Here is a 115,343-nt window from a genome sequence, read left to right on the forward strand (position 1 = left end):
TTTCTAAACTGAGCGTAAGCAAGTGCTAATGCAACCACACCATAAATAGACCACGCATGGAATCCCCAATGGAAAAACGTAGAACGTAATGCTTCAGTATATGCTGCAGTAGTTTTAGGTTCCGCATTTGGCGGTGCAGCAAAATCTGCCATAGGTTCAGCAGCACCGTAGAACACAAGTCCTATCCCCATACCAGCACTGAATAGCATCGCAAACCAAGATATCGTATTAAACTCTGGTTTATCATTTGGTTTACCGAGCTTTAATTTTCCAATAGGACTAAAAATTAGGAAAATACAGAAGAAAACAATAAACGTTGTAAGAATTAAGTAATACCAACCCAATTTATCTGTAATCCATAGCTTAATTGTGTTAGTAACATTGTCAAATTGTTCTGGAACAATTGCCCCGATTAAAACAACGATACCAACAATAATCGCACTATAAATAAATACTGGGGATATCTTCTTACCGTTTGGTTGATTTTCAGAAGAATTCACAATTAATTACTCCCTTTCATATTCATATTAAATTTTTAAATCTAAATAGAAATTTGCAAAAATAAATTTATTTCTATTTTTTAGTTTAACCATTCATAAGAATAACAAACATCTATGTTAATATCAAATTCACTTTTAAAAAGTATTTTCATAATTTAATAAATATTGTATAATAACATTTATATTAAATATATTTAATTAAGAGAGGTTAATAATATGCTACAAGAATTTAAAGATTTTGCATTGAAAGGGAATGTCTTAGATTTAGCAGTAGCTGTAGTTATGGGTGCAGCTTTCAACAAAATTGTAACAGCTTTGGTTTCATATATTATCATGCCATTAATCGGTTTAATCTTCGGTACCGTTGATTTTGCCAAAAGTTGGTCCTTCATGGGTATCAAATATGGTATGTTTGTACAATCGATTATTGACTTTATTATTATTGCATTCGCACTATTTATATTTGTTAAAATTGCAAATACATTGATTAAACAAGAAGAAGAAGAAATTGAAGAAAACACAGTACTATTAACAGAAATTCGTGATTTATTACGTGACAAACAATAAACGTTAACACGAAATATTATTTAGTACGCTCGTATTTTTGTAAGAAATTAGGATAAAATTCCTTAAACTATAAGCCCGTAAATGAATTTTCGACATTCATTTACGGGATTATTTTGTGATTTGGACATTCTACCTTTAATTCATAAGACGAGCTAACTTGTTGCTATTTCCTTTTTATAATAAGACTCTTTGTTACAAATACTTCACCCCTAGTTTTAAATTTAGCGTTATTTGTCTAAGCTATTCTCAATAAAAAACAAGGCCTTTGCATATTATTAATAGATGATTAAACTAAACTTATAACCTAAATCAACATATCATCCATGTATGAACTTTCCTTAAGTTTATTTTAAAATGAAATTATTTAAATAAGTATCATCAATGCCCTTATATACCTATTTCTTTAAGATTAAAAACAGTGAATTACTGTTCATAAAGCAATTCACTGTTTTTATGCTTTTATTGTTTTATAAACTTTGTTTTACTTTGGTATTGTTCTGTCTGCACTTCTAAAATAAGTGGAATACGTTGCTTTAATTCACTAACATGAGAAATAATTCCAACCATTCTTCCAGAAGATTTTAAACTAAGTAGTGTATCCAAAGCAGTTTCTAGGGTCTCCTGATCTAAAGTACCAAATCCTTCGTCTATAAACATCGAATCTAATGCAATGCCACCAGATTCCTGTTGTACTACTTCACTCAGACCTAAAGCCAGCGCTAAGGAGGCCTGGAAGGTTTCTCCTCCTGATAACGAAGTAATATGTCTTTTCTTATTAGAGTGCGAATCAAATACATCTATTTCTAAGCCACTATACCCTTTTGAAGTTTGTTCCCTTCTAACTAATTGATACCTTTCACCTGTCATCAATGATAAGCGTTGGTTCGCATGCGCAAGTATGCGTTCTAAATAATAAATTAAAACAAAATTTTCTAAAGTTAATTTTTGTTCATTTTTCCCAGATAAAACTTCTGCTAATTGAAAAACTTCTTGTTGTTCTTGTAGTTCTTTTTCTAAATGATTTATAATAGCATAAATATTATCAATTTTCTTGTTGTTAAACTCAAGTTTATAATTATGTTTACTTAACATCGCTTTGGCATGATCTAGTTGTATTTTTTCCTGCTCATAATCTTTTTTTAATTGATTAATATCACATAATTCTTGGTCATTAATTTCTGTTTCAAGCTGTTTGATGATAATCTCAAATTGTTGTTTCTCTTGATTAAATTTGTTGATTTCTGCTTCTATTTTCGTTTTATTAGGAATTTCATTAATCGTGTGTTCTACATCTTTTAATGATGTAAAGCCAATTCTATTCATTTCATTGTTGATTTTATGGTCCGCTTCTTTAATATCCTTTTGCAAACTCTTTTCAGTATTGTCAAGATGTGTTTTGTTATTCATTTCAAGTGACAATGCGTTTTTAGATTCTTGAAGTTGCTGTACTAACCATTCATATTGCTTTTGATAATCATTGACTTTCACTAATGAATTGTCATAAGCAGTAATAAATTTATCCACGTCTGTATATTGTGTTGTATTTTCAAAATCATTTATCATCAATGTATTTTCATCTAATTTGAATTGTTGCGTTTTTAAATCCAATTCTAACTCATGTGCTTTCTGCCTTAGATTAAAAATTTTCTCTTGAAGGTTTCTAATTACTTCATTTTCCTCTTCTAGCAATCTTTTTTCTTTTAATAAGTTATCTTTAGTTAATTCTAGCTCAGTATAATTTGTTTTTTCTAAATCATCTAAGTTAAATCTATGTAACTGTTCTGAAATGTGATGCCATTCACTATCATATTTAATTTTTTGCTCTTTTAATTTTAGACGTTGTTGTTCTATATGATCAAGCTGACTATGTCTTTTGGTAAGTTCATCAAAATCTATATGATGTTCAATTTCATGAATTTCATTGCCACAAAGTGGGCAAGTATCACCTATAGCTAGCACTGATTGTAACTTAGATATCATATCTTGTTTATTATTTAAATCTATATTAGTTTTATCGATTGCTTCATATTTAGCGTCTAATGCACGCATTTCAGAATTAATATGTTCAGTTTGGTTTGTTATGTTAGTTTGTCGCTTTTGCAAGTCTTGATATTCGTTTTTATTCAACTCATTTTGTTTGTTAACCTTAATTTCATAATCCAACTGATGTATTTTTTCATTAAGTTGTTCATTTCTTTTATAATCTGGTTCTCTGTCATTTAATTTTTCAATATATTGATTAAGTAGTTGTTTTTGTTGCTCATACGTTGATTTTAACTCGACATATGTGTAATTTAAATTTTCTCTTTGTTGATATATATCTTTATACTTATCAAATTTATTGTAAAATATTTTAGAATTTTCTATAAATGATTTCGATTTGTCTATTGTTTCAGATAGTTTCTGATGTTTTTCAAATTGTTTCTCGTAGTCTTCTAATTGTCTTTGTAAATTTGAAATGACTGCTTTTGTTTCTGTTTTATCTTTTTTTATCTCTTCGTGCTTTTTTAAAAGTTTCTCTTTTGAATCAAGTAAATTAGAAAGTGGTCTTACCTCATTGATCTCATTTAATAGTTTTATTTGATTTTTTATATGATTTTCATTGGATAACAAATCTTCTTGCTTTTGCTTATTTTGTTCAAGACTTGTCATAGCATCTTGAAGTTTTAAATTACGATTTAATAAATTTTCAGCTTGCTCAAATTTTTCAATACTTCTTTTTTCAGCTGCTAATAAATCATTTTGAATAGAATCGCCTATACTTTTGAATTGTGGTATTAATGCTTTAATTTTATCAGTTTGTCTTGAACTAACTTCTTTATATTCTTTTAACACACTATCATCAAAAGTATCCAAATCCATCCAATCCGTTTCAAGTGTATGATATCGCTTTTCAATATTCGCCCTTACCTCTTTAACATCATCATTTAACAATTTTTGTATTTCTTCAAATCTTTGACTATTAAACAATGTTCTTAGTATTTCTTGTTTTTCTATACTTTTAGATAATAAGAAACGTTTAAATTCACCCTGAGGAAGGATAAATAATTGTCTAAACTGTTCCGAATTAACTCCAAGTAACGATCTAATAAATTGATTTCCAGCATTCACTTTACTTTCACGTAATTCATATGTATCTTCAAGTTGATAAATTGAAAGTTGTCCAAGTGTTTTATTTTTATTGCCTTCTTTTACAAATGCACCTTGTCGATTAATTTTATAAATACTATCTCTCAATTTAAACTCGAACTCAACAACCATTGGTAATTTAGCATCTGCAAAGTGACTACGTAAATCCCCTTCGTTTCTATCTTTTGTCGATGCTTCACCAAATAAAGCGAACACAATAGCATCAAAGATCATCGTTTTCCCTGATCCCGTTTTTCCGCTAATTAAAAACAATTGATCATTGTTTACTTGTTGAAAATCAATTGTTTCATCTAAAAAAGGGCCGAAATTAGTTAATTTTAAAGTTAAAGGTCTCATTTAGTCTGATCTCCTTCAAGTAAATGATTTAATACTTTACCAATTTTATTATTTTGAACGCTCGTTAATGTTTCATCCGTCATATTTTCAAAAAATTTATTAATGATTGTTTTATCATCTAATTTTTGTATTTCTATATTTTCATGATGTAACGAGGTATTAAATTCAAACGAACTATTGGTAAGTGACAACGTGTTTGGATAAATTTGTTTCAAATGCATCATAGGATCACTAACATGTGACATGTGTTTTAGTTTAAAATGTAAATAATTGTTTTTATCTTTTATGTCTAATTTTTCTTGGATAGCATCTTCGTAGTCCCCTTCAATGACTTCTAATAGTCTTAAAGGTGTTAATGGTTTAAATTCATTTTTTAATTTATGATCTATCACTTCAATTACCCTATAACCTTTAGGTTGTGTAGCTTCTGAAAAAGAATATTGTAATAAAGAACCACTATAATGAATAACATCCGAATTTATACTAAATGGATGATGTAAATGCCCTAACAATACTGCATCAAATTGTTGGAATGAATTTTCTGCAACTGATTCAACAGTGCCAATTGTCAATGCTCTTTCAGATTCGCTGCGAATACCACCTTGGACTGTGAGATGTCCTACCAGCATATTCACTTTATTTTCATTTATATTCTGCGTTATAAATTCTATTGATTTATTCACGGCTTGTTGATGCGTTTCAATCGTTTTATCATTAAAAAAATAACTTGTTTCATTCACAGTAGAAAATGGTAATGTATAAAAATCAATATTTCCAATCGAAATAGGATAACACATATCTTCTAATGAGGTTCTAATATAAAGTTGAGATTTTTCAAACCACTTTGAGCCATAATTTAACCGTTCTTTACTGTCGTGATTTCCACTTATAATCACTAAAGGAATGTTCATTTCTAAATTTAACGTATTAATTGTATTTTCTAATAACTGAATTGCTGCTTTGTTCGGATAACTTGTATCGTATAAATCACCTGCTATTACGATTACGTCTGGTTTTTCGTCGTTCATTTTATCTATAAATTGGTTTAATATATGTGATTGGTCTTCCAGTAAAGATTTTCCATTCAAAATCCTACCTAAATGCCAATCAGCTGTATGTATAATTTTCATTCTATCACTCCTAATAGAACATCCGTTCGATTTTATGATATAATACTCCAACTTAATACTCAAGTAATTTCTCAAAATATAAAACAGGCTACTTAAATTCCGTGATTTTTAAGGAAATTTAGTAGCCTTTTGTATCAAGCATATTCAATTACACTAGTATTATTACATATTTCGCTTATTTAATTAATGTTTTCTTAACTTTTTTATATTGATATAACATAGCCAATCTCCAAGGTACAATCATACAAAATGCTAGTAAGAAAAACATGCCAGCAATTTCACCTGGATCTATTTTATTACTAATAAATATTTTTATAATCGTTCTAATCAACAATAGCGAAATTAAGATAATAGGAAAAGCTTTAGAACGCTTCATATATATTTCACTACCGTATGTCTCAAAACGAGACGTCCAAATCAATATCGTTGAGAAAAGCACGCCTAATATAATGCATTCTATTATTTCCATACCTGTTAACCTGAAATAAGGAACAACATACATTAATGCACCTGTTGCCATAAAAAACGGCGGTAAAATAATTTTCTTTTCATTTACTGGATATTGTTGCGCCTTCATTCTTACAACGATTACCCCAATACCCATTAAAAAAGCTACAACTATAGAAAAAACTAAATATAACATGCTTACACCTTCTTTATGTTACTGGCTAAATCTCCACCTAAAATAGTATATCATTTTACTATTTAACATTCAGTAATTTTAATATGTTTCATTTGATCTGTATAACATGTTATTTAGCCTTATTTGTAGATTTCAAAATTCAATTATGTATATATCAAATGATTAATGCCAACGTCGGGAGGTATTGATAGAAAATTACTCAAAATAAAATAAGCCTTGTTTCAGACTTATCTTATTCATTGCTATTTAAATAGCACGTGTTGTATCACAAGCTGACAATGCATTTTCTAAAGTATATCTAAGATAATTCATATCATGCATTTGCATCGCATTGTGATATTCTTTGAAAGCTTCATCAGTAGAAAAGTTAATATGCATATTTGCTAGTCGATCTAAAACTTCTTTGTCTTCCATGTCATAAGCACTCTTCACTTATTAATACCTCCCTTATATATACAAATTATAACAAATATGATTTTACAATCAAATATTTACTGAATATTTAAAAAATAAATTACATTCACTATCACTTTAATTATTTTAATGCCCATTTAAAAAACTTAATCCATCTATAAAATTTCGAATCATTATAGTATGGTTTGCAAATAGCAAAATTAAGCACCATCACATTTATATGACCGAACCTAGATTATATTCTCATTTTTTAAATATAATAGGTATTTGTTCAAACCAAAAAAGCTGACGATTTACTAGTAGGTAGTAATCATCAGCCTTCACAAGACGTTATTTCTTCTTCTTGAATGCGTCGTCTTGATTTTTATTCATCATTGTCATCATTTGATTTATTTTCTTTTGAGATGGTTTTTGACCCATCTGCATCATCATCATTCGTAGCATTTCTTCATTAATTGGCGGGTTCTTTTTCAAATAATCCATCATATATTTTCTCGCAAGGAAAAATCCACCGACTAGTCCTAGAATAAGTGCTAACACGATTAATAAAATTGCTAACCAAGTTGCCATTGTTTCACCCACTTTCCTATCCTAATGCATTTTACTAAAATAAGCACTCCTTTTCAAGAGTGACTCAATTCATTTATATTTCCAACCTTATGTATTATATCAATTATAATTTCAGTTTGTAAATATAATCCAATTTTTATTTATAAATAAAAATTGGTATGAAAACAAATGCTCTCATACCAAAATATTAGCTATCTTTTATACAAATGATTAGAACGATTGAATTTGATTTAGGACGTTTTCTTTAGTGAAACCATATTTTTCAACTACTAAATCACCAGGCGCACTTGCACCAAATCCATCAATACCAATAACTTTACCTTCAGTACCTACATATTTATGCCAACCTAATGATGATGCCATTTCTATAGCTATACGTTTTGTAATTGAAGATGGTAATATTGATGCTTTATATTCATCTGATTGTTGATCAAATGCATGCCAGTTAGGCATTGATACAACACGTACACCTTTACCTTGTCCTTCTAAATCTTTAGCAGCTTCAATAGCTAAATTAACTTCTGAACCTGTAGCTAATAATAAGAACTCTGGATCTTTATCTGATTCAAACACCACATAAGCACCTTTACGTACACCTTCTTCAACAGTTTCTTTAGGTAAATCCATTGTTGTTAGGTTTTGACGCGTTAGTACTAAAGATGTAGGCGTACTTTCTGATTCCATCGCTACTTCCCAAGCTACACGTGTTTCATTACCGTCTGCTGGACGAATAACATTCATGTTTGGAATTGCACGTAAACCAGCTAATTGTTCGATAGGTTCATGTGTAGGACCATCTTCACCAACAGCAATTGAATCATGTGTAAAAATAAACGTTGAATTTAATCCCATGATTGCTGATAAACGAAGTGCTGGTTTTAAATAGTCACTAAAGACGAAGAAAGTTGCTCCATATGGGTGTAAACCACCATGAGCTGCCATACCATTCACTGCAGCACCCATTGCAAATTCACGTACACCAAACCAGATATTTTTGCCTTCAGGTGTATCTTTATCAAAATCAACCGCATCTTTAACGTTTGATTTATTTGATCCTGCTAAGTCAGCTGAGCCACCAAACAATGAAGGCACTGTTTTACTAAGTGCTTGAATGACTTCACCAGAATCTGCACGTGAAGCTCCACTATGTCCTGCTTCAAATTCTGGCAATTCATCTGAGTAGTTCGTTGGTAATTTACCACTGATTGCTAACTTAAATGTTTCAGCTAATTCTGGATATTTTTCACTGTATGTTTCAACAAGTTTATTCCAGCTTTCTTCTTTTTCATTAGCACGTTTCAACATTGTTTGTTGGAAAATTTCATATACTTCATCAGGTACGTTAAAGCGTTTTTCAGGATCCAAACCATAGTTTTCTAATGCTAATTTTCTTTCTTCTTCACCTAATGGAGCTCCGTGTACACCATGAGAAGCTTGTTTGTTTGGTGCGCCGTAACCTATGATTGTTTTTACTTCGATAATTGTTGGTACATCAGAAGCTTTAGCTTCTTTAATAGCATTATCGATAGCATCTATATCATTACCATCTTTAACTAAAATATGTTCCCAACCATATGATTCAAAGCGTGTTTTAACATCTTCAGAAAATGCTTTGTTTAAATCACCGTCTAAAGAAATATCATTTGAATCATATAACACGATAAGCTTATCTAATTGGTTATGACCAGCTAATGATGCAGCTTCATGCGAAATACCTTCCATTAAATCCCCATCAGAAGCTATCACATAAGTATGGTGGTCTACTACGTTAGCGTCTTCTTTATTAAACTTACCAGCAAGATGTTTTTCAGCCATTGCCATACCTACAGACATAGCAAAACCTTGTCCTAATGGTCCAGTTGTTACTTCAACACCATCTGTATGTCTAAACTCTGGATGACCTGGAGTTTTTGAACCCCATTGTCTAAATTGTTTTAATTCATCCAATTCTAAACTACCTGAAACATGTAATAAACTATAAAGCAACGCAGAACCATGCCCTGCAGATAATACAAAACGATCTCTATCAAAGAAATCTTTTGATTGGGGGTTGAAATTTAAGTGGCGTGTCCATAAAGTATATGCCATTGGAGCAGCTCCCATTGGTAATCCAGGGTGACCTGAGTTTGCTTGCTCAACAGCATCGATACTTAAAGCTCTTATCGTATCTATTGCTAATTGATCTTTTTCTTTATTCATCTAAATGACTTCCTTTCTTATAGCAAGTTTCAGTACTATTATACCTTATTTAGTATTTATTTAACAAAAAATTGATTTAGTTATTATCTTTTTTATCTTTAGAATCTAATATTTTTTTCACCTTTTCAGGTGTTACATCATTGCCCTCGGGATCAATAACTCTTGTACTTTCAATTTGTTTTTTAAAGCTTTTTCGGAAAGAATCTAAATATGCCTTCCTTAATTTCGATTGCTCTTTTGATTCAGATTCAGTTAACCCTTGTTCTTTTTTCTTTTTTGCTAACTCATTTATACGCTTAATATCTACGGCATCATTTTTCGCCATAATAAACCTCCGTAATTCATAATATAGAAAATATAACAAAAAAATAAGCGAAACTAAATAGTTACGCTTATTTTATCAATTTCCTAAGCAAATTCACTTTCACAATAAAAGTAGCTTAATATTTTATTTGGCTTTAGCTAAAAATTGATTAAGTGTCCGTTCGCTTTTTTCATCTGAGTTCATTTGATACTGTTCGTCTTTTGTAGAAACATTTGTCATTTGATGATCTGTCATTTCGTACGTCTGTTCTGATTCGGTATTATAATAAGCAGTCAATATGAATACAGTACATAAAACCATTGTAGCTAACAATACTGCAATATAAGGTTTGATTTGATATATATATAGTTTAAACATATAAGTCACTCCTAGGAACGTTTGTTTGTAGATATACTTTATCAGAACATCTGTTCTCTGTCAATACGAAAACGAACAAACGTTTGTAAACGTTAATAATACATGCTATAATAAAAATAAATTAACGTAGGGAGTGCCTATTATGAGAGAATTAACTAAGCGACAAAATGAAATTTTTGAATATATTAAGCATACTGTTCATTCAAAGGGTTATCCGCCAAGTGTTCGAGAGATTGGTGAAGCTGTTGGTTTAGCATCAAGTTCAACTGTGCACGGACATCTTTCTAGATTAGAAGAAAAGGGTTATATAAAAAGAGATCCAACTAAACCACGTGCAATCGAAATCGTTACCGAACAATTAGGTGAAACTTTAAACATGGAATCCACAATCCACGTGCCAGTCATCGGTAAAGTAACAGCAGGTATACCTATCACTGCTGTCGAAAATGTTGAAGAGTATTTTCCGTTACCTGAGCACTTTACATCTACACATAACAGTGATATTTTCATCTTAAATGTTGTTGGTGATAGCATGATTGAAGCTGGAATATTGGATGGAGATAAAGTTATCGTAAGAAGCCAAACGATTGCTGAAAATGGTGATATTATTGTAGCCATGACAGAAGAGAATGAAGCTACAGTCAAACGTTTTTACAAAGAAAAAACACGTTACCGTTTACAGCCGGAAAACAGTACAATGTCGCCAATCTATTTAGATCAAGTTGCTGTGTTGGGTAAAGTTGTCGGCCTATTTAGAGAAATTTAATTTTATAGATAAAGACACTCTCAATAAATAAGAGGCTACGCTTAGAGCGTAGCCTCTTATTTATTGTCATTTTTTTCTAAAACATCTTTTACTTTTTCTAGTATATCTTCTGTTTGATCTTTTTTATTTGTTGTCATAATACCTCATCCTCACAGAATACAGATACCCTTTTCAACAATGTATAAACACTATCCCGTATAATTTTCAGTCCAATAAGGTTGTTTGTGTTCATTAAAATCAACTCCGACACCTAACGTACTAAATTCATCTTTAAGGATATTTTTTCTATGGCCTAAAGAGTTCATCAATCCTTGATGAGCATATATACTACTTGGTTGACCATAAGCTAAATTCTCGCCAGCTGCATTAAAATCATGGCCATCTTGTTCTAATCTATCAAATGGTGAATCACCAGATGGATTATTATGGTCAAAATAATTATTCTCAGCCATATCAGTGCTGTGTTTACGTGCTGTATCAGAGATAGCCGTCGAATAATCTAACGTATTTAACCCATGTTGTACTCTTTCAGCATTGACCAAATCAAGGTTTTGCAGTTCAAAACCTTTTGCTAAATTACGCGATGGTGTTGCATATTGATTTTGAAGTCTATTCTCCATTTTTTCACTTACTAATAGTAGCGCAGTAAGATTATTGTCATTATGTTTGTCATAAAAAGCAGTTGTGTAAATGTTGTCTTTTTTAAAATTGTCAAATTCATTATCGCGAACGTCTATACTTAAATGACCTTTGCGTTTTGCAGTTATCGGATCACCTAATCGTTCTCTAACTATATTTTTAGGAGTATTGTATTTGATTTTAGATTTTGAAGAAATAACATTTTGATTACTGTATAGTCCGTTCACTTTACCTTTAATATAACTTACCATAATAAAACGCTTATAATTCTCCGAATAGTAAGTATACCATTGCGTACCATATTCATTTGAAGTAACACGTTTTGCCTTACCCAGTTTTGTTTCAACTTCATCCTTTGACATATTCATTTGAATGTTATTCAAAGCAAATTCTTGCTCATCAGGTACTTTTAAAGCATTTTCAGTTTGTGACTGTTCAGAAGAAGACCAACTATCTACTTTTGCTTTAAATTGTTGCTGTAAATTTTCTAAAGGTGTAAATGCTTTGATTGGAGTAATTAAAACAATACAAAGAAATACAATTACATATAATAAAAATCGTTTAATTTTTTACACCCACTAGTTTATTAGTCTCTATCTCCATTAAAGATTGAGTTTCTTACTATAACATAATCCACTTTAGTTAATGAATTTAAATCATTGCCACCTGCATATGAAATAGAACTTTGTAAATCTTGTTGCATTTCAATTAATGTGTCTTTCAATAAACCTTTATGCTCAACAAACATTTTTTTACCTTCAACATTTTTGTGTTCACCTTTTTGGAATTCTGACGCACTACCAAAATATTCTTTATACATTTTTCCATCTAATTCAACGGTTTCACCAGGTGATTCTTCATGTGCAGCAAACAGTGATCCTACCATAACCATTGATGCACCAAAACGAATTGATTTAGCAATATCACCGTGAGTTCTGATTCCTCCATCAGCTATTATTGGTTTTCGTGCAGCTTTACTACAATGGTTCAACGCGGCTAATTGCCAACCACCTGTGCCAAAACCTGTTTTAATTTTTGTAATACAAACACGACCTGGTCCAATACCAACCTTAGTTGCGTCTGCACCAGCATTTTCCAGTTCACGTACGCCTTCCGGAGTACCAACGTTACCAGCGATAACAAATGCTTCAGGTATGTGCTTTTTAATATGTTTAATCATATTAATGACAGCATCTGAATGACCATGAGCGATATCAATTGTTATATATTCAGGAATCACATTATCATGTGCTAATTTTTCAACAAAATCAAATTCACGCTCTTTGATACCAACTGAGATTGAAGCAAATAATCCTTTATCATGCATTTTCTTAACAAATGGTATACGCGCTTCTTCATCAAATCTATGCATAATATAGAAGTAATCATTTTCAGCGAACCATTCTGCTAACGTCTCATTCATTACTGTTTGCATGTTTGCAGGTACCACTGGCAATTTAAATGATTTTGGTCCAAATTTCACAGTAGTATCACATTCTGAACGACTATTTACAATACATTTATTTGGAATAAGCTGTATATCTTCGTAATCAAATATCTTCATAATTAAATAAACCCCTAACATTTATTAATAAAATAGTATTTAAAGGTAAGATTTTCAAATGAAATTCATAACTATAACTGAAAATACTTATACATACGATAGTTATTTCCGAACAATGACATTTAATTTATCTTTACCAATAGTTAATATACATGCTTTTACCTTAAATGTAAATGAACTAAAGTCTGAAATTACCAACTTGATTTTTTTACGCCTGGTATTTGACCTTTATGCGCATGTTCTCTAAATGCAATACGTGACATTTCAAACTTTCTGAGCACCCCTCTTGGACGGCCAGTTACTTTGCATCTGCGTGTCAGTCTTGTCGGTGAAGCATCTCTAGGTAATTTGCGTAATGCTTCATAATCTCCTTGCTCTTTCAATGCTTTTCTCAATTCGTAATATTGTGCTACTAAGCGTTCTCTCTTTTGTTCCTTAGCAATTTTGGATTTTTTAGCCATAATATTCTCTCCTTTTAAATCGTAATAATTACGTTTTGTATAATAACACATTCTATTCATTTATCAAACTAAAATAATTAAATGATTAAAATCCAAATAATGATTATCAATTTAAAATATAATTAACTATACACTTTTCAAAATTAAATCTTATTGAAATTAATAATAGAATATGGTAATATTTTAAAACGTAATGATTCCTGTTAAGAAAGAGGTGTTAACTTTGCGCGTAAATATAACATTAGCTTGTACTGAATGTGGTGATCGTAATTATATTAGCACTAAAAACAAGCGTAATAATCCAGAACGAATTGAACTTAAAAAATTCTGTCCACGATTAAATAAATACACTTTACATCGTGAAACAAAATAATTCTGTGCTTTCATTATCTTTTTAATACGACACTTCAAGCTAATTGTCTGGGGTAAGACATCTCGGACTTAGCGTAAACGTCAATTCTATTTCATTACAATAGAATTGACGTTTTTTATTATATAGTCATTTTTTAAGTTTCAATATTCATTGAAAAAATGGTGATTTAAAAACTTTAGATACACAAATTTACTATCGCTTATTACAAATTATAATTTATTTACCAAATTTAATAGTTATTTAACAATAAAGTGTTTAATTAACACTTTTAAATAAGTTAAGCGTCTATTAATCATGGTCCCCAAGCCTTATAATGAGATCGTATATTAAAATATATGGAGGCATTTTATATGGAAAATCGTCATATTACTGAAAATCAAAAAAAGCACATAATCAATTCAATAACGGAGAAAACAAAAGATAAAAGCGTATGTAACTGTGAACATCCAAATATTGAAATATTAGATGGACATTATTTTCTACCATTGTTAACAGCTTCTTTAGGAAATGATCCAACACCTATGATAACTTTATTGTGTAATAATTGTGGGAAAATGCATTTCTATTCACAAAACTTCTTAGGTATAAAAACACGGTAAAGATTTTTAATAACTGTGTTATAAAATTAGGTATCATTCAGTCGAACATTAAGTTGTTAGCGTTAATTAAACAATTCTTTAATAGCTTACAATTCTCCAACTTTGTAAGCTATTTTTATAAATGGAACAACTTAAAAACTAAACCATACTTAATACTTCAGCACGAAATATAAAAACGGATGATTTTTTACAATATAAAGTAAAAAATCATCCGTTTAATATCATATACGCATTACAGATAACTCAAATATTTAGAATAAATGAACTGTTTTCATATCATTCTATACGCGAATAGAACATGGTTATGCATGTATAACAAAATACACTTATTAATCTGCAATTTCTAGGTCTACATCATTAATGTCAATGCCTAGTGCTTTCGCAACACCTTTACCATACTCGCTATCCGCTTTATAGCAGTGACGAATATGACGATGTTGTACCTCTAAAGTAGTACCTTGCATTTCATTGGCTGTATTTTCAAAAATACGTTCTTGTTGTTCTTTTGATTGTAATCTGAATAAACGACCTGGTTGTTCGAAGTAGTTATCATCGTCTTCTCTGAAATCATATTCATACGCTTCTCCTTCAACTTTAAGCCCAGGTTTTTTAAATTCAGGTTGATCTTCAAATGAGCCATCACTATTTGGATAGTAGTGTGTACCGCCACCTTGATTATTATCAAGAATTCTCATTTGACCATCACGACTGAATGGGCAAATATTTTCAATGCCTACACCTTTAGGTTGGTTAACTGGGATTTGCCAATGGTTCACACCTAATCTATAACGTTGCGCATCACCGTATGAGAATAATCTACCTTGTAACATTCTGTCTGGAGAGAAATCTATACCAGGTACAATATTTGTTGGTGCAAAAGCAGCCTGTTCAACATCTTGGAAATAGTTATCTGGATTACGGTTAAGTTCCCATTCCCCAACTTCAATAAGTGGGTAATCGCCTTTATACCAAACTTTAGTTAAATCAAATGGATTATCTTTATGATTTCTAGCTTGTTCTTCTGTCATTACTTGTATATACAATTTCCATTTTGGATAATCTTTATTCTCAATTGCTTCAAATAAATCACGTTGTGATGATTCTCTATCATGAGCAATGATATTAGCAGCTTCATCAGGTTGTAAGTTTTCAATACCTTGTTGTGTTCTGTGATGGAATTTTACCCATACACGTTCACCTTTGTCGTTATACATTGAGTACGTGTGTGAACCAAAGCCGTGCATATGTCTAAAGCCTTTAGGAATACCACGGTCTGACATTAAGATTGTGACTTGGTGCAATGCTTCAGGCAAAGATGTCCAGAAATCCCAGTTGTTTTGTGCGCTTCTCATATTTGTTCTTGGGTCACGTTTTACAGCGTGGTTTAGACTTGCAAATAATTTTGGATCTCTAAAGAAGAATACTGGTGTATTGTTTCCTACTAAATCCCAGTTTCCTTCATCTGTATAAAATTTCAACGCAAATCCACGGATATCACGTTCAGCATCAGCCGCACCTCTTTCACCTGCTACAGTTGAAAAACGTGCAAACATTTCCGTTTGTTTACCAACTTCAGAAAAAATGCTTGCTGAAGTATATTGTGTAATATCATTTGTAACTGTAAATGTACCAAATGCACCTGAACCTTTTGCATGCATACGTCTTTCAGGTATAACTTCTCTATCAAAATGAGCCATTTGCTCTAAAAAGTACCAATCTTGCATTAATAATGGACCTCTAGGGCCTGCTGTCATACTATTTTCTCTATCTGAAACTGGTGCGCCAAATAAGCTCGTCAATTTTTTCTTGTTACTCATAATATTTCCCCCGCTTTTTTCTTATTAATAATAATTATTACCTAGTACTTATTTTAATCTATAATATTTGTAAAAGCAACTCACAATACATGTATAAATAACAATTTTCAAAATATTTGAACATTTTATGGCTTTAAAGTCATAAAAAGCATTGCTCTTAAATCATAAAACCATTAAAATGAAGAATATATTTAAAATTCAATAGACTATAGGAGACTGTATTATGGCACAAAACAATATGAATCGTGGTCTAAATTCAAGACACATTTCTATGATAGCAATTGGCGGTGCAATTGGCACAGGCTTGTTTGTAGCTACTGGAAGTGTAATATCACAAGCTGGACCAGGTGGTGCAATATTAGCTTACTTGATTATTGGTGTAATGTTATATTTCTTAATGTCTTCAATTGGTGAACTTGCTACCTTTTACCCTGTATCTGGTTCTTTTAGTTCTTATTCAACCCGTTTTGTTGATAGTTCCCTAGGCTTCACCATGGGGTGGCTATATTGGGCAATTTGGCTATTAGTTACAAGTGTTGATATTATTATTTCTTCAAGTGTAATTTATTATTGGGATTTCTTCCAATTTTTCAGCCCAGTTACTTGGAGTATTATCTTCCTTGCTATACTTTTCTTACTTAATATTTTCTCTGTAAAAGCATTTGGTGAAACAGAGTTCTGGTTATCTCTTATCAAAGTTGCAACAATAATTATTTTCATCGTTATTGGTGTATTAACGATTATTGGTATCTTAGGTGGAAAGACATATGGTTTAGGTAACTACGTAACAGGAGAAGCTCCTTTTGTAGGAGGTATCTCTGGCTTCCTGGGTGTTTTACTTGTCGCTGGATTCTCTGTCGGCGGTACTGAAGTCGTAGCCGTAACAGCTGGAGAATCTTCAAATCCAAGTCAATCCATGCCAAAAGCAATTAAACAAGTATTTTGGAGAATATTATTGTTCTATGTTTTATCAATCGCCGTTATTTCAGCAATCATTCCTTACACAGATCCATTGTTATTAAACAAAAGTGAATCTGTCTCACAGAGTCCTTTTACAATCGTTTTTGATCGTGTAGGTATTGCATTTGCTGCATCTGTTATTAATGCTGTTATTTTAACTTCATTATTATCTGCTGCAAATTCAGGTATTTATACTACAAGTAGAATGTTGTTCTCAATGGCTGAAGATAAACAAGCACCTAGATTTTTGAGTAAATTAAATAAAACTACAAAGTTACCTTTGGTATCATTGTTCGTAACTTTTATGATCGTTTTATTAATAATTATAATCGCTCAGTTTAAATCAGATATCGTCTTTTCATTATTAAATATTATTGGTTCTTTAGTCATCGTTGTTTGGGCTTCTAGTATCGTAGCACAAATCCGACTGCGGTCTGCGATAAAAAAACAAAACAAGAACCCTGATGAAGTACTACCTTATAAAGCTCCCTTTTATCCATTAGGGCCAATCATAGTTATCATTGCGTTATTATTCTTATTCATAGGAAATTCAATTGGTGCAATTTTAGCAGGCGACATTAGTGTCTTAATTAGAAACCTATCGCCAATGATCATTTTAGCCATCATATATTTTGTCCATAAATTATTGCGACAAACTAAAATTGTTAAACTCGAAGATATTGATTTAAAAGAACATGATTATAATTAATGAACTGCACTGTAAAAGTATTTTAAGATACTTTTTGCAGTGCTTTTTTAATATTAAAAACCTTACAGTTATTTATTACCTGCCTATTCTAAAATAAACCTTTATCATGAGATTTTATAATAATTAAAAACATATCATATTTTCAGATAGTCAAAATTAGGGTATAATGAAGTTAATAATTTAAAGACTTAGAGGTGGAAATTATGATTGGACAAACAAACCTATTTGACGATATTTTAGAAACTGATGAACGTTTCGTTATTGTTGTACAATCACTTGAAGAAAGACATGATCAACTAATCAAACGCACATTAAGAGAGTACCCAAGTTTAGATCACTCACAAATGGAAAGTCTTTTTAGCCATCTTAAAGAACTATTTTCAGAAGAAGCATTTGAAGATAATCAATCAGCGTTTTCAATTACGGTTTATACCAATTTAAATTATGCAGCAGACAATGTCTATGCGCATGTTAAAAGACATCGAGGTAAAAATGAATGGACACATACTGCAAAATAAGTACTTACTTAAGATGAGTCTGAGATATAAAATTCTTGGACAAATGTGACGTATTTTAGCGAAACGCTTGAGGGAACAGGACAAGCTGAAGACTACAGGTTAAAGCTATCATTCAAAAGGCGAGTCAATAATAGGAAGTATTAAATAAATGAAGCACTCAGATGATATAATTTAATTCATCTGAGTGCTATTTTTAGATTTGTGCCCCACTCTCATCTATATTCAGAATGAGGTTTTTGAATAAGACTATCAATCAAAGACATAATACAACATTTTAATTGAGTAAAGATTTCAGAGTATGTGGGATACCATCATTATCATTTGTTAAAGTAACTTCATCAGCAACAGCTTTGACATCATCATTTGCATTACCCATAGCAACAGCTTTACCAACTACTTTTAACATCGATATATCATTCGAACTATCACCAAAACCAATAACTTGAGATAAGTTTATATCTAATTTTTGACACAACTCGGTAATCGCATTGCCTTTTGATACACCTTGAGCCATAAATTCTAAGAAAAAAGGTTTACTTGTAGTAACATCGATGTTTTCATTAAAATGACCATCTAAATTATTTCTAATACTTGTAATATTTGGAACATAATCAATGCCCATAACTTTAGGTACATCTTGTTGAATATATGCTTTTAAATCATTTACCTGTTTCATTGGCAAGCCTGTGAGTTCTGATTCAATGTTCATATATTCATGCTCACCCTCATAGACGATATAACCATCTTGATAAGTTAAAACAAACAAGCTATGTGCTCTACAAAAATCAACAATACTATCAAAATCAGATTTTGATACAGTGCGACTCACTTCCACTTTTTCATCAGAAACGTTAACCGTTTTTCCACCATTATAACTTATGACATAACTTTTATATTGGTCTAATTTCAAATGTTTTGCTGTAGGCATCATACCATCTGTTGGTCGACCTGAAGCAAGTACAACTTTATAACCTTGCGCTTGGATATTCATTAAATACTTGGCTGTTTCAGCGCTAACTTCGTTATCCGAAGTCATTAATGTATCATCCATATCCATCACTATTAATTTATATCCCATCTTATAATCTCCTTTCAACATCTACAAAACTATATTATAACAAATCAATCAAACTAATATACTACTTCAGATTCAACACCTGTGATATTGACTGTAACGAGTTCTGATCGACAATTCGTAAATTCACGTTTCAATTCTCTTACTAGTTCGCCGCTTCGTTCAGGTGCGATCAGGGTTAATACAGTTGGTCCTGCACCACTAATAACAGTAGCATAAGACTTATATTGTTTTGCAATCTGTTTAATCGTTTGGAATTCTGGGATTAGATGTTGGCGATATGGTTCATGAAAACCGTCTTGTTCCATCATTTTGCCTGCCAATTCATAATTCTGTTGTATTAAAGCACTAATCATCGTATTACTGATTGCACTATTTCTAACAGCGTTTTTATGCGAGAATGTTTCCGGCAAGACATTCCTTGAAAGCGTTGTACTCAATTCATTTGATGGTATTGTAATGATAATATCAGCTTTTGGCGGGTCAATATATGATACATCCGTCACTTTTGTTTCAGGATCATAATATCCTAAGACAAGCCCACCATAAATCGTGGGTGCCACATTATCAGGATGTCCTTCAAATTCAGTTGCCAACTGCAATAATTCATATTTAGAAAGCTCTATATCACCAAAATAATTCGCTATGTATAATCCACCTACGAGTGCAGAAGCAGAGGAACCTAAGCCTCTTGCTAACGGGATTTCACTTCTCATTTCAATAGATAGGGACGGTAAAGTCACATCATATTTATTGGCTACTTGCTGTGCAATTTGATAAATATAGTGTGTTTCATCTGTTGGTAATGATTCAACATTAGGGCCTATATGTTTAAATGACCATCTATTGCTATTATTGATACGCACATCAAGATACAAAAATTTATTTAATGCCATTCCAATAGAATCAAACCCGACACCTAAATTAGCAGTAGATGCCGGTATTTTTAAATGTAAGTGTACACTCATACTAAAGTGCTCCTTTAATATATTCTAAAATACTTTCTCTATCATTTGGTAGTGGCTTAATTGGGTTATCTAATAATGAAATAGCTGTATCTGGATCTTTTAAGCCATTACCAGTCAATACTGACACTACGCGTTTACCCTTAGGTAACTTACCAGCACGATGCAACTTAATCAAACCAGCAATAGAGGCATTACTTGCAGGTTCACTAAATATACCTTCTTTTTGAGCCATCAATTGGTATGCTTCTAAAATTTCTTCGTCTGATACACTATCAATGAGGCCTTGTGATTCTTTTAGGGCATGATTAGCTTTATCCCAACTTGCTGGGTTACCAATTCTAATTGCAGTAGCTACCGTATCTGGATTCTTCACTACTTTATTTTGAACGATTGGTGATGCACCTTCAGCTTGGAACCCGTATAAATGAGGAAGTTGTGTATCATTTACGTCATGATACTCTTTAAATCCTTTCCAATATGCTGAAATATTACCAGCATTTCCAACCGGAATCGATAATATATCTGGTGCTTGACCATTCAGCTGTTGAATTACTTCAAAAGCGCTTGTTTTTTGACCTTCAATACGATAAGGATTAACAGAGTTCACAAGCGCGATTTCACCATTTTTAGCCACTTCTTGTACAATTTCAAGCGCTTCATCAAAATTGCCTTCTATAGAAACAATTTCTGCACCGTACATAACTGCTTGTGACAATTTACCTAAAGCTATTTTCCCTTCTGGAATAACGACAATCGCTTTTAAGCCTGCTCTCGCAGCATACGCTGCTGCAGAGGCTGACGTATTGCCAGTTGAAGCACAAATCACAATTTTCTTGCCTTCTTCTTTAGCTTTTGCCATTGCCATTACCATGCCTCTATCTTTGAATGAACCTGTTGGATTTGCACCTTCATACTTAACATGTAATTCAATACCAAGCATTTCAGACATATTCTCGCAATATATCAAAGGCGTATGACCTTCATTTAAACTTACTTTTGGTGTATCAGCTGTCACTGGTAAATATGCTTTAAATTCTTCTACAAGTCCTTGCCAATTTTTCATAAACATTAAACTCCTTCAACTGGATATATTTTCTGTACTACATAGCCTGATTCTTGAATCGTTGCTATCGGTGATTCATCAATACCTATAATAACCACACCTGCAGTATGTGCATCACGTTCAGCCACTACTAATGATTTATGAACAGGTAATTCGCCTTTTAACAAGGTTTCAACTTGTTTTATATCTTCCCCATCTGTTTGGACTACAACATAATAACTTTCCTTACCTTTAATAACAATCGTATCTTCTTCTTCATTCATCATTTCTTTGGTTTCTTCAGTTTTTAATTCAAAATGCGGGGGTAACGTATGTAAATTAGTATCAAAATTAAATGTTACATTTAATAAATCACTGACAACAGCACTTCCTGTTGCTAAACTACCCGCACCTTTACCATAAAACATTGTTTCTCCAACAGCATCACCAATAACATAAATCGCGTTAAATTCATCTTCAACAGACGCTAACTGATGGCTTTTATCAATCAAAGTTGGTGCAACAGATGCATTGACCTGAGCATTTTCATATGTACCTTTACCTATCAATTTTATCTTATAGCCAAGTTTATCAGCTACTTTAATATCTGGTAGCGTAACATCGCTAATGCCATATCTATCAACTTCATCTAAATTAATTACTTGGTTAAACGATAAATACGAGGTAATGACGACTTTTCGTGCTGCATCAACACCTTCAACATCATCAGTTGGATCCGCTTCTGCAAACCCTAAACGTTGTGCTTCTGCCAAAGCTTCTTCAAATGATGTCTCATCTTGAGTCATCTTACTTAAAATAAAGTTAGATGTACCATTTAAAATCCCCATAAACTTACTTATATTATTAGCATTTAAACCATTGTTTATCGCATTTACAATAGGAATACCGCCTGCAACACTAGCTTCATATTTTAAAGCAACGTCATTTTCTTGCGCTAAATGTTCTAACTCTCGTAAGTTTTCAGCTAACAAATCTTTATTTGCTGTAATCACATGTTTTTGCTCACTCAATGCGCGTTTTAACCATTCTACTGTAGGTTCAACGCCTCCGAGCACTTCGACGATGATATCTATTGAGTCATCATTAAATATATCTTCTATATCTTCTGTTAAGTTATATTTTGATGTGTTAATAGGCCGTTTTCTAGACTTGTCACGTACTAATATATGTCTAATATTAATATCTTTATTCATCGTTTCTCTAATTTGTTCTCTATTTTCTTCTATTATTTTTACTACACCAGAACCTACTGTTCCTAAACCAAGTAGTGCTACATTTAATTCTTTCATGTCTTCATTCCTCCGTTTGTTTATCTAAAAAATACAATTGTACAGTTGAAAAATACTTGAATATGGTATAGTATAAATTCATTCATTATTTTTGTAAAGTCTACGTATATTTAAAACGTATATATATATTATCACTCCTGTGATAAAAACTAAACTAAATTTTCTGATTTTTTAGAAAGGTTGTATAACATTATGAAAGTAACTAAATTCGGAGGAAGCTCTGTTTCCAATGCAGAGCAAATTAAAAAAGTATTAGATATTGTTAATTCAGATGAAGCTCGTAAAATTGTAGTTGTTTCAGCTCCAGGAAAGCGCGATAAAGATGATGTAAAAACCACTGATTTATTAATTCGACTTTACGAAAAAGTAATAGAACGATTGGACTACACTTCTAAAAAAGAGGAAATTATTCAACGCTACAAGGATATTATTAATGAACTCAACATGAGCGACACACTTTTAAAAACAATTGATGAGACTTTAGAAAATTACATAGCAACATTGAGGAAAAAACCATCAAGACTACTTGATGCTCTACTTTCATGTGGCGAGGATTTTAATGCTCAAATTATTGCAGAATATAATAACAGCCAAGGCATTCCAACGCGCTACATTTCACCTGGAGAAGCTGGTATTACCGTTACAGATTTACCTCAAAATGCGCAAATCTTAAATCAATCATATGAAGCACTGTATAAATTACGGTCATTTGAAGAAAAGTTAATCATTCCAGGATTTTTTGGTATTTCAAGACAAAATTACGTGGTCACATTTCCTCGTGGTGGTTCAGATATAACAGGAGCCATAGTAGCAAGAGGTGTGAGAGCAGATTTATATGAAAACTTTACAGATGTTTCAGGCATTTTTAGAGCCAATCCTTCTATTGTTAAAAACCCTGAAGTCATAAATGAAATTACCTATCGTGAAATGCGTGAGTTGTCTTATGCTGGTTTTGGTGTATTCCATGATGAAGCGTTGCAACCATTACACAAAGATAGAATTCCTGTCGTTATAAAAAATACAAATAGACCTAATGATATAGGCACCTATATTAGACATGATAGAGAAATTGATTCAAATAGTGTTGTAAGTGGTATTAGCTGTGACAAAGATTTCACAGTATTAAATATTAAAAAATACCTTATGAATAGACAAGTTGGTTTTACACGTAAAATATTAGCTGTACTAGAAGACTATAATATTTCATTTGATCATATGCCATCAGGTATAGATAACATTAGTATCATCATGCGCTCTAAAGAGATACAAAACAAAGAGGAACAAGTACTTAATGATATACGTAAAAATTGTGATGTAGATGAGTTAAGCATTGAACATGATTTGGCAATTTTAATGGTAGTTGGTGAAGGCATGCATAGAATCGTTGGCACAGCTAGCACAATTACGCATGCACTTGCAGAATCAAACATCAACTTAAAAATGATGAACCAAGGCGCCTCAGAAATTTCTATGATGTTTGGTATCGATGTGACAGATGCAGAGAAAGCGGTCAATGCAACTTATGAATATTGTTACACTAAAAATTGTTTGAATACTTAAATAATAATTCAAAACTTTATGTCTATAAAAAAATCCTTCAAATCGTATAGACTCATTTGAAAGTTAATGAATACTATTGAATGATTTGAAGGGTTTTTAAATTGCTTTTTTTTCAGATATAAGTGCTTGGTTAATACGTTCATCTCCGACTACTAAGCGTAAAATAACAAATTGATAATAACTTAATGAATCAATTACGCTTCTATAATTCGGTAATTGATGATAATCAATCGGATCTAATAATTCATACATTAACACAATTTCAGGTTTAATATAATCTACATCCCATTTGATAGAATGAAAATAAATATGCTTTTCAGGTAATCGAATATTGTGATTCCATCTAAACATCCATTCATCATTTTCTACGTCATAAACGATGATTGTCATGATTAACTCATCATTTATATAAATATTTGCGTGAGTAACATCTGCAAATTTTAACTTTGAAAAATCAGTAGTAGTATTTGTACCGTCATGTAACACAATCGTATTATCTTTAGGTATAAACTTTAAAACTTCACCTAGATATTTTCTTTCGACACTAATATCAACCTTATCGTCTAAATTAAACTCATCATGAAGAAAGAGTTGTTTTGCGACTTCACCATTATATTTAAACAGTTCAGGTACATTTTCAGTTAAATTTTTTACAACTTCTTTAATATTTTTATTATTACTAACTGCCAAATCTGTACCTCCTATCAAAAGTAAGCGTTTCCATTAATAATTATTATATTATTTGTTGTCGTATTTTTCAATGTGAAAAGCACAAAAATGTGAACTTAAACACATTTTTATTTAAAACTTGCCAATATAGCTATAGTCTTGTCGATTTTGTTGGTTCAAAATGCTCGGTCTGTTAACAATAAATAATGCTTCTGAACTATGGTATAAAGCCAACTGAATTTCAGCAATTTCTGGCAATGTTTGGTACAGCGCCTTATCTACCATGTAAGGTGCAGTTGCAAAATAGTAACGAATGCGGTATCTCGCAAATGTTTGGATCACTTCCGAACCAGTAATAATATGTAGTGCATTGTCTACTTTTCCATTCGGCATTATGATATTAAAATCAGTGTATCTTGCGACATATTTAATGATATCTGTTGAAAAAGTAATCACTGAAATTTTAAGATTAGCATCATATAATTCGTCAAGAATTTGATAATTAACTGGATGATTATCGAATGCAATAACATCTTCATTATTTATATTTTCTATTATGTAGTTGATATATTTTTTCATAGTCGTCAATTCAATGTCCTCCAAACAGACTTTTCAATACTAAGTTTCATTGATAATATATGTATTACCCGATTTAGCACTTATTTAATAGACATATATGTTTTTTAAATCATTAATTTTTATAATAAATCAAATCGCTCCTTTATATATTAAGTAGGAATTGCTTATAATTAAAAAATATGATTATACTAATATTGAACTTATTAGTTAGTTGTATTTGTACTAATATAAATAAAAGAGTAAAATATAGTTTATTAAAAATATTTAGATTAGGATGATACCAATGTTTTTCCCGATTATTTTAGCAATAATTATTGTAATACTATTATTAGTTATTATTATTGAAAGAAGAGTGATGAATCATAAGCTTGAGACTGAATCATACGCAAAAGATCAGTTAATAAATAAAATTAGTATCATCACGCGTGAAAACACATATTTAAAAAATCAAATGCTTGAAAAAGATGTAAATAATGATACACATCATCATGGATTAAGAAAAGCAAAACAGGATTTAAACGACATATTAAATCAATATCGAAGTCAAGGTTCAATTTCATTTTTTGATATTATCACAACTGGAAATTTAGCAGTGAAACATCCTTTGTTTGAATATGCTAGAGCTTTTGATTACATCGTCATTACTGAAAAAGGATTATTTAATATCAACGTGAAAAACTGGAAGCAAAAAACATTTTATCATTTCACGGTTGACCCAACAAATGACACACAAAATAATGGAAGCGATACAGTAAATCAAACGGTTGGACGTTATATTGCAAACCAATTCCACAGTCAATTTCAATCAACACGACCAACAACATACACATTTGTAGAAAGAATTAGAAATAATTCTATTATTTATGACTTTTATAATTATGATCCATATGAACAGTCTTCAAAAAATGCCAAAGCATTGGAAGATAGAATTGCAGACCAATTAAACCATAGAATTCAAAATATTGGTTTAGTTTATTTTACAGATGGCAGCGTCAATTTAATTGATGGACCTACAGAAAGACAAGATTTTGTAGAAACAGTTTCATCCAAATCTTCACTAAAAGAAGTCATTGGTGAGACGATTGTAAATGCTCAAGAATCATTAACTGAGGCACAATACAATGAATTGCTTGCACATTTTCACTAATTAAAAGGTATTTAAAAAGCTGCAATAGAAATTTTGTTACGTGACGACATATCTGAAAGTGATTTAAATGAAAGAATACAAACTTAAATTAAGTAATGTTGAACACAGACAAACAAGCACGGTTAAAATCATAAAGATTTAAATATAAAAGAGAGCTAATCCATTAGGGTAGCTCTCTTTTTTGAGTATGGTTATTTATGTACCAGCCTCATTTGCGTTTAAGCCATTTGAAATTTTTAACTCCAAATATTTACTTTATTGCTTTTAGCAATCTGTTCTGCTTTTTCGAATAAATCTCTATATTTTCCATTTGGTGAAAAATATTTTTCTCTTGCCAATCCTTTTTTCACTAACAGTTCATTGAACATGGTTTCTTTATCCAACCATACATATGCTAATGTGCGTCCATAGCGATCTTCTTTTTCTTTATCATATTCTAAAAAGACATCTTTATCGGTTAAATGTTCTTTTGAAAAATCAGATGCTTCCTTACCATATGGTTGTACAGGTGTATTTGGTTTAACAGTCTCTGGCGTGTCTACACCTATCAACCTTACTTTAATTTGTTCATGCTGACTATTGTTTGCTACTAGTGTGTCTCCATCAACCACACGCGCTACATGTACTTTCTCAGTTTTTTTTGGTCCAGTATGATTGTTATTGGAATCATTGGATGAAAAAGGACCAGTACCATTAATAAACTGAAATGCCAGTACACCTAGTACAACTATACTTATAATTAATGTCGTAATTTTCTTTGTTGATTTCATTGTTGCACCCACTTTTTTTGAATATACCAAATTATCATATAGAAAATTAAAGTTTACGTCAAGATGCTCATTCCAAAGAAAAATTACGTTTTTACAACAAATGAAACTATAATAGTTCTTTATTTTAACTCACTTAACAAATCGTGCTATAATACTAAGATGATAGGAGTGAACAACTTGAGTATATTTAAGGAGAACATGATTACAGTTATTGCGATTGTTATAGCAATCATAGTGGGATTAATATTACAGTACCAATATCAATTCCCACCTCTTGTATCTGCAGTTGTAGCAATATTTTTAGGCCTTTTTATTGGATTTATTGTCTTTCTCATTCAAGTGATTGTAACTAAAAACAAGAAAAAATAGTACCTTCTGCCGAGTGTTTAAATCGGCAGTTTTTCATTTAAGTTACATAATATTGTTATTGTTATTTTTATATATAGTAAAAAATAAGTTTTGCTTTAGAAGTTATATTTATAAAATCGCTCGGTTTAATGTTTTTTCTAATAACGTCCATGCTTCGTAATCTTTTTCATTTGAAAGGATTGGTCTAAACCCATAATTTAGATACATATTAACCGCTTGATAACTAGTGGTTTGAGAAGTTAAAAACGCTTGGTTATGATATTGAGGTAGGCGATTCATTGCTTCAGATAATAAAGGTTTAGACAATTGCTTACCTTGATACTCTGGGAGTATCGCCACCCAATGAATGCGTCCGCAAATTTTACTATCTCTTGTTAAATTTCCATACCATGCTGTTGTAGTACCTATGACTTCACCTTTAGGATTTTCAAGAAACAAACATCTTTGTTCCATTTCATGCATATTTTGTCCGAATTCAGTGTTAAAATGTGTCAATGCTTGATCTGTAGTATCAAATTCATTTACTTTCATTTCTAAATTTGCCCATTTTACTTCTTCTCCTATTTTAAAATTTCGAATTTTATATCCAACAGGCAATTCATACTGTGGAATACTTTCTAAATTTTCTCTTATCATCTGTACTTTTAAATATTTCATACCTTAATCCCCTCACTCACAAGCCATTTGTCATCAGAAAAAGGTTGAGACATGATGTTCGTCTCAACCTCAATTAGTATAGTTTTCAATTCACTGAACCTTACTTGCATTATAACTGATAACGCTTGTATTTACTCTACTTCTTTTATAAATGTTAATATAGCATGAAACTCTTCTTCATTTGCTGAGAAAGCACGCTCTTCCACTTCACGAACGGTTGAATTGAGTAATTGATAATCCGCTACTTCTTCATCTTTTAAATATGCATTTATGCTACTTTCTAATTCTTTTAAGGAACTCGCTTTTAATGTACTTAGTTTTACTTCTTGCATGTAACTACAACCCCTTTTAATTATTTTTAATCATTTTAATAAGATTAAAAGTTATTTTTACTTAAAAAACTATAAATATGATATGTTTTTTCAAAACCCCTAATCTTATTTTCAAAAATTATATCACTTCATACATATTTTACATAGTTTTTTTATTCTTTAATAGTTCAAACAATGCTTATCGTCCTCAATTTCCACCCAAAAAGCTTTAATTAATACAAATAGGTGCTTAAAAAAGCAATCCAAATCACTTATGAGTAAGTGACTCGGATTGCTTGTATACCTAGTGTTTGCCCCTTTTGCTTAGCACCTAGTATTGTTTTAAATATTGCTCTCTTTCCCATTCAGAAACTTGAGTTCTATAATAATCCCATTCAATAGATTTTGAATTTATAAATTGATTATAAATGTGATTACCCAAAGCCTCTTTAATAGAATCATTATCTTTCATTGCTTTAATAGCAGTATATAATGTTGATGGTAAATCTTGAATACCAACGGCTTCACGTTCTTCACGATTCATTTCATATATATTTTGATTTACTGGCTCAGGTACTTCTAATTTATTTTCAATACCATCTAAGCCCGCTTGTAAAATAGCCGCTAATGCTAAGTAAGGATTGGCTGCTGGATCTACTGAACGAACTTCTACACGTGTTGATAAACCACGTGAAGTTGGTACACGAATTAATGGCGAACGGTTTTTACCACTCCAAGCAATATAGCATGGTGCTTCATAACCTGGAACTAAACGTTTATAAGAATTAACCAATGGATTACATACACCAGTTAAACCTCGTGCATTTTTTAGAATACCTGCGATAAAATGATATGCATCTTTAGTCATTTCCATATCGCCTTCAGGATCGTAAAAGGCATTTTCTTTACCCTTGAAGAGTGACATATTGAAGTGCATGCCGCTTCCGTTCACACCAAATAATGGTTTAGGCATAAATGTTGCATGAAGATTGTGTTGACGTGCAATTGTTTTAACAACTAATTTAAATGTTTGGATATTATCACACGCAGTGATAGCATCTGCATATTTAAAATCAATTTCATGTTGTCCTGGTGCCACTTCATGGTGACTTGCTTCAATATCAAAGCCCATGTCCTCTAATTCTAAAACAATATCACGACGACAATTTTCACCTAAATCTGTAGGCGCAAGGTCGAAGTAACCACCATTATCATTTAATTCTAATGTTGGTTCGCCTTTTTCATCTAATTTAAACAAGAAGAATTCAGGTTCTGGTCCTAAATTAAGTTCACTAAACCCTAAATCTTGCATGTTTTTTAATACACGTTTCAAGTTTGCACGTGGGTCACCTTCAAACGGTGTGCCGTCTGTTTTATAAACATCGCAGATAAGACGAGCCACTTTGCCTTGACCTGCTGTCCATGGGAAAATAACCCATGTATCTAAATCTGGACATAAATACATATCTGATTCTTCAATACGGACGAAGCCTTCGATTGAAGATCCATCAAACATCATTTCATTGTCTAAAACTTTTTCTAATTGGCTTACTGGTACTTCCACGTTTTTAATAACACCTAAAATATCAGTGAATTGCAAACGTAGGTATCTGACATTTTCTTCCTTAGCGAACTTGTGTATGTCTTCCTTGGTAAATGTACGTTTTGCCATTATAAATGTCCCCCATTAATTTTATTTGATAAATCGAGATAAGTCACCACGATTTATCGGAATCGCTTCTCGTTGTGGTTTCTGTGTAGCATCAACAATCATTTGTTTTCTCGTTTCTTGTTCATCATCAGAAAGGTGATCTTGTTCGTCATTTAAAATCTGTTTAATACCTTTTAAATTAAAGCCTTTTTCAATCAATCTTTTTATCTCTAAAAGGCGTTCCAAATCGTTTAACGAAAAAAGTCGTTTATTTCCTTCTGACCTATGTGGTTTAATCAGTTCATGTGTCTCATAATAGCGAACTTGTCTAGCAGTTAGTTCACTTAATTTCGTAACAACACTCATAGAGAAGACCGGCATGCTTCGTCGTATCGTATCTTTTGACTCCAATCCAATCACCTCTATTTTTGAACTTGTATTTAATTTAGCATAATTCTTAAAGCAATTCAAAAATATGTCAGGTTTTCTAACATATACTTCAAACCATTGATTTAATTAACTTTATAATGCACTTCCTACATTTAATCGCAGAATTTTCCGAAATTTTTTCTATAATTAGAAATAGCCACATATGCATTTTAATTTGCTATTTGACATAGCTATAAATACAATGTGGCCTCTCTTTAAATTTATTAAAATATTTTTTCAACAGCTCTTGTTACAGCTAATTTAACGTGTTCATACGTTAAGCCACCTTGAACATAAGCCTCATACGGTGGTCTTATAGGACCATCTGCTGATAATTCAATTGAAGAACCTTGAACAAACGTACCCGCAGCCATAATGACATCATCTTCATAACCCGGCATATAAGATGGTTCAGGACTAAAATGTGCGTTAATCGGTGAAGCTGCTTGAATACTTTGGCAAAATTGAATCATCTGTTCCTTCGTATCAAAAGTGACCGTTTGAATTAAATCCGTTCTAGGCACATCAAATCTTGGTGAGGTGTGCATATTCATTTGTTCTAGTAACAAACTCGTAAATAATGCACCCTTCAAACTTTGGCTCACAACATGAGGCGCTAAGAAAAATCCTTGATACATTTCTTGTAACGAATATAGTGAGGCACCAGCTTCTTTACCAATTCCTGGCGCAGTTAAACGGTATCCACATCTTTCCACCAATGTTTCATTTCCAACGATATAACCACCGATTTTAGCTAGCCCTCCACCAGGGTTTTTAATTAAGGAACCAGCCATTAAATCAGCGCCGCACTCTATAGGTTCTCGTTCTTCTACAAATTCACCATAGCAATTATCTACAAATATTATGATTTCAGGATATTGCGCTTTTATTTGTTGAATTGCACTTTCTATTTTTGTTAAATCTATGGATGGTCGTTGATCATAACCTTTCGAACGCTGAATAGCGATGACCTTAGTTTGTGGTGATATTTTAGTTAATACCTTATCAATATCGATTTCACCGTGCTTTAAGTCTACTTTATTATATATTACTCCGTGTTCTTTTAAACTTTCTATACCATTACCATTAATACCTATCACTTCTAATAATGTATCGTAAGGATCACCTGTAATATACATTAATTCATCCCCATATTTCAAAGTACTTTGTAAAGCAATTGTAATCGCATGCGTACCAGAAATAATCTGAGGGCGCACTAATGCGTCTTCCGCCTTAAATGCATGTGCATATACAGCTTCTAAATGATCTCGACCTATATCATCATATCCATAACCCGTTGTGCCAAGTAAGTCACTTTCGGATACTTTAACAGCGTGGAACGCGTCCAACACTTTTTCTTGATTGATATAAGCAATCTCTTCTATATTTTTAAAATAAGGTTCTAGTTTCGCTTCTGTATCTGCTATTAATTGTTTCATATTTTTCATCGTAATTCTTCTTCCTATTCATTTTTAAACCCTTTTACAGTATATGTTGCATCTTTCTCATTAAATATGATTTCTGTGACGAGTGTATGTTGTTTCAAGAAATATAATCTATCCGCATCAGCACTTGAGACATTTTCTTCATAAAAAGTTAAAGCTGATTTAACTTGCTCTATAAGTAATTGTTTCACTTTGTCTTCATCTTCTTCATTTTTACTTGAAACAAAAACTGATGGTAAATGAGTTGTTGGCATAGTTCCTTCGTGTAAATCTTTTTTATTAAAAATAATAGCTTGTGGAATATGCCCCATATCTAAGTCACCTATGATTTGGTTTACTGTATCATACTGAACTCGATATTCAGGATGACTAGCATCCACAACATGTAATAGTAAATCTGCGCCTTTCGCCTCTTCTAAAGTGGATTTAAACGCAGCAATGAGTGTAGTTGGTAGTTTTTGAATAAAACCAACCGTATCAGATATGATTAGGTTAAATCCATCATTGATTTGAATTTGTCTTGTTTTAGGATCTAGCGTAGCAAAAAGCAAGTTTTTCTCATAAGTAGCTTCATTCGCCAATGCATTAAACCAAGATGATTTACCAGCGTTTGTATATCCAATAAGTGCTACTTGAAACACATTATTTTGTTCACGTTTGTTGCGATATCGCTCTCGATGTTCAACCACCGTTTCTAATTGATGTTTGATTTCATTCATACGTGTTCTAATATGACGACGATCCATTTCTAACTTAGTTTCACCTGGACCTCTCGTTCCGATGCCACCACCTAATCTTGATAAACTACGCCCATGACCTTGAAGTCTAGGTAATAAATAATCTAATTGCGCTAATTCTACCTGAAGCTTACCTTCTTTACTTCTTGCTCGAAGTGCAAATATCTCTAAAATCAGTTGTGTTCTGTCGATAATTTTAACGTTCAGATTACCATTTAATGTTTTTGACTGGGCTGTAGTCAATTCATCATTAGCAACAAGTACATCTATATCATTCATTTCTATATAAGCTTTTATGTCCTCTAATTTACCTTTTCCAACGTAATATTTATTATCAAAATGTTGTCTGTTCTGGGTAAATTCAGCTTGTACATTTAATTGGCATGTTTCAGACAATGAAGCTAATTCTTCCATTGTTGATTCAAAATCAAACACTTCATCGGTTTGAGCTTGTACGCCAACTAAAATCGCTGTCTCTAATTCTTTTTTAGTCGTATGTGTTTGTTGGCTCATAACATGCACCTCTTTCAAAGTTTTCTTTGCTATTTTATCATAGTGTTTATATAAAGACTATCTTCTCAAATTATGTTAAATTAATAATAAGAGGTGACATGATATGACTATATACGATATAGAAGTTCAAAAACCAAATGGCGAAACTTACAAGTTAGAAGAATATAAAAATAAAGTATTACTAATTGTCAATACTGCAAGTGAGTGTGGCTTCACACCACAATTTGAAGGACTACAACACTTATACGACAACTATAAAGATCAAGGATTTGTTGTGCTAGGTTTTCCATGTAACCAATTCGGAGGTCAAGAACCAGGTACGGGTGAAGAAGCTACTCAAAACTGTAAAATTAACTATGGCGTTTCTTTCCCAATGCACGAAAAAATTGATGTCAAAGGCGAAAATCAACACCCTTTATATCAATTTCTGACAGAACAACAAAATGGATTTTTCAATGAAAAAATCAAATGGAACTTCACCAAATTTTTAATCGATAGAGAAGGTAATGTAACTAATCGATATGCGCCACAGAAAAAACCGAGCCAAATTGAAGCTGATATTGAAGCGTTATTATAAATAAATTACTGATTTAAAGAAGAAAGCTACACTTGATAATTTCTATCAAAGTGTAGCTTTCTTCTTTAAAAGTATGCAAAAATAAATTGTTTTTTTAATGTTATACTTCTTCTACTGCATCATCAAGTGTGAATGTACTGATAGCATGTTTATAAATAAGATGTTGCTTTCCTTGTGTTAATAAACAAACCAAATTGTCATCATAATCTTCGATAATACCTTTCATTTGAAAACCATTCACTAAAAATACGATAACTTTTGTTTGATCAGCCTTAAATTGTCCTAGGAATTTATCTTGGATGTTTTCTGTTGTATTCATGTTATGTTCTCCTTTTCTTTATTTGGACTGAAACTTCATCTAACATCAATGAAAGTGACATTATCTCTCTATCTAACCATACTACGTCGAGCTTGTTTTTGAACCAAGTCATTTGTCTTTTAGCATAATTTCTAGAATGCTTTTTCAATTTATTTGTTGCTTCGGCTAGACTAGCCTCATTTTTAATTACAGGTAACATCTCTTTATATCCGATAGCTTGCATACTTTGACAAGTCTCAAAACCATCTTCAACGAGTTGTTTCACTTCATTTAGTAATCCGCGTTCCAACATTATATCTACACGTTTATTAATTCTTTGATATAAAGTTTCGCGTGACATTTCTATCCCTATTAATAATGTATCATAATTTTCTGTATATTGTTGATTTTTCTTGCGTGAACTTAAAAGTTTTTTTGTTTTTAAATAATATTCAATCGCTCTACGTACCCTTTTACGATTATTTGGGTGAATAGTATCAGCTGAATCTTTATCTATCGAAGCTAAATAATCATGCAATGCTTCATTTGATAATGAATCTAATTCATTTAGCGTATGGTCTACTTTAATTTGTTGTGCTTCAGATATCGTTTCATCTTCGAAAGCATAATTATAAATTAATGATTGGATATACAAACCTGTACCGCCTACGATGATAGGCATATGACCTCTAGCCGTAATTTCATCTATTAAATTTTGCGCTCTATTTTTAAAATCATACGCAGAAAATGTTTCATCAGGTTCAAGAATATCTATCATATGATGTGGAATATCCGCCATCTCTTCTCTATTTATTTTTGCTGTTCCAATATCCATATGTTTATAGACTTGCATAGAATCTCCGCTAATAATTTCACCATTAAATCTTTTAGCCAATTCGATGCTTAATTCTGTTTTACCAACAGCTGTTGGACCAACTAATGCAATTATAAAAGGTTTATCGCTCTGCACTTATATCAACTCTCTTTATGCTTTATCTACTCTGTTATATTTTTTTAAAATTTGTCTTTCTATCCAATCATACATATGTTGCCACGTAGTCGTAGCATCTTTTTCAAATAACACTTCATGTCTTTTATTTTTGTATAAATGTACTGTAATATGATGAATTTTACCCTTTTTATATAGTTTTCCTAAATGTCTAATCCCTTTTCCATAATTACCTATCGCATCATCTTTTCCAGAAATTAGTAAAATAGGAAGATCTGACTTCATTTTTTTTATGTTTTTTAATTTGCTTGTCTGTAACATATACTTTACTGTTTCAAAAATCAGTTGATTTGAGACTAAAAATCCAGTGAAAGGGTCTTTTTCAAATTTTTCAACTTCTTGGTCATCGCTAGATAACCAATCATTTTTCGATTTGTTGTTTTCTATATTTTTATTGAAAGTTTTATACATTATTTGGTTTAACCATTTTAAACGACGTCTTTTACCAGTTATTAAAGTGATAAGCTTTAAAATTATTTGTACGCATTTCCCTAAATACTTAGGGTATTGCATTGTTCCTGATAGAATCATGCCTTGTGCGACATCTGGATATTTTTGTGTGAAAATTCTAGCAATAATAGAACCCATAGAATGCCCCAATATAATATATGGCGTATGCACAGTATCTGAATACAACGTCTGTGCAATTTCAAAAGTATCATCTGCCACTTGCTCCATACTATCAATGTGACCACGTTCATATGATGCTATATCTTTACCATGCCCTCTATGGTTGTGTCGTAGTACATCATATCCTTGTTGGTTTAATGAATCAATAAGTGCATCATATCGATCCATATGTTCTGCCATGCCATGAAGTAAGTGTATCACACCAATCGTGTCTTTTTTCGCCTTATTCAATTTCACTTCTAAAGTCGTTCCATCTGCAACAGTGATTTTAAACTCATTTCCACTCATGTTTTACCCCCAAATCACGTTTCATTTCATTCATCATACATTATACAATATACCTTCAAAATACACTGTTTTCAAATACAATGCTATTCGGCTTATCACTTGTTACAGCGCTATTATTGATAAAATTAAATGCAAAACCTCATTAAAAATATAAAAACCCCTCCAAAGTCTACATTTTTTAATGTCTACTTTGAAGGGAAAGAACTATTGTTCAAAATTTAAATCTACTAACTCATTATTGGATAAAGATCAAATGTTAGATTCGGACAATATTTAATTTATTCTTTAACTGCAGGTTGATTATTACCTGTTTGTGCTTCATCAATTGCAGTTTGAAGTTCTTTTGTAAACAAGTCTTTTTGAATATCTGTGTAACCTAGTAATTCAGCCATTACATCAATAACTTGATCTTTATAATTGAGAACGTCATCTATTTTGAAATAAAGTTTACCAGTACGACGAATAAAGAAATCTGTTGGACGATGAACCATTTCGTTTTGAATAGAGTAAATCAATTCTGTATAAATATCTAATGGTAAACCAGATTCTTGATATTGTGCTGTTTGAGCAATTTTGAATAATTCTTCTACATTTGAACCATATTTCGTTGCAAAATGACGTGCTGTCGCATCATCTATTTGATAAGCTTTAGCATCTTCAACTTTTTTATCAATAAATTGATCAAAGTTTGCACTACCACCAACATCTCCACCAGAAATTGGTAAGTGTTTTGTAGCACATTTATCAAATTTCAAACCGTATTCTGATTTTAAGCGTTTAGATAAAAGGTCTACAATTTCTAATGCCATATGACGATAACCAGTTAATTTACCACCAGCAATTGTAAGTAGGCCTGATTTACCTTCCCAAACTTCATCTTTACGAGATATTTCTGATGGGTCTTTACCTTCTTCTAAAATTAATGGTCTTACGCCAGCCCATGATGACTCAATATCTTCATCAGCTACATTTACATCTGGGAACATATAGTTGATCGCATCAATTAAGTAATCTCTGTCTTCTTGTGTAGCTAATGGTGATGTTTTATCGTTATCGTAAAATGTATCTGTTGTACCTACGTATGCTTTACCTTCACGAGGAATCGCAAAAATCATACGTCCATCTTTTTCAGTATCAAAGTATACTGCTTGTCCTAATGGGAATTTTGATTGATCAATAACAATATGAACACCTTTTGTTAAACGTAATTGTTTGTTATTACGTGCATAATCACCACTACGTACTTCATCTACCCATGGGCCACTTGCATTGATTACTTTTTTAGCCTTAATTGGATAAGTCTCACCAGAAATTTGGTCTTCTGCATGAATACCGTTGACCTTTTCATTTGAATCATATGTGAAATGTACTGATTTCGTATGATTGATTACTGTGGCACCTTTTTCAGCTGCACGTTTCATGACTTCAATTGTTAAACGCGCATCATCTGTCCGATATTCAACATAAGATCCGCCACCTTTTAATCCTGATTTTTTAACAAGTGGCTCTTTCGCTAACGTTTCTTTAGCATTTAACATTGTTTTACGTTCTGATTTTTTAACGCCTGCTAGTCTATCATACATTGCTAAGCCAATAGATGTAGTAAATTTACCCATAGAACCACCTTTATGCATTGGCAATAGCATACGTTCAGGTGTCGTTACATGAGGCCCATTTTCATATACAATTGCACGTTCACGTCCAGTTTCTGCTACAACGCCAACTTGCAATTGTTTCAAGTAACGCAAACCACCATGCACTAATTTTGTTGAACGTGAACTTGTACCTTGTGCAAAGTCTTGCATTTCTACTAACGCGACTTTCATACCTCTTTGTGTTGCATCTAATGCAATACCTGCACCAGTAATACCTCCACCGATAATGACAACATCAAAAGTATCATTTTTTAAATCTTGCTTAATCTGTTCTCTTTTCAAAGTTGATAAACTCATAAAATCTAGCGCCTCCTAGTAGTAATAAAAAAAGAGAGACCTATCCCATACATATATAATTGTACGAACAGTGTCTCTCAATTCTCATCTCGATAATATTAACTTACCCTTATTATAGCATAAGAAACTTAGATAAGTCTAATTCTTTTATTCTTCGTCTAGCTTAAAGACTTGAGTGGCCTCTACAGCTTTTTTCCAGCCTTTGTATAATTTATTTCTTTCTTTTTCTTCCATATCTGGATTAAATTCTTTTTCAAGTTTCCAACGGTTAGCAATTTCATCTTTACTATCCCAGAAACCTACAGCTAAACCAGCTAAATAAGCTGCACCTAAAGCTGTTGTTTCGTTAATTTCTGGACGTTCCACACTCACGTTTAATAAGTCTGATTGGAATTGCATAATAAAGTTATTTTTAACAGCACCACCATCGACACGTAGGTTATTTACTGTAATATCAGAATCTTTTTCCATTGCTTCAAGCACATCACGTGTTTGATAACACAATGATTCTAATGTAGCACGAATAAAGTGTTCTTTTTCAGTACCACGCGTTAAACCAAAGATTGCTCCACGTGCATCAGCATCCCAATATGGTGTTCCTAAACCTACGAATGCTGGCACAACATAAACACCTTCCGTAGATTCTACACGTTCCGCGTAATTTTCTGATTGTGGTGCAGAATTAATCATTCTCAATCCATCTCTCAACCATTGAATAGCTGATCCTGAAACAAAGATAGAACCTTCAAGTGCATAATTAACTTTTCCGTCTAGTCCATAGGCAATTGTTGTTAATAATCCACTTTCAGATGCTACAGCTTCTTCACCAGTGTTCATCAGCATAAAGCCACCAGTACCGTAAGTGTTTTTTACATCTCCACGTTCAAAGCATGCTTGACCAAATAATGCTGCCTGTTGGTCACCTGCAATACCAGCAATTGGAATTTCTTGTCCGAAGAAATGATAATCAATGGTATTTGCATAAACTTCACTAGATTCTTTAACCTCAGGTAACATAGTATTTGGAATTTCTAATATATCCAATAATTCTTGGTCCCATTCTAAATCATGGATATTATAAATCAACGTACGGCTTGCATTCGTATAATCTGTAATATGAGCTTTACCACCAGATAATTTCCACACTAGCCAAGAATCAATAGTACCGAATAATAAATCTCCATTATCAGCTTTCTCTCTAGCACCTTCCACATTATCTAGAATCCATTTAACTTTTGTTCCAGCAAAATATGGATCTAGTAAAAGACCTGTTTTTTCTCTAAATTTATCTTCTAAACCTTGTTCTTTTAATTCTTGACAGATGCCTTGAGTTTGACGAGATTGCCAAACAATCGCATGATACACTGGTCTTGATGTTTTCTTATCCCATACAACCGTAGTTTCACGTTGGTTTGTAATACCAATACCAGCTATTTGATCTGCACCGATGTTTTCTTCATTTAAAACTTCCGCCATAACAGCTAAAACGGACGTCCAAATTTCATTGGCATCATGTTCTACCCAGCCTGATTTTGGAAAATATTGTTTGAATTCACGCTGTGCAACTCCTTTAATTTTTCCATCTTGATCAAATAGAATTGCTCTCGAACTCGTAGTGCCTTGGTCGATTGACAAAATATATTTTTCCATAATGATTAGCTCCCTCTTCAAATGTTCGTAATACGAATTACATATGTAATTCACATTGATATATATATTTCTCTGTACCCAATTTTTATTAGTTCACTCAACTAATAATTTTATATTAATACAATGACAATAATATCTAGTTATATTTTAACGTAAATACACTTAAATTAAACGTAATTAATATATAGTTTCTATACCTTTAGCATTTTTCGCTTTATTTAACGTTACGCCTAAAATAAGTGTGATAATTAATAATACAATAGCAACTACCGACATTGTATCAAATGCACCTTTGTAAAATAATCTGTAAATCACTGCACCAATCATACCACCAGTTACAGGTCCTAACACAGGTACAATTGCATATGACCAATTAGAATCACCTTTACCTGCGATTGGTAAAATCGCATGTGCAATACGTGGGCCTAAATCACGAGCTGGGTTAATTGCATAACCTGTTGGCCCACCTAGACTTAATCCAATTGCAACGATTAAACTACCGACAATTAATGGATTTAAACCATCAGCAATTTTGTTCATACCAATGAATAAAAGCCCCATTGTTAAAATACCTGTACCAATAATTTCACTCATGAAGTTTGCAAAATAGTTTTTAATGGCAGGTGCTGTAGAAAATACAGCTAATTTTGTGCCTTGATCTTCTGTGGCTTTCCATTGTGCTAAATACATTAACCAAACTAATGCACCACCAACGATACCACCTAGAATTTGACAGATAATATAGCCTGGCACCATAGCCCAACTAATGGCACCATCCATGGCAAATGATAAAGTAACTGCAGGATTTAAATGTGCACCTGAAATATTACCTACCGCGTACACTCCCATAGTAACTGCTAATCCCCAACCTGTAGCAATAACAATCCAATCTGCGCCATTCCCATTACTTCTTTTTAAGTTGACGTTTGCAACAACGCCTCCCCCAAATAGTATAAGTATTGCTGTTCCCAAAAATTCAGCAAAATATTCACTCATAAAGACTCCTCCTAAAATAAGACAGGGAGACCCCTACAATTATATCCAGTTGTGAACCACCGGTTTAATTACTGTAGAAATCTCCCATCTCTGTTCTAAATATTAACTTGTGTACATCTTACACCGTTGTTGTAAGCGTTGTCAAATACTTTGTAAAAAAGTTGTCACAACTCAAGTTGATATCACACTATTTTCATCAATACTAAATTGACTAGTCAATGGGTCAATTTGTGCCGTTAACCCATAAGGAATCGCATGTTTGGGCTCGTTATGACCAAATGATAAATTATAAAAAACTACCATTTTAGGATTATTGCTTTTTTTAATTATTTTTAATATCTCTCTTTTATAATTTTCATAATATACATTATTAAATGGCTTACCAAAAATCATACCATTCAGGTGATTTAAAATCCCTTGCTTCAGCAATTCCTCTAAATATTTAGCAAACATATCAGGTGTAGGTGTGTCTTCTGAGGTTTCTAAAAATAATATTGCACCATTAAATGCTTCAATTTCAGGAAATATTGATGTATGCATTAAATCAACAAAAGTTTCTAGATTTCCACCTAAAAGGTGTCCGCTCACTTTTTTATTTCCATTTAATATTTCGTATCCTTTTTGTTCTATTTTAGCTCTACATGTATATTTGTTTTGTTTATTCCATTTTAATCCATATGGTCTCATATAAAATGCTGGTTCTATTTTTCCTATTTTATTTGTATTAAACCAACACTTGTTAATATTCTCTACTGTATATGTATCCATTGCTATATTTTCTGCAAAGTCAGTAAGTAATGCCTGACCATAAAAACTAACTATTCCCATTTTATAAAACATCAAATGTACTGTTGTTGTATCTGAATAACCACTGAATATTTTAGGGTTGTTTGCAATTGCTTGGAAATCTACATAAGGTAAAATACGTATCGCATCTTCTCCGCCAATACAACTAATAATAGCTTTAACTTCTTGATCTTTTACTGCTTCATTTAAATCTTTAGCTCTACATTCTGGATGATTGTGAATAAACGCTACACCTTTTAAGGCATGTGGCATTACCTTGACTTTTAAGCCAAACTCATTTTCCAAACGTTGAATGCCTTGTCGAGTCCGCCATAACATATTACTTTCACCTGCTAAACCAGAAGAAAGAGACACAATTGCTACTGTGTCTCCTACTTTCAATTGCTTTGGTTTTATCATTGTCGTCATCCCCTTATACTCGTTCACAATGATTGATTACAAATAAATGAATCAATAATATGGAAATAGTTAAATTTTTATCATTTTAGTGACACCACATGATTCGATTACCATAGTGATCGGTCACTTGTTGTAATATATTTTGCGCCATTTGAAACTGCAATATCTACTTCTTCATTGCTATTTATGAGCCCACCTGCAATTACTGCAGTATTTGTTTCTTCGTTAATGATACGTATTGCTTTAGTAGCAATACCAGGTAAAACTTCCACAAAATCTGGTTCTACACGCTTAATCAATTCGATACTTCTAGATAGTGCATGACTATCTAATACAAACACTCTGAACACGGTTGTAGTATTTAATGATTTTGCTTTATTAATTACTTTTGTCTTAGTTGAAACGATGCCTTTAGGATGATAATTTTGAATGATATATTCACAAGCAAATTCATCATGGCTCATACCTTTGATTAAATCGATATGCATGTATGTTTCAATCTTATTCTTGTTTAATAGACCCATAATACTTTTAACATGTCCGATATGCGCATCTAACATGACACATGCCTTGTAATCGGTCATCGTTAATTTTTCTAAATCTTTCATTGAGCGAACTGCAGGCAAAATATGCGGTTTCAACATGAATTCCTCCTTAGACAATACGTTTAAATAGGCGTTCTAATTCATAATTTGAGAAATTAATAATAATGGGTCTACCGTGTGGACAGGTAAATGGGTCTTCAGTGTCTCTCAATTGATTAACTAAATCTGCCATCTCGTTATTTTTTAGATAGTGGTTAGCCTTGATTGATTTTTTACAGCTCATCATAATCGCAGCTTCTTCACGAATTTTTCTCACGTCAACTTTTTTATGTTCTAATACATATTCGATCATATCCTTGATGATTTCTTCAGCTTCTTCTTTAGGAAACCATACTGGATAGCTATCTACAATGTAATCATGTCCACCAAATGGTTCTAAATGCACGCCTACTTTATCTAATTCATCTTTATATTGATTAATTATCATTAATTCATCTTTTGAAAAATGGAAAGTTAATGGAATCAATAAATTTTGACTTTCATTTACAACATCACCAATTTTTTCTCTGAAATATTCATACTTTATTCTTTCTTGAGCTGCGTGTTGATCAATCATAAACATACCATTTTCATTTTGAGCGATGATGTAAGTGCCATGCACTTGTCCAACAATTTCCATATAAGGTATTCTACGTGTTGGCGAAGCACTCACGCGCCCTTTAATATCTTCTTCACCATTGTCTTGTAAAATGTTATCCGCGGTTGATACTTCGTTATCAGTAGAATCACTACTTGTCGTTTCTAAATCATAAAGCAAATCATTTTGTATTTTCTTATAATCATCATAATCATTTTGTGACTCTTGAATGCCGCTTCGTTCATTATCCGGTTGATTTATATAGGATGTTGAATTGTCTGCACTTGCGTTATTTGCATTATTCACGTTTGGTTCACTTGATTGCTCAACATTTTGCTCAAGGTTATTTTGTTGTTGCCGTTTTTCGAAGTCCATTTTCTGTTGCTCAAATTGGTCTAATACCTTGTTTTTCTTCGTCATTTTATCCATATCATTTTGAGGAATTAAAATACGATCTTTAAATGCTTCACGAATTTTTGTCACAATTAATTCAAAAAGCTGGTCTTCTTTTGATAACCTTACCTCTAGTTTAGTTGGGTGCACATTAACATCTACCAATATCGGATCCATTTCAATGTTGATATAGCATATTGGATAACGACCGACCATTAATAAAGTATGATAGCCCTCTAAAATTGCTTTATTTAATAAGAAGTTTTTAATATATCTGCCATTAATAAAGATAGAAATATAATGCTTATTACTTCTAGAATGTTCTGGCTTTGCAAAATAAGCATCTAAATGATAATCACTTGTATCACCCGTTACATGAACTAGATCTTTTGCAATTTTCATACCATAAATTTCTGCCATGACTTCATTTGTTCTACCTGATCCATTTGTTTTTAATATTGTTTTACCATCAGAAACTAGTGAAATACGAATATCAGGATGACTCATAGCCATACGGTTCACGATATCTGTAATCTTTCCAAGTTCTGTATAGAGACTTTTAATATATTTTAAACGTGCTGGCGTATTATAAAACAATGACTCTACCAAAATATCTGTGCCTCTTTTTGCTTTAGCTGGTTTTCGATTTAAAACTTCCCCATTTTCCACATAAATTTCTTGGCCTTCTTGATTATCTGTACATGTTTTCAATGTCACCTTAGAAACTGAAGAAATACTAGCTAAAGCCTCACCGCGAAATCCTAATGTGCGAATATGGAACAAATCATCATCTGCATCTAATTTACTTGTTGCATGGCGATGGAATACTAAGTCTAAATCATCGATTTCTATACCAGTACCATTGTCAACCACACGTATAGAAGCGACTCCTGATTGTTCAACCTCTATGTTTATTTCTGTCGCTTGAGCATCAATTGCATTTTCCAATAATTCTTTCACAACCGATCCAGGTCTTTCTACTACTTCACCGGCTGCTATTTTATTTGCTAAAGATGTCTGTAATTCTTTTATTTTACCCATTGAATGACCTCACCTCTATTTTAACTGTTTTTGTAATTCACTAAGTTTTACTAGAGCTTCTATCGGTGTCATATTCGATAAATTTAATTGCTTAATTTCAGTCTCTACTTCACTTTGTTCCGCAGGATAATCAAACAAATCAAAAGCTGCTTGTTCAAATTGGTGGCTACTTTGTGCTTGCTTGTCATCGTTATAGCTGTGCTCGTTTTCAGATACAAATGATTTTTCTATCGACGGTGCTTCCACGCCCGATTTAATAACGTTCATTTGTTCATTTGTCGCTTGTCCATGATTATTATTTTGTTCAAATGCATCTAGAATCACTTGTGCACGTGATATAACTGCTTCTGGTAAATGTGCTAACTTCGCAACTTGGATACCATAACTATCATCGACAGCCCCATCTTTAACTTTGTGTAAGAAGATAAGCTCACCTTTGTATTCATTTGCTGCAACATGAACATTTTTCAACGAAGGCAACGACTGATCTAATGTTGTTAACTCGTGATAATGTGTAGAGAATAATGTCTTAGCATGAGAAGTATGTGCCACGAATTCAATCATTGCTTGTGCCAATGCTAATCCATCATAAGTAGAGGTTCCCCTACCTATTTCATCAAAAATAATTAAACTATTTTCTGTAGCGTTAGCGAGTGCTTTTTGTGCTTCCAACATCTCAACCATAAATGTACTTTTACCAGAAACTAAATCATCTGCAGCTCCAATTCTTGTAAATATTTGATCAAAAACTGGTAATACAGCTGTTTCACACGGCACATAAGCACCCATTTGTGCCATAATGCTTATGATTGCAACTTGTCTCATATAAGTAGATTTCCCAGACATATTAGGTCCAGTGATTAAATAGATAAACGTATCTTGATCTAAATTACAATCATTTGGCACATAGTCGTTGTGATCCATAACGCGTTCTACAACAGGATGTCTCGAATTTGTTAATTTAAGTGTTTTGTCTTCGCTAAATGCAGGTCTTGCATAATTATATTTTTGTGCTATCTCGGCAAAACTTTGCAAACAATCTAATTCAGAAATAACTTTTGCTTGTTTTTGTAAGCGTTCTGTATATGTCTTTATTTGTTCACGTAATTCAACGAATAATTGATATTCTAATTCAATCGCTTTATCTTCAGCGCCTAATATAATGTCTTCTTTTTCTTTTAATTCATCCGTAATAAACCGTTCTGCATTTGATAAGGTTTGTTTACGATGATAACCATATGCAGAAGGGTCAAAACCTTGCAAGTTGGCTCTTGTAATTTCAATAAAGTATCCAAACACTTTGTTAAAGCTAATCTTCAGTGATTTAATACCAGTGCGTTGACGCTCCTTAGTCTGAAGTTCAGCCAACCAAGATTTACCATTCTTCGATGCTTCTAAATATTCATCTAGCTCCTGATTAAACCCTTTTTTGAATAATCCACCTTCTTTAACAGATATTGGCGGTTCTTCTTTCAAACTATTTTCTAATAATGCTAACAGTTCATCTAAAGGTTCAAGAGCTTTAAATTGCTCAGTAGTTTCTGTATCTAAACGATCTAATAATTGCTTAATATTGGGTATTTCAGAAATTGAATGTTTGAGTTGAATTAGATCTCTAGCATTTACATTACCATAACTCACTCGACCAACTAAGCGCTCGATATCATATACTTGATTAAGATGTTCTCTCAATGTATCTCTCTCTATAAAAAAGTCTATAAATTGCTCAACTGTATCTAGACGTGATTCAATTTGATTTTTGTGGATTAACGGTCTATCAATCCATTGTTTTAATCTTCTTGCACCCATAGGGGTCTTAGTTTCATCCATCAACCATAGCAATGTCCCTTTTTTACTTTTCAGACGAATACTTTCTGTCAATTCTAAATTTCTTTTTGCATAAAAGTCCATTTTCATAAAATCTACTGCTTCATATTTAACAACAGTTTCTATATGAGATAGATCTCGTTTTTGCGTATGAAAAATATAATCAAGTAATAACTGAGTCGCATTGTATAAAGATTGTTCATTACTAGTATTTACTGCATAATGTGCATCTGATATTTCATTCAATACTGTAATCGTTTCAGTTGTTAAACTTATTTGACGTTTTAGTTCTTCATCAATATGCTCATTTACCACGATTTCATTTGGATTAATGGTTGTTATTTCATTTATTAATGTAGCTTGATCGTTAAAGGAAGTTACTTTTAGTTCTCCCGTAGACACATCACAATAACTTAATGCATAACAGTCATTTATTTGTACAAAGCTCAAAATATAATTATTTTGTTTTTCATCTACGCCACCTTGATCCATAACCGTACCTGGCGTAACGATTCTAACAACTTCACGTTTCACCATTCCTTTTGTCTGTCTAGGATCTTCCATTTGCTCACAAATAGCTACTTTATATCCATTATTAATTAATGTTTCAATATAGCCATCTGCTGAGTGGTAAGGTACCCCACACATAGGAATAGGATTTTCTTTTTTAGCATCACGCTTTGTTAATGTAATTTCTAGAACTCTAGAAGCTTCTTTCGCATCTTCAAAAAACATTTCATAAAAGTCGCCTAATCTAAAAAATAATAAACAATCTTGATATTGTGATTTTATTTTTAAATACTGTTGCATCATTGGCGTTTGGTTAGTCATTTAATCTTTCACAATCCTTCTATTAGTTTCTTACTGTTATTTACAATACATTAAATAAACTATTATTTATGTATGTTATATCATTAAATCAGATGGTTGCTCACTTGTTTAACTGATTGCTATTTTTACTTTATAACTAGTTTCTATTCTTATATTATTTCGTACTTTTAAACCATATTTCGATATTTTTCTTGTCCATTTAACTCTTAAATTTTAACATAACTTTAGTTTTTACGCTTATGCTTACAAATTAGGATTGATGTAAAATGTTGTCGTTTAACTACTTGATGAATGATATTTATAAAATAAAAAAGATTAAGCTTCATTTGCACATACAATTAGTTAATTACAAATCCACATTATAATTAAATCATTGATATGTTAAAAGTAATGAAACTTAACCTTTTCATATTTATAAGAATCGTTTTAAGATGCCTTTTCTTTTCATAACCATTAAAATAACATAACTAATCATTGCACCAATCACACTTGAAGCAATAAAAGCAATCATTAAAGGCTTGACAGCAAAGTTAGCAAAACCTAATACCCAGGCTAATGGTATACACATAATACTACCAATGATGCCTGTACCTATAACTTCACCGATTGCTGCCATAAAAATATGCTTGCGATAAAAGTAAAAACCACTTGCTAATAATACACCTACCATACTTCCAGGAAATGCAAAGAAACTACCGGTACCAAACACCATTCTTAACAGCGAAGAAATAAACGCTTGTGCCAGACCAAACCAAGGCCCCACAAATACCGCACATATCACATTGATTAAATGTTGTATAGGCGCCGCTTTGATAGGCCCAAGTGGTATAACAACAATGCTACTTAACACTACATTTATTGCAATCAATATCGCAGTCAGTGTTAATTTTCTTGTTTTCATATTGCTCATTTCCTTTCTACATATGGATTATGCATTAATCTTTATCTTGTTGAATTTCATTTAAACGGTTTGACATCGTACTAATCATCATTTGCAATAAGTCATTTGCCTCTGCTTGTGATTCTCTAAATTCTTCAACAATAGGTATAATATTGAGGTTTTGCTCGATATCTTGAATTTTATCTTCAGACTGACGCAGTGCCTGCTGTTTACCATAATTTTGTAAATTAACAGACTGTTTCTGCGTTTTTTTCAAGTCTTTCATACGTGTTTCAATATTTTTATTTTGATGAATTTGCTGTTCAATCGCTTGATATTCTTTAACAGTGTCTAATGATTGAATACGTTGACTGAGTTTATCTGCCTCTGCCAATATTTCATCTTTTTCATACATTATTGTGTCACCACTGCTTTTTCACTAACGCCTAAAAACGTACCATTCAATGAAAACTGTTTAGCTTCATCAACTTTTACATCAACAATCTTTCCAATCATTTCTTTAGGTGCTTTAAAATTAACTAGTTTATTTTTATTCGTATAACCTGCAAGTACAGTATCATCTTTCTTACTAGCACCTTCACAAAGAACTTGTACTGTTTGGCCTTCATATTGTGCCATAGCTTGTTCAGAATAATAGGCTACTTTTTTATTTAACTGTTGTAATCTTGACTTTTTTTCCTCTAATGGTACATTATCTTTCATTTTAGCTGCTGGCGTGCCATCTCTTTGAGAATAAATATACGTATATGCATGTTCAAATGCTACTTCATCATATAAAGTCAATGTTTCTTCAAATTGTTCTGCTGTTTCATTTGGATAGCCTACGATAATATCTGTTGTTAAAGCAACATCAGGTATTTTTGACTTAATACGATTGACTAAATCTAGATAGCTTTCTCTCGTATATTTACGTCCCATAATTTTAAGAACAGCATTATTTCCTGATTGTACGGGCAAATGTACATGTGGAACGATGTTTCCACCGTTAGCAATCACTTCTATCATACGATCGGTGAAATCCCATGGGTGACTCGTAGTGAAACGTACTCTAGGAATTTCTATTTTCGAAATATCTTCTAGCAAGTCGCCAAGTCCATATTCTAATCCATCAATATCTTTACCATATGAATTAACATTTTGACCTAATAGTGTAACTTCTTGATATCCTTGACGAGCTAAATCTCTAACTTCGTCTATAATATCTTGTGGTCTTCTACTTCGCTCTTTACCTCGTGTAAATGGCACAATACAGTATGTACAGAATTTGTCACAACCATACATGATATTAACCCATGCTTTTATATTACCTTTTCTGACTTTAGGTAAATTTTCAATTACATCGCCTTCTTTAGACCAAACTTCTATCACCATTGCTTTTGAGAGATAAGCTTCTTCGAGTATTTCAGGCAGTCTGTGTATATTATGCGTACCAAAAATCATATCCACATTTTGATATGATTTTAATATTTTATTCACGACTGATTCTTCTTGAGACATACAACCGCAAACACCAATAACTGTTTCAGGTTTTTCTTTTTTCAAGTGTTTTAAATTGCCAATCTCGCTAAACACTTTATTCTCTGCATTTTCACGAATTGCACAAGTGTTAATTAAAATAACATCCGCTTCATCGATTTCTTCTGTTGGCTGATAACCTAAAGCACTTAAAATACCTGCCATTACTTCTGTATCATGTGCATTCATTTGGCAACCATATGTTTTTATTAAAAATGTTTTACCTTTACCCATACCACGATATTTTTCATCGATTTGAAAATCACGGTTATAATGTACTTCTTCTTTACCACGTTTACGTGCTTCTTTTAAACTTGGTGGTTGGTATACATGCTCAAAATACTTACTATAATCTTTTGTCTTCTTATCGCGCTCGGCCAAAACATCTATAGAAGTTTGCTTTCTTTGTTCTTCATTCACGCTAACAAAACCCTTTCTATATCATAAAAACTATGAACAAACGCATTAAAATAGATCTTATCTCGCTGTTTTACAATCGAGTCGTTCAAAGTTCTATAACTTTATCTATAATCATTATTTCATTATATTAAATTTAGCAATAAAGTGCAAAAGTCATCTACAATAATGAATGTTGATTTCAAAAGTACATTTTACAATAAAAACCATCTTGATTAAATATACTTTGTCCAATAACAAACATTTTTAATAAAATAATGATACAAAAATAAGGCACTTACGTATCATTTAATAACATTTATTAAATAAACGATGTACCTTATAGTTATGACTTTAATTTCAATTTTACACTATCATAATGCAATACCTTACAAGAAAACTACTTAGATTTCATCATATTTTCCAGTTAATGTTTCAATCGTTATACCTTCTGGAACATGATAAAATTTCACTTGACTGATAGTACTTGGTATTTCTAGTTCTACCATTCGCTCATTAAGCTTTTGGATTAATATTAAACATTCATTCATCTCACCTTGTACAGTTGTTTCTAAAGGTCCAACGCGATATTCCAAACCAGAATCATCGATCACTTGAATTGCTTCATCTACGTAAGGTATAACATCTTCACCATTAGCAGTTTTAGGAATAATTTGTACACTCATTAAAGTATCATTCATACTTGTTCAACCCCTTAAATTTTACTTACCTTCAGTTTACCAAAACATTAACTTAAGGTATAGAAATCGAAAGCTTTGTTTATTTATTGATAGGTTTCGTTTATAAGTGACATCATCATATTTTTAGCAACGTTACCACCATTTGAAGCCGCATCGATTAATTGGCTAGGAAAATTGTCCTTAGTCTCTCCAGTTACATATAATCCATTAATATTTGTTTCTCCATATGGTGATGATTTGATTTTGCCCTGTTCATCACGTTCTAACAATATATTATTTAGAAAATTGAATTCGGTATCCCACCCCATTTGTGTAAATGCACCTTCTATTTTTATGACACTACCATCTTCTAATTCGACTCCTTTTAATTGTCCCTGCTCTCCTAATAGTTTTTTGATCGTTGTTGAACAGACCTCAATATGATGTTGTTCTAAAAATTTAATTGCCTCTGGCTCTAACGTTTCAATACCATTAGTAAATACAGTGATTTTTTTCGAAAAATTTCTCAATAATTTAACAATGTGTATTACATCTTTATCAGAGTAAAATACGCCTAATTGAGTATGTTTCATTTCAAAGCCATCACACCAAGGACAATAAAATACCGTTTTACCGTAAAAGGATTCAATATTATTTATTTTAGGTAAATGTTCTCTAACACCTGTAGCAACAAGTATTTGCTTGGCTGTATAGGATTTTGATGCTGTTGATACTTTAAATCCGGATTCAATTTGTATAATATCTACGACCCTTGCATTCACTATGGATACATCTTTGTATTTGGATACATCTTCTATAGCTTGTTGTTTAAATTTTTGTGGCGAAATACCATCTTGCGTTAAATAACCATGTGATAATTGAGTAACTTTATTTCGTGGTTTATCTTCATCAATGACTAATGTATGCATCATTCCTCTACCAAAATTCAATGCAGCGCTCATACCTGCTGGGCCACCGCCTATGACAATTACTTCATATTCCATCATTCCACTCCTTTTAATTACACGTCTATTAAAGACTTTTAATATCTATAATAGTTTTAAAAAAGTGTATAGAAATAGTTTATGCTTTGCTATTTCTATACTATAAAATTATTTAACTACAGGTTTTAGCAGACTCGATAGTTTCTTTTGCTTCAAAGTTGTTACCAAAGTTGTTTCAGCATCTTCCATTATAGCTTTGATAGGACAGCCTTCATCATGATTAAAAGTGTCTTCTAATAAACTTTGCTCCCCATCTATCGTAACAATGACTTCATAGATAGATACTGAATCCCATCCATTCTTTAATTGATATCCGCCTTTAGCACCACTACTAGCAGAAATGATATTACGCTTAACTAAACGTGTCATTACTTTTGATAAATAAGTTGTAGAAACACCTAAAACTGATGCTAAGTCTTGTACAGGAATCTTTTTTTGATCACCTTGATTATTAATCATAAATAACAGTGCATGTAAAGCATAATCAGTCGCTTTTGAAAATTTCATAAATTTATCATCTTCCTATTATAGATATAATAAATCTATAATAACTTATTTGTTTTTCTTTTTCAATATTACACTAAATTTTTAGTAGCATTAATAATTGCATCTGCAAAATCATACATAAACTGAGCCCAGTTACTACTGTTCTCTCTACTTTTTTTATTATAACGTTCATTTTCAAACAATTTCTTTCTTATTCCTGAGGTTAACTCGAGTTGGACACCTTTCTCAGTTTTACAGCAATTTACAATATTGTCATCATGCGCACCAGACATATGTGACGGGGCTTGTCTGACAATTATCCCTATTTTTTCAAATTCTGCCGTCATCTCATCCATTAATTGCTCATCCTTACCACCCATATAAACAATTTCATCTTCACCTTTACAACCATGTATCGCGATGGCATATTGATTATTTGCAATCATTTTCATTAATTTAGGTTCATCATAATTTCTGGACGTCACATGTAATTCTGCATTACCTTTTGTTCTAATTGCTTTAAACGTAAAGTAGTCAAAACCACCTTTTTCAGCTGTTAATTCCGCCAATTCGGTAGTAGCAGGTTCTATTGCTCCGCCATGAATTGCAGTTATGATAACGTTGCTATTTCGGTCAATTGAATTAATAATCCAATCCGTATTTTCCTCTGTTAGCTGCATTAATTCCGTCATAGATTTAAATCGATCAGCCATTGATTATCCCCCTCTATTTTATATGTACACTTTTTGTATACCACATTTTAGCGTCCATTATTTTAAGTCACTGTTAAGTTTTTGATAATTTATTAACTCAATATTGACAGTTAACTATTACTGATTATTGATTGCTTTAATCATTGCTTTTGAAAACGCTTCTAAATAGGTTGACCAGTTCGAACGATTTTCTCGGTCATTTAAATTAAATTTTTTATTAACAAAACAATGCTTCCTAAAGTTAACAGTCAATTCTAACTGTACCCCCATACCTTTTTGACCACAATTCACAAAGTTATCCTGTTGTTTACCAGAAATATGAGAAGGTGCATCCTTTGTAACGATTCCTGTTTCATTTAACGTTTGTTTTATCCGCGTAATTAGTGCTTTATCTCTACCACCGATATACACTTCATTTTTCTTACCCATGCAACCATGTATAGATATAACTTGAGCATGTTCAGTCACAATCTTTTGTAATTTTGGCTCATCAAAATGAATTGAAGTTACATGAAGTTCATTGTTTTTATTTTTTCTTACACCTTTAAAACTATAAAAACTATAATTACCTGTTTCACTTAAATGTTGTGCAACTTCAGTAGTTCCTCTTTCTATAGCACCGCCATGGACAGCAGTAATAAGTACTGGTGAATCTCTTTCACACGTTTGAATTTCCCAATCTTTATCTTCATTTGTGTAAGTTAATAATTCCGTCATTGTTTCAAAGTAATCAACCATATCTCTCTAACCTTCCATTTTTCGTATATAAATATAAAACTAGCTGATTCACAAATATAAAACAATGATTTTTTCTATGAAAATCATCTTTTGTGATCAGCTAGTTATTTTACGCTATTGATTCTTATTTAAGTAGATAAACGCTTATACAAACTGCTTTGTTAAGTCTTTAAATTGTTGTTCATCAAGGTGAATATCTTTATTGGCTAATGCTGTACCTTCTATTTCTTCAATTTGAGATTCATAAGAAGGTGTTTCCGTGTCTTGATATACAATGCCTTTAAGTAATGAATTATACTCTAAAACCTTTTGAGTAGCTTTTTGTTTGTCGGTCGCATCAAAATCTTCAATTTCATCAATACTTGTAAGATTTTCTTTAAACCAATCATAAGTGTTGACTTTATTATATGTTACACATGGAGAGAATACGTTAACAAATGAAAAACCGTCATGGTTAATTGCATCTTCCAACATTTTAGTTAATCCTTTAATATCACTAGAAAAACCTTGTGCAACAAATGTAGCACCTGAAGACAACGCAAGTTCTAATGGCGCAACATTTTTCTCAATATTACCTTTAGGCGTAGATTTAGTCACAAAACCTTGTGCTGATGAAGGTGATGTTTGTCCTTTAGTTAAACCATAGATTTGATTATCCATCACTATATATGTCATGTTCATATTTCTACGCAACGCATGGATCGTATGTCCCATACCAATCGCATACCCATCACCATCACCACCAGAGGCAATTACGGTCAAGTCTTTATTAGCCATTTTCACGCCTTGTGCTAATGGTAATGAACGACCATGGATCCCATGTACACCGTATGAATTAACATAACCTGATAAGCGGCCTGAACACCCGATACCTGTTATAATTGCAACTTCTTCAGGTTCTAGCCCAACATTTGCAGCTGCTTTTTGAATAGCTGCTTGAACAGAGAAATCTCCACAACCTGGGCACCAATTGGGCTTCACATTATTTCTAAAATCTTTAAATGTTGCCACTTATACCAACTCCTTTAAATTTTTGGCAATTTCTAATCCTTTGGCTTCTATTTCATTTGGTAAGAATGGCGTACCATCATATTTCGTTTGATTAATTAATTTATCCCCAACGTTCACATTCATTTTTAATATATTAGAAAGTTGTCCTTGATAGTTATGTTCCACAACGACAACTTTTGAAGCTTTATCAACCGCTTCTTGTATCGTTTTGCTTGGGAAAGGATGTAGTTGTCTGATTTGTAAATGATTAACCTTCAATCCTTGTTGCTCTAACCTTTCTTTACCTTCTTGAATCGCACCTTTTGTAGAGATGAAACCTAAATAAAGTATATCTGCTTCATCATGGACTGCATTATTTTCTACAGGTTGATTGATCAATAGATGTTCTGTTTTTCGCATCCGTTTATCCATTTGCTGTTGTCTGTTATCAGCTGCTTCACTTGTCTTACCTTCTTCATTATGTTCCACACCTGTGACATGGTGGATGCCCCCTTTAACTCCAGGGATTGGTCTTGGAGAGACCCCACTTTCAGTCAACGCATATCGTTTGAAGTATGTTTTATCATCTTCATCTCTTTCTATATCCGATTGAATCGTTTCTCCTCGGTTTATTTCAATTTTATTATAATCTAATGATTCTACAGTTTGTTTGCCTAATGACAATTGTAAATCACTTAAAATAATGACCGGGCATTGATACATTTCAGCAAGATTGAAAGCTTCTATCGTAAGGTAAAATGCATCTTCAGCATCTGTTGGTGCTACAACTATTTTAGGTATATCGCCATGCGTTCCGTAGATCATTTGCATAAGGTCTGATTGTTCTTGCTTGGTAGGCAATCCAGTGGACGGACCGCCGCGTTGTGTATTGATTACAACAAATGGCGTTTCCGTCATACCAGAAAGGCCAATTGCTTCCATCATGAGTGAAAGACCAGGACCAGCGCTCGCTGTAAATGCACGTACACCAGCATAGTTAGAGCCTATTGCCATATTTGCCGCAGCGATTTCATCTTCAGTTTGTACAACAGTACCCCCAACTTTGGGTAAATTTTCAATCATATATTCCATGATTTCAGATGCTGGTGTAATAGGGTAAGCTGCCATAAATCGAGAACCAGCCGACAACGCACCTAGACCTATCGCATCATTACCAATCATATATAGATGTGGTGTGCCTTCTGTTTTTTCTAAAACAAAATCACCATCAATATGACTTAATTGTTCGTTCATTAAACGGTAACCTTCATTCAATGCTTCAATATTCATTTCTACAACTTTATCACCTTTTTTAGTAAACATATTGGTGATAAGTGTCTCAAAATCTGAAATGTCTAAGTTCATTACTGCACATGTCGCTCCAACCGCGACCATATTTTTCATTAAAGTAGTGCCTAATTCTTTCGCAGTTGCAGTAAAAGGTAGCGCAACCAATTGTGCGTCACAATGTTCAGGTTTTTCTGGTTTAGCTTTACTATCAACAATAATCACACTGTCTTTACGCATCTCATGGTGGTTCACTTCAATTGTTTCTTGATCAAATGCGATTAATATATCTAAATCATCACTAATTGCATGTACTGGTGATGTTGATACTCTAATTTTATTATTTGTATGACCGCCTTTGATTCTACTTGAAAAATGACGATACCCATATAAGTAGTATCCTTTACGGTTCATAGCAGTGGCAAAGATTTCACCTGTTGATTCGATGCCTTCCCCTTGTTGTCCGCCCACTTTCCATGATACTTGAGATTTCATATCATCTAGCCTCCTAGTGGTTATAATAATTCATATTTCATCATACCAAAACAAACCACGCTTTTACTATGAAAAGAGCGGTTTATTTTAAAATTCATACTAATGGACGATTATTTAAAAGGATGGTCATCATTGATAAGAATACGTTCGATACGTTTTGTTTTACCATCTTTATTTAAATCTATAATCACACCTGATAATACACTACGACCTTCGTCAGGAACAACATGTCTTTGTGGTAAGCTTGTGATAAAACGCGTAATCACCTCTTCACGATTAATACCAAGAATACCATCATAGTATCCTGTCATACCTACATCTGTTATATATCCTGTGCCTCCAGGTAATATTCTTTCATCTGAAGTTTGGATATGTGTATGCGTGCCGACAACAGCACTAACTCTATTATCTAAATACCATCCCATTGCATTTTTTTCTGAAGTCGTCTCAGCATGAAAGTCAACAAAGACATAATCTGTTTCTTTTTTTGCTTCAGTTACTAACGCATCAGCTTTTTTAAATGGATCATCAATATCTTGCATAAATGCTCGTCCCTGTAAATTAATGATAGCCAATTTGATTTCGTTAATTTGAATGTAGCGCATACCAACACCAGGTGCTTCATCTGGAAAATTGGCCGGGCGAACCATACGATTGGCATTTTCTATAAAATCATAAATTTGTCGTTGACCATATGTATGATTACCCATTGTCATAAAATCAACGCCTTCTCTTAATAAAGATTTGTATATTTTTTCAGTCAAACCTTTACCATGTGCTGCGTTTTCTGCATTTACGATTGTAACCGTAGGTTTATAAGTTTGTTTTAGCTTAGGCAAATAGTTTGCAATAGCTTCTCTACCTATTTTACCAACAATATCCCCAATAAATAAAATTCTCATTTACGTGTCATCCTCTCTTACTGTTAGTTTAATTGAAATTAGCGATGATGAAAAGACTCTTTAATAAATATTCATAAACATTACTTTGTTTTAAATTTATGATTGGTGGTAATATTTATATTATAGTTATGTATCATTTCAAAAAAATAGGAGTTGTATGTAAGATATGTCAATTAATATTGATCCACAACATTTTGCTGATTTAGTTGTTTCTGCAAACCCTTCAAATAGTGACAATCCGGAGGAGATTGCTAAAGATAGCTTGGAGTTATATATCAATGCTTATAGACTTGCTGAAAGATATGCCAATATCTCCACGAATTGTTATGACACTGCCGAAGTAATTAAAGAATTAAGTAAAGTAGATTTAGAATTAAAATAACTTAACGTAATTCACAGTAATAAAAGAGACTGAAGTATAGTGTTTAGTTTCAAAACAAAGGAGTCTGGGGAACATTATTGTTCATCCTAGACTCCTTTGTTTTTTTCCAGATTTCTAACCTAGTCTTTTGAATTAAAGCATGTACGAGTGTGATTGTGCTGTAATATGGTTTACATAATCCGATCTTGCAATAGCTCTCACAAATAAATCATTCTATCCAATCCAAGTGTCAGCTGTTACGAGTGAAATATGTTAAATCGAAAAAGGGTGAAGTTAACCACAATGTATTTTTACTTTAACTATACTTCTTAATAATATCGGTTTTACAAACTAAAAATAACTGCTAGTAAAATTTTACATCTCTACTAGCAGTTATTCCGTAACTTAATTAAGTTCTTATTTATTATTTTGCGTATTCAATTGCTCTAGTCTCACGAACAACTGTCACTTTTATATGGCCAGGATATTGAAGTTCATCTTCAATCTGACTCTTAATATCTCTTGCTAAGCGGTGTGACTTTAAGTCGTCGATAGTTTCTGGTGATACGATAACTCGAATTTCTCTACCAGCTTGGATTGCAAATGCTTTTTCAACACCATCATAACTTTCTGAGAGTGTTTCTAGTCTTTCTAACCTTCTAATATAATTTTCTAGGGTCTCTTTACGAGCACCTGGTCTTGCAGCTGATAGTGCATCTGCTGCTGCAACTAATATAGAAATAATAGAAGTTGGTTCTACATCACCGTGATGTGAATGTATAGCATTTAATACTGTTTCACTTTCAGCGTATTTTTTAGCTAATTCTACACCAATTTCAACGTGACTGCCTTCAACTTCATGGTCGATAGCTTTACCAACATCATGAAGTAGTCCAGCACGTTTGGCCAATGTAACATCTTCTCCTAATTCAGCCGCTAACATGCCGCTTAAATGGGCAACCTCTATAGAATGTTTTAACACATTTTGACCATAGCTAGTACGATATTGTAAACGACCTAGAATTTTAACTAAATCTGGATGCATATTATGCACATTAATTTCAAATGTTGCTTGTTCACCAGCATCTCTTATAATATCGTCAACTTCTTTTCGAGCTTTTTCAACCATATCTTCAATTCTTCCAGGATGGATACGTCCATCTGAAACAAGATTTACTAATGCAGTTCTTGCAATTTCGCGTCTAATTGGGTCAAAACCTGATAGAATAACTGCTTCTGGTGTATCATCTATAATTAAATCAATACCAGTTAACGTTTCTAACGTTCTTATATTTCTACCTTCTCTACCAATAATTCGACCTTTCATTTCGTCATTTGGTAAATTAACAACTGATACTGTAGATTCTGAAGTATGCTCTGCAGCTAACCGTTGTACAGTAGTTGCTAATAATTCTTTTGCATTTTTATCGACTGCTTCTTTTGCTTCTTTCTCTTTTTCCTTAACAAGTATTGCAATATCATGTGACAATTCTTCCTCGACTCTTTGAAGTTGTTCGTTAGCAGCTTCTTCTTGAGTGAGACCAGAGATGCGTTCTAATTCTTGTTCATGCTTATTTATTAATGACTGAACACTACTCTCTTTTGCATCTACTTGTTGTTGTCGTTCTTCAAGTTTAGACTCTTTTTGCTCTAAAATCTCATCCTTTTTATCTAAAAGATCAGATTTTCGCTCTAAGTTTTCTTCTTTTTGAAGAAGTCGTGCTTCTTGCCTTTGAAGATCACCGCGTCTTTCACGAAGTTCATTTTCACTTTGCTCTTTTAAGATTTGATTCTCTTCTTTAGCTTCAAGGAGCTTTTCCTTCTTAATATTCTCTGCTTCTTTATTACCATGTTCGATAATATCTTCTGCAGTTTGTCTTGCTTGTAATTGCTTTTGATGCAATATATTTCGGGCAATAATATACCCTACAACAACTCCGAGAATAATACCTAGCAAAATGAGTAGGAGGTTTAATAAATTCACACAAACACCCCCTTTTTCTAGGATTTTGCTCTGTATATCAAATTCAATATGATTATATGAAGTTATATAAGAATCATACAATGTAATTGTACGGTTTCAAACTAAGAAGTGTCAAGGTGTGCAACTACATTAATTAAATATTTGAATAGCTTCTTTTACATTAAAATAGTTACAGTTACTGCTATTGCTTATTTCTTGTTGTTTTTTCATCATAAAAATTTTTATTTAATAATTTTGAACCTATATGCAATCACAAAAAAATAAGTATGTATTTATAAATACATACTTATTTTATAAGGAAAACTATTATATTTTAATTTAAATTATAAGTTACTCATCTTTTTCATCAAAAAGTGTAGCTGGTGCATCTTCTTCCTCTTTTTCATCTACGTCACCATCAAAAATACCAAGTTTTTCTCGCAATTTCTGATCGATTTCTTGTTTAACTTTTGGATTTTCTTTTAAATATAATTTAACGTTTTCTTTACCTTGACCCATACGCTCACCATTATATGAATACCAAGCACCCGATTTATTAACGATTTCATTTTCTACACCAAGGTCTATGAGCTCTCCTTCTTTAGAGATACCTTTTCCGTACATCATATCAACTTCAGCCACTCTAAATGGAGGTGCTACTTTGTTTTTTACCACTTTGATTTTTGTTCTGTTACCAACAATTTCTTGACCTTGTTTCAACTGTTCAGCACGACGAACTTCTAAACGTACAGAACTATAGAATTTTAATGCACGTCCACCTGGTGTCGTTTCAGGATTACCAAACATAACGCCAACTTTTTCACGAATTTGGTTTATAAATACAGCAGTTGTATTTGATTTAGAAATAGCACCAGACAATTTACGTAATGCTTGTGACATTAAACGTGCTTGTAAACCGACATGTGTATCGCCCATTTCGCCTTCAATTTCAGCCTTCGGTGTTAACGCAGCTACTGAGTCGACAACGACGATATCAACCGCACCACTTCTAACAAATGCTTCAGCGATTTCTAAACCTTGCTCACCATGATCTGGTTGAGATAAGTATAAGTTTTGAATATCAACACCTAATGCTTCTGCATAAACAGGGTCTAAAGCATGTTCAGCATCAATAAATGCAGCGATACCACCATTTTTTTGTACCTCGGCTATGGCATGTAATGCAACTGTTGTTTTACCAGAACTTTCTGGCCCATATATTTCTATGATTCTACCTTTAGGGTAACCACCAACTCCTAATGCGTTATCTAGTGTTACCGAACCACTTGATACACTAGAAACTTTACGTGCTTCATTATCACCAAGTTTCATTACTGCACCTTTACCAAATGATTTTTCCATATTTTTAATTACTGTATCTAAAGCTTTTTGACGATCATTATCCAAAACACTGGACCTCCTAAATGAGATTTATCTCTGAAAAATATCTTAACCATACTATACATTGATTTAAAGTATTCTGCAAGCATTTTGCGAATATTTGTTCGCTACTAATAGAACAATTCTTCACAAAAAGGGAACGTACGTACTAATCATTGTTTGTTTTGAATTATTAATTTTTTTCTCTAAAGTAGTTTAATAATCTAATCAATGAATAGTTTTGTGATCTTTTTTTTATTAAATTTCTATTCTTCGTCATTTTAAATGATTTAATGGTTAGGTATTCGTTTTCTAAAATACCTAAGTATACTGTACCATTTTCATGTAATAATGAAATACCAATTTCAGCATTATACAAATCTTTGACGATACGGCATGAAATTAGTAATTGATGCTCCATATCCTCTTTAGAATTTATAAACTGTTGGTGATGGGGTAACATACCAAATAGCTTATTTGAATAATCATGATCTTTCATTCTAGAATATAATTCGCCATCTGTTACACCATCATAGATTGCAAATGATTGTTTCATATGTGCTAAAAAGGATGATTCTATGGAATTATCATCTGACCCATAATAATATTTACCTATACGTGACAGGATTTCTTTTTTTACTGGTGCTATTAGTGCTTCACACTCTTGTTTAGAGTTACCATTCGCCGTCAGTCTTATATTAACTTCATGCGTACCAGCTAATGGTGCAATAGTAGGATTTGTTTGATTATCTATCAAATCAATTAAAATAGTTTCAACTTTAGATTCACCTATCCCTGCAAAACGCAATAATTCTGAAAAAATAATACCTTCTCCAGTTAAAAAATATGGTAATAAGCCATCTTTTGCCATCGGTTGCATTTCTTTAGGTGGACCAGGCAATAGAGCGATGTGTTTATCGTTATATTCAATCAGCATACCTGGTGCCATACCTACTTTATTTTCTAAAACTGTTGCACCTTCAATGACTAGTGCTTGTTGTTTATTGTTCGGAGTCATTTCAACATTTTGATCTTTAAAATAATGCTCAATATACATCAATGACTTTTCATCCGTTACTAAATTGCGATCTAATATTTGAGCTACCGTATGCTTTGTTAAATCATCTTTAGTAGGTCCTAATCCACCAGTAAGAATAACAGCATCATATTGTTCCAATGATGAATGTATTGCTCTTTCAAGTCTATTAGGATTATCTCCTACTACAGTGTGTTCTACAACACTATGTCCTATATCATTAAATAATTTTGATAGATATTGACCATTGGTATTTGCAATTTGACCCAGCAATAATTCAGATCCAACTGCTATAATTGATATATTCACACTTTCCCCTCCTTGTCCGAAAGAAAAATTTCGCTATTTAATTTGTTAAACTTATTATTTATATTATAAATCCAATTCTATTTAAAAACTAAAATTTCGTTTGAAGATTATTCTGTCTTAATTAATAACGATTCTGTATCAAGATATACTATTTTAACAAAAAAACTGGAAAGGTGCTTAAAAACACTTTCCAGTTGAATTCATGTTTGCCAGAACCAAACTCATATTATTTAGCCTTAAATACATCTCTACCTTTATAAAAGTATTCAATACCAGATAGAATCGTAAAGAATACCCCTATGTATAATAGCACCTGACCTATTGGAAAACCAATCCATGTAGCTAATGGGTCGCCTAGTAAAATCCATACTAACGCAATCATCGTAACCGCCGTTTTAATTTTACCTAATTGGCCTGCTGCGCTTACAAAACCTTGTTCGATTTGTAATAAACGTAACCCTGTAACCGCAAATTCACGTGCAATAATAATAATCGCAACCCATGAGTTTGTTAACCCAATTTCAACAAGAGCAATCAAAGCACTTGAAACGAGTAATTTATCTGCTAATGGGTCTAAAAATTTACCCATATTTGTAACAAGCTGCCATTTTCTTGCTAAGTAACCATCTGCAAAGTCACTTAACGAAGCAACAATAAAGATAATACCACTAATCAATAATTCAATTCTAATTTCATATCCACCAATAAAAGTTACATTACCAAAACCAAAATCTACTAAAGCGAATAATAGAAATACTGGAATTAATATAACTCTAAAGACAGTTATCCAATTCGGAATATTCATTTCAAATCCTCATTTCTATATATATAACTTACAACAAAACTACAATAACATTTTTTATAAAAATAATACCGCTAATATCCACAGTATGGCAGTGATAATAATCACTAGACTTATTACTACTGCTAACTGCAGAGGTTCTTTGTTTTTACTACGATAAGTAGGTTGATGATCTGAAGAAAAAGCATCAATCGTTTCTTTCAAATTGTTATCATGATTAGGAATTTCATCTCTATGTGCATGAATAAGCTGTTCAGCATCAATATTTACAGCCTTTGCATATTTGCGAATAAAACCTTCTACATAATCTGCATTTTTAAGGGACTCAAAATCATTATTTTCAATGAGTGTTAAAGCTTGGCGTTTGATTTCTGTTCGGTTTTCTAATTCTGTTAATGTCATACCTAATCTTTCGCGACGTCCTTTTAAAGTTTGACCAACTAAACTCACGATGTTAGTCCTCCTCATCCATTATCTTTTACTATTCAAAAAATCCAAAACCACCACCGAAAACATCGTCACCGAAATCAAGATTATTTTTACTTTTTACGGTATGTTTTTTCATTTCTTCATAATGGATTTCTTGATTTTTATTTTCTCTTAGCTCAATGATATAATCAAAGTCACTCATCTCATAATCACTAGTTTCCACAAATAAATCTGGATGTTCTACAACTTTAATCGCTGGTAAGCTCATAACTTCTTTCACTAATTCTTGATGTTTTTGGTTAGATTCTCTGGCTGTAACCGCACCATCAATAATATAGACATGATCAGAATCATACTCACCTTTGATGAGCGAACTACGAACAGTTTGTTTAATTAGCGTAGAACTAATAAATAGCCAACGCTTATGGGCACAGACACTACCAGCAACAATCGATTCAGTTTTACCTACTCTAGGCATACCTCTAATACCGATTAATTTATGCCCTTTTTCTTTAAATAATTCGGCCATAAAATCTACTAATAAACCTAAATCTTCTCTTTCAAAACGAAATGTTTTTTTATCAGCAGCATCTTGTTCTATGTATCTACCATGTCGTACAGCCAATCGATCTCGTAATTCTGGTTTACGCAATTTAGTAATAGAGATGTCATCAATTTCACTAACGATATTTTCAAATCTACTAACTTTTTCAAGGTTATCTGATTTAATTAATAGACCTCTTCTGCCTTCGTCAATGCCATTTATTGTAACAATACTAATACCCATCATACCTAATAAACTGGAAACGTCACCTAATAATCCAGCTCTGTTCATTGTAATTTCATATTCTAAATACCATTCTTTTTTTGTAGCAACTGTCATGGCATATACACCCCTTAGTTTATAAATCGCAACAATGCGCTTTGACTAAAATCTATCACATTTTCAGTTATTTATTTAATGAAAAAAGCATAGTACCACATAAATAATTTAAAAAGTAATGTAATGAATGATATTGATATTATATCATTGAATGATTCACAGGTGGTTTATTTTTTCTATTATATCAAAAATTATAAATACCAAGCACCATTCACTTTTTGTATTGTACCAGTGACACTTTTGGCTAATGGATTACAAAGATAACTACAAGTATGGGCAACTTCTTCTGGTTCAATAAATCTTTGTTGTGGTAAATCTTGAGATAAAGTTTCAAGATCATTTTCTCCCCAAGCTTTTAACATATTACCACTTACAAAACCAGGTGCGATCGCGTTCACAGTGACTGAAGTCAATGATAATTCTTGACTCAGTGCTTTTACGAAGCCAATTTGAGCTGACTTCATCGCCGAGTAGACTGTTTCCATACTCGCACCTGTTTCTCCCCATATTGATGAAATAACTATAATCCGCCCATTTTGACTTTGTCGTAACTGATCTACAAAATATCTACACATTCTAATGAATTGGCGCACGTGAATTTGATAATGCTCATCAATCATTGCATCCGTCATATCTTGCAACTGACCATACAATGCAGTGCCACTCGCATAAATAAGACAATCTAAATTTTTTATAAAATGAAAATATTGGTTAAAATCATCTACGTTGCGCAAATCACATTGTACCAATTGCACTGAACTATGGTTGAACTGAAACTTTAATTTATTGATATCTGTATTATTATAATGAACGATGACTTCATACCCATCAGATAATAAGCGATTAACGATTGCAGAACCAATTGACCCTGAGCCACCTATAACTAAAGCTTTCATTGTTTATTTCATCTCCAAACGACTATCTACAATTTGGGATAAATTCAAACTCGATTGTGCCGTTTCATTTACGCTTTCCAATGTAATACTTTCAACAATATCTAATAGATCAAATAAACTTACACCTTCAAAATAAAGTTTTGTATATTGGTTCGCAATATATTCAGGCGAATTCAAACCAGATATAAACTCACCAATAAATTGCTTTTTCAATAAATTAAATGCTTCTGTATCAGTTAAATTGCCCTGTTTTGCTTCGAGTTCATCCAACAATAATTTTTTTAACTTATCTGGTTGTTGAGTCGCACTGGTAATCATGGAAAAACTATATGTAGGCTCTAATACAAATTGATACCCAAATGTTTCATCTATCAACTCTTCATTAAGTAACGTTTGATAAAAGTCAGTTTCTTCACCAAATAGTAATTCAAAAAACAAAGTCATTTCTAAATCTTTTTTTACCAATAATCTATCTGGCACATCAGTTAATGGCATATTTTTAAAGCCAAGCATAATTCGAGGTGATTGCAATTTCATCTTTTCAGTTACTACTTTTTCTTTTACACTATCCTGTTCTTTTAAAGAATCCCTAACTATTCGAGGTTGATTCGTTTTATCTCTTTGATTTTCATGGTCAGCAACAACATTGTAAATATGGTCTACATCTACATCTCCAACAACAAATAAAACCATATTAGAAGGATGATAGAATGTTTCATAGCATAGGTATAAATCTTCTTTAGTTATTTCATAAATACTTTCTACACTACCAGCTATATCTACACGAATTGGATGTGATTCATACATAGCTCTTAATGTATTAAACATTAATTTATATCCAGGTTGCTCTTGATACATTTTTATTTCTTCAGCAATAATACCTTTTTCTTTATCTACAGATGCTTCGGTAAAGTATGGTGTTTCAACCATGGTTAACAAGCGTTTTATATTGCTTTCAATATTATCTGTTGCACTAAACAAATAACTTGTTCGGTCAAAACTAGTAAAGGCATTTACTTGTGCATTATCTTCTGCAAATGCAGTAAACAAGTCTTCTTCCTCATTTTCAAATAGTTTATGTTCTAAAAAGTGCGCTACACCATCTGGTACAGTAACAAAATCTTCACTGCCATGTGGTTTAAATTTACGGTCTAAGGAACCAAATTGAGTTGTATATGTAACAAATGTTTTCTGAAAGCCAGTTTTAGGTATAACAAATAATTTCAATCCATTGTTTAACTCAGCTTCAAATACATTTTCATCTATTTGCTTATAGTATGTGCTATGCATTAATAATTACCCCCTTTCGTTAAAACATAGATTGTATTGAGTTCTATATTTTTTGCTAAATCTATGATTTCAGCATGATCCACATCTTGAATGTGTTTAATGTACGCTTCCTCTGATATATCATGTTCTAATAGAATATTATTATTTAATATCTCTATGATACGTTTAGGACGGTCATATGACTCTTGACGCTGTGAAATAATAATCTTTTTAGCAAGTTCTAATTTTTCTTCGCTAAATTGACCTTGCTGGAACTTTTCAAATTCCGCAATAATTGTATCTTTCGCTACTTCATATTTGTCAGATGAAACACCACTAAGAACAAACATAAAACCATTTTTTGCATCTATTTGGGAATGAATTGAATATGCTAAACTTTGTTTTTCTCGTACTTCGTTAAACAAAACGGAAGATGGATCTCCGCCAAACATAGTATTAAAAACAACACTGGCAAAATATTGTTTATCTCCAAATTGTACAGGCAATTTAAATCCAATATTTAATTTAGCTTGATCCACTTCATCTGTTTCAATAATTTCTTGTGGCACTTTATCTGCTTGTGGCACTGGCGTCGCATGAGATTGTTTGAATTGGAATGGTTTTATATCAAAATAAGTTTTGATTTGAGATTTTACTTCTTGTTCATCTACATTACCCACGACATAAACAGCACAATAGTCGTTGTGTAGCATAGATTGATATGTATGATATAAATTTTCAGGTGAAATATCTGCTATGTAATCTACTTGTCCTGAAGCTAGGTGACGATATGGTTGTTCACCAAACATATATTTCAATAAATTTAAAAAAGATATTTGAGATTTATTATCAACCATTGCTTCTAATTTTTTAGTTAATAAAGCTTTTTCCTGTGAAACGAAGTTTTCGTCAAAACGATCATTAACAACTAAAGGATTCCAAATCATTTCTCTCAACAAATCTAAACCTTTTTCAAATAATGGGGTTTGATCAGTAAGATAGCGTTCATTCACTAATTCCAATGATATTGTGATGACATGTTTGTCTTTAAATTTTGAGACAAAGCTATTAACATACGCGCCATACAATTCTGAAAGATGACGGTTAAACGCCTTGTCTGTTGGCCATTTTTTTGTAGCACGCACGAGTAACTTACTGAGAATTGATCGAGCTGTCATGGTTTCACTATCTAATGGTGCCATAAATTTTAAAGTAATTGTGGTCGTTTTGAACTTTGTTGTTGGTAACACATTAATATGCAAATTATTTTGTTGTTCATTAATTTTCAAATTGTCAAACCTCACTTTCATAATTTTGTTATTATATACTATTTCTAACCGTTTTAAATTTTACTAAACTACTTTTGAAATAATTAAAAGAATAAAGTATTGGTTGATCATTTTTATCATAATGAATTAATTTCAATAACATAAGTCCTTCATGCGGCGAAGCATCTAAAACATCCGAAATATGTGGTTCATAACCAATAGCTTCAATCTCAGTTTCTGCATATGCCACTTTTTTCGAAGCATAATATTCCAAAGCATTTAACAAAGATTCATCACTATTTTGATACTCTGCACATGTTAAATCTTCAGCTGGTAGCTTATCCAAACAATAAACAACTGGCATGCGGTCAGCCATTCTCACACGTTCAATAATTGTCACCAACGCCTTTTCAGGAAGATTTAATCTTTTAGCATCTAAAGAGGTCGCAGGTTTTTCGTCTAAATTTATAAATTCTGTACTCGCATGATACCCTTGATCTTCTATCATTTTACTAATACTAACCAACTCATCTAATGGATAGAAGAATGGGTGCAACTTTTTAACACTTGCACCTTCTTCTAAATTATTAGATAGCACTTGCTCAGTAATTAGTTCATCAACTGCATCGTATACATCATCTGTTTTAACATTTAATTTTCTAGCAACCGCAAGATTACTAGGTAAAGCATCTCCCGGTTTCAATCCTCTCGTACTTATCTCTTGAATCAGCCATTCTTTTACTTTATAAACAGAAGTTAATTCCATATTTACACCTCATCACTATCTAAATCCACAAGTATTTGTCTAGGTTTACTACCTTTTTGTGGTCCAATCACTTGATTACGTTCTAAATCATCCATCAATCTAGAAGCACGGTTGTAACCAATTCTAAATTGTCTTTGCAATAACGATGTACTTGCCTTTTGTTGTTCAATTACAAATAAATACGCTTCATCATATAAGGCATCTTCACTCTTCATTTCTGATTTTTCAACTGGGGCATCAGGTTCCATTTCTTTTACATAATTCGCTTTTTGTTGCTCTACGACATAATTTACGATGTCTTGAACCTCTTGGTCACTTAAAAACGCACCTTGAACTCTTGTTCTAGTTGATCCACCATTAGCTACATAAAGCATATCACCTTTACCAAGTAATTTATCTGCTCCGCCACTATCAATGATTGTTCTAGAATCAGTTTGTGAACTCACAGCAAAGGCAATTCTAGACGGAATATTATTTTTGATTAAACCAGTAATTACATCAACGGATGGACGTTGTGTTGCGATTATTAAGTGAATACCAGCAGCACGTGCCATTTGTGTAATTCTTTGAATTGCGTTTTCTACTTCTTTACCAGCAACCATCATTAAATCTGCTAACTCATCTACAATCACGACAATGTATGGTAATTCTGATTGCTTTTCATCTAACGCTTCATTTTGTTTTCTAATCGCTTCATTATAACCTTCAATATTTCTAGTAGAAGAATGTTGAAACAAGTCATACCTTCTTTCCATTTCTGCAACTACTTTTTCCAAAGCTTGTGATGCTTTATGAGGATTGGTTACAACAGGTATGAGCAAATGAGGGATGCCATTGTATACGTTTAATTCTACCATTTTCGGATCAATTAACATAAGTTTAACTTCATGTGGCTTTGCATTTAATAGGATACTTGTAATAATACCATTGATACAAACAGATTTCCCGCTTCCTGTAGAACCTGCTACAAGTAAATGAGGCATTTTGTTAAGTTCTACTGTGATTGGGTCACCTGAAATATCTCTACCTAGTCCTACTTCTAATTTATTCGAAGCTGGAAATTTTTCATCTAACACTTCTTTTAAAGAAACAAGTGAAATCTTATCATTTGGTACTTCTATACCAACAGCAGATCGGCCAGGTATTGGTGCTTCGATACGTATGTCCTTAGCTGCTAATGCTAACGCAATATCATTATGAAGATTAACAATCTTACTTACTTTAACACCTTGAGCGGGTTGTATTTCATATTGTGTCACTGCTGGACCTATTTTAATTTGAGTGACTTTAGCATCTACACCAAAGTTTTTTAAAGTGTTTTCTAACAACTGCCCTTTTTTCTGCACTTCAGCTTTAGAAGTTGATTTCTGTTTAGCTGGCTGTTTCAATAACGTTAATGGCGGTATTTTATAGGCTTCGTTTTCTACTTCTCCTGCCTCAGATATAGAATTTGAAGCTGCATCTTCATCATATGCTTCACTTTCTTCTAATTCGTTTAAAGGTTGCTCTGTAATTCCATTATCTTCTTGATTCATTTGCTGCGCCGCACTTTGATTATTTTGATCAAAAACGCGTTTAGACCTTTTATTTTGAGGTTGTGCTTGTTGAATATCTTCATCTTTATAATCGTTATGACCATAAATCGGAATTGATTGTTGCTCAGTCGTGTTGCTGCTAATCTCAGGTAAATCAGTGACATCTTTAACGTTATTTTGAGATTGTGATTGCTCAGCTGCTTTTTCAGCTTTTCTTTCTGCTTTTATACGTGCTTTAGCATCTTTCTTAATTTTATTTTCTTTGCGACGCTCTTTAAGATTTGCAGAAGCATCCTGACTTTTTATTTTCATTTTTTCAAAAGCAACTTTAGATACATCTCTATGTCTTTGTTTTGTCAATAAGATAAAACTAGAAGCGATTAATAATATCGTTACAATAATAACTCCGACAATTGAAATAAGAGGTATCAATAATGCCAATAAGTAATGTCCAAATAAGCCTCCACCAAAATTTGGAAATGTCGTATGTTCATAAGATTTATAAACATATGATAGCACAGGCTCTCTGAGCGATTGTGCTCTATGCATGAAATAGTATACTATTTGAGTCACAAGTAACAATGCAATTTGCAAAACAAATGCGCCAGTGGTACGTCTTGTCTTTGGTAACGCTTTATAATAAGTAATGAATACAGTACTAATCAAGATTAATATATAAGTTAAATACCTACTTGTACCAAATAAGTAATTGAAGAAACTATCTATCATGGTGCCTATAATACCCAATTGAAAAACACCAAGGATGATAGCAATAAAAATCACTATCGCAATAATATATCTTAAAGGACTATCACTTTTCTTTTTTTTATTATTTGCGGTTTTCTTTTTCGTATTCGATGTTTTTTTCTTTGTTGTTGAGCGCTTTCTTGTTTGTGCCAACATTCACACCTTCTTTTCAACTCTGTTTTTTCAATATGTATATGAACCATAAATGTGTATTTTAATTACAAGTGAAAATACACATAATAAATATGCTTTTAAATACTATAAAATCATTTTATTACATACTTATAATAACATAAAAGAGGTAAGACATTATTCGCTCCAGTATATTTAAAGGTTGTATATAATTTGTTTAGATATAACATATATACAATGTACTTTTAAATAACTTTACCAAAGCGTCTGTCTTAACCTCTTTATTTTAGAATAGAAATTATTAAATTTCAGAAATTACCGGAATAATCATCGGACGGCGTTTTGTATTTTCAAAAAGTAGTTTGCTTACTTGATCACGCATATTTTGCTTGATTTCTGACCATTCAATACGTTTTTCTTGTAAACCTAATTCAACGATTTCACGTACTTTTTCTTCAGCTTCATTTAATAAAGCCTCACTTTCCCTTACGTAAACAAAACCACGTGATTGAATTTCTGGACCAGCAGCAATTCTACGATTCTTAGGATCTAGCGTTACGACTGCGATAAAAATACCATCTTCAGCAAGTAAATGACGGTCACGTAATACGATGTTACCAACATCACCTACACCTATACCATCAATGAGCACATTGCCAGAATTAACTTTCTCATTTAAAATCATTTCTTCGCCATCGTAGTTTACTACATCGCCTTTTTCCACTAAGAATATTTTTTCTGGTTGGACGCCTGCCTCATTAGCTAACTTGGCATGGGCAATTTGCATTTTAAATTCACCATTTACTGGGATGAAATACTCAGGTTTCATGATATTAATCATCATTTTTAACTCTTCCATACAACCATGACTTGATGTATGAATTTTTTTACTGTTTGGAATGATTTCTGCGCCTGCTCGAACGAGTTCATTTAACGTATTTCCAACAATCACTTCCATATTAGCAGATGCAGTAATTGCTAAGAAGACGGAATCTCCTTCTTCAATATTCATGATTTTATGTTTCTTTTGAGCCATTTGACTTAAAGCTTCAACAGGTTCTCCTTGCATACCAGTAGCAATGATAATCACTTCGTTTTTGGGATAATTTTCCACTTCATTAATTGGTATTAGTAGATCCTTAGAAATATCAAAATAGCCAAGCTTTCTAGCGATATTAAACGAACTTTCTAACGAACGACCTAGAAAAGACACTTTTCTATTTAACCTTTGTGCAATGTTTAAAACTTGTTGAATACGAATAAAATTAGATGCATAACATGAAACGATTAATCTACCTTTCACCTTTGTAAACGCATCATACATATGAGATTCTATCACGTTTTCAGGTGTATTATAACCTGGTTTTTCTGCTTCAGTAGAATCACTGATTAACGCAAACACACCATCTTGTCCAATTTCAGTCATCTTTTTCAAATCTGGTGCATAATGACCTTGTAAACTTTGATCGAATTTGAATTCTCCAGTGTAAACAATCGCACCATATGAAGTGTGTATACAAACACCTAAACTATCTGGAATACTATGAGTAGTATTAAAGAATGTGACATTAACACCCTTAAAGCGCATAATTGATTCATTATTAACAGTATAATATCTAACTTTCTTATTAACATTGCGCGCCTTCATATTTTCCTTGATTAATGCAATTGTTAATTTCGATCCATAAACAGGCGCATCAACTTGTTCAAGCACATAAGTTACAGCTCCTATCGCATGCTCATGCCCGTGCGTTAGGAATATACCTTTTAATCTCTCTTTATTTTCTATCACATATTGAATATCAGGAATAACAATATCTACACCTAACATTTCATCTTCTGGAAACATCAGTCCCGCATCTAACATAAACATTTCATCGTCTACTTCAACGATATACATATTTTTCGCAATTTCCCCAACGCCTCCGAGAGGGATAATACGAATATTTTTATTTTTTTTCTTAATTAAACTCAAAATGTTACCTCCTATTTAAATTACCCGTCCATATATAAACTCATAGTTTATTATAAGTGAAAATAGGCCTTATGTACACTATTAAAGTAGTTCTTTAGTTGTTTTAAAATATATCATTGGAGGATTTGTATTTATGCAAAAATTTTTCTCAGGAGCGTAATGTCGTATTAATCGCACTTTTTAATGTGCATTTTCAAATATGTATTTAACTTTTGACTTAATATTTTTTATTAGACTAGCTCAAACATTAAAAAAAGAAACCAGTGAACTGACTTGAACTTTTCTACAATAGAATTAAAGTAATTCTATTGTAAGCAGTTCTCATCATTTTACCAGTCTCTAGCAATAAACATTATTTAGAATGATTAGATAGTAATGCTTTATGCGAAGCATTTACTCTACCTTGTTTATCAATTTCTGTAACTTTAATTTTAAATGTGTCTCCTACTTTCAACACATCTTCTACTTTATCAATGCGCTCATTAGCAATTTGCGAAATGTGTACAAGTGCGTCTTTACCTGGGAATAATTCAACAAAGGCACCATATTTTTCAATACGTTTAACTGTACCATTGTATACCTCTCCAACTACCGCTTCTCGTGTGATTTCGTCTATGATACTACGTGCTTTTTCAATCGCATCTTTATCTACTGCACCAATAAATATCGTTCCATCTTGTTCGATATCTAATTTAACACCCGTTTCATCAATGATTTCATTGATTTTTTTACCACCAGGACCAATGACATCTCTAATTTTTTCAGGTTTAATAGACATCGTAACAACCTTAGGTGCAAAAGCACTAAGTTCACTACGTGGCGTATCAATTGTTTTTAACATATGATCTAATATGGCTAAACGACCTTCTCGAGCCTGTTCAAGCGCTTCTTTAATAATTTCTTTAGTTAAACCATCAATTTTGATATCCATTTGTATAGCTGTAATACCTTCCGATGTACCTGCTACTTTAAAGTCCATGTCTCCAAGCGCATCTTCCATGCCCTGTATATCTGTTAAAATCGTATAACTATCGTCACGTGTCACTAATCCCATGGCAATACCCGCAACTGGGGCTTTGATTGGAACACCTGCGTCCATCAACGCTAGTGTGGACCCGCAAATAGAAGCTTGTGATGATGAACCGTTTGATTCTAATACTTCACTCACTATTCTCACAGTATATGGGAAATCTTTAACGTCTGGAATGATGTGGCTAAGCGCACGTTCTCCCAACGCACCATGTCCAATTTCACGTCGACCAGGTGAACGAACTGGACCAGTTTCACCAACTGAATAATTTGGGAAATTATAGTGATGCATAAAACGTTTTTGTTCTTCTTCACCAAGACCATCTAAGATTTGGTATTCACTCATTGACCCTAATGTTAATACTGAAAGTGCTTGAGTTTGTCCTCTTGTGAATAAACCTGAACCATGTGCTCTTGGTAAAATACCTACTTCAGATTCTAATGGACGAATTTCATCTGTTTTACGACCATCTGGTCTAATTTTTTCTTCTGCAATGAGACGTCTAACTTCTTCTTTAACCAAGTCATCTAATATACTGTAGACCTCTTTGATTAATGCTTCATTTTCGTCATCATTTTCATCAACAAATTCTGATGCAACCTTCTCTTTAAGTTCATCTAAATTAATATCTCTTTGTTGCTTATCAAATGTTAATACGGCCTCTTTCAAACCATATGATTCAGTTAATGATTTTACATTGGCAACCAGTGATTCATCTTTTTCAACAGGAATAAATGCTTTTTTCTCTGGTTGAATATGGTCGATAATTTCTTCTTGGAAGCTAACTAGACGTTGAATTTCTTGATGTCCAAAGAAAATCGCTTCAAGCATTTCATTTTCTGTAATTTCACTTGCACCAGCTTCTACCATATTCACCGCATCTTTATGACCAGCTACTTCTAAATCGAGTCTAGATACTTCTTTTTGTGCAACGGTAGGATTAATCACATATTCACCATCTATATAACCAACGTTTACACCTGCTATTGGACCTTGAAAAGGTATGTCAGAAACACTTAATGCCATTGACGAACCTATCATTGCTGCCATTTCAGGAGAGCAATCTGGATCAGCACTCAATACTGTATTCATAATTTGAACGTCATATCTGTAACCTTTAGGGAACAGTGGTCGAATGGGTCTATCAATTAAACGTGCAGTTAACGTGGCTTCATCACTTGGACGTCCTTCGCGTTTTTTAAAGCCACCAGGTATTTTACCTGCAGCATACATTTTTTCTTCATAGTTAACCATTAATGGGAAAAAGTCACCATCTCGTGGTTCTTTTGATGCTACTGCAGTAGATAAAACGACTGTATCACCATATCTAACAAGTACTGCACCGTTTGCTTGTTTGGCTAATTGTCCCGTTTCAATCGTTAAAGATCTATTTGCCCACTCGGTTTTGAAAACTTTTTTTTCTTGAGACATTACGAATCTCCTCTCATTTATCTGTTAATCCTATCATATCATTTATTAATAAAGATTTATATTAGTATATAGTTTAATGTATAATTATAAATGCAAAAATTATAAAAAAGGGAAAGACCCCAAAGGTTCTTTCCCGATAAATATACGTCTAAAGATTAACGACGGATACCTAATGATTTAATTAATTCACGGTAACGTTGAATATCTTTGCTACGTAAGTAGTTTAATAGGTGTCTACGACGACCTACCATTTTCAATAATCCACGACGTGAATGGTGGTCTTTCGTGTGTTCACGTAAGTGAGTGTTTAATGCAGTGATTTCTGCAGTTAACACAGCGATTTGTACTTCTGGAGAACCAGTGTCCGCTTCGTGTGTGCGATATTCTTTAATTAATTCATTTTTACGTTCTTGTGAAATTGCCATAGTCAATTTCCTCCTTTTTATTTTTATGCGCCTTTATCCGAGCAAAACGTCGGAGTCTCGAACTGCCAAGATAAAGGTGCCTAGTATGTGTGTTTAACACATCAGACTTAAATATTATATGATATTTCGTCACCAAAATCAACAGAAAGTAAATATTTCGCTTTTTCTTTATCTTTATTCATTTGTTCAACCAAAGGATCTATACCATCAAATTTAACTTCTGGTCTTAAATAATGATGCCAATAAACGATAACACGCTCACCATATATGTTTTCATGAAAGTCAAACAGGTTAACTTCTATTACAACTTGCGCTTTAGACGGATCATGAAATGTGGGTTTGACGCCAACATTGGCAGCTCCACGATAAACTTTATCATCTGCACCTATTTTCATACTCACAGCATAAACGCCATTTTTAGGCAAAACGTATTCTCCACTTGGCTCTACATTCGCAGTGGGAAAGCCAATTGTTCTCCCACGTTTTTCGCCTTGTACAACCATACCTTTAATTCGATATCGATATCCAAGTTCATCGTTAGCTTTTTGTAAGTCTCCTGTTTTGAGTGATTTTCTAATATCTGTTGTAGAAATTTTTTCCGATTCGAGCTCTTGTTTACTCACGATAGTCGTATTAAATTCCGTCATTTCATCTAAAATCATCATGTTGCCTTTTCCAAATTTGCCGAAAGTGAAGTCAAATCCTGCAACCACTTCTTTTACATGATTATTAATGATATATTCTCGTATAAATTCTTCGGCACTTACATTGGCGAATTTAGATGAAAAATTAATAACGATACAATAATCAATACCATATGATTCTAATATTTCTATTTTATCTTGAATCGGTGTTAAGTAATCTGTACGTTTAAGTTCAGGGTTTAAAACAACAGAAGGATGTGGATCAAATGTCATTACAGCTTTCTTTAAATTCGATGCCTCTGCCTTTTTTTCTAAAGTATCAAATACCTCTGCATGTCCCTTATGCATGCCATCAAAAAAACCAAAAGCCATTGCTACATCTTCTGATATATACTGATTTTCTTGAATCGGATGAGTTACTTCAATTACTTTCATGGTTATTTCTCCTTTAGTTAAATACCTTCTTTGGTTTTATTTCATATGGTTTATCAGGATGTGGTGTGTAAATTGCTAATGCCTTATTTTCTTTTGTGTCAAACATCACAACCAACGTGTTAATAGAATGATCAAATTCATTCTTACTAAATTTTTGACCATTCAATATTTTATTTTTTTGATTTTCGTTTGAAATATTGACTTTTTTCAAACCTCTCAAACCATATTCTATCGGAAAAAGATTTTGTTGTAATGTTTCGTGCTCATGTAGTGATTGTACATGTTCGATTGAAAGACTATCTTCAATATCAAACCCACCGCTTTGTATTCTTGTTAACTTTGACATATGTGCTGGTATATCAAGCATCTTTCCTATATCTGTTGCCAACGTTCTAATATAAGTACCCTTACCACACTTTACTCTGATATCAAATTGACAACCTCGATTTTCAAATCTTAAATCAGACGCTCGTTTAATATCGTAAATCTCAACTTCTCTTGAAGGCCTTTCGACTGTTTCATTTTTCCTTGCATATTCATAAAGCTTTTTACCATTCACCTTTACTGATGAATACATTGGAGGAATTTGCGTAATGACACCTTCAAAACGTGCTATTGCGCTATCAATCTGCGCCTCTATAAGTGTATTTTCCTCAATGTGCTTTTTTTCTAAAATTTCACCTGTCTGATCTTCTGTAGTTGTACTAAACCCTAAATATACAGTTGCAAAATAAGTCTTTCCCATTTCCATAATATAATCGCTTACCTTTGTTGCTGAACCTATACATATGGGTAATACACCTGATACTTCAGGATCTAATGTACCAGTGTGTCCAACCTTTTTTGTTTTTAAAATCTTCCTTAATTTAAATACAACATCATGGCTTGTTAAACCACGTTCTTTATAAACAGGTAAAATACCGTTATACATTTTAATGTCACCTTCAATCGTCCTTTTAATATCATTCCTTATTTATATTAACACGTCTCAATAAATAAATGGTTATAAAAAAGCTGAAACAAATATCTCAATAGGTATTTGTTTCAGCTTTTAAAATTAATCATTTTTGTGTAAATCTTGAATCATCTTTTCAATTTTATTACCGTAGTCTATCGATTCATCGTATTCAAATTTTAAATCTGGAACAATTCTTAAGCGCATTCTTGAACCAATTTCAGATTTTATAAAACCTTTCGCTTTCTCTAAACCTTTAAACGTATCATCAATTTGTTTATCATTTCCAAGTACAGTTAAATAAATTGTTGCAATAGATAAATCATTCGTCAATTGAACTTCTGTTATTGTTAGGAAACCAATTCTAGGGTCCTTGACTTTATTATTAACAATATCCATAATTTCTTGTTTCATTTGTTCGCCAACACGTTCAGCTCTCATATTCATATTATATTTCACCTCACAAATATCATTCATACATGTATATTTATCTTACTTAAAGATTATATGACAGTTCATTTCACAACGTCAAACAAACTTCCTTCTTTTTTACGTTTAAAAATTTAATTACAAATTCATTATAACTCAAAAAGGTAATAGCTCTGAAACAATTAAACATGATTTCATAACAGTTAGGCACAATTATATTTCCAAAGTGTTATAAAATGAAACTTTATTACATTTTTGTTTTTTAAATACAATGATCATTTATGAAAAACTAAGTTTAATTTTATAAAAAATCACTACTTTAATATCATTTAAGTTTTTAATTTATTTTATAATGTTTTACACATTATAGAAAGTATCATGCTATAATTCAAACTAATAAAAAATGAATTTTTCTATTGAAATGATAAGGAGCGTGTATACTTGGATAAATCAGAAAGACTACTTTATATTTTCACTCGTCTATTTAACGGAAAAAAATTAAGCAAAGAAGAACTTGCACAACAATTAAACGTTAATGTAAGATCCATTCAACGAGATTTTAGTGATATAAATAACTTTTTATATGAAGACCATGAATGGGAAGGGCTAAATGCAAGGATTGTTTATGAAAATAATATAGGCCGACATCGCATTAGTATAGATCGCTATAAATTTAAAAATAATCGGTTACTTAACTTACTATTTAGGATGAAAAATTTCACGCCTCACATTCATATCGATACCTACAATTTATTTAGAGGGCTAAACAGTAATTCGAATCTAGCTGAAAAATTTTTATCTAATACATTACTTAATCAATTTACAATCAATCACGAATTAACAGAATCCACACTTATTTATAAAATTCAACTTGCTATACAAAACAAACAGATTATATTGCTAAATGATGTTGACAATCAAACGTATAAAGTCGTACCGGTATACACAAGATATTTCAAAAATAAATATTGGATTACTTATATATATCAACACGAAATTTTTACACAAGATTTAAATTCAATACAAGATATCGAGCAATATGATGAAGCATTTGATGAAAATATCTTTCTGCAAGTTCCAACAGTCATTATGAAATTTCGCCCTTCCATATGGGAACAAATTCAACGGCAATTTATAGTACTAAATTCACAAAATAATGAAGCATTTATTGAAGCAGAACTCATAATCTCAAAAAACGAATGCCTAAATTTAGCATATGAATATCCACAAGAAATCATTTTATTAAAACCAGATCATTATGTAGAAGATTTTAAAAATCAAATCAAATCATTATTCAAGCATTATCATATTTAACTACATATTAAAGGTAACTTTCATATCATTTGAAATGAAAGTTACCTTTTTAGTCAGTTCAATTTTACTAACGCGGTAATGCTTCTTTATATTGAATAGCTTTAAGCTTTCTTATAAAATCTGAATTCCCTAGCTCTCGCTCTTTCTTTTGTTGCTGATTCCACTTATAATAATCTATTTTATTCAATGACTCTTTCTTTTTTAAACGTCTAATATGCTCTTTATAACTCAATACATTACATGCTGTAATATGTCTATTCTGTTTAGATGAAAGCACAAACAAATTGTCAACAAGATATTGATGTAAATCACTATTAGTAAAATTTTTAAAGATTGAAATAAAGAGTTCTTCTTCACTAACAATATAAATTCGACGCTTATCATCATTTATAATTTTTAGTAAGAGTTCAAAATTCATAACTTGTGACGGTAGATAATGGTTAAATGTTAAAAAATCTTTTGGTATACCTGCTGTATGACCAGTTTGATATGGGAAGAAATTCATAACCATCACTCTATTGGGATTAATATTGAATTGCTTCAAAATGGATCCGTTACTATATATATATTTCTTAAACCAACAATGATGATCTATATAAGGAATAAATACCTTATGACCGTTTAAATTCAATTTACCTTGTATGTCTTGCAATATTCTATTACGATAATGTACCACCATATCATCTGGTAAGGTAGGATCATTAATTATAAAATCATTTTCCGCCTTTTTTTTCAATATTACAATATCTGCTCTTTCAGGATTTCCAAAATACGGTCTTGCTATGGCTGGACTTAATTCTGCTTCATTTTGGACAATTCGTTGTCTATGCTTATTGATTTTTACTTTTCCATTTGCAAAATCAATCAACTTTTTAAATCTTGGTATGTTACTAAAATCTTCACCAAAATTTCTTTTTAAATATGCTAAATCTTGAGGGTGTAGAAAAGCAGTCATGTCATGTCTTTCTCTGATTTCATTTAAAGTTTCTAAATCATAAATAGAGTTATATTGATCCAAGTATTCTTGCCAAAATTCATTTATTTCTTTTAAATATTCACTCATCACTTATAACCTCCTATTTATGCTAAGTTTAATTAAGTACATAGACAGTTAGTGTCCATATTGAAATAACAAGCAATTTTACTAAAAAATTTTTAACTGGTTTACAATGCTTAATAAATAGCTAATTTTATGAGTAACTATGCACTTAAAACAAAACATTATATTAAATTATAAAAATAAACATTTTTTTCAAATGCTTCAAAGCCACACCTTCTCTTACCCAAAAGATAACATATTTAAAAGAAAAAAACCGTAAGCTAACATGATAAATTAGCCTACGGTTTAAAATTTTTGTATTTTCTTAAGATAACTGTCTTTATCTTTTAATTTCAACCATTTCGAAAGCTTCTATTATGTCGCCTTCTTTTAGGTCGTTATATTTTTCAATCGTGATACCACATTCATAGCCTTGAGCTACTTCTTTTGCATCGTCTTTATAACGTTTTAATGTGTCCAGTTCACCTTCAAATTGGACGATACCATCTCTGATAACACGGACACCCGCATTTCTCGTAATCTTACCATCTGTGACATAACTACCAGCTATTGTACCCACTTTTGAAACTTTAAATGTTTGACGCACTTCTGCTTGGCCAATCACTTGTTCTTCATATTCTGGATCTAGTAAGCCTTTCATTGCAGCTTCTATTTCTTCAATAACACTATAAATAACACGGTGTAATCTCATATCTACACCTTCTGTTTCGGCTGCACGTTTGGCACCAGTATCCGGTCTTACGTTAAAGCCAATGATGATACCATTTGACGCATTCGCTAAAGTTACATCAGATTCATTAATCGCACCTACTGCAGTATGAATTATGCGAACATTAACGCCTTCTACTTCAATTTTCATTAGTGAAGCTGCAAGTGCTTCGACAGAACCTTGAACATCACCTTTAATGATGACATTTAAATCTTTCATTTCACCTTGTTTCATTTGTTCAAATAAATTATCTAGTGAAACGCTCTTACTTTCTTGACGCTGTTGTAAAACATTAGCTTCATGACGTGCTTCACCAATACGTCTTGCTTGTTTCTCATCTTTAAACACAACAAAACGATCCCCAGCTTGTGGTACATCATGAATACCTGTGATTTCAACAGGCGTAGACGGTTCTGCAGATTTAATTCTTTGTCCTAAGTCATTAACCATTGCACGAATTCTACCATACGTATTACCAACAACCAAAGCATCTCCAACATGCAGTGTACCATTTTGCACTAGAAGTGATGCAGATGGACCACGTGACTTATCTAATTCTGCTTCTATCACTGTACCTACTGCTTTTTTAGCAGGATTTGCTTTTAGTTCTTGAATTTCAGATGTAAGCACAATCATTTCTATTAAATCTTCTATACCATCGCCACTTAAAGCAGAAAGCGGTACGAAAATTGTATCGCCACCCCAGTCTTCTGGAATTAAACCGTATTCTGTCAATTCTTGCATTACTCGATCAGGGTTAGCAGTCGGTTTATCAACTTTATTAACTGCTACAATCGTTGGTACATTCGCTTCTTTGGCATGGTTGATTGCTTCTATCGTTTGAGGCATTACACCATCATCTGCTGCTACAACTAAAATTGTAATATCAGTTACTTGCGCACCACGTGCACGCATTGTTGTGAATGCAGCATGTCCTGGTGTATCAAGGAAAGTGATTTTTTTGCCATCATTTTCAATTTGATAAGCACCGATATGTTGTGTAATACCACCAGCTTCACCTGCTGTTACTTGTGTGTGACGGATAGAATCCAATAACGTTGTTTTACCATGATCAACGTGTCCCATAATAGTAACAACTGCTGGTCTTTCTACTGCATCTTCATCTTCAGATTCATCATCAAAGTAAATTGATAAATCTTCTTCATCAACAACAACTTCTTTTTCAACTTCAACACCATAATCATCAGCAATTAATTCTAAAGTTTCATCATCTAATGCTTGATTAATGTTAGCCATGATGCCTAATAAGAATAACTTTTTAATTATTTCTGAAGAATCAACATTGATTTTTTCAGCAAGTTCTCCAACTGTGATACCTTCTTGATAAGTGATGTGTGAAGGTATTTCTTTTGGTTCTTCTTGTTTAGTTTGTTTATTTTTGTTGTTATTTTTGCTGTTTTTGCTGTTTTTCTTATTTTTGTTGTTATTTTTGTTGTTTTGATTATTATCTTTTTTATTAGCATTAGACTTGTTATTTGATGGTTTTTGTTGATTTTGACCTTGTTGTTTATTTTCTGATGCATTCGATTTCTCTGGTTTATAAACCTTATCTAATGCCTTGATTTGGTCATCTTCTAACGTTTGCATATGGCTCGTTACCTCAACGTCCATTTTCTTTAACTCATCTATAATATCTTTACTTTTTAATTTTAAATCTTTGGCGTATTCGTAAATTCTTATTTTACTCATATAGTCACTCCTTACGATATTCATCTATCATTGACACTAACTTTTTAGCAAAGCCTTGATCAGTGATTCCAATGTTAACTCGTTCTGCTTTACCTAAAGCTTGTCCTAATTCAGCTCTTGTTCCAAATATGCGAAATGATATATGGTAACTTTCACACTTGCTCTGAAACTTTGTCTTTGTATTTTCAGAAGCATCAGTTGCAATAATTACGAGCTTTAACCTATTTTTCTTAATGTCATTTAAAATGACCGATTCACCTGTTTTTACTTTTCCAGCACGCATTGCTAAACCTAAAAAATTTACGATTTTCTCTATAGTCATTTAGGTATCTCTTCGCGATAAATAAGACGTATAATTTCCTTGTATACAGGATCTAGAGTTTCTGCATCAACTTTAAAGTATTTTTCTAATACACCTTGTTTTTGTGCATCTTCTACTAATTTAACATCTTTTGATACATATGCACCACGACCTTGTTGTTTTCCTGTAGCATCGGCAAAAATTTCGCCTTCTTTATTAATAACAACTCGAATCATATCTTTTTTTGGATGCATTTCATTTGAAAGTATACATTTACGCATTGGAATTTTTTTCTTTTTCATAAAAGCTCACTCCAAATTATTTTTCAGCGTCATCTTCATCTATGCTATCTGTTTCATCATCCGTTTTTAAGTCATGCGTTTCAATATTCACATCTTCCAAATCAATGTTTGTATCCTGTTCAATATTTTCATCTTCTTCTATTTCTAGTGCTTCGTCTGTCGGATAAACACCTTCAGCTCTAGCATCACTTTCTGATTTAATATCAATTTTCCAACCAGTTAATTTCGCAGCTAAACGTGCGTTTTGTCCACGCTTACCAATCGCTAACGATAATTGATAATCAGGCACAACTACAATAGTTGATTGGTTTGCTTCATCAACAATCACTTGTAGTACTTGAGATGGACTTAAAGCATTTTTAACAAAGACCTTCGGATCTTCATTCCATTGAACAATGTCAATTTTTTCGCCACCTAATTCTTGTACAACCGCTTCAACACGAGAACCTTTAGCACCCACACATGCACCTACTGCATCGATATCTGGGTTATCTGAATGAACACTGATTTTAGAGCGGTCTCCTGCTTCACGTGCCACAGATTTTACAATGACTGTACCGTCAAAAATCTCTGGTACTTCTTGTTCAAATAAACGTTTGAGTAATCCTGGATGGCTACGAGAAACGTAAATTTGCGGTCCTTTTGTCGTTTGCTCTACTTTATTGACATACACTCTAATTCTTTCATTAGGAATATAACTATCATTAGGGCTTCTTTCAGCCTCAGATAATACAGCTTCTGTACGTCCTAAATTAACATAAACATAGCGGTGATCTACTCTATCAATAAGACCATTAACAATATCATCTTCTTTATCGATAAATTCATCATATAATATTTCACGTTCAGCATCACGTAAACGCTGCATTACTGCTTGTTTCGCAGCTTGTGCACCTACACGCCCAAAGTCACTTGGTGTTACATCTTCTTCGTATATATCACCAACTTCATATGCTGGGTTTTTAACTAGCGCTGTACTTAAGTCAATTTCTTCTCTATTATCCATTACTTCTTCTACAACTTGTTTACGAGCAATTACATGAAATGTACCTTCATCCATGTTTAACTCAACGCGTACACTTCTTGCACTGTCATAGTTCTTTTTATATGCAGTAATTAGCGCTGCTTCAATTGCATCAATTAATACTTCTCTTGGAATCTTTTTTTCTTTTTCTAAATATTCAGTTGCTAATAATAATTCATTACTTGACACGACTTATCATCCTCCTCATCACATTAAAGCATTACAGCATGACGTGCTTTAGCGATTTTATTTCTTGGAATTTCAACTTGTTTCTTCTTTGACTTTTCTTTTACTTCCATAATAATCGTTTCACTTGTTACTTCTTTTAAGATACCTAACCATTCTTTTCCACCTTCAATTGGCGCATATAAAGAAACGTATATTGGTTTTGTAACAGCATTTTGGAAATCTTTTTCTTTTTTTATAGGTCTTTCAGCACCTGGAGAAGCTACATCTAAATAATACATTTCTTGAATAGGATCTTCTTCATCCATAATTTCACTAATCTTTTCAGAAGCTAAGGCACAATCGTTTAAATCGACGCCACCTTCTTTATCAATGGATACTCTTAAGAAGTAATCTTTTCCTTCTTTTGTGTATTCGACTTCAACTAATTCAAAATTTAAGTCGTTAAGGACGGGTTGAATAATTGATTCAACTTGCTCAGTTACTTTACTCATACTGACCTCCTTTTTTGGCAAATAGAAAAGAGCGGGTATAACGCCCACTCTTCCTGCCTGAGTCTAATTTTTTAAGCAATATTATTATACCATATGTTCATTTCCTATACAAACAACTATATATTTTCATATAGTATGACAATAACTAATATCAAAATTTTATACATTTAACATTTTTTATTCCATACCTACTAATATATTGCTCGATTACATATCAAATATTGATAATTGTGCTTTATCTGGCAAGTTAGGTAATGAACCAAGTTCATCTAAATACTCGATGACTTTTTGTGACAATCCAGCTTTTTTATTTAAATCTTCTTTTGATAAAAACGGTCCTTCTTCACGTGCTTCAACGATACGTTGTGCAACGTTTTCGCCTAATCCAGGAACAGCAATAAATGGCGGAATCAAACTATCATCTTCAATGATAAAATCAAATGCTTTACTTTTCTCTAAACTAATTGGTTGCATACGATAACCGCGTTGCGCCATTTCGTTCATGATTTCTAATACTGTTAAAGTATCTTTTTCTTTTTTGGCTAAATCCATATAACGTGAATACATATCGTTTACTGTATTTCGAATACTTTCTTTATCCTTAATCATTGAAATTAAATCAAAATCAGATGCACGTACCGTAAAGTAACTTGCATAATAATAAAGTGGATAATGAACTTTGAAATACGCAATACGTACTGCCATCAATACATATGCTGCCGCATGGGCTTTAGGGAACATGTATTTAATTTTTCTACATGAATCTAAATACCAATCTGGCACTTCATTGTCTACCATTGCTTCAACCATATCGTCAGTTAGCCCTTTACCTTTACGTACAAATTCCATTGTCTTGAAGGCGAGTGAAGGCTCTAAACCGTTATACATTAAATAAACCATAATATCATCACGACAACAAATAACACTTGATAAATCACAAGTTCCTGAGCGTATTAAATCTTGTGCGTTACCTAGCCAAACATCCGTACCATGTGATAATCCAGATATTCTAACTAACTCTGAAAATGTAGTTGGCTTGGTATCTTCTAACATTTGGCGCACAAATCCTGTACCAAATTCTGGCACACCAAATGTTCCAGTTTTACATAAAATTTGTTCTGAAGTTACACCTAAAGGTTCTGGCGAACTAAAAATACCCATAGTTTCCTTATCATCGACAGGTATCGTTTTAGGATCAATACCTGATAAATCCTGCAGCATACGAATCATCGTCGGATCATCATGTCCTAATATATCCAGTTTCAAAACGTTATCATGTATTGAATGGAAATCAAAATGAGTCGTCATCCAAGCCGATGATTGATCATCTGCCGGAAATTGAACAGGTGTAAAATCGTAGATATCCATATAATCTGGTACAACGATGATGCCTCCAGGGTGTTGTCCTGTTGTACGTTTTACACCAGTACAACCTTTTACGAGTCTATCAACTTCAGCGCCTCTTTTGTGAATACCTTGATCATTTAAAAATCCTTTCACAAAACCGAAAGCTGTTTTTTCAGCCACCGTACCAATTGTACCTGCACGAAAGACTTTATCTTCACCAAATAATTCTTTTGTATAATTATGAGCTTGTGGTTGATATTCACCACTAAAGTTCAAGTCGATATCAGGAACCTTATCACCTTTAAAACCTAAGAAAGTTTCAAAAGGAATATCCTGGCCTTCTTTAATTAAATCACATCCACATGTGGCACATTTTTTATCTGGTAAATCAAAACCAGAACCAACGGATCCATCGTTAAAGAACTCACTTTCTTTACATTCTGGACAAATATAATGTGGAGGTAATGGGTTAACTTCTGTAATTTCAGTCATTGTCGCTACAAAACTCGAACCTACAGAGCCACGTGATCCAACTAGATAACCGTCATCTAATGATTTTTTAACCAGTCTTTGTGAAATTAAATATATCACAGAAAAACCATTCCCAATGATACTTTCAAGCTCTTTCTCTAATCGGTCAATTACAATTTGTGGTAAATCTTCACCATACAATGTTCTGGCGTTAGCATAACTCATATCTCGTATTTCATCATTAGCACCTTCCATGCGGGGCGTATACAATTCATCCTTTATCGGAACTACGCGTTCAATACGGTCTGCTAAGTCATTTGTATTTTTCACAACTAATTCATGTGCTTTTGCTTCACCTAAGAAATGTAATTCATCTAACATTTCATCCGTAGTTCTAAAGTGCGCCTCAGGTAAAGTACTACGATTTAACGGGTTACCTGGCTGTGATGCTATTAAAATTTTACGTGCAATACCATCATGTTCATTTAGATAATGCGCGTTTCCTGTTGCAATAACAGGTATATCATTCACATCTCCAGCTTGGATGAGACGTTGATAAATTTCATGTAATGTTTCATTATCTCTCACCAATTCTCTATCTATTAAATCTTGGTATAATGCAGGTGGTTGTACTTCAATAAAATCATAGTATTTTGCTATTCTTTCCACTTGAGATTGGTCTTTTTGCATTACTGCAGTAAATACTTCACCTTCATCACATGCGGAACCAACAAGAATACCTTCTCGATATTCATCTAAAAGTGAACGTGGAATTCTAGGTGTTCTATAATAATATTTAACTAAAGATGCGCTCACTATTTTAAATAAGTTCTTTAAGCCCTGTTGATTTTGCACAATAAGTGTTACGTGATTTGGGCGAGCACGTTTATAAGCGTCTTCATTTGATAAAGACTTATTAATATCTTGATGATTATAAACTTCTGCTTCTTCTAATTGTTTTAACATCTTTATAAAAATATAAGCTGTTGCTTCAGTATCATAAATCGCTCTGTGATGTTGTGTTAAATCTACACCATATTTTTTAGCTAAAAAGTTCAGACCATGTTTTCCATATTCAGTGTTGATGGTTCTAGAAAGTTCAAGTGTATCTATCACACCGTTAGTTGATGCGCCTAGGCCAGTTTTTTCATAACCGGTATCAATGAATCCCATATCAAATGATGCATTATGTGCTACAAATATCGCGTCACCGACCCACGCTTTAAACTCGGTTAAAACAGTTTCAATTTCAGGTGCATTGACGAGCATATCGTCTGTGATATGCGTTAAATTCTTGATTGTTTCAGATAAACGTTCGTGTGGATTACTAAAACGTTCAAACTTATCAATAATTTCTCCTTCTTGTACTTTTACAGCTGCGAGTTCGATAATTTTATCATACTGATTAGATAGACCTGTTGTTTCAACGTCAAAAACAACATATGTTGCAGTTTTTAAATCAATGTCTTGAGGCTTATACGCTATGGGCACACCATCATCGACCAACATGCCTTCCATGCCATAAATCATTTTAATATCATTTTTTTCTGCTGCAGCATGCGCATCTGGAAATGCTTGAACCACATTATGATCAGTAATTGCAATAGCTTTGTGGCCCCATTTAGCTGCTTGTTCTACATATGCACTTATATTCGGAATGCCGTCCATCTGACTCATGGACGAATGCAAGTGAAATTCTACGCGTTTTTCGTCTGCTTTATCTTGTTTAACTGCTTTTTTTATTTCTTCTATATCAGACATCATCATGACTAAATCTCGTACGAATGTATCTTCTTCTATTCTGCCTTGTGCTCGAACCCATTTACCGACACTGAGAGCTTTAAAATGAGCTAAATCATCTTTATTTTTTCTAGTGAACATTTTCAATACTAAGGAGTCTGTATAGTCTGTAACTTTTAGTTCTACTATATGGCGTCCACTTTTCAATTCTTTTAAATTAATATCAAAGATAACACCTTCAACTGCAACTTTAAATTCTTCTTCAATAATCGATTCAATAGGTTTTACATTTTCTATTTGGATTGGTTTTCCAATTTGACATTTAGCTACAGTACTTTCATTATTATCTTGTTGTTTAGCTTTTTCAGCACGCATCTTTTCTAACTTTTCAGTGGCTTCACGTGCACTTTGCTCATCTTCTTGTTGAATGTGTGCTTCTAACGATGCCAAGTCGTCTCCATTAGATGTTTGGTCTGTTTCAAAAATGATACTGCTGATTGCAAAACCACATTGTTGAAATGCTTTAATCAAACTTCCATTGCACGCTTTGTCAAAATGATCTCGCTCTATATCATTCTGACACATGACTTTGAGCACATCCCCTGACATAATTAAGCGCTTTTGCTTAAGCTGACCTTTTACTTTAGGTGATAATTTTGTTTGGTCAATGCAATAACTAAAGTATTTCAATGCATATTCATCTTGATTCGCTTTATTTGTGATTGTAAAATTACAATCGACTTTAGCGATTGTTTTAAATTCTTCAGTAATTGCATTCATAAATAACAGATAATCTTCAATTGGTAAAAAATATGGAAATGTTATCTGAAATACCCAGGTACGATCCGTTGTTTTAACATCTACACGTGTTAATTCACTTTGTGCTAAAATTTCTGGATCCAAATGATCTGCAATTTTAATTTGATCAGCTAAAATCTTGAATTTTTCTTGATTTGTCATTGACATGACGATAACCACCTTACTATTAATTACACTACGTTACTATTTCATATAATTTCTTTAACTGTCGCGTTTGTATTTTGTACATTATCTATCTTATAACGTAAAACCTTTAATTTCTAATACTTAAACTTTACTATTTTTACATTATGGTTTCTTATCATAAATAAGAGCGGGAATGAAATCAAACATGATTCATTCGATTTCGCTTTCCCGCTCACTAATTAAGGATGATCAAACATTAAAGTACAGGTTAAACTAAACGTTTCATCTAATACTTTTAGCAATGATATGCATTTATATAAAGTATATGCGTATTAATGTTTTAACTTACATCTTAATTTTAGCAACGTATATGATAGCAATCATTTTGTTAAAGTTGACTGTTGACTTATATACTTAGGTATAAATCATTAATATAACTATTTAAGTTATCAATTTGAACATCTTCACTTTCACCTGTATCACGTCGTTTAACTTCTACGATACCTTCAGCAGCATTTTTACCAACTACTACTCTAATTGGTAAGCCTATTAAATCGGCATCATTAAATTTAACACCTGCACGTTCTTTACGGTCATCATAAAGTACATCATATGTTTCTTTTAATTGTTTATATAATTGATCAGCCAATTCACGTTGTTCTTCTTTTTTAGGATTGATTGTAATTAAATGTAAATCAAATGGCGTTACTGATTTCGGCCATATAATACCATTTTCGTCATTATTTTGCTCAACAATCGCACTTAAAGTCCTAGAAATACCTATACCATAACATCCCATTAATAAAGGTTTAGCTTTACCTTGATTATCCAGGAATGTTGCATTCATTGCTTCAGAATATTTAGTACCAAGTTTAAATACTTGCCCAACTTCAATTCCTTCGGCAAATTTAGCATCACCTGATCCATCAGCTAAAGGTTCTCCTTCTAAAATAAATCTAAAGTCTCCATAAGCTTCGATTTCAAAGTCACGCCCTACATTTGCATTCAATAAATGGTAACCATCTTCATTAGCACCTACAACAATATTATTTAAATCTTTTATAAAATTATCAGCATATACTTTGATGTTTTTATCGAAAATAGGACCAAGTGAACCAGGAGATGCACCTAATAAATTTTTAATTTCATCTTCTGTAGCTAATTCGATGTGATCCGTACCAAAGAATGCTTTTAATTTCACATCATTAATTTCATGGTGACCACGTACAAGTACCATAATAAATTCACCATCAACATTAAATACCATGGATTTTGTAATTTCATCCAGTGGTTTTTCTAAAAATGTTGCTAATGCTTGTGCTGTGTGCACTTGAGGTGTTTCTATTTTTGTTAATGACGCTATCTCATCATGCTTTTCATTGGGATGATATACAACCTCAGCTTTTTCAATATTAGCTGCATAATCACTATTTTCACTATAAACTATTGTGTCTTCACCAATTTCACTTAAAGCCATAAATTCATGTGTATGACTGCCACCAATAGCACCTGAATCTGCAACTACTGGTCGCGCATTTATTCCGACACGTTTAAATATGCGGTCATATGCGTGATACATATCTTGGTATGTTTCATCTAATGAAGTCTCATCAGCATGAAATGAATATGCATCTTTCATAATAAATTCACGACCACGTAACAATCCAAAGCGCGGGCGTTTTTCATCTCTAAATTTAGATTGTATTTGGAATAAAGTAAGTGGTAATTGTTTATATGATTTAAGTTCATCTCTGATTACAGATGTTATAAGTTCTTCATGTGTTGGTCCAAGTGCAAACTCACGACCATGTCTGTCTTTCAAACGCATCAATTCTGGACCATATGCACTCCAACGACCGGATTCTTCCCATAGTTCAGCTTTTTGTAACGCTGGCATTAAAATTTCCACAGCGTCGATACGTTCCATTTCTTGTCTTACAATACTTTCAATGTTATTCAAAACTTTAGCAGCTAACGGTAAATAGCTATAAATACCACTCGTACTTTGTTTGATTAATCCTGCTTTTAACAAAAGTCTATGACTCAAAGCTTCAGCTGCTGCAGGTACCTCTTTCATCGTTGGTATAAATACTTTAGATTGTTTCATTTACATGCTCTCCTTTTATAAGAAATAACGTTGAATGTCATTCCACGTCACTAAGACCATTACAATTAATACAAATACTGCACCAATTGCAATAATTGTCGTTTCTGCTTTTTTGTTTAATGGTTTTCTGAAAATCGCTTCATATATTACAAATAAGATTCGTCCGCCATCAAGTGCTGGGACTGGTAATAAATTCATTAAACCTAAATTGACGCTTAGTAAAGCTGTCCAAGAAATCAAATTAATAATACCTGTTTTAACAACAGAGTCAACTGTATGATAGATACCGACTGGACCATTTAACATATCAAATGAAAATTGACCGGTGAAAATGCTCGCAATCATGCTTAAAATCGCGGTAAATATCAGTTTTCCAGCTACAATTGTTTGCTTTACGCCTTCAGTAATCGGTTTAAATACCGTATGTTCTGTAGAAGCAGTATAACCTAACAAATATTTAGTTTCTGAATGTGTTTTAGTTACTTTTTGTTCATATTTTTTTGGTTTTACTTGCAAGGTTTCTGTTTTACCATCTCGTTCTACTTTAATTTGTGTCTTTTTGTCTTTAACCTGTGATATTGCTTGATCTATATCAGATTTACTATTGATAGATTTGTCAGCAATTTTCACGATAGTATCACCTGTTTTTAAGCCTGCGTGTGCTGCTGGGCTATCTTGCGCCACTTTATCAACTGTATTTGTTGGTGTACCTTGATAATAAGCTAAGCCAATAAATAATACTAATGTAAGTAAAAAGTTAAATAATGGGCCAGCAAACAGTGTTAAGAATTTTTGATAAGGCTTTTTGTGTGTGAATTGTCGGTTTTTGGGAGCTATTTGAATTAAACTACCATTCTCAACAAAATAGGCTTTGTCAGCAATTTGATAATGATGTCTTTGCTGATCATATGCAGTTACACCTTCAATGTATAAATCTTCTTTAAAATCACATTGTTTAACTTCCATTGCTTCAATTTGTTGGAACTTATGTTGATTATCTAAAATGATATGTGTGATTTCATCTTTATCATTTAATTTTATCTTTACATGCATACCTGGTTGAACGGGTGGTTCCTCCAACCCGTCACCTGCCATTCTTACATATCCTCCAACAGGCAATAAACGAATGGTATATAAAGTTTCATTTTTTCTGAAACTAAAAATTTTTGGCCCCATTCCAATTGCAAATTCTGGACACATAATGCCAGCTCTTTTTGCAAAAAACATATGACCGTATTCATGAACTGTTACAAGAACACCAAATACGATTATAAAAGAAATAATTGTCACTAGAAAACTCAAATTGATACACCTCATATTTTCCGTAAGATTGTTCCATTATTTTTTATATTGCTATAATATATAAGCTATTTTAATGCTTTTGATTATAAAATTATAACATAACAATACTAGCTGATACACGTAACTTTATGCAGTAGAAAAAATTATCATGACTTAACACTTAATATCTCTGTAACATATTTTAAAAACTTATGAAAAGGAGTTAAAAACTTAAATGTTTCATTTGATTTCTCATCGACATTTAAATTCATAACTCCTTTTATTGTTCAATTATACAATTTTATTGGCACTTCGTTTACCTTAAAATCACTTATATTAAGAATATGTTTAATAATGGTAAGACAAACATAAAACTATCAAATCGATCTAATATACCACCGTGACCAGGTAAAATGCGTCCAGAATCCTTCACACCAAAATGACGTTTAAAGCCTGACTCTACTAAGTCTCCTAACTGACCAAACATACTTAAAATAACCGTACATAACAGTAGTAACCATATTGCAATATCAAAATCTATAAACATCATCATTACAAGCGGAACTATCAAACTACAAATAATACCGCCAATAAATCCTTCAATTGTTTTATTGGGACTGATGACAGGCCATAATTTATGTTTACCCATTAATCTACCAAAAATATACGCGCCAGTATCTGTAGACCACACAATTAAGAAAGCTAAAAGTATGTAATGTAATCCTTCTGATCTAGTTTCATATAGATACATGAAGCCTATCCCTACATAAGCTATAGACATTAAACAAAAGGCAGCATCCATAAAACTAAATCTATTTTTAGAAAGTACTGTATAACTGAGTAAAATAAAACTCATTGCTATTAAAGATTTTAATTGTAAATCGTTTACCCATGTACCTGCTTCTTGCGGTATCATAATAATTAATATTCCTAATGCACTTATAATTCCTGGGATGGATAGGAACTTTATCATATTCATATTCAACAATTCTTTGAGACCTATAAATGCTAATAAATAAGAAAAAAGCATTAGTACAAGGCCACCCTTTAACAATACAGGTAGAAAAACAATAAGTGCTATTATTGCTGTTAAAGTTCTAACTTTCATACTATTCTCCTAACTATTTATAATCCCCCAAAACGTCTTTGACGAGATTGATAAATTTTAATACAGTTTATTAATTCTTCTTTGTCAAAATCTGGCCAAAATTTTTCATTGAATATAAATTCACTGTAAGACACTTGCCAGATAAGAAAGTTACTAATTCGTTGCTCACCTGAGGTTCTAATTAAAAGGTCTGGATCAGGATAATCGTGGGTCATTAAATGTTCGTTAATCAATTGCTCTGTAATATGATCACTGGATAAGCCTTCTGAAGATAATTTTTCATAAATTGATTTTACACTATGGACAATTTCAGCACGTCCGCCATAGTTAATTGCAAAAATTAATTTTAAACCTGTGTTTGCTTTGGTCTGTTCTTTTGCCTTATTAATCGCTTCAAGTGTTGCAGTTGGTAAATCATTTAAAAAACCAATCGTTTCTACTTTAACATTATTTTCTATTAATTCAGGTAAAAAGGTTTTTAAAAAGTTAACCGGCAAATTCATGATATAATTGACTTCATTTTTAGGTCTTGTCCAATTTTCAGTTGAAAATGCATACAACGTTAAATATTTAATACCTAAATCACTAGCTTCTTTAGTTATTTTTTTAATCGTTTGCATACCTTCATAATGGCCTTTGATTCTAGGCAATTTTCTTTGTTTAGCCCAGCGTCCATTGCCATCCATAATAATTGCTATATGATTAGGTACATTATGTAGATCCAACTCATTGTTGGATGCATTAGGCTGGTTTTTTTTCTTGTTTAGCTTTTTAAACATGGTATTTCCTCCGAGCGTTATCATCTCTGCTTATTAAATTAGCTTCTAAATGCAATTATCTATCATTTTATCATACTAGATAAGCGCAATGAATAAACAAATAAAAAAACTGTACCAAAGTCTGATTTGATACAGTTCAGATAAATTTATAATATGCTTCATTTTCAATACCAAACAACTTAATGTTGAGTATTTACTCACAAAAAACATATCATAATTACCATGTTTATACTGACATAATATCTTGTTCTTTTTCTTCTAATAATTTATCAATGTCATTTATAGAATCGTCAGTTATTTTTTGTACTTCATTCGTTTGAGTTCTTAAGTCATCTTCAGTGATGTCACCGTTTTTCTCTTGCTTTTTAAGTTCGTCATTCGAATCACGGCGTACGTTTCTAACTGCAACTTTAGAATCTTCACCAATTTTTTTAACTTCTTTTACAAGCTCTTTACGACGTTCTTCTGTTAATGCAGGCACACTTATACGAATGACCTCACCATCACTAGATGGGTTTACGCCTAAGTTTGCTGCATTAATTGCTTTTTCAATATTAGCCACTGATGTTTTGTCGTATGGTGAAATGACTAAAAGACGAGCTTCTGGTACATTGATACTCGCTAATTGTTGAATAGGTGTTGGTGCTCCATAATAATCAACAGTAACACCGTTTAAAAGGTTTGAATTTGCTCTACCAGCACTAATATTAGCTAACTCTCTTGAAAGACTATCAATTGATTTTTTCATCTTTGTTTTCGTGTCATTAATTATGTCACTCATTTTATACACCTCTAAATTATTTTGTAATTAATGTTCCTATTTTTTCACCCATAACAGCGCGTTTAATATTTCCTTCTTCTGTGATAGAGAATACATTCAACGGGATATTGTTATCCATACAGAAAGAAGATGCTGTTGAGTCCATGACTTGTAAGCCTTCTTGTAACATTTGAATATGTGTTAAATGTTCATATTTAACCGCATTTTCATCTTTTTTAGGATCTGCAGAATAGACACCATCAACATTATTTTTGCCCATTAAGATAACATCTGCTTCAACTTCAGCAGCACGTAAAGCTGCAGTTGTGTCAGTTGAGAAGTATGGATTACCTATGCCAGCAGCAAATATAACAACACGCTTTTTCTCTAAGTGTCTAATTGCGCGACGACGAATATAAGGTTCTGCAACTTGTTTCATCTCTATAGAAGTTAATACACGTGTATCACACTCTAATTGTTCCAAACTGTCTTGTAGTGCTAAAGCATTCATAACAGTAGCTAGCATCCCCATATAATCTGCTGTACCACGATCCATACCTAAATCACTACCAGTTTTACCTCTCCAGATATTACCTCCGCCAACAATCACTGCAATTTCACAATCCATTTTTGCTACCTCAGCTACTTGTTGAGCAACACTTTTAATAATTATGGGATTTATCCCGAATCCATCTTCACCTGCTAGTGCTTCACCACTTAATTTTAAAACGACACGTTTATATTTAGAAGTTTGAGCCATTGTCTTATCCTCTCTATTGTGAAAATATGTATTTGATACAAGTAAAGAAGACACAGTAGAACTTCCAATATAAAAGTAAGTCTTTCATACGGAGCACAAAAAGGTGTCTTCTTTCTTGTTCAAACTATGAAATATTATTTCATTTGTCCTTTTACTTCGTCAGCAAAGTTTTCTTCACGTTTTTCCATACCTTCGCCTACTTCATAACGTACGAAGTCAACTAGTTTTCCACCTTTTGATTTTAAGAAAGCTTCAACTGTTTGATCAGGATCTTTAACAAAGTTTTGGTCAACTGCACAAATTTCTTGTAAATATTTACGTAAACGACCTTCAACCATTTTTTCAACAATTTTTTCTGGTTTGCCTTCGTTTAAAGCTTGTTGTTTCAATACTTCTTTTTCATGAGCAATTTCATCTTCACTTACTTGTTCAGATGAAACATATTTAGGGTTTATCGCAGCAATATGCATAGCTACATCTTTAGCAGCATCGCTATCAGTAGTACCTTCAACAACTGTTAATACACCGATACGTCCACCCATGTGTAAATATGAACCAAATGCATCATTATCTGATTTTGTTCTAACAGCAAAACGACGGATACTTAATTTTTCTCCGATTGTAGAGATTGCTTCTTTCATGCGTTGGTCTACAGTTTTACCGTCAGCTAATTCAGATTCTAATAAAGCTTCAACAGTATCAGCTTTACTCTCTAACACTTGTGTAGCAATTTCTTTCACTAATTCTTGGAAACCTTCGTTACGTGCTACGAAGTCAGTTTCTGAATTAATTTCTACGATTGCCGCTTCATTTCCTTTTTCTTCTACATGTACTAGTCCTTCTGCAGCGATACGGTCAGCTTTTTTAGCTGCTTTCGCAATACCTTTTTCACGTAGGTAATCAATAGCTTTATCAATATCACCATCAGTTTCTGTCAACGCTTTTTTACAGTCCATCATACCAGCGCCAGTTTTTTCACGTAATTCTTTTACAAGTTTAGCTGAAATTGCCATTTCATATTCCTCCATTATTTAATGAATTTTAATATATTTATTTTAAAAAAAGGTGATAAGCTTAAATATCTTATCACCCATTTTACATTATTCTTAGTTTGATTCAACAGAAGTGTTTTCTTCAGTTGTTTCTGCTTCAGTAGCTTCTTCTTTTGATTCATTTAAATCAATGTTTTGTTCAGCCGCTACTTCTTCATTTGATACACCTTGTTGACCTTCTAAGATTGCATCTGCCATTTTACCTGTTAATAACTTAACGGCACGGATAGCATCATCGTTTGCAGGGATAACATAATCGATCTCATCTGGATCACAGTTAGTATCCACAATACCAACGATTGGGATGTGTAATTTACGTGCTTCAGCAATTGCGTTGCGCTCTTTACGAGGGTCAACTACAAATAATGCTTGAGGCATAGATTTCATATCACGAATTCCGCCTAAGAATTTAATTAAACGGTCATATTCTTTTCTTAGTTCTACTACTTCTTTTTTAGGTAATACTTCGAATAAGCCATCTTCTTCCATTTTTTCAATTTCAGAAATACGTTTGATACGTTTTGAAATTGTTTTATAGTTAGTTAAAATACCACCTAACCATCTTTGGTTAACGTAGAATTGACCAGCACGTTCAGCTTCAGCTTTCACTGATTCTTGTGCTTGTTTTTTCGTACCAACAAATAAAACTTTTCCGCCATCTTCTGAAATTTGTTTTATAAAGTTGTAAGCTTCTTCTACTTTCTTCACTGTTTTTTGTAAGTCGATAATGTAGATACCGTTTCTTTCAGTGAAGATGTATCTTTTCATTTTTGGGTTCCAACGGCGTGTTTGGTGACCGAAGTGAACACCTGCTTCTAGTAATTGTTTCATTGAAATTACTGCCATAAATAAAATCCTCCTATTGGTTTTTTACCTCCATAAAAAGCTCATATAAACACGATAACAATTTATCGCACCCTTTATACTTCCGCTCTCTATGTGCGTATTGGCTTAATAGCCGTGAATAAATATATCATATTCATACATATAAAGCAATAGTTCAGCTTATAATTTCTCATTTATAATAGTGAAGATTCAAGTCATATTTTTATCAATTCAAATATCACTGTAACACTTTATATAGTAAGCAGTTTCCATTATAAAATGATATTGTATTTATTTTTTACATATTCACTAAATAAACGCATAACGCATGGATATACTAAATGATATGAAAGCGTATATAGCAATCACATTTAAAAGTGATTCTACATTTTATTTTATTCTATCTAATTCATCTAAGAATTTTTCTTTTTTAACTTTAATAAACGTACCTTTCATACCTAATGAACGTGATTCAATAACTCCTGCGCTTTCTAACTTACGCAATGCATTAACAATCACAGAACGTGTAATTCCAACCCTGTCAGCTACTTTAGAAGCAATCAACAAGCCTTCTTTACCACCTAATTCTTCAAAAATATGTTCAATCGCTTCACTTTCTGAGTATGATAATGAATTGATTGCCATATTAATCGCAGCTTTATCTCTAGCTTCTTGTTCAACTTCATTATGTTTTTCACGCAGAATTTCCATACCAATAACTGTAGCCGCATACTCACCTAAAACAAGATCATTTTCAGAAAAGTCGTCTTGTACACGTCCTAGCACTAACGTACCTAGTCTTTCTCCGCCACCTAATATTGGAAAGATAGTTGACTTACTATCTTTAAATACATCTTCGTTTTCAGGTGGAAAAACTGAAAGATCACTTTCGATTCCAATATTGGATTCTGTTTCTTTTACATCCATTAACTTATCTGTATATTCCACAGGTATGTGTCTATTTTCTAGCATTTGAATAATACGTTCATTTTTTAACAATTCATTTAAACTTGATCCTAAAATTTTACCTTTTCTTGACACAATGAAAACATTTGTCACTGTTACACTACTTATCGTTTGTGCGACGTCTTTAAAGTCTACAGCGATTCCTTTGTGCTTTTGCAAAAGTGTATTTAATTCTCTTGTTTTTGATAATAAGCTCATATTACTTCTCCTTTTTGTTTATATTATAAAATAAATGCACTTAAATCTTTATTTGTTGAAATTGATTTCAACTTATCATCAACATATTGAGGTGTGATATCTACAACGGCATGTGGCATGCTCGGTGCTTCGAACGATAAATCTTCTAACATTTTTTCAAGTATTGTATGCAATCTACGCGCACCAATATTATCTGTATCTTGGTTAACTTGAAAGGCAATCTCTGCCAAACGTTTAATCGCTTCTTCAGTGAAATTCACCGTTACTTGTTCCGTTTGGAGTAGCGCTTCATACTGTTTAATCAATGATAATTTGGGTTCAGTTAAAATGCTTACAAAGTCTTCCACAGACAGGCTTTCTAATTCAACACGAATTGGGAATCGACCTTGTAATTCAGGTATTAAATCACTTGGTTTTGAAACATGGAATGCACCAGCACCAATGAATAGCATATGTTCAGTATTAACAGTACCATATTTAGTTTGAACCATGCTACCTTCAAGTATAGGTAAAATATCTCTTTGTACACCTTGTCGCGAAACATCTTGACCTGAATTTTGATTGTTAGTAGCTACTTTATCTATTTCGTCAATAAAAATAATTCCCATTTGTTCGGCTAGCTCAATGGCCTCTTGATTGGCAGTTTCTTGGTCAATCAGTTCATCCGCATATTCATCAGTCAAAATATTTCGAGCAGTTTTGACAGGGACTTCTCTTTCCACTTTTTTCTTAGGCATTAGTTGGTTCATCATATCTTGCATTTGTTGGTTTTGATTTGTACCTAACATACCTAAAGCACCTGGGTCCTGTTCGACTTTTAATCTCACTTTTTCTTCTTCAAGTGAACCATTTAATAATTGTTGTTTGATTTCAGAACGCTTTGTTTTGATTTCTTCAGTTGGCGTTTCTTCATCATCGTCCTCATTATTTTGACCAAAATTAGGTATTGCTCCGCCAAAAAGAGACTCTAAAGGGTTGTTACTGTTAGTGCTATTTGCTTTCTTCTTCATGCTTGGAACTAAAAGTTTAACTAATTTTTCGTTTGCTTTACTTCGCGCTTCATCTTCAACTAACGCTTTTTTTTGCTCTTTTACCAATCTAACAGCAATATCAACTAAGTCTCTAACCATACTTTCAACGTCACGCCCAACGTATCCTACTTCGGTGAATTTCGTAGCTTCTACTTTAATAAAAGGCGCACCAACCACTTTAGCCATGCGTCGCGCAATTTCAGTTTTCCCTACGCCAGTTGGTCCAATCATTAAAATGTTTTTCGGTGCAATTTCTTGTTTCTCTTCGTCAGAAAGTAGGCTTCGTCTATATCTATTTCTTAATGCTACTGCTACCTTGCGTTTAGCGTCATCTTGACCAACTATATATTCGTTAAGTTTTGAAACGATATCTTTTGGCGTTAATTTAATACCATTCGACTCCATATGAGAAATACCTCCGTTACTTTATTTTCTTCAAAAATCCATTATTTATTATACATTTATTTCATAAATTTTTACTTTTTGTTATTACAACATATTTTAAAATATAAGTTTTTTAAAGTTCTTCCACAACGATTTGGTCATTCGTAAACACGCAAATATCAGAGGCAACCTTTAAACTTTCATATGCCATCTCACGCGCACTTAAATCAGTAGCATGACGTTTTAATGCTCTACCTGCACTTAAGGCATAATTGCCACCGGATCCAATTGCAATTAAATCATCATCTGGCGCAATAACTTCTCCAGTACCACTTACGACTAGTATTGAATCTTTATCCATCACAATAAGCATCGCTTCTAGCTGTCTTAACTGTTTATCGCCTCTCCATTCTTGCGCTAACTCAACAGCGGCTCTTTCTAAATTACCGCTAAACTGTTGTAATTTTGTCTCGAACTTTTCAAATAGTGTAAAAGCATCTGCCACACTACCTGCGAATCCAGCTAACACTTTATCATTATATAAGCGTCGAACTTTTCTAGCGGTTTTTTTCATAATAACTTGTTCGCCAAGTGTTACTTGTCCGTCACCAGCCATTGCCGAATGTCCATTATGTTGTACTGCGTAAATAGTTGTCGCATGAATAGATGTACTCATATTTTAATTCTCCTTTTTTGCACGAGGATGTGCATTTAAATATACTTTTTTTAATTGATCATTCGTAACATGTGTATAACGACCTGTCGTCGATAAATTGACATGTCCTAGTAATGATTGCACTGTTCTTAAGTCAGCACCCTGATTTAACATATGTGTAGCAAATGTATGTCTTAATTTATGCGGATGTATATCTGTTACACCTGCAGTTCGTTTCACTACATCATTTAACACATAACGAATGCCACGCTCAGTGATAGGCGCACCGTTCATGTTAACTAACAAATAGTCGTGTTCAGTACCTTTTTTAGGACTAAATGCTTCTAAGTAATGTTCAATACTTTGTTTACAAAATTCACCGAAAGGGATAAACCTTTCTTTACCACCCTTACCTAAAACTTTAACACCTGGTAAATTCATATCCAAATCTTGCTCTTTGATATTTACTAACTCTGATACCCTGATACCAGTAGCATATAAAAGCTCCAAAATAACACGATCTCTTAATCCTTTTTTTAAATCTTTATCTACTGTTTTAAATAATGCTTCCATTTCTTCTTCATAAAAAAAGTGCGGTAAATATTGTTCTTTTTTCGGATGAACTAATTGTATAAATGGATTTATGACACTTTCGTCTTGTACCATCCAATACTCATAAAAACTTCTCAGCGTAGAAATTTTACGAGAAACCGATGTTCTTTTCAAGTTTTTTGAATATAAAAAACTTAGGTAATTTCTAGCATCTTTATATTCAAAATTAGCTAAGCTTAAATGCTCTTGATTTAAAAAATCATTAAATTGCTCTAAATCATCATGATATGATTTCAATGTATGTTCAGAAAAATGTCGTTCTACTTTAAGCATGTATAAATAAGCTTGTTGGATTTCTTCCAATAAAAACCCCTCCATCGATATAAATTGTAGCATATCGATAGAGGGAACTGCGAAACATAACTATTAAATTGAGAAAAACTTTTTTTAATTTTCTGAATCAATATTTCACTATATTAACATCATAATGTTTCTTTAAAGTTGTCCAAATATGTCAAAGCTCTATGAGCAAGTTGTTCATATCTTATTTTTTTATCTTTAATTTTTTCATCTATATCCGGTAGCAAACCAAAATTGGCATTCATCGGCTGGAAGTTTTTTTCATTTTTCGCATGAGCAATATAATAAGCCATGCTACCCAGCATCGTTTCTCTAGGGAAAATAACCCTTCCTTTATTTTCAACTTTATGAGCTACGTTGATACCAGCAATCAAGCCGCTTGCTGCACTTTCTACATAACCTTCTACACCAGTCATTTGACCAGCAAAATGAAGAGATTCTCTTCCTTTTAATTCATAAGTTTCAGTGAGTACATCAGGGGAGTTAATAAATGTGTTTCTATGCATGACACCATATCGAACAATTTCAACATTCTCTAAACCTGGTATCAATCTAAGTACTTCTTTTTGTGCACCCCACTTTAGATGTGTTTGAAACCCTACTAAATTATACAAAGTACCAGCAGCATCGTCTTGACGTAACTGTACAACTGCATATGGTATTTCGCCAGTCTTGGGATCTTCTAAGCCAACTGGTTTCATCGGACCAAACAATAACGTTTTACGTCCACGTGCTGCCATTACTTCAAATGGCATACAACCTTCGAAATATTTTTCTTTTTCAAATTCATTCACTGGTGCGACCTCTGCTTCTAATAAAGCATCATAAAATCTGTTAAACTCTTTTTCCGTCATCGGACAATTTAAATAAGCAGCTTCACCTTTATCATAACGTGACTTTAAATAAACTTTATTCATATCAATACTATCTTTTTCAATAATCGGTGCTGCAGCATCATAAAAATATAGTTGATCTTTACCTGTTGCGTCAACAATTTCTTGAGCTAATTGATCTGTTGTTAATGGACCAGTAGCAATGATTGTATATCCATCAGGTATAGTGTTAATTTCTTCATTAATTACAGTTACATTCGGATGGTTTTTCAATGTTTCAGTAATATACCCTGCAAAATCATGTCTATCTACAGCTAACGCACCACCAGCAGGAACACGCGCTTTGTCTGCTGCAGTTATAACCAATGAATCCATTCGACGCATTTCTTCTTTCAATACACCCACGGCATTCGTAAGCGCATTGCCACGTAATGAATTGGAACAAACTAATTCAGCAAATTTATCTGTATGATGTGCCGGCGTTTGTTTAACTGGCCTCATTTCAATTAAATTTACATGAATGCCTCTTTGCGCTAATTGATAAGCGGCTTCTGAGCCAGCTAAGCCAGCCCCTACAACATTGACAATTTGAGTCATATATATATCCTCCTATACAAAAAAATAGCAACTACGACACTATTTTATAAGCTAAATAACATATCTCTACATTATAAATATGAATCGTAAGTTGCTAAATATTATTAAAAAATACAGTTTCCTTTTCTAATAATCAATTTATATATTTGTTATTTTTGTTCTTCTTCTTTGTAATCACAATTTGAGCAAACAACCTGACTTTTACGTCCTTGTTTTTTCTCAACTAAATAATGTTCACATTTTGGACAATCACGTCCAATAGGTTTATCCCAAGTTACAAAATCACATTCGGGATATTTAGAACAACCATAGAAGATACGATTTTTCTTAGACTTACGTTCAACGACATCGCCCTCTTTACATTTAGGGCAAGTCACACCAATTGTTTTGACGATTGCTTTAGTGTTTCTACAATCAGGGAAGTTTGAACATGCCATAAATTTACCATATCGACCCATTTTTATAACCATTGGTGCACCGCAAACTTCACAATCTTCTCCTGCAGGTTCATCTTTAATTTCTATTTTTTCCATTTCTTCCTCTGCACGTTCAACATCTTGCTTAAAACTATTATAGAAATCTGAAATAACTTTTTTCCAAGCAATTTCACCTTCTGCAACTTTATCGAGTAATGTCTCCATATTAACTGTAAAATCTACATCTATAATTTCTGGGAAATATTCTTTTACTTGTTCATGAACAATTTCGCCTAATTCGGTAGGAACAAACCGTTTACTTTCATTTTTAACATAGTTCCTTTTTTGTATAGTATCAATTGTCGGTGCATAAGTTGAAGGACGACCAATTTTCATTTCTTCTAAAGTTTTTACCAATCTTGCTTCTGTATAACGTGGTGGAGGTTGAGTGAAATGTTGTGAAGGTTCAATATTGGTTGCTGTAACCATTTCACCTTCATTGATATTAGGTAATTTATTTTCTTTACCTTCATCTCCATCATCTTTTGTTTCAACGTATAAAGTCATAAAACCTTTGAATTTAATTGTTTGCCCATTTGCTCTGAATTTCAAATCATTTTGTGTTAAATCTAATGCTACTGTATCTAAAATAGCAGGTGCCATTTGACTTGCTACAAAACGCTCCCAAATTAATTTATACAGTCTATGTTGATCTCTAGTTAAATAATTTTTCATTTCGCTAGGTGTACGTAAAGTACTTGATGGTCTTATAGCTTCGTGTGCATCTTGATCTCCTTGACCTTTAGATTTACGATTCGAAGTATATTCATTACCATAAGTGTCTTTAATATAATCCTTGGCTTCACTTTTAGCTTGTTCAGAAATTCTAGTAGAATCTGTACGCATATAAGTGATTAAACCAACTGTACCTTGTCTTTTCAAGTCAATACCTTCATATAATTGTTGGGCAAGCATCATTGTTTTACGCGCTTTGAAATTCAATTTTCTTGCAGCTTCTTGTTGAAGTGTTGAAGTCGTAAATGGATTGGCAGGATAACGCGTCTTTTCTTTTTTTGTTACCTTTGTAACTTCAAATTGATCCCCATCAAGCTGTGATGTAATCGTCTCAACATCATTTTTATTAGTTAATTTGTATGGCTTGTTTTTATAATGTAAGAATTTAGCACTAAATTTAGATTTTTTATATCTAAATTCTCCTTCTATTTTCCAATATTCTTCTGGTTTAAAATTTCTAATTTCATTTTCACGATCAATGACTAATCTTAATGCGACAGATTGTACGCGACCAGCAGAAAGTCCTTTTTTAACTTTCTTCCATAAAACAGGAGAAATATTATAACCAACTAAACGGTCTAAAATTCTTCTAGCTTGTTGTGCATCCACAAGTTCCATTTCTATGCCTCTAGGATGTTTAAAACTTTGTTTCACTGCATCTTTGGTTATTTCATTAAATACTACTCTATTTTCAGTAGCGTCTTCTAAATTCAATATATTCGCTAAATGCCAAGCAATTGCCTCACCTTCACGGTCGGGGTCACTTGCTAAGAATATATTTTTTGCTTTCTTAGCATGTTTTTTTAATTCCTTAACAACAGGGCCCTTACCGCGTATAGTAATATATTTGGGTTCATAGTCATTTTCTACATCTACGCCCATTTGGCTTCTTGGCAAATCTCTTACATGCCCCATAGATGCGATAACTTTATATTTTTTACCTAAATATTTTTCAATGGTTTTAGCTTTTGCAGGCGATTCAACTATGACTAAATTTTCTGCCAAAGTAGTTACCCCCTTGCATTTCTAATTACAAAGATAAATGATAAACGGTCTATTTTGTTTTTGTCAATGTTTTTAATTTTAAATTTATTTAATCAAAGGCGTATTTAGAATTAAATAAAGGAAAAGACACTGTTTATACACATCTTTTTCAACTATAAAACAATTGTTCAAATAAATACATTGATCTAAATTTTAGTTAAAATCATCTATGATGTCTTTCGCAGATATAACAATTTTCGCCCCTTCTTGCGCACTTATTAAGTTCCCCATTGTCATATCATTGAACATCGAACCTGGCAAAACATATACTTCTCTATTTTGTTCTAATGCACAATTAGTCGTAATAGAAGTACCACTTTTAATTGTAGATTCTGTAATCAAAACCCCTTTTGATAAACCACTAATTAATCTATTTCTTTCTGGAAAATGATGTTTAAGCGGCTTTTGATATGGTAAATATTCACTTATGACTAAGCCAGTGCGCTCAAGTTGATTTCTAATATTTTGCGTTGATTTGGGATAATGATTAAGATGGCCAAATCCTAACACCGCAATCGCTGACATTTGATTGTCTAATGCATGTTGATGTGCTGCTTGGTCTGCACCTTCTGCTAATCCAGAGACTATGGTTAGATCTTTCTTTTTAAATGAAGGGAAAAGGAATTTCAATGCATCCCCTGTATATCGAGTAGCATGTCTAGATCCAACGATTGCAAGGGTTTGATCACGCGTTGTTAACGTGATATCTCCTTTATAAAAAAGTATAAGTGGAGGATCATGTATTTCGCGAAGCAATTTCGGATATGATGGATGGTTAATACCAATAAAATTAATGTTCCATTTATGTAATTGAATAAGAATGGCATCAATGGGATTGTTTACAAAATCTTGATATATTTGATCTTTCTTTTTAGATTTAATTGTTGATAAATATAGTTGTAATATTGCTTGCTGCTCGTGTTTATTGTAAAACATAAAATCATTCTTATATTTCAGCAATCGATGTATTTGATGTGTGGACAATCCTGAGAAACGCAATTTTAAAAATAAATAATCTATGTTCATATATCGTACTCCTTTATAAAATAATTATAAAGTAAAACGATATAAAGTTTGTTTACAAATTAAATTCATTTAGACTGTATTTGTAATCTAGTTTTAAGAAGAGATTTAAATACGTACCCCACACTACTTCAACACCATACAAAATTCAAACACTGAAAATAGCACAAACTCCAACATATTTTAGGAGTTTGTGCTCATTTTTAAGCTATTCTATTATTAAATTGCTTTATTTAATAGTAAGTAACTGTTCATAGATACCAGCTTCTTTTGCAGCATCAATTAATGTTGTGCCAATTTCTGATGGTGTATCAGCAGTTTTCACACCACAACTGTTTAGTGTTTTAATTTTCTCTTCTGCTGTACCTTTACCGCCAGAAACAATTGCGCCAGCATGACCCATACGTTTTCCTGGAGGAGCTGTTTGTCCACCAACGAAACCTACAACAGGTTTATTCATGTTAGCTTTAATCCATTCGGCAGCTTCTTCTTCAGCAGTACCACCGATTTCACCAATCATAACAACTGCTTTCGTTTCATCATCTTCATTAAATTGTTTTAATACATCAATAAAGTTAGTACCGTTAACTGGATCTCCTCCGATACCTACTGCAGTAGTTTGACCAATGCCTTCTTCAGTCAACTGATGTACAGCTTCATAAGTTAATGTACCTGAACGTGAAACGACGCCCACATGGCCTTTTTTGTGTATATAACCAGGCATGATACCAATCTTACATTCATCTGCAGTAATAACACCTGGACAGTTTGGTCCAATCACACGTGTTTTCTTGCCTTCTGAATAACGTTTTACTTTAACCATATCGATAACTGGAATATGCTCCGTGATACATATAGCTAAATCTAACTCAGCTTCAATACATTCTAAAATAGCATCTGCTGCAAATGGAGCAGGTACATAGATTACTGAAACAGTTGCACCAGTTTCTTCTTTAGCTTCTTCAACAGTATTGAAAACTGGTACGCCTTCTACTACTTGTCCACCTTTACCTGGAGTTACCCCTGCAACAATTTGCGTACCATATTCAAGCATTTGTTTTGTATGGAAAAGTGCAGTAGACCCTGTGATACCTTGTACAATTACTTTTGTATTTTTATCTATCATTACGCTCATCTTAGCGTTCCCATCCTTTCCTTACGCTTCTTTTACAAGTTTTACGATTTTTTGTGCGCCTTCTGCCATTGTTGCAGCTGGTTCAATAGCTAATCCTGATTCATTCAGAATTTCTTTACCTCTTTCAACATTTGTACCTTCTAAACGTACAACTAACGGTAAAGTTAGTTCAACTTCTTTAACTGCAGCAACAATACCTTCAGCAATGATATCGCATTTCATAATACCACCAAAGATATTAACAAAGATACCTTTTACGTTTTCATCACCTAATATGATTTTAAACGCTTCAGTAACTTTTTCTTTCGTTGCACCGCCCCCTACGTCAAGGAAGTTCGCTGGATTACCACCAAAGTGATTAATTGTATCCATTGTCGCCATTGCTAGACCAGCACCATTTACCATACAACCAATGTCGCCATCTAATGCAATGTATGATAAATCATATTTAGAAGCTTCGATTTCTTTTGGATCTTCTTCTTCTAAATCGCGTAATTCTTGGATATCTTTATGTTTAAATAACGCATTATCATCAAAATTAAGTTTTGCATCTAATGCAAGTACTTGTCCATCACCTGTAGTTACAAGTGGGTTGATTTCAACAATTGAACAATCTTTTTCAATAAATACATTATAAAGTGATACTAAAAATTTAGCTGCTTTATTAATTGATTCTTTAGGAATATTAATATTGAAAGCAATTCTTCTTGCTTGATAAGGCGCTAATCCAACAACTGGATCGATTGTTTCTTTGAAGATTTTTTCAGGTGTCTCTGCAGCAACCTTTTCGATTTCAGTACCGCCTTCTTCTGATGCCATCAAAGTTACTCTGTCAGTTGCACGATCGATTACAAATCCAACATAATATTCTTTTTGAATGTCGCAGCCTTCTTCTATGTAAAGGCGCTTAATTTCTTTACCTTCTGGCCCTGTTTGATGTGTTACTAATGTTTTACCTAATAATTCTTTCGCATATGTTTCCACTTCAGATAGTGATTTTGCAATTTTAACGCCGCCTGCATTACCTCTACCCCCCGCGTGAATTTGCGCTTTTACAACATATACATTTGAATCTAATTCTTTTGCCTTTTCAACTGCTTCTTCAACAGTAAATGCTACACGTCCTTCTGGGACAGCAACGCCCATTGAACGAAATATTGCTTTACCTTGATACTCGTGGATATTCATTCTCCATCCTCCTGTTTCTTAGGTTAAGTTCATATTTAATTATAGGAAATGAAAGCGCTATTGTAAACTGATTTAAACTACTTATTTCAATTCTTTTAATTTTTAGATTATTTATAAAGCGATTTAATTGGTTGAAATGTTTTTCTGTGGGCATTTAAAATGCCATGATTTTTAATTGCATCTAAATGTTGTTGCGTTCCGTAACCAACGTTTTTTTCAAACCCGTACTCCGGAAACTTTTGTGCAAGCTGCGTCATATATCTGTCCCTATTTTCTTTAGCTAGGACACTTGCTGCAGCAATTGATACACTTTTAGCATCACCTTTCACAAGTGATGTTTGATCGATATCTGTTTCTAGTGTCATCGCATCAATGAGTAAATGGGTTGGCTGAACAGGCAATCCGTTGATCGCACGTTTCATAGCTAATTTTGTCGCTTCATAAATGTTGATTTCATCAATTTCTTCTACAGTGGCATAGCCGAATGCATAAGCATGTAATTCATCTAATAATTGGCACTCTAATACTTTTCTTTTTTTGGCGGTCAGTTGCTTCGAATCATTGAGGCCTGTAAAGTGATGATCATGATTTAATATCACCGCACATGCAACAACTGGTCCTGCGAGTGGGCCTCTGCCTACTTCATCGATACCACAAATCATCGCATTTCCATCATTTGCTAATATTTGATTTTCATAAAAAGTCATAGCTTGATATTGATTTAATAATTGTTGTTCCTTATCTAGTTGCTTGATTCGTGTTGCTATGGCTTTTTGGACACCTTTACGGTCATCTTTATAAAATGGTTGAAGCTGGATTTCATTAACTGAGTGTAAGGTGGCTAAGTGGTCTTTAATATCTTTTATCGTTTGCTTCATAAATTCACGTTACACTTCCATTTCTTTAATAACATCAAACGTATATGTTCCTATTTTCGCATTTCTAATTTCATGTATGATTAATTCAATGACCGCTTCATAGTCAACTTCATTACCACTACGCAACAATCCTCTACGACGTCCAATAGCATCAAACCATTCTATATTTTCTGCTTCTATCGGTACATCTATTTTATAATGATTTTTCAATCCTTCATAATCATGCGCTTTTAAAAATTCAAGACCGTAAATGGCAACTTCATCTAAATGAACGATACTATCTTTAATCGCACCTGTAATACTTAGTTTTTTTCCTACGAGTTGGTCTTCAAATTTGGGCCAAAGTATACCTGGTGTATCTAATAATTGGAGCGAATTGCCAACTTTGATCCATTGTTGTTGCTTTGTAACACCAGGTGTATTTCCAGTTTTAGCAATAGATTTGTGGGCTAACTTATTAATAAGTGTAGATTTCCCAACATTAGGAATGCCGACGATCATCGCACGAATCGCACGTGGTTTTAATCCTTTTTTCTTTTCACGATCAAATTTTTCTTGTGTTGCTTTAATAGCTGCTTGTTCTACTAATTTTAGTCCTTTTCCATGTTTAGCATCAATCGCCACAGGATAATAGCCTTTTTCTTTAAAATAAGACTCCCATTTTTCTAATTCTTTTAAATTCGCCATGTCTTTTTTATTCAAAATCACTACTCTCGGTTTTTGCTGTATAACATCATCTATCATTGGGTTTCTTGAACTATAAGGAATACGAGCATCTACTAGTTCAAAAACAACATCTACTTTCTTTAATTGTTCTGCAACTTCTCGTTTTGCTTTCGCCATATGCCCTGGATACCATTGAATTACCATGTACATCACCTTTCTCATACGTTTATGTTTCAAAATTATATATTTTACTCATACCATTCATTGACCTTAAAATCATAACATGAGGGGTGAATAGTTATAAATAAAAATTTGTATTTACTTTATTAAAAAACTCATTCACACTATTTTCCTATAATAATTACCAAATTGTCTAGAATTGTAGTGAAACTAACCAACTGAGTATCTTATCAATACTAAATTTCAAAATAAGTATAATATTTAAATTAATTTTCTTAAATTAAATAATGGTAATTTTTATCAATAAATCTAAAAATCGTTACAATAGAATTAATAATAATTCGATTACAGGAGACTACTCATGAAAAGGATGCTTTTTTACATATTATTATGCTTTATATTAGCAATCATTGGACATGGCTATGTTATCTATAGATTTATAAATGAGGGTGTTTTATTTACGGGGCCCAATGATGGCATGGAACAAATGATACCGATGCAAATGTATTTGTATGATAAATGGAGTCAAGGTCAATGGTTTTACGCCACTGATTTCGGATTAGGTGGAGATTTTTTCACTGACCTAAGTTACTATTTTTCAACCAATATTTTGTTTATACTTAATGTAATTTTCATCTTTCTCATAAAGTTAGCGATTGATTGGGACACGCAAGACATTATGTTTTGGATGACAAATGCTATTGTATTGTCCATTTTTAAATCAACATTAGCGATGTTAGCAACTTTTGGTTTTGTACGCTATATTACTCAAAATAAAAGCATCGCAGTACTAACGTCATATCTTTTTGTCATATCACCACTCTATTTTAGATTTACTGTATATTGGCCATTTTTCAGTGATATTTTTATATTATTACCGCTACTCTTATGGTCTATTGAATTATTTTTACAAAAAGAAAAAAAAGCCATGTTTATCATCGTAGTCACAGTTTCCTTAATAAATAACTTTTATTTTGCGTATTATCAACTCATCGTAGGTCTAATCTATTTTACAGTTAGACTAATCTTTAAACATAGACATGATATCGTTCCTAGGTTTAAAGCAATATATACCATCTTCATTGCTGCAATTTTAGCACTTGGTTGCAGTCTTTTCTTTTTTTATCACGGTTTACGTGCTTATACCAATAACAGACGTATACCTTTTAATGGAGACGTAGATTTTTTAGAACCTTTCAACCAAAACACGAATGTATTTTATGACAATTACTTAATAGTCATTTTATTTATAGTAATACAAGCACTGTTATCATTTAAACTATACAAGCATTTTTATTTTAAGTTATTTGCAATTTTTATGATTCTTACTATAGGTGCTAATTATTTACCATTTGTCGATCAGCTCTTTAATGGTTTTTCTGCTCCTCAAAAAAGATGGCATTATCTAATTGCTTTTAATGCTGCATTGCTCATTGGGCTATATGTAAAATACTTTAGCACGTTAACAATTAAAAACTATATTTTTTCTTCAATCATCAGTTTAAGTTTTGTTTTTGTGAGCGCGTGGATTTATGATGATTTTGTTTCATGGCTCTGGTTTACACCTATTGTTTGTTTGATAGGCTTGCTAGTACTGTGTCTTAAAGCTCCAGCTTATCGTAAACGTTTCATTTATTTTTATTATACTGCCATACTGATATTAGCAACACTTGTTGTAGCCGTTTTTATACGCAATCAAATTTATTTTGAAGACCATGTTGAACGAGCAAATCGCTATTATGTAAATGCAAGTCTATTTAACACACCGTTACAAAGACAATTAGTCTCTGAAATGAATCATTCAAAAACGGAAGACGAACGTATCGATTGGCGTGTTAATGAACAAGATAACACACCGATGTATCAATTCTTTAAAGGTTCAAGTTTATATTCAAGTATTTTTCATCATAACATTTTAGACTATTACTATGATGATTTGAAAATTAACCTTCAATCTGAATCAGTGAGTAGATACCAAAGTACTAATGGACGACAAAATATTAGCAGTTTATTTTCAATGAAATATTTAATGTTAAAAGATTACGAAAACAATGTGCCTAGTTATTTTAAAAATGTAAAAAGTGAGGGACAATACCACATTTATGAGAATACTTTAAACTTGCCTACTGTAAAAGTGACTAATCAAATATATAATTCCGATACTTTAAAAACGCCTATCGATCGAGAACATGCGATGTTGGATGGTGTTGTTATAAAAAATTCAGGTAAACCTTACACGGATAACGCACAAAACCTTATCGATGCGACTAAAATATCTTACCAAAATATAAAAGTGAAAAATAATCAACAAATCTATCTGACCAAAAACCAAGGTCAGATTAAAATTCACGTCCCAAATCACATAAGAAAACGTTATTCAGACTTTTATTTAAATTTAAAAGTTCGACGTGGTCAACCCGACAGTAATTATACAATTAATATAAATAATTATGCTAACCACCGGTTGTATAACAATTCGACCTATAAAACTGGTGTTGAAAACCAACTATATAGGACACAACCAGACAAAGATGGTAATATTAACATAGCTATTAACCCTAGAGGTAGTTATTATTTTGCAATTCAAAGTCTTCATGGTGAAAATTATAACAAACTCAAAAAAGCCTATAACACGAAACAAAATCATTATTATAATGATATTAAAAATGGAGTAAAAGTGAAGTTAGCACCACATACAAAGGGAATCGCAACGATTAACATTCCATATCGTGACGGTATGGTGGCTTATGTAGATCATAAAAAAGTAAAACCTAAAAAAGTAAATTATATGATGACTGGCGTGCCAGTCACTAAACAAGATAGTGAAATTATCATTAAATACCGCCCTAAATATTGGTTTACGATGATTATAATTTCAGTTATAAGTATCTTAATAAGTATTTTTTGGTGTCTAAAGAAAAAATCTAAACTTAAATAAAGGAGTTTATCTGAGATGAGGTATGACCGTGTTTCATAGAATTTGGTCCCACAAACTAACAAGATTTTTAACAATTCTTTTAATGGGCGTCGGCGTAGCTTTATTAACGTTCACACCGTATATTTATCGCTATTTAACTGACGGTACTGTATTTAGTGGTCATGGTGATGGTTTTAGGCAAATGATGCCTTTCCAAATGTATCTTTACGAACACCTTAGCCAATTCAAAAGTTTTTATGACCATTCTTTTGGTTTAGGTGGAGATTATGTTAAAGATTTATCCTATTACTACGCAACCTCACCTTTTGTACTA

Annotated in this window: 104 protein-coding genes (2 of these 104 cut by a window edge); 14 read left to right on the top strand and 90 right to left on the bottom strand. The window is 32.5% G+C overall.

Annotated elements, in window-relative coordinates:
• Positions 1-500, bottom strand: partial view of a BCCT family transporter gene (locus tag JG554_RS07460; RefSeq protein WP_371090931.1) — the 5' end (the start) only. Its footprint begins 1,144 nt before the window's first position; only the first 500 of its 1,644 coding nucleotides appear in the window; it begins with the start codon at positions 498-500; its stop codon lies off the left edge, out of view.
• A gap of 216 nt (positions 501-716) precedes the next feature.
• Here JG554_RS07460 and mscL point away from each other — a divergent pair, with 216 nt between their 5' ends.
• Entirely contained in the window at positions 717-1,067 is a 351-nt protein-coding gene (mscL, locus tag JG554_RS07465; RefSeq protein WP_046208558.1) for a large conductance mechanosensitive channel protein MscL, read from the top strand.
• A gap of 459 nt (positions 1,068-1,526) precedes the next feature.
• Here the strand turns inward: mscL and sbcC are convergent, their stop codons facing one another.
• From sbcC to sosA, 8 genes are all read right to left on the bottom strand, one after another.
• Positions 1,527-4,553: an exonuclease subunit SbcC gene (gene sbcC, locus JG554_RS07470; RefSeq protein WP_203265220.1), complete on the bottom strand. Its 3,027-nt coding sequence runs from the start codon at positions 4,551-4,553 to the stop codon at positions 1,527-1,529.
• Positions 4,550-5,683 carry an exonuclease subunit SbcD gene (gene sbcD, locus JG554_RS07475; RefSeq protein WP_203265221.1) on the bottom strand — a complete coding sequence of 378 codons (1,134 nt, stop codon included), beginning with the start codon at positions 5,681-5,683 and terminating at the stop codon, positions 4,550-4,552. Before sbcD ends, sbcC begins: the two co-directional genes overlap by 4 nt.
• 175 nt (positions 5,684-5,858) lie before the next feature.
• Positions 5,859-6,326: a CcdC family protein gene (locus JG554_RS07480; RefSeq protein WP_046208561.1), complete on the bottom strand. Its 468-nt coding sequence runs from the start codon at positions 6,324-6,326 to the stop codon at positions 5,859-5,861.
• Positions 6,327-6,572: 246 nt separating this feature from the next.
• Entirely contained in the window at positions 6,573-6,758 is a 186-nt protein-coding gene (locus tag JG554_RS07485; RefSeq protein ID WP_046208562.1) for a hypothetical protein, read from the bottom strand.
• 312 nt (positions 6,759-7,070) lie between these two features.
• Positions 7,071-7,310: a YneF family protein gene (locus JG554_RS07490; RefSeq protein WP_019467986.1), complete on the bottom strand. Its 240-nt coding sequence runs from the start codon at positions 7,308-7,310 to the stop codon at positions 7,071-7,073.
• A 210-nt stretch (positions 7,311-7,520) separates the two neighbouring features.
• Positions 7,521-9,509, bottom strand: coding sequence for a transketolase (gene tkt, locus JG554_RS07495; RefSeq protein WP_064209001.1), 1,989 nt, complete (start codon positions 9,507-9,509; stop codon positions 7,521-7,523).
• 76 nt (positions 9,510-9,585) lie between these two features.
• Positions 9,586-9,834 carry a DUF896 domain-containing protein gene (locus JG554_RS07500; protein WP_046208564.1) on the bottom strand — a complete coding sequence of 83 codons (249 nt, stop codon included), beginning with the start codon at positions 9,832-9,834 and terminating at the stop codon, positions 9,586-9,588.
• 123 nt (positions 9,835-9,957) lie between these two features.
• Positions 9,958-10,191 carry a DNA damage-induced cell division inhibitor SosA gene (gene sosA, locus JG554_RS07505; RefSeq protein ID WP_064209002.1) on the bottom strand — a complete coding sequence of 78 codons (234 nt, stop codon included), beginning with the start codon at positions 10,189-10,191 and terminating at the stop codon, positions 9,958-9,960.
• Positions 10,192-10,333: 142 nt separating this feature from the next.
• Here sosA and lexA point away from each other — a divergent pair, with 142 nt between their 5' ends.
• Positions 10,334-10,957: a transcriptional repressor LexA gene (lexA, locus tag JG554_RS07510; RefSeq protein WP_107360183.1), complete on the top strand. Its 624-nt coding sequence runs from the start codon at positions 10,334-10,336 to the stop codon at positions 10,955-10,957.
• A 188-nt stretch (positions 10,958-11,145) separates the two neighbouring features.
• Here the strand turns inward: lexA and JG554_RS07515 are convergent, their stop codons facing one another.
• The 3 genes from JG554_RS07515 to rpsN all read right to left on the bottom strand — a co-directional run bounded on the left by JG554_RS07515 (position 11,146) and on the right by rpsN (position 13,621).
• Positions 11,146-12,162: a CAP domain-containing protein gene (locus tag JG554_RS07515; RefSeq protein ID WP_107360182.1), complete on the bottom strand. Its 1,017-nt coding sequence runs from the start codon at positions 12,160-12,162 to the stop codon at positions 11,146-11,148.
• 20 nt (positions 12,163-12,182) lie between these two features.
• Positions 12,183-13,160 (bottom strand): GMP reductase, encoded by a 978-nt coding sequence (guaC, locus tag JG554_RS07520; protein ID WP_046208568.1) that lies wholly within the window; start codon positions 13,158-13,160, stop codon positions 12,183-12,185.
• A gap of 191 nt (positions 13,161-13,351) precedes the next feature.
• A complete protein-coding gene (rpsN, locus tag JG554_RS07525) occupies positions 13,352-13,621 on the bottom strand; it encodes a 30S ribosomal protein S14 (protein ID WP_046208569.1) in 270 nt (89 codons plus the stop codon).
• Between the two features lie 223 nt (positions 13,622-13,844).
• On the opposite strand from rpsN, the gene rpmG reads away from it, so the two are divergent.
• Positions 13,845-13,994, top strand: a complete 150-nt coding sequence (gene rpmG, locus JG554_RS07530; RefSeq protein WP_017724369.1) for a 50S ribosomal protein L33 — start codon at positions 13,845-13,847, stop codon at positions 13,992-13,994.
• A gap of 350 nt (positions 13,995-14,344) precedes the next feature.
• Entirely contained in the window at positions 14,345-14,593 is a 249-nt protein-coding gene (locus JG554_RS07535) for a hypothetical protein (RefSeq protein ID WP_064209005.1), read from the top strand.
• Between the two features lie 329 nt (positions 14,594-14,922).
• On the opposite strand, the gene JG554_RS07540 is transcribed toward JG554_RS07535, so the two are convergent.
• Positions 14,923-16,410, bottom strand: coding sequence for a catalase (locus tag JG554_RS07540; protein WP_046208571.1), 1,488 nt, complete (start codon positions 16,408-16,410; stop codon positions 14,923-14,925).
• A 223-nt stretch (positions 16,411-16,633) separates the two neighbouring features.
• Between JG554_RS07540 and JG554_RS07545 the strand changes: the two genes are divergently transcribed.
• Both JG554_RS07545 and JG554_RS07550 read left to right on the top strand, forming a co-directional pair.
• A complete protein-coding gene (locus tag JG554_RS07545) occupies positions 16,634-18,079 on the top strand; it encodes an amino acid permease (protein WP_046208572.1) in 1,446 nt (481 codons plus the stop codon).
• A 203-nt stretch (positions 18,080-18,282) separates the two neighbouring features.
• Positions 18,283-18,597 carry a hypothetical protein gene (locus JG554_RS07550; protein ID WP_046208573.1) on the top strand — a complete coding sequence of 105 codons (315 nt, stop codon included), beginning with the start codon at positions 18,283-18,285 and terminating at the stop codon, positions 18,595-18,597.
• Positions 18,598-18,871: 274 nt separating this feature from the next.
• On the opposite strand, the gene JG554_RS07555 is transcribed toward JG554_RS07550, so the two are convergent.
• Genes JG554_RS07555 through JG554_RS07570 form a run of 4 tightly spaced genes read right to left on the bottom strand, consistent with a single transcriptional unit; the run spans position 18,872 to position 22,992 of the window.
• On the bottom strand, positions 18,872-19,675 hold the full coding sequence (locus tag JG554_RS07555) for a Cof-type HAD-IIB family hydrolase (protein ID WP_107360181.1): 804 nt from the start codon (positions 19,673-19,675) through the stop codon (positions 18,872-18,874).
• Between the two features lie 53 nt (positions 19,676-19,728).
• A complete protein-coding gene (gene thrB / locus JG554_RS07560; protein ID WP_064209008.1) occupies positions 19,729-20,640 on the bottom strand; it encodes a homoserine kinase in 912 nt (303 codons plus the stop codon).
• A gap of 1 nt (position 20,641) precedes the next feature.
• On the bottom strand, positions 20,642-21,703 hold the full coding sequence (thrC, locus tag JG554_RS07565; RefSeq protein WP_070037793.1) for a threonine synthase: 1,062 nt from the start codon (positions 21,701-21,703) through the stop codon (positions 20,642-20,644).
• A 5-nt stretch (positions 21,704-21,708) separates the two neighbouring features.
• Positions 21,709-22,992, bottom strand: coding sequence for a homoserine dehydrogenase (locus JG554_RS07570; RefSeq protein WP_203265222.1), 1,284 nt, complete (start codon positions 22,990-22,992; stop codon positions 21,709-21,711).
• A 192-nt stretch (positions 22,993-23,184) separates the two neighbouring features.
• Between JG554_RS07570 and JG554_RS07575 the strand changes: the two genes are divergently transcribed.
• Positions 23,185-24,552 carry an aspartate kinase gene (locus tag JG554_RS07575; protein WP_046208578.1) on the top strand — a complete coding sequence of 456 codons (1,368 nt, stop codon included), beginning with the start codon at positions 23,185-23,187 and terminating at the stop codon, positions 24,550-24,552.
• Between the two features lie 96 nt (positions 24,553-24,648).
• Here JG554_RS07575 and JG554_RS07580 read toward each other — a convergent pair whose 3' ends face one another.
• Both JG554_RS07580 and JG554_RS07585 read right to left on the bottom strand, forming a co-directional pair.
• Positions 24,649-25,242: a hypothetical protein gene (locus JG554_RS07580; RefSeq protein WP_046208579.1), complete on the bottom strand. Its 594-nt coding sequence runs from the start codon at positions 25,240-25,242 to the stop codon at positions 24,649-24,651.
• Between the two features lie 111 nt (positions 25,243-25,353).
• Positions 25,354-25,800, bottom strand: coding sequence for a DeoR/GlpR family DNA-binding transcription regulator (locus tag JG554_RS07585; protein ID WP_226857773.1), 447 nt, complete (start codon positions 25,798-25,800; stop codon positions 25,354-25,356).
• Positions 25,801-26,083: 283 nt separating this feature from the next.
• Here JG554_RS07585 and JG554_RS07590 point away from each other — a divergent pair, with 283 nt between their 5' ends.
• Entirely contained in the window at positions 26,084-26,947 is an 864-nt protein-coding gene (locus JG554_RS07590; RefSeq protein WP_073342230.1) for a hypothetical protein, read from the top strand.
• Between the two features lie 236 nt (positions 26,948-27,183).
• Here the strand turns inward: JG554_RS07590 and nucI are convergent, their stop codons facing one another.
• Entirely contained in the window at positions 27,184-27,717 is a 534-nt protein-coding gene (gene nucI, locus JG554_RS07595) for a thermonuclease NucI (RefSeq protein WP_107360247.1), read from the bottom strand.
• Positions 27,718-27,894: 177 nt separating this feature from the next.
• On the opposite strand from nucI, the gene JG554_RS07600 reads away from it, so the two are divergent.
• Positions 27,895-28,086 (top strand): hypothetical protein, encoded by a 192-nt coding sequence (locus JG554_RS07600; RefSeq protein ID WP_046208583.1) that lies wholly within the window; start codon positions 27,895-27,897, stop codon positions 28,084-28,086.
• A gap of 108 nt (positions 28,087-28,194) precedes the next feature.
• Here the strand turns inward: JG554_RS07600 and JG554_RS07605 are convergent, their stop codons facing one another.
• The 6 genes from JG554_RS07605 to hflX form a co-directional block, all read right to left on the bottom strand.
• Positions 28,195-28,743 (bottom strand): GNAT family N-acetyltransferase, encoded by a 549-nt coding sequence (locus tag JG554_RS07605; protein ID WP_107360248.1) that lies wholly within the window; start codon positions 28,741-28,743, stop codon positions 28,195-28,197.
• Between the two features lie 131 nt (positions 28,744-28,874).
• Positions 28,875-29,075, bottom strand: a complete 201-nt coding sequence (locus JG554_RS07610) for a hypothetical protein (RefSeq protein WP_046208585.1) — start codon at positions 29,073-29,075, stop codon at positions 28,875-28,877.
• A 310-nt stretch (positions 29,076-29,385) separates the two neighbouring features.
• On the bottom strand, positions 29,386-30,726 hold the full coding sequence (glnA, locus tag JG554_RS07615; protein WP_046208586.1) for a type I glutamate--ammonia ligase: 1,341 nt from the start codon (positions 30,724-30,726) through the stop codon (positions 29,386-29,388).
• A 21-nt stretch (positions 30,727-30,747) separates the two neighbouring features.
• A complete protein-coding gene (locus tag JG554_RS07620; RefSeq protein WP_073342234.1) occupies positions 30,748-31,116 on the bottom strand; it encodes a MerR family transcriptional regulator in 369 nt (122 codons plus the stop codon).
• Between the two features lie 242 nt (positions 31,117-31,358).
• Positions 31,359-32,582: a methionine gamma-lyase family protein gene (locus tag JG554_RS07625; RefSeq protein WP_064209013.1), complete on the bottom strand. Its 1,224-nt coding sequence runs from the start codon at positions 32,580-32,582 to the stop codon at positions 31,359-31,361.
• Positions 32,583-32,596: 14 nt separating this feature from the next.
• Positions 32,597-33,829 carry a GTPase HflX gene (gene hflX, locus JG554_RS07630; RefSeq protein ID WP_107360249.1) on the bottom strand — a complete coding sequence of 411 codons (1,233 nt, stop codon included), beginning with the start codon at positions 33,827-33,829 and terminating at the stop codon, positions 32,597-32,599.
• A 103-nt stretch (positions 33,830-33,932) separates the two neighbouring features.
• Here hflX and JG554_RS07635 point away from each other — a divergent pair, with 103 nt between their 5' ends.
• Entirely contained in the window at positions 33,933-34,406 is a 474-nt protein-coding gene (locus JG554_RS07635) for a glutathione peroxidase (RefSeq protein WP_046208589.1), read from the top strand.
• Between the two features lie 100 nt (positions 34,407-34,506).
• On the opposite strand, the gene hfq is transcribed toward JG554_RS07635, so the two are convergent.
• From hfq to JG554_RS07740, 21 genes are all read right to left on the bottom strand, one after another.
• Entirely contained in the window at positions 34,507-34,725 is a 219-nt protein-coding gene (hfq, locus tag JG554_RS07640; RefSeq protein ID WP_046208590.1) for an RNA chaperone Hfq, read from the bottom strand.
• 1 nt (position 34,726) lies between these two features.
• On the bottom strand, positions 34,727-35,674 hold the full coding sequence (miaA, locus tag JG554_RS07645; RefSeq protein ID WP_107360250.1) for a tRNA (adenosine(37)-N6)-dimethylallyltransferase MiaA: 948 nt from the start codon (positions 35,672-35,674) through the stop codon (positions 34,727-34,729).
• Between the two features lie 15 nt (positions 35,675-35,689).
• Entirely contained in the window at positions 35,690-36,631 is a 942-nt protein-coding gene (locus tag JG554_RS07650; protein WP_107360251.1) for an alpha/beta hydrolase, read from the bottom strand.
• Positions 36,632-36,909: 278 nt separating this feature from the next.
• Positions 36,910-38,583, bottom strand: coding sequence for a glycerol-3-phosphate dehydrogenase/oxidase (locus JG554_RS07655; RefSeq protein WP_064209015.1), 1,674 nt, complete (start codon positions 38,581-38,583; stop codon positions 36,910-36,912).
• 147 nt (positions 38,584-38,730) lie between these two features.
• Complete coding sequence (gene glpK / locus JG554_RS07660; protein ID WP_046208594.1) at positions 38,731-40,233, bottom strand: glycerol kinase GlpK; 1,503 nt, start codon at positions 40,231-40,233, stop codon at positions 38,731-38,733.
• A 177-nt stretch (positions 40,234-40,410) separates the two neighbouring features.
• On the bottom strand, positions 40,411-41,229 hold the full coding sequence (locus JG554_RS07665; RefSeq protein ID WP_203265223.1) for an MIP/aquaporin family protein: 819 nt from the start codon (positions 41,227-41,229) through the stop codon (positions 40,411-40,413).
• A 171-nt stretch (positions 41,230-41,400) separates the two neighbouring features.
• The gene (locus JG554_RS07670) at positions 41,401-42,435 is read right to left on the bottom strand and encodes a S66 family peptidase (RefSeq protein ID WP_107360252.1); all 1,035 of its coding nucleotides are present in this window, start codon (positions 42,433-42,435) and stop codon (positions 41,401-41,403) included.
• Positions 42,436-42,542: 107 nt separating this feature from the next.
• Positions 42,543-43,076: a glycerol-3-phosphate responsive antiterminator gene (locus tag JG554_RS07675; protein ID WP_070038272.1), complete on the bottom strand. Its 534-nt coding sequence runs from the start codon at positions 43,074-43,076 to the stop codon at positions 42,543-42,545.
• Positions 43,077-43,089: 13 nt separating this feature from the next.
• Positions 43,090-45,051, bottom strand: coding sequence for a DNA mismatch repair endonuclease MutL (mutL, locus tag JG554_RS07680; RefSeq protein WP_046208597.1), 1,962 nt, complete (start codon positions 45,049-45,051; stop codon positions 43,090-43,092).
• 15 nt (positions 45,052-45,066) lie between these two features.
• The gene (gene mutS / locus JG554_RS07685; protein WP_107360253.1) at positions 45,067-47,709 is read right to left on the bottom strand and encodes a DNA mismatch repair protein MutS; all 2,643 of its coding nucleotides are present in this window, start codon (positions 47,707-47,709) and stop codon (positions 45,067-45,069) included.
• A gap of 412 nt (positions 47,710-48,121) precedes the next feature.
• On the bottom strand, positions 48,122-48,610 hold the full coding sequence (gene thiW, locus JG554_RS07690; protein WP_046208599.1) for an energy coupling factor transporter S component ThiW: 489 nt from the start codon (positions 48,608-48,610) through the stop codon (positions 48,122-48,124).
• Positions 48,611-48,644: 34 nt separating this feature from the next.
• The gene (locus JG554_RS07695; RefSeq protein WP_046208600.1) at positions 48,645-49,004 is read right to left on the bottom strand and encodes a YlbF/YmcA family competence regulator; all 360 of its coding nucleotides are present in this window, start codon (positions 49,002-49,004) and stop codon (positions 48,645-48,647) included.
• On the bottom strand, positions 49,004-50,545 hold the full coding sequence (gene miaB / locus JG554_RS07700) for a tRNA (N6-isopentenyl adenosine(37)-C2)-methylthiotransferase MiaB (protein ID WP_203265224.1): 1,542 nt from the start codon (positions 50,543-50,545) through the stop codon (positions 49,004-49,006). The genes JG554_RS07695 and miaB overlap by 1 nt, the downstream gene beginning before the upstream one ends.
• Before the next feature lie 380 nt (positions 50,546-50,925).
• Positions 50,926-51,222 carry a thiamine-binding protein gene (locus JG554_RS07705; protein WP_046208602.1) on the bottom strand — a complete coding sequence of 99 codons (297 nt, stop codon included), beginning with the start codon at positions 51,220-51,222 and terminating at the stop codon, positions 50,926-50,928.
• 83 nt (positions 51,223-51,305) lie between these two features.
• Positions 51,306-52,205 carry an NAD(P)/FAD-dependent oxidoreductase gene (locus JG554_RS07710; protein WP_070658451.1) on the bottom strand — a complete coding sequence of 300 codons (900 nt, stop codon included), beginning with the start codon at positions 52,203-52,205 and terminating at the stop codon, positions 51,306-51,308.
• Between the two features lie 108 nt (positions 52,206-52,313).
• A complete protein-coding gene (locus JG554_RS07715; protein ID WP_064209022.1) occupies positions 52,314-52,712 on the bottom strand; it encodes an RrF2 family transcriptional regulator in 399 nt (132 codons plus the stop codon).
• A 68-nt stretch (positions 52,713-52,780) separates the two neighbouring features.
• On the bottom strand, positions 52,781-53,404 hold the full coding sequence (locus JG554_RS07720; protein WP_107360238.1) for a poly-gamma-glutamate hydrolase family protein: 624 nt from the start codon (positions 53,402-53,404) through the stop codon (positions 52,781-52,783).
• A 117-nt stretch (positions 53,405-53,521) separates the two neighbouring features.
• Positions 53,522-54,142, bottom strand: coding sequence for a poly-gamma-glutamate hydrolase family protein (locus JG554_RS07725; RefSeq protein WP_107360237.1), 621 nt, complete (start codon positions 54,140-54,142; stop codon positions 53,522-53,524).
• Between the two features lie 144 nt (positions 54,143-54,286).
• Entirely contained in the window at positions 54,287-55,153 is an 867-nt protein-coding gene (locus JG554_RS07730) for a 2-oxoacid:ferredoxin oxidoreductase subunit beta (RefSeq protein WP_064209024.1), read from the bottom strand.
• Entirely contained in the window at positions 55,154-56,914 is a 1,761-nt protein-coding gene (locus JG554_RS07735; protein ID WP_107360236.1) for a 2-oxoacid:acceptor oxidoreductase subunit alpha, read from the bottom strand.
• A gap of 110 nt (positions 56,915-57,024) precedes the next feature.
• Positions 57,025-57,816, bottom strand: coding sequence for a TIGR00282 family metallophosphoesterase (locus tag JG554_RS07740; RefSeq protein WP_107360235.1), 792 nt, complete (start codon positions 57,814-57,816; stop codon positions 57,025-57,027).
• A 166-nt stretch (positions 57,817-57,982) separates the two neighbouring features.
• On the opposite strand from JG554_RS07740, the gene JG554_RS07745 reads away from it, so the two are divergent.
• A complete protein-coding gene (locus JG554_RS07745; protein WP_046208610.1) occupies positions 57,983-58,198 on the top strand; it encodes a hypothetical protein in 216 nt (71 codons plus the stop codon).
• 403 nt (positions 58,199-58,601) lie between these two features.
• Here the strand turns inward: JG554_RS07745 and rny are convergent, their stop codons facing one another.
• The 17 genes from rny to rbfA all read right to left on the bottom strand — a co-directional run bounded on the left by rny (position 58,602) and on the right by rbfA (position 78,934).
• Positions 58,602-60,161: a ribonuclease Y gene (gene rny, locus JG554_RS07750; RefSeq protein WP_019468711.1), complete on the bottom strand. Its 1,560-nt coding sequence runs from the start codon at positions 60,159-60,161 to the stop codon at positions 58,602-58,604.
• Between the two features lie 330 nt (positions 60,162-60,491).
• Positions 60,492-61,547 (bottom strand): recombinase RecA, encoded by a 1,056-nt coding sequence (gene recA, locus JG554_RS07755; protein ID WP_046208611.1) that lies wholly within the window; start codon positions 61,545-61,547, stop codon positions 60,492-60,494.
• Between the two features lie 166 nt (positions 61,548-61,713).
• Positions 61,714-62,865, bottom strand: a complete 1,152-nt coding sequence (locus JG554_RS07760) for a CinA family nicotinamide mononucleotide deamidase-related protein (RefSeq protein WP_064209026.1) — start codon at positions 62,863-62,865, stop codon at positions 61,714-61,716.
• 226 nt (positions 62,866-63,091) lie between these two features.
• Positions 63,092-63,670 (bottom strand): CDP-diacylglycerol--glycerol-3-phosphate 3-phosphatidyltransferase, encoded by a 579-nt coding sequence (pgsA, locus tag JG554_RS07765; RefSeq protein ID WP_046208613.1) that lies wholly within the window; start codon positions 63,668-63,670, stop codon positions 63,092-63,094.
• Between the two features lie 54 nt (positions 63,671-63,724).
• Positions 63,725-64,117 carry a helix-turn-helix domain-containing protein gene (locus JG554_RS07770; protein WP_080937823.1) on the bottom strand — a complete coding sequence of 131 codons (393 nt, stop codon included), beginning with the start codon at positions 64,115-64,117 and terminating at the stop codon, positions 63,725-63,727.
• Positions 64,118-64,148: 31 nt separating this feature from the next.
• Positions 64,149-64,979: a DUF3388 domain-containing protein gene (locus JG554_RS07775; RefSeq protein WP_046208615.1), complete on the bottom strand. Its 831-nt coding sequence runs from the start codon at positions 64,977-64,979 to the stop codon at positions 64,149-64,151.
• A 191-nt stretch (positions 64,980-65,170) separates the two neighbouring features.
• The gene (gene ymfI, locus JG554_RS07780) at positions 65,171-65,875 is read right to left on the bottom strand and encodes an elongation factor P 5-aminopentanone reductase (protein ID WP_046208616.1); all 705 of its coding nucleotides are present in this window, start codon (positions 65,873-65,875) and stop codon (positions 65,171-65,173) included.
• Between the two features lie 3 nt (positions 65,876-65,878).
• Complete coding sequence (gene yfmH, locus JG554_RS07785; RefSeq protein ID WP_046208617.1) at positions 65,879-67,165, bottom strand: EF-P 5-aminopentanol modification-associated protein YfmH; 1,287 nt, start codon at positions 67,163-67,165, stop codon at positions 65,879-65,881.
• A complete protein-coding gene (gene yfmF, locus JG554_RS07790; RefSeq protein ID WP_046208618.1) occupies positions 67,165-68,454 on the bottom strand; it encodes an EF-P 5-aminopentanol modification-associated protein YfmF in 1,290 nt (429 codons plus the stop codon). Before yfmF ends, yfmH begins: the two co-directional genes overlap by 1 nt.
• Positions 68,455-68,464: 10 nt before the next feature.
• Positions 68,465-69,178, bottom strand: coding sequence for a GntR family transcriptional regulator (locus JG554_RS07795; protein ID WP_046208619.1), 714 nt, complete (start codon positions 69,176-69,178; stop codon positions 68,465-68,467).
• Between the two features lie 2 nt (positions 69,179-69,180).
• Positions 69,181-71,613 (bottom strand): FtsK/SpoIIIE family DNA translocase, encoded by a 2,433-nt coding sequence (locus JG554_RS07800; RefSeq protein ID WP_107360239.1) that lies wholly within the window; start codon positions 71,611-71,613, stop codon positions 69,181-69,183.
• Between the two features lie 280 nt (positions 71,614-71,893).
• Positions 71,894-73,567, bottom strand: a complete 1,674-nt coding sequence (gene rnjB / locus JG554_RS07805; protein ID WP_046208620.1) for a ribonuclease J2 — start codon at positions 73,565-73,567, stop codon at positions 71,894-71,896.
• A 352-nt stretch (positions 73,568-73,919) separates the two neighbouring features.
• The gene (pnp, locus tag JG554_RS07810; protein ID WP_046208621.1) at positions 73,920-76,028 is read right to left on the bottom strand and encodes a polyribonucleotide nucleotidyltransferase; all 2,109 of its coding nucleotides are present in this window, start codon (positions 76,026-76,028) and stop codon (positions 73,920-73,922) included.
• A 155-nt stretch (positions 76,029-76,183) separates the two neighbouring features.
• Complete coding sequence (gene rpsO, locus JG554_RS07815) at positions 76,184-76,453, bottom strand: 30S ribosomal protein S15 (RefSeq protein WP_019468698.1); 270 nt, start codon at positions 76,451-76,453, stop codon at positions 76,184-76,186.
• 107 nt (positions 76,454-76,560) lie between these two features.
• Positions 76,561-77,532: a bifunctional riboflavin kinase/FAD synthetase gene (locus JG554_RS07820; protein ID WP_107360231.1), complete on the bottom strand. Its 972-nt coding sequence runs from the start codon at positions 77,530-77,532 to the stop codon at positions 76,561-76,563.
• A gap of 13 nt (positions 77,533-77,545) precedes the next feature.
• On the bottom strand, positions 77,546-78,463 hold the full coding sequence (gene truB / locus JG554_RS07825) for a tRNA pseudouridine(55) synthase TruB (RefSeq protein WP_107360230.1): 918 nt from the start codon (positions 78,461-78,463) through the stop codon (positions 77,546-77,548).
• Between the two features lie 126 nt (positions 78,464-78,589).
• Positions 78,590-78,934 carry a 30S ribosome-binding factor RbfA gene (gene rbfA, locus JG554_RS07830; RefSeq protein WP_019468695.1) on the bottom strand — a complete coding sequence of 115 codons (345 nt, stop codon included), beginning with the start codon at positions 78,932-78,934 and terminating at the stop codon, positions 78,590-78,592.
• A 423-nt stretch (positions 78,935-79,357) separates the two neighbouring features.
• On the opposite strand from rbfA, the gene JG554_RS07835 reads away from it, so the two are divergent.
• The gene (locus tag JG554_RS07835; RefSeq protein ID WP_107360387.1) at positions 79,358-80,230 is read left to right on the top strand and encodes an HTH domain-containing protein; all 873 of its coding nucleotides are present in this window, start codon (positions 79,358-79,360) and stop codon (positions 80,228-80,230) included.
• A 67-nt stretch (positions 80,231-80,297) separates the two neighbouring features.
• On the opposite strand, the gene JG554_RS07840 is transcribed toward JG554_RS07835, so the two are convergent.
• From JG554_RS07840 to ylqF, 26 genes are all read right to left on the bottom strand, one after another.
• Complete coding sequence (locus JG554_RS07840) at positions 80,298-81,293, bottom strand: hypothetical protein (RefSeq protein ID WP_225309919.1); 996 nt, start codon at positions 81,291-81,293, stop codon at positions 80,298-80,300.
• Between the two features lie 316 nt (positions 81,294-81,609).
• Complete coding sequence (gene infB, locus JG554_RS07845) at positions 81,610-83,709, bottom strand: translation initiation factor IF-2 (RefSeq protein ID WP_119505764.1); 2,100 nt, start codon at positions 83,707-83,709, stop codon at positions 81,610-81,612.
• A 4-nt stretch (positions 83,710-83,713) separates the two neighbouring features.
• A complete protein-coding gene (locus JG554_RS07850) occupies positions 83,714-84,031 on the bottom strand; it encodes a L7Ae/L30e/S12e/Gadd45 family ribosomal protein (protein ID WP_046208627.1) in 318 nt (105 codons plus the stop codon).
• Positions 84,028-84,312, bottom strand: a complete 285-nt coding sequence (rnpM, locus tag JG554_RS07855; protein WP_046208628.1) for an RNase P modulator RnpM — start codon at positions 84,310-84,312, stop codon at positions 84,028-84,030. Before rnpM ends, JG554_RS07850 begins: the two co-directional genes overlap by 4 nt.
• Positions 84,313-84,328: 16 nt before the next feature.
• Positions 84,329-85,525 (bottom strand): transcription termination factor NusA, encoded by a 1,197-nt coding sequence (nusA, locus tag JG554_RS07860; RefSeq protein WP_203265225.1) that lies wholly within the window; start codon positions 85,523-85,525, stop codon positions 84,329-84,331.
• Positions 85,526-85,548: 23 nt separating this feature from the next.
• A complete protein-coding gene (gene rimP / locus JG554_RS07865) occupies positions 85,549-86,016 on the bottom strand; it encodes a ribosome maturation factor RimP (RefSeq protein WP_046208630.1) in 468 nt (155 codons plus the stop codon).
• A gap of 207 nt (positions 86,017-86,223) precedes the next feature.
• Positions 86,224-90,540, bottom strand: coding sequence for a PolC-type DNA polymerase III (locus tag JG554_RS07870; RefSeq protein WP_107360263.1), 4,317 nt, complete (start codon positions 90,538-90,540; stop codon positions 86,224-86,226).
• Between the two features lie 385 nt (positions 90,541-90,925).
• Positions 90,926-92,626 carry a proline--tRNA ligase gene (locus JG554_RS07875; RefSeq protein WP_107360262.1) on the bottom strand — a complete coding sequence of 567 codons (1,701 nt, stop codon included), beginning with the start codon at positions 92,624-92,626 and terminating at the stop codon, positions 90,926-90,928.
• Positions 92,627-92,641: 15 nt separating this feature from the next.
• The gene (gene rseP, locus JG554_RS07880) at positions 92,642-93,928 is read right to left on the bottom strand and encodes an RIP metalloprotease RseP (RefSeq protein ID WP_107360261.1); all 1,287 of its coding nucleotides are present in this window, start codon (positions 93,926-93,928) and stop codon (positions 92,642-92,644) included.
• Positions 93,929-94,238: 310 nt separating this feature from the next.
• Entirely contained in the window at positions 94,239-95,015 is a 777-nt protein-coding gene (locus JG554_RS07885) for a phosphatidate cytidylyltransferase (RefSeq protein WP_064209034.1), read from the bottom strand.
• A 17-nt stretch (positions 95,016-95,032) separates the two neighbouring features.
• Positions 95,033-95,794: an undecaprenyl pyrophosphate synthase gene (locus JG554_RS07890; RefSeq protein WP_046208635.1), complete on the bottom strand. Its 762-nt coding sequence runs from the start codon at positions 95,792-95,794 to the stop codon at positions 95,033-95,035.
• 226 nt (positions 95,795-96,020) lie between these two features.
• Positions 96,021-96,575: a ribosome recycling factor gene (frr, locus tag JG554_RS07895; protein WP_046208636.1), complete on the bottom strand. Its 555-nt coding sequence runs from the start codon at positions 96,573-96,575 to the stop codon at positions 96,021-96,023.
• 16 nt (positions 96,576-96,591) lie between these two features.
• Positions 96,592-97,314, bottom strand: a complete 723-nt coding sequence (gene pyrH / locus JG554_RS07900) for a UMP kinase (protein WP_019468449.1) — start codon at positions 97,312-97,314, stop codon at positions 96,592-96,594.
• A 134-nt stretch (positions 97,315-97,448) separates the two neighbouring features.
• The gene (gene tsf, locus JG554_RS07905) at positions 97,449-98,327 is read right to left on the bottom strand and encodes a translation elongation factor Ts (RefSeq protein WP_046208638.1); all 879 of its coding nucleotides are present in this window, start codon (positions 98,325-98,327) and stop codon (positions 97,449-97,451) included.
• A gap of 93 nt (positions 98,328-98,420) precedes the next feature.
• A complete protein-coding gene (gene rpsB / locus JG554_RS07910; protein WP_040030607.1) occupies positions 98,421-99,212 on the bottom strand; it encodes a 30S ribosomal protein S2 in 792 nt (263 codons plus the stop codon).
• A gap of 369 nt (positions 99,213-99,581) precedes the next feature.
• Positions 99,582-100,355, bottom strand: coding sequence for a GTP-sensing pleiotropic transcriptional regulator CodY (codY, locus tag JG554_RS07915; protein WP_046208639.1), 774 nt, complete (start codon positions 100,353-100,355; stop codon positions 99,582-99,584).
• A gap of 23 nt (positions 100,356-100,378) precedes the next feature.
• Complete coding sequence (hslU, locus tag JG554_RS07920; RefSeq protein ID WP_046208640.1) at positions 100,379-101,791, bottom strand: ATP-dependent protease ATPase subunit HslU; 1,413 nt, start codon at positions 101,789-101,791, stop codon at positions 100,379-100,381.
• A 112-nt stretch (positions 101,792-101,903) separates the two neighbouring features.
• On the bottom strand, positions 101,904-102,446 hold the full coding sequence (gene hslV, locus JG554_RS07925) for an ATP-dependent protease subunit HslV (RefSeq protein ID WP_046208641.1): 543 nt from the start codon (positions 102,444-102,446) through the stop codon (positions 101,904-101,906).
• A gap of 3 nt (positions 102,447-102,449) precedes the next feature.
• Positions 102,450-103,340 carry a tyrosine recombinase XerC gene (gene xerC, locus JG554_RS07930; RefSeq protein ID WP_046208642.1) on the bottom strand — a complete coding sequence of 297 codons (891 nt, stop codon included), beginning with the start codon at positions 103,338-103,340 and terminating at the stop codon, positions 102,450-102,452.
• A 119-nt stretch (positions 103,341-103,459) separates the two neighbouring features.
• The gene (trmFO, locus tag JG554_RS07935) at positions 103,460-104,767 is read right to left on the bottom strand and encodes an FADH(2)-oxidizing methylenetetrahydrofolate--tRNA-(uracil(54)-C(5))-methyltransferase TrmFO (RefSeq protein WP_107360260.1); all 1,308 of its coding nucleotides are present in this window, start codon (positions 104,765-104,767) and stop codon (positions 103,460-103,462) included.
• Between the two features lie 149 nt (positions 104,768-104,916).
• A complete protein-coding gene (topA, locus tag JG554_RS07940) occupies positions 104,917-106,983 on the bottom strand; it encodes a type I DNA topoisomerase (RefSeq protein ID WP_046208644.1) in 2,067 nt (688 codons plus the stop codon).
• A gap of 192 nt (positions 106,984-107,175) precedes the next feature.
• Entirely contained in the window at positions 107,176-108,048 is an 873-nt protein-coding gene (dprA, locus tag JG554_RS07945; protein WP_046208645.1) for a DNA-processing protein DprA, read from the bottom strand.
• Between the two features lie 226 nt (positions 108,049-108,274).
• A complete protein-coding gene (sucD, locus tag JG554_RS07950) occupies positions 108,275-109,180 on the bottom strand; it encodes a succinate--CoA ligase subunit alpha (RefSeq protein WP_046208646.1) in 906 nt (301 codons plus the stop codon).
• A gap of 21 nt (positions 109,181-109,201) precedes the next feature.
• On the bottom strand, positions 109,202-110,368 hold the full coding sequence (sucC, locus tag JG554_RS07955) for an ADP-forming succinate--CoA ligase subunit beta (RefSeq protein ID WP_046208647.1): 1,167 nt from the start codon (positions 110,366-110,368) through the stop codon (positions 109,202-109,204).
• 107 nt (positions 110,369-110,475) lie between these two features.
• The gene (locus JG554_RS07960; protein WP_064209036.1) at positions 110,476-111,246 is read right to left on the bottom strand and encodes a ribonuclease HII; all 771 of its coding nucleotides are present in this window, start codon (positions 111,244-111,246) and stop codon (positions 110,476-110,478) included.
• 9 nt (positions 111,247-111,255) lie between these two features.
• The gene (gene ylqF, locus JG554_RS07965) at positions 111,256-112,116 is read right to left on the bottom strand and encodes a ribosome biogenesis GTPase YlqF (protein WP_107360319.1); all 861 of its coding nucleotides are present in this window, start codon (positions 112,114-112,116) and stop codon (positions 111,256-111,258) included.
• A 337-nt stretch (positions 112,117-112,453) separates the two neighbouring features.
• Between ylqF and JG554_RS07970 the strand changes: the two genes are divergently transcribed.
• A complete protein-coding gene (locus JG554_RS07970) occupies positions 112,454-115,030 on the top strand; it encodes a YfhO family protein (RefSeq protein WP_107360318.1) in 2,577 nt (858 codons plus the stop codon).
• Between the two features lie 28 nt (positions 115,031-115,058).
• Positions 115,059-115,343, top strand: the 5' end (the start) of a protein-coding gene (locus JG554_RS07975; RefSeq protein WP_238394751.1) for a YfhO family protein. It continues 2,334 nt past the right edge of the window; 285 of the gene's 2,619 nt are visible here — the first part of the coding sequence; its start codon is at positions 115,059-115,061; the stop codon falls past the right edge of the window.

Source organism: Staphylococcus sp. 11-B-312 (assembly GCF_016743055.1).
Taxonomy (GTDB): domain Bacteria; phylum Bacillota; class Bacilli; order Staphylococcales; family Staphylococcaceae; genus Staphylococcus; species Staphylococcus ureilyticus.

Bases quoted from the DNA above. Each gene is read 5' to 3' on its own strand.
- mscL (WP_046208558.1), top strand. From the start codon at position 717: ATGCTACAAGAATTTAAAGATTTTGCATTGAAAGGGAATGTCTTAGAT.
- sbcC (WP_203265220.1), bottom strand. From the start codon at position 4,553: ATGAGACCTTTAACTTTAAAATTAACTAATTTCGGCCCTTTTTTAGAT.
- sbcD (WP_203265221.1), bottom strand. From the start codon at position 5,683: ATGAAAATTATACATACAGCTGATTGGCATTTAGGTAGGATTTTGAAT.
- JG554_RS07480 (WP_046208561.1), bottom strand. From the start codon at position 6,326: ATGTTATATTTAGTTTTTTCTATAGTTGTAGCTTTTTTAATGGGTATT.
- JG554_RS07490 (WP_019467986.1), bottom strand. From the start codon at position 7,310: ATGGCAACTTGGTTAGCAATTTTATTAATCGTGTTAGCACTTATTCTA.
- tkt (WP_064209001.1), bottom strand. From the start codon at position 9,509: ATGAATAAAGAAAAAGATCAATTAGCAATAGATACGATAAGAGCTTTA.
- JG554_RS07500 (WP_046208564.1), bottom strand. From the start codon at position 9,834: ATGGCGAAAAATGATGCCGTAGATATTAAGCGTATAAATGAGTTAGCA.
- sosA (WP_064209002.1), bottom strand. From the start codon at position 10,191: ATGTTTAAACTATATATATATCAAATCAAACCTTATATTGCAGTATTG.
- lexA (WP_107360183.1), top strand. From the start codon at position 10,334: ATGAGAGAATTAACTAAGCGACAAAATGAAATTTTTGAATATATTAAG.
- guaC (WP_046208568.1), bottom strand. From the start codon at position 13,160: ATGAAGATATTTGATTACGAAGATATACAGCTTATTCCAAATAAATGT.
- rpsN (WP_046208569.1), bottom strand. From the start codon at position 13,621: ATGGCTAAAAAATCCAAAATTGCTAAGGAACAAAAGAGAGAACGCTTA.
- JG554_RS07535 (WP_064209005.1), top strand. From the start codon at position 14,345: ATGGAAAATCGTCATATTACTGAAAATCAAAAAAAGCACATAATCAAT.
- JG554_RS07540 (WP_046208571.1), bottom strand. From the start codon at position 16,410: ATGAGTAACAAGAAAAAATTGACGAGCTTATTTGGCGCACCAGTTTCA.
- JG554_RS07545 (WP_046208572.1), top strand. From the start codon at position 16,634: ATGGCACAAAACAATATGAATCGTGGTCTAAATTCAAGACACATTTCT.
- JG554_RS07550 (WP_046208573.1), top strand. From the start codon at position 18,283: ATGATTGGACAAACAAACCTATTTGACGATATTTTAGAAACTGATGAA.
- JG554_RS07555 (WP_107360181.1), bottom strand. From the start codon at position 19,675: ATGGGATATAAATTAATAGTGATGGATATGGATGATACATTAATGACT.
- thrB (WP_064209008.1), bottom strand. From the start codon at position 20,640: ATGAGTGTACACTTACATTTAAAAATACCGGCATCTACTGCTAATTTA.
- thrC (WP_070037793.1), bottom strand. From the start codon at position 21,703: ATGAAAAATTGGCAAGGACTTGTAGAAGAATTTAAAGCATATTTACCA.
- JG554_RS07570 (WP_203265222.1), bottom strand. From the start codon at position 22,992: ATGAAAGAATTAAATGTAGCACTACTTGGTTTAGGAACAGTAGGTTCT.
- JG554_RS07575 (WP_046208578.1), top strand. From the start codon at position 23,185: ATGAAAGTAACTAAATTCGGAGGAAGCTCTGTTTCCAATGCAGAGCAA.
- JG554_RS07585 (WP_226857773.1), bottom strand. From the start codon at position 25,800: ATGAAAAAATATATCAACTACATAATAGAAAATATAAATAATGAAGAT.
- JG554_RS07590 (WP_073342230.1), top strand. From the start codon at position 26,084: ATGTTTTTCCCGATTATTTTAGCAATAATTATTGTAATACTATTATTA.
- nucI (WP_107360247.1), bottom strand. From the start codon at position 27,717: ATGAAATCAACAAAGAAAATTACGACATTAATTATAAGTATAGTTGTA.
- JG554_RS07605 (WP_107360248.1), bottom strand. From the start codon at position 28,743: ATGAAATATTTAAAAGTACAGATGATAAGAGAAAATTTAGAAAGTATT.
- JG554_RS07610 (WP_046208585.1), bottom strand. From the start codon at position 29,075: ATGCAAGAAGTAAAACTAAGTACATTAAAAGCGAGTTCCTTAAAAGAA.
- glnA (WP_046208586.1), bottom strand. From the start codon at position 30,726: ATGGCAAAACGTACATTTACCAAGGAAGACATACACAAGTTCGCTAAG.
- JG554_RS07625 (WP_064209013.1), bottom strand. From the start codon at position 32,582: ATGAAAAATATGAAACAATTAATAGCAGATACAGAAGCGAAACTAGAA.
- hflX (WP_107360249.1), bottom strand. From the start codon at position 33,829: ATGAGCCAACAAACACATACGACTAAAAAAGAATTAGAGACAGCGATT.
- JG554_RS07635 (WP_046208589.1), top strand. From the start codon at position 33,933: ATGACTATATACGATATAGAAGTTCAAAAACCAAATGGCGAAACTTAC.
- hfq (WP_046208590.1), bottom strand. From the start codon at position 34,725: ATGAATACAACAGAAAACATCCAAGATAAATTCCTAGGACAATTTAAG.
- JG554_RS07650 (WP_107360251.1), bottom strand. From the start codon at position 36,631: ATGAGTGGAAATGAGTTTAAAATCACTGTTGCAGATGGAACGACTTTA.
- JG554_RS07655 (WP_064209015.1), bottom strand. From the start codon at position 38,583: ATGAGTTTATCAACTTTGAAAAGAGAACAGATTAAGCAAGATTTAAAA.
- glpK (WP_046208594.1), bottom strand. From the start codon at position 40,233: ATGGAAAAATATATTTTGTCAATCGACCAAGGCACTACGAGTTCGAGA.
- JG554_RS07665 (WP_203265223.1), bottom strand. From the start codon at position 41,229: ATGAGTGAATATTTTGCTGAATTTTTGGGAACAGCAATACTTATACTA.
- JG554_RS07670 (WP_107360252.1), bottom strand. From the start codon at position 42,435: ATGATAAAACCAAAGCAATTGAAAGTAGGAGACACAGTAGCAATTGTG.
- mutL (WP_046208597.1), bottom strand. From the start codon at position 45,051: ATGGGTAAAATAAAAGAATTACAGACATCTTTAGCAAATAAAATAGCA.
- mutS (WP_107360253.1), bottom strand. From the start codon at position 47,709: ATGACTAACCAAACGCCAATGATGCAACAGTATTTAAAAATAAAATCA.
- thiW (WP_046208599.1), bottom strand. From the start codon at position 48,610: ATGAAAACAAGAAAATTAACACTGACTGCGATATTGATTGCAATAAAT.
- JG554_RS07695 (WP_046208600.1), bottom strand. From the start codon at position 49,004: ATGTATGAAAAAGATGAAATATTGGCAGAGGCAGATAAACTCAGTCAA.
- JG554_RS07705 (WP_046208602.1), bottom strand. From the start codon at position 51,222: ATGAATGATACTTTAATGAGTGTACAAATTATTCCTAAAACTGCTAAT.
- JG554_RS07710 (WP_070658451.1), bottom strand. From the start codon at position 52,205: ATGGAATATGAAGTAATTGTCATAGGCGGTGGCCCAGCAGGTATGAGC.
- JG554_RS07715 (WP_064209022.1), bottom strand. From the start codon at position 52,712: ATGAAATTTTCAAAAGCGACTGATTATGCTTTACATGCACTGTTATTT.
- JG554_RS07720 (WP_107360238.1), bottom strand. From the start codon at position 53,404: ATGGCTGATCGATTTAAATCTATGACGGAATTAATGCAGCTAACAGAG.
- JG554_RS07725 (WP_107360237.1), bottom strand. From the start codon at position 54,142: ATGGTTGATTACTTTGAAACAATGACGGAATTATTAACTTACACAAAT.
- JG554_RS07735 (WP_107360236.1), bottom strand. From the start codon at position 56,914: ATGAAATCTCAAGTATCATGGAAAGTGGGCGGACAACAAGGGGAAGGC.
- JG554_RS07740 (WP_107360235.1), bottom strand. From the start codon at position 57,816: ATGAGAATTTTATTTATTGGGGATATTGTTGGTAAAATAGGTAGAGAA.
- JG554_RS07745 (WP_046208610.1), top strand. From the start codon at position 57,983: ATGTCAATTAATATTGATCCACAACATTTTGCTGATTTAGTTGTTTCT.
- pgsA (WP_046208613.1), bottom strand. From the start codon at position 63,670: ATGAATATTCCGAATTGGATAACTGTCTTTAGAGTTATATTAATTCCA.
- JG554_RS07775 (WP_046208615.1), bottom strand. From the start codon at position 64,979: ATGACAGTTGCTACAAAAAAAGAATGGTATTTAGAATATGAAATTACA.
- ymfI (WP_046208616.1), bottom strand. From the start codon at position 65,875: ATGAAAGCTTTAGTTATAGGTGGCTCAGGGTCAATTGGTTCTGCAATC.
- yfmH (WP_046208617.1), bottom strand. From the start codon at position 67,165: ATGCATAGCACATACTATAAGCAAATAGATGAAAATGTATTTGAAGCT.
- yfmF (WP_046208618.1), bottom strand. From the start codon at position 68,454: ATGAAAGTGAGGTTTGACAATTTGAAAATTAATGAACAACAAAATAAT.
- JG554_RS07795 (WP_046208619.1), bottom strand. From the start codon at position 69,178: ATGGAATTAACTTCTGTTTATAAAGTAAAAGAATGGCTGATTCAAGAG.
- pnp (WP_046208621.1), bottom strand. From the start codon at position 76,028: ATGTCTCAAGAAAAAAAAGTTTTCAAAACCGAGTGGGCAAATAGATCT.
- rpsO (WP_019468698.1), bottom strand. From the start codon at position 76,453: ATGGCAATTTCACAAGAACGTAAAAATGAATTAATTAAAGAATATCGC.
- JG554_RS07820 (WP_107360231.1), bottom strand. From the start codon at position 77,532: ATGAAAGTAATTGAAGTAACTCATCCGATTCAAGAAAATCAGTATATA.
- truB (WP_107360230.1), bottom strand. From the start codon at position 78,463: ATGTATAACGGTATTTTACCTGTTTATAAAGAACGTGGTTTAACAAGC.
- rbfA (WP_019468695.1), bottom strand. From the start codon at position 78,934: ATGAATATGAGAGCTGAACGTGTTGGCGAACAAATGAAACAAGAAATT.
- JG554_RS07840 (WP_225309919.1), bottom strand. From the start codon at position 81,293: ATGAGTGAATATTTAAAAGAAATAAATGAATTTTGGCAAGAATACTTG.
- infB (WP_119505764.1), bottom strand. From the start codon at position 83,709: ATGAGTAAAATAAGAATTTACGAATACGCCAAAGATTTAAAATTAAAA.
- JG554_RS07850 (WP_046208627.1), bottom strand. From the start codon at position 84,031: ATGACTATAGAGAAAATCGTAAATTTTTTAGGTTTAGCAATGCGTGCT.
- rnpM (WP_046208628.1), bottom strand. From the start codon at position 84,312: ATGAAAAAGAAAAAAATTCCAATGCGTAAATGTATACTTTCAAATGAA.
- rimP (WP_046208630.1), bottom strand. From the start codon at position 86,016: ATGAGTAAAGTAACTGAGCAAGTTGAATCAATTATTCAACCCGTCCTT.
- JG554_RS07870 (WP_107360263.1), bottom strand. From the start codon at position 90,540: ATGTCAATGACAAATCAAGAAAAATTCAAGATTTTAGCTGATCAAATT.
- JG554_RS07875 (WP_107360262.1), bottom strand. From the start codon at position 92,626: ATGAAACAATCTAAAGTATTTATACCAACGATGAAAGAGGTACCTGCA.
- JG554_RS07885 (WP_064209034.1), bottom strand. From the start codon at position 95,015: ATGAAAGTTAGAACTTTAACAGCAATAATAGCACTTATTGTTTTTCTA.
- JG554_RS07890 (WP_046208635.1), bottom strand. From the start codon at position 95,794: ATGTTTAAAAAGCTAAACAAGAAAAAAAACCAGCCTAATGCATCCAAC.
- frr (WP_046208636.1), bottom strand. From the start codon at position 96,575: ATGAGTGACATAATTAATGACACGAAAACAAAGATGAAAAAATCAATT.
- pyrH (WP_019468449.1), bottom strand. From the start codon at position 97,314: ATGGCTCAAACTTCTAAATATAAACGTGTCGTTTTAAAATTAAGTGGT.
- tsf (WP_046208638.1), bottom strand. From the start codon at position 98,327: ATGGCAATTTCAGCTAAACTTGTAAAAGAATTACGTGAAAAAACTGGC.
- rpsB (WP_040030607.1), bottom strand. From the start codon at position 99,212: ATGGCAGTAATTTCAATGAAACAATTACTAGAAGCAGGTGTTCACTTC.
- codY (WP_046208639.1), bottom strand. From the start codon at position 100,355: ATGAGCTTATTATCAAAAACAAGAGAATTAAATACACTTTTGCAAAAG.
- hslU (WP_046208640.1), bottom strand. From the start codon at position 101,791: ATGGAGTCGAATGGTATTAAATTAACGCCAAAAGATATCGTTTCAAAA.
- hslV (WP_046208641.1), bottom strand. From the start codon at position 102,446: ATGAGTACATCTATTCATGCGACAACTATTTACGCAGTACAACATAAT.
- trmFO (WP_107360260.1), bottom strand. From the start codon at position 104,767: ATGACTCAAATTGTCAATGTTGTAGGGGCTGGCTTAGCTGGCTCAGAA.
- dprA (WP_046208645.1), bottom strand. From the start codon at position 108,048: ATGAACATAGATTATTTATTTTTAAAATTGCGTTTCTCAGGATTGTCC.
- sucD (WP_046208646.1), bottom strand. From the start codon at position 109,180: ATGAGCGTAATGATAGATAAAAATACAAAAGTAATTGTACAAGGTATC.
- sucC (WP_046208647.1), bottom strand. From the start codon at position 110,368: ATGAATATCCACGAGTATCAAGGTAAAGCAATATTTCGTTCAATGGGC.
- JG554_RS07960 (WP_064209036.1), bottom strand. From the start codon at position 111,246: ATGAAGCAAACGATAAAAGATATTAAAGACCACTTAGCCACCTTACAC.
- ylqF (WP_107360319.1), bottom strand. From the start codon at position 112,116: ATGGTAATTCAATGGTATCCAGGGCATATGGCGAAAGCAAAACGAGAA.
- JG554_RS07970 (WP_107360318.1), top strand. From the start codon at position 112,454: ATGAAAAGGATGCTTTTTTACATATTATTATGCTTTATATTAGCAATC.